The organism is Streptomyces sp. NPDC042346 (assembly GCF_055581845.1).
The window spans coordinates 110,780-219,522 of record NZ_JBVJEH010000004.1 but is presented as its reverse complement, the minus strand read 5'-3'; the positions used below and the strand labels follow the sequence as shown (position 1 = coordinate 219,522).

General features: G+C 69.3%; 117 protein-coding genes, 1 tRNA gene and 1 pseudogene (2 of these 119 running past the window's edge). 61 read left to right on the top strand and 58 right to left on the bottom strand.

The annotated features are described in order from the left end of the window. A protein-coding gene (locus ACZ6K0_RS18855; RefSeq protein WP_469230925.1) for an ATP-binding protein crosses the window boundary here: on the bottom strand, nt 1–826 show its 5' portion. 161 nt of this gene lie to the left of the window's left edge; only the first 826 of its 987 coding nucleotides appear in the window; it begins with the start codon at nt 824–826; its stop codon lies beyond the left edge, outside the window. Between the two features lie 102 nt (nt 827–928). Here ACZ6K0_RS18855 and ACZ6K0_RS18850 point away from each other — a divergent pair, with 102 nt between their 5' ends. Beyond that, a complete protein-coding gene (locus ACZ6K0_RS18850) occupies nt 929–1,801 on the top strand; it encodes a Fic family protein (protein ID WP_469230923.1) in 873 nt (290 codons plus the stop codon). Nucleotides 1,802–2,213: 412 nt separating this feature from the next. On the opposite strand, the gene ACZ6K0_RS18845 is transcribed toward ACZ6K0_RS18850, so the two are convergent. Next, entirely contained in the window at nt 2,214–3,077 is an 864-nt protein-coding gene (locus tag ACZ6K0_RS18845) for an HAD family hydrolase (RefSeq protein ID WP_376406999.1), read from the bottom strand. Between the two features lie 567 nt (nt 3,078–3,644). On the opposite strand from ACZ6K0_RS18845, the gene ssd reads away from it, so the two are divergent. The 5 genes from ssd to ACZ6K0_RS18820 are packed head-to-tail and all read left to right on the top strand — an operon-like array spanning nt 3,645 to nt 7,792. Next, a complete protein-coding gene (ssd, locus tag ACZ6K0_RS18840; protein WP_376407222.1) occupies nt 3,645–4,688 on the top strand; it encodes a septum site-determining protein Ssd in 1,044 nt (347 codons plus the stop codon). Further along, nucleotides 4,685–5,878, top strand: coding sequence for a TadA family conjugal transfer-associated ATPase (locus ACZ6K0_RS18835; RefSeq protein WP_376406997.1), 1,194 nt, complete (start codon nt 4,685–4,687; stop codon nt 5,876–5,878). The genes ssd and ACZ6K0_RS18835 overlap by 4 nt, the downstream gene beginning before the upstream one ends. After that, nucleotides 5,872–6,765 (top strand): type II secretion system F family protein, encoded by an 894-nt coding sequence (locus ACZ6K0_RS18830; RefSeq protein ID WP_469230921.1) that lies wholly within the window; start codon nt 5,872–5,874, stop codon nt 6,763–6,765. Before ACZ6K0_RS18835 ends, ACZ6K0_RS18830 begins: the two co-directional genes overlap by 7 nt. Then, complete coding sequence (locus ACZ6K0_RS18825) at nt 6,762–7,547, top strand: type II secretion system F family protein (RefSeq protein WP_469230919.1); 786 nt, start codon at nt 6,762–6,764, stop codon at nt 7,545–7,547. Before ACZ6K0_RS18830 ends, ACZ6K0_RS18825 begins: the two co-directional genes overlap by 4 nt. Before the next feature lie 38 nt (nt 7,548–7,585). Further along, complete coding sequence (locus ACZ6K0_RS18820) at nt 7,586–7,792, top strand: hypothetical protein (protein ID WP_469230917.1); 207 nt, start codon at nt 7,586–7,588, stop codon at nt 7,790–7,792. Between the two features lie 276 nt (nt 7,793–8,068). On the opposite strand, the gene ACZ6K0_RS18815 is transcribed toward ACZ6K0_RS18820, so the two are convergent. After that, complete coding sequence (locus ACZ6K0_RS18815; RefSeq protein WP_469230915.1) at nt 8,069–8,290, bottom strand: DUF397 domain-containing protein; 222 nt, start codon at nt 8,288–8,290, stop codon at nt 8,069–8,071. 4 nt (nt 8,291–8,294) lie between these two features. Further along, the gene (locus ACZ6K0_RS18810; protein ID WP_319123685.1) at nt 8,295–9,155 is read right to left on the bottom strand and encodes a DUF5753 domain-containing protein; all 861 of its coding nucleotides are present in this window, start codon (nt 9,153–9,155) and stop codon (nt 8,295–8,297) included. A 209-nt stretch (nt 9,156–9,364) separates the two neighbouring features. Here ACZ6K0_RS18810 and ACZ6K0_RS18805 point away from each other — a divergent pair, with 209 nt between their 5' ends. The 4 genes from ACZ6K0_RS18805 to ACZ6K0_RS18790 are packed head-to-tail and all read left to right on the top strand — an operon-like array spanning nt 9,365 to nt 11,110. Then, a complete protein-coding gene (locus tag ACZ6K0_RS18805; RefSeq protein WP_469230913.1) occupies nt 9,365–9,814 on the top strand; it encodes an ATP-binding protein in 450 nt (149 codons plus the stop codon). After that, a complete protein-coding gene (locus ACZ6K0_RS18800; RefSeq protein WP_469230911.1) occupies nt 9,804–10,172 on the top strand; it encodes a hypothetical protein in 369 nt (122 codons plus the stop codon). Before ACZ6K0_RS18805 ends, ACZ6K0_RS18800 begins: the two co-directional genes overlap by 11 nt. Next, nucleotides 10,169–10,750 carry an ATP-binding protein gene (locus ACZ6K0_RS18795; protein ID WP_469230910.1) on the top strand — a complete coding sequence of 194 codons (582 nt, stop codon included), beginning with the start codon at nt 10,169–10,171 and terminating at the stop codon, nt 10,748–10,750. The genes ACZ6K0_RS18800 and ACZ6K0_RS18795 overlap by 4 nt, the downstream gene beginning before the upstream one ends. Nucleotides 10,751–10,774: 24 nt before the next feature. Beyond that, complete coding sequence (locus ACZ6K0_RS18790; protein ID WP_469230909.1) at nt 10,775–11,110, top strand: hypothetical protein; 336 nt, start codon at nt 10,775–10,777, stop codon at nt 11,108–11,110. Between the two features lie 120 nt (nt 11,111–11,230). On the opposite strand, the gene ACZ6K0_RS18785 is transcribed toward ACZ6K0_RS18790, so the two are convergent. Further along, nucleotides 11,231–11,974 carry a TetR/AcrR family transcriptional regulator gene (locus ACZ6K0_RS18785; RefSeq protein WP_469230907.1) on the bottom strand — a complete coding sequence of 248 codons (744 nt, stop codon included), beginning with the start codon at nt 11,972–11,974 and terminating at the stop codon, nt 11,231–11,233. Nucleotides 11,975–12,133: 159 nt separating this feature from the next. Between ACZ6K0_RS18785 and ACZ6K0_RS18780 the strand changes: the two genes are divergently transcribed. From ACZ6K0_RS18780 to ACZ6K0_RS18755, 6 genes are all read left to right on the top strand, one after another. Beyond that, nucleotides 12,134–12,469 (top strand): hypothetical protein, encoded by a 336-nt coding sequence (locus ACZ6K0_RS18780; protein WP_469230905.1) that lies wholly within the window; start codon nt 12,134–12,136, stop codon nt 12,467–12,469. 217 nt (nt 12,470–12,686) lie between these two features. Then, entirely contained in the window at nt 12,687–12,902 is a 216-nt protein-coding gene (locus ACZ6K0_RS18775; protein WP_469230904.1) for a hypothetical protein, read from the top strand. Nucleotides 12,903–13,287: 385 nt separating this feature from the next. Continuing rightward, the gene (locus tag ACZ6K0_RS18770) at nt 13,288–15,576 is read left to right on the top strand and encodes a type IV secretory system conjugative DNA transfer family protein (protein WP_469230902.1); all 2,289 of its coding nucleotides are present in this window, start codon (nt 13,288–13,290) and stop codon (nt 15,574–15,576) included. Further along, complete coding sequence (locus ACZ6K0_RS18765) at nt 15,576–15,818, top strand: hypothetical protein (protein ID WP_469230900.1); 243 nt, start codon at nt 15,576–15,578, stop codon at nt 15,816–15,818. Before ACZ6K0_RS18770 ends, ACZ6K0_RS18765 begins: the two co-directional genes overlap by 1 nt. Before the next feature lie 116 nt (nt 15,819–15,934). Continuing rightward, nucleotides 15,935–16,615, top strand: coding sequence for a replication-relaxation family protein (locus tag ACZ6K0_RS18760; protein ID WP_469230898.1), 681 nt, complete (start codon nt 15,935–15,937; stop codon nt 16,613–16,615). A 299-nt stretch (nt 16,616–16,914) separates the two neighbouring features. Continuing rightward, nucleotides 16,915–17,220 (top strand): hypothetical protein, encoded by a 306-nt coding sequence (locus ACZ6K0_RS18755; RefSeq protein WP_469230896.1) that lies wholly within the window; start codon nt 16,915–16,917, stop codon nt 17,218–17,220. Between the two features lie 648 nt (nt 17,221–17,868). On the opposite strand, the gene ACZ6K0_RS18750 is transcribed toward ACZ6K0_RS18755, so the two are convergent. From ACZ6K0_RS18750 to ACZ6K0_RS18740, 3 genes are all read right to left on the bottom strand, one after another. After that, complete coding sequence (locus tag ACZ6K0_RS18750; RefSeq protein ID WP_469230894.1) at nt 17,869–18,393, bottom strand: hypothetical protein; 525 nt, start codon at nt 18,391–18,393, stop codon at nt 17,869–17,871. Nucleotides 18,394–18,767: 374 nt separating this feature from the next. Continuing rightward, nucleotides 18,768–19,010, bottom strand: coding sequence for a hypothetical protein (locus ACZ6K0_RS18745; RefSeq protein WP_469230892.1), 243 nt, complete (start codon nt 19,008–19,010; stop codon nt 18,768–18,770). A 33-nt stretch (nt 19,011–19,043) separates the two neighbouring features. Beyond that, nucleotides 19,044–19,256 carry a hypothetical protein gene (locus tag ACZ6K0_RS18740; protein WP_469230890.1) on the bottom strand — a complete coding sequence of 71 codons (213 nt, stop codon included), beginning with the start codon at nt 19,254–19,256 and terminating at the stop codon, nt 19,044–19,046. Between the two features lie 414 nt (nt 19,257–19,670). Between ACZ6K0_RS18740 and ACZ6K0_RS18735 the strand changes: the two genes are divergently transcribed. From ACZ6K0_RS18735 to ACZ6K0_RS18725, 3 genes are read left to right on the top strand one after another with little or no spacing between them, the layout of a single operon-like run. Further along, the gene (locus ACZ6K0_RS18735) at nt 19,671–20,447 is read left to right on the top strand and encodes a ParA family protein (protein WP_319666275.1); all 777 of its coding nucleotides are present in this window, start codon (nt 19,671–19,673) and stop codon (nt 20,445–20,447) included. Further along, nucleotides 20,440–20,835 carry a hypothetical protein gene (locus ACZ6K0_RS18730; RefSeq protein ID WP_469230888.1) on the top strand — a complete coding sequence of 132 codons (396 nt, stop codon included), beginning with the start codon at nt 20,440–20,442 and terminating at the stop codon, nt 20,833–20,835. Before ACZ6K0_RS18735 ends, ACZ6K0_RS18730 begins: the two co-directional genes overlap by 8 nt. Nucleotides 20,836–20,850: 15 nt before the next feature. Next, nucleotides 20,851–21,489 (top strand): hypothetical protein, encoded by a 639-nt coding sequence (locus ACZ6K0_RS18725; RefSeq protein ID WP_469230887.1) that lies wholly within the window; start codon nt 20,851–20,853, stop codon nt 21,487–21,489. A gap of 377 nt (nt 21,490–21,866) precedes the next feature. On the opposite strand, the gene ACZ6K0_RS18720 is transcribed toward ACZ6K0_RS18725, so the two are convergent. From ACZ6K0_RS18720 to ACZ6K0_RS18705, 4 genes are all read right to left on the bottom strand, one after another. Next, nucleotides 21,867–22,136, bottom strand: coding sequence for a hypothetical protein (locus ACZ6K0_RS18720; protein WP_469230886.1), 270 nt, complete (start codon nt 22,134–22,136; stop codon nt 21,867–21,869). 100 nt (nt 22,137–22,236) lie between these two features. Beyond that, nucleotides 22,237–24,555, bottom strand: coding sequence for an SGNH/GDSL hydrolase family protein (locus ACZ6K0_RS18715; protein ID WP_469230884.1), 2,319 nt, complete (start codon nt 24,553–24,555; stop codon nt 22,237–22,239). Nucleotides 24,556–24,754: 199 nt separating this feature from the next. Then, nucleotides 24,755–25,078: a hypothetical protein gene (locus tag ACZ6K0_RS18710; protein ID WP_469230882.1), complete on the bottom strand. Its 324-nt coding sequence runs from the start codon at nt 25,076–25,078 to the stop codon at nt 24,755–24,757. 266 nt (nt 25,079–25,344) lie between these two features. Then, nucleotides 25,345–26,952 carry a recombinase family protein gene (locus ACZ6K0_RS18705; protein ID WP_469230880.1) on the bottom strand — a complete coding sequence of 536 codons (1,608 nt, stop codon included), beginning with the start codon at nt 26,950–26,952 and terminating at the stop codon, nt 25,345–25,347. A 53-nt stretch (nt 26,953–27,005) separates the two neighbouring features. On the opposite strand from ACZ6K0_RS18705, the pseudogene ACZ6K0_RS18700 reads away from it, so the two are divergent. The 3 genes and pseudogenes from ACZ6K0_RS18700 to ACZ6K0_RS18690 all read left to right on the top strand — a co-directional run. Further along, nucleotides 27,006–27,131 (top strand): annotated as a pseudogene (locus ACZ6K0_RS18700) (DUF4244 domain-containing protein); the annotation flags it as partial. Further along, entirely contained in the window at nt 27,118–27,489 is a 372-nt protein-coding gene (locus ACZ6K0_RS18695; protein ID WP_469230878.1) for a TadE family type IV pilus minor pilin, read from the top strand. The pseudogene ACZ6K0_RS18700 and the gene ACZ6K0_RS18695, both read left to right, overlap by 14 nt. Before the next feature lie 152 nt (nt 27,490–27,641). Further along, nucleotides 27,642–27,980 (top strand): Rv3654c family TadE-like protein, encoded by a 339-nt coding sequence (locus ACZ6K0_RS18690; RefSeq protein ID WP_469576452.1) that lies wholly within the window; start codon nt 27,642–27,644, stop codon nt 27,978–27,980. Here the strand turns inward: ACZ6K0_RS18690 and ACZ6K0_RS18685 are convergent. Continuing rightward, nucleotides 27,925–30,399, bottom strand: coding sequence for a DEAD/DEAH box helicase (locus ACZ6K0_RS18685; protein ID WP_469230874.1), 2,475 nt, complete (start codon nt 30,397–30,399; stop codon nt 27,925–27,927). The genes ACZ6K0_RS18690 and ACZ6K0_RS18685 overlap by 56 nt on opposite strands. Nucleotides 30,400–30,479: 80 nt before the next feature. On the opposite strand from ACZ6K0_RS18685, the gene ACZ6K0_RS18680 reads away from it, so the two are divergent. The 14 genes from ACZ6K0_RS18680 (at nt 30,480) to ACZ6K0_RS18615 (ending at nt 50,668) form a co-directional block, all read left to right on the top strand. After that, the gene (locus ACZ6K0_RS18680) at nt 30,480–30,833 is read left to right on the top strand and encodes an STAS domain-containing protein (protein ID WP_015034520.1); all 354 of its coding nucleotides are present in this window, start codon (nt 30,480–30,482) and stop codon (nt 30,831–30,833) included. A 14-nt stretch (nt 30,834–30,847) separates the two neighbouring features. Next, nucleotides 30,848–31,306: an ATP-binding protein gene (locus ACZ6K0_RS18675; RefSeq protein WP_055642713.1), complete on the top strand. Its 459-nt coding sequence runs from the start codon at nt 30,848–30,850 to the stop codon at nt 31,304–31,306. Between the two features lie 154 nt (nt 31,307–31,460). Further along, nucleotides 31,461–33,788 carry a sodium-translocating pyrophosphatase gene (locus ACZ6K0_RS18670; RefSeq protein WP_469230872.1) on the top strand — a complete coding sequence of 776 codons (2,328 nt, stop codon included), beginning with the start codon at nt 31,461–31,463 and terminating at the stop codon, nt 33,786–33,788. A 161-nt stretch (nt 33,789–33,949) separates the two neighbouring features. Further along, nucleotides 33,950–34,699, top strand: a complete 750-nt coding sequence (locus ACZ6K0_RS18665; RefSeq protein ID WP_469230870.1) for a small secreted protein — start codon at nt 33,950–33,952, stop codon at nt 34,697–34,699. Nucleotides 34,700–34,776: 77 nt separating this feature from the next. Continuing rightward, nucleotides 34,777–36,372: a DUF7059 domain-containing protein gene (locus ACZ6K0_RS18660; RefSeq protein WP_469230868.1), complete on the top strand. Its 1,596-nt coding sequence runs from the start codon at nt 34,777–34,779 to the stop codon at nt 36,370–36,372. Then, entirely contained in the window at nt 36,369–37,373 is a 1,005-nt protein-coding gene (locus ACZ6K0_RS18655) for an ArsR/SmtB family transcription factor (protein ID WP_469230866.1), read from the top strand. Before ACZ6K0_RS18660 ends, ACZ6K0_RS18655 begins: the two co-directional genes overlap by 4 nt. A 144-nt stretch (nt 37,374–37,517) precedes the next feature. Beyond that, nucleotides 37,518–38,636 carry an ABC transporter ATP-binding protein gene (locus ACZ6K0_RS18650; RefSeq protein WP_469230864.1) on the top strand — a complete coding sequence of 373 codons (1,119 nt, stop codon included), beginning with the start codon at nt 37,518–37,520 and terminating at the stop codon, nt 38,634–38,636. Beyond that, complete coding sequence (locus ACZ6K0_RS18645; RefSeq protein ID WP_376406973.1) at nt 38,633–39,406, top strand: ABC transporter permease; 774 nt, start codon at nt 38,633–38,635, stop codon at nt 39,404–39,406. The genes ACZ6K0_RS18650 and ACZ6K0_RS18645 overlap by 4 nt, the downstream gene beginning before the upstream one ends. A gap of 14 nt (nt 39,407–39,420) precedes the next feature. Further along, on the top strand, nt 39,421–40,212 hold the full coding sequence (locus tag ACZ6K0_RS18640) for an ABC transporter permease (RefSeq protein WP_469230862.1): 792 nt from the start codon (nt 39,421–39,423) through the stop codon (nt 40,210–40,212). Between the two features lie 179 nt (nt 40,213–40,391). After that, nucleotides 40,392–40,589: a hypothetical protein gene (locus ACZ6K0_RS18635; protein WP_376406969.1), complete on the top strand. Its 198-nt coding sequence runs from the start codon at nt 40,392–40,394 to the stop codon at nt 40,587–40,589. Nucleotides 40,590–40,848: 259 nt separating this feature from the next. Next, nucleotides 40,849–43,695, top strand: a complete 2,847-nt coding sequence (topA, locus tag ACZ6K0_RS18630) for a type I DNA topoisomerase (protein ID WP_376406967.1) — start codon at nt 40,849–40,851, stop codon at nt 43,693–43,695. Nucleotides 43,696–43,876: 181 nt separating this feature from the next. Then, on the top strand, nt 43,877–47,221 hold the full coding sequence (gene tmk, locus ACZ6K0_RS18625) for a dTMP kinase (protein ID WP_376406964.1): 3,345 nt from the start codon (nt 43,877–43,879) through the stop codon (nt 47,219–47,221). 97 nt (nt 47,222–47,318) lie between these two features. Further along, the gene (locus ACZ6K0_RS18620) at nt 47,319–48,134 is read left to right on the top strand and encodes an ABC transporter ATP-binding protein (RefSeq protein WP_469230859.1); all 816 of its coding nucleotides are present in this window, start codon (nt 47,319–47,321) and stop codon (nt 48,132–48,134) included. After that, on the top strand, nt 48,131–50,668 hold the full coding sequence (locus ACZ6K0_RS18615) for an FtsX-like permease family protein (protein ID WP_469230857.1): 2,538 nt from the start codon (nt 48,131–48,133) through the stop codon (nt 50,666–50,668). Before ACZ6K0_RS18620 ends, ACZ6K0_RS18615 begins: the two co-directional genes overlap by 4 nt. Before the next feature lie 15 nt (nt 50,669–50,683). Here the strand turns inward: ACZ6K0_RS18615 and ACZ6K0_RS18610 are convergent, their stop codons facing one another. Further along, nucleotides 50,684–51,328 (bottom strand): LuxR C-terminal-related transcriptional regulator, encoded by a 645-nt coding sequence (locus ACZ6K0_RS18610; RefSeq protein ID WP_376406958.1) that lies wholly within the window; start codon nt 51,326–51,328, stop codon nt 50,684–50,686. Then, nucleotides 51,316–52,512, bottom strand: a complete 1,197-nt coding sequence (locus ACZ6K0_RS18605) for a sensor histidine kinase (RefSeq protein ID WP_469230855.1) — start codon at nt 52,510–52,512, stop codon at nt 51,316–51,318. The genes ACZ6K0_RS18610 and ACZ6K0_RS18605 overlap by 13 nt, the downstream gene beginning before the upstream one ends. 244 nt (nt 52,513–52,756) lie before the next feature. Between ACZ6K0_RS18605 and ACZ6K0_RS18600 the strand changes: the two genes are divergently transcribed. From ACZ6K0_RS18600 to ACZ6K0_RS18585, 4 genes are all read left to right on the top strand, one after another. Further along, on the top strand, nt 52,757–52,936 hold the full coding sequence (locus ACZ6K0_RS18600) for a hypothetical protein (protein ID WP_469230853.1): 180 nt from the start codon (nt 52,757–52,759) through the stop codon (nt 52,934–52,936). 67 nt (nt 52,937–53,003) lie between these two features. After that, nucleotides 53,004–54,206, top strand: a complete 1,203-nt coding sequence (locus ACZ6K0_RS18595) for a DNA polymerase III subunit delta' (protein WP_376406952.1) — start codon at nt 53,004–53,006, stop codon at nt 54,204–54,206. Nucleotides 54,207–54,313: 107 nt separating this feature from the next. Next, on the top strand, nt 54,314–55,873 hold the full coding sequence (locus ACZ6K0_RS18590) for an alpha/beta hydrolase (protein ID WP_469230851.1): 1,560 nt from the start codon (nt 54,314–54,316) through the stop codon (nt 55,871–55,873). Nucleotides 55,874–55,952: 79 nt separating this feature from the next. Continuing rightward, nucleotides 55,953–56,026: transfer RNA gene (locus tag ACZ6K0_RS18585), tRNA-Thr, on the top strand. A gap of 42 nt (nt 56,027–56,068) precedes the next feature. On the opposite strand, the gene ACZ6K0_RS18580 is transcribed toward ACZ6K0_RS18585, so the two are convergent. Together ACZ6K0_RS18580 and ACZ6K0_RS18575 are read right to left on the bottom strand one after the other, a co-directional pair. Then, nucleotides 56,069–57,691 carry a tyrosine-type recombinase/integrase gene (locus ACZ6K0_RS18580; protein WP_469230849.1) on the bottom strand — a complete coding sequence of 541 codons (1,623 nt, stop codon included), beginning with the start codon at nt 57,689–57,691 and terminating at the stop codon, nt 56,069–56,071. A gap of 6 nt (nt 57,692–57,697) precedes the next feature. Beyond that, on the bottom strand, nt 57,698–58,408 hold the full coding sequence (locus tag ACZ6K0_RS18575) for a hypothetical protein (RefSeq protein WP_469230847.1): 711 nt from the start codon (nt 58,406–58,408) through the stop codon (nt 57,698–57,700). Between the two features lie 116 nt (nt 58,409–58,524). Between ACZ6K0_RS18575 and ACZ6K0_RS18570 the strand changes: the two genes are divergently transcribed. Continuing rightward, entirely contained in the window at nt 58,525–58,764 is a 240-nt protein-coding gene (locus ACZ6K0_RS18570) for an integrase (protein ID WP_469230845.1), read from the top strand. A gap of 70 nt (nt 58,765–58,834) precedes the next feature. On the opposite strand, the gene tgmC is transcribed toward ACZ6K0_RS18570, so the two are convergent. The 7 genes from tgmC to ACZ6K0_RS18535 form a co-directional block, all read right to left on the bottom strand. After that, nucleotides 58,835–59,992: an ATP-grasp peptide maturase system methyltransferase gene (tgmC, locus tag ACZ6K0_RS18565; RefSeq protein ID WP_469230843.1), complete on the bottom strand. Its 1,158-nt coding sequence runs from the start codon at nt 59,990–59,992 to the stop codon at nt 58,835–58,837. Continuing rightward, on the bottom strand, nt 59,989–60,954 hold the full coding sequence (gene tgmB / locus ACZ6K0_RS18560) for an ATP-grasp ribosomal peptide maturase (RefSeq protein ID WP_469230841.1): 966 nt from the start codon (nt 60,952–60,954) through the stop codon (nt 59,989–59,991). The genes tgmC and tgmB overlap by 4 nt, the downstream gene beginning before the upstream one ends. A gap of 1 nt (nt 60,955) precedes the next feature. Continuing rightward, on the bottom strand, nt 60,956–61,219 hold the full coding sequence (gene tgmA, locus ACZ6K0_RS18555) for a putative ATP-grasp-modified RiPP (protein WP_317875453.1): 264 nt from the start codon (nt 61,217–61,219) through the stop codon (nt 60,956–60,958). 93 nt (nt 61,220–61,312) lie between these two features. Then, the gene (locus ACZ6K0_RS18550) at nt 61,313–62,131 is read right to left on the bottom strand and encodes a DNA glycosylase family protein (protein ID WP_469230839.1); all 819 of its coding nucleotides are present in this window, start codon (nt 62,129–62,131) and stop codon (nt 61,313–61,315) included. Then, a complete protein-coding gene (locus ACZ6K0_RS18545) occupies nt 62,128–62,574 on the bottom strand; it encodes a hypothetical protein (protein ID WP_469230838.1) in 447 nt (148 codons plus the stop codon). Before ACZ6K0_RS18545 ends, ACZ6K0_RS18550 begins: the two co-directional genes overlap by 4 nt. A 303-nt stretch (nt 62,575–62,877) precedes the next feature. Then, the gene (locus ACZ6K0_RS18540) at nt 62,878–63,120 is read right to left on the bottom strand and encodes a DUF397 domain-containing protein (protein ID WP_317875456.1); all 243 of its coding nucleotides are present in this window, start codon (nt 63,118–63,120) and stop codon (nt 62,878–62,880) included. A gap of 10 nt (nt 63,121–63,130) precedes the next feature. Next, on the bottom strand, nt 63,131–64,003 hold the full coding sequence (locus ACZ6K0_RS18535; protein ID WP_317875457.1) for a helix-turn-helix domain-containing protein: 873 nt from the start codon (nt 64,001–64,003) through the stop codon (nt 63,131–63,133). A gap of 246 nt (nt 64,004–64,249) precedes the next feature. On the opposite strand from ACZ6K0_RS18535, the gene ACZ6K0_RS18530 reads away from it, so the two are divergent. Together ACZ6K0_RS18530 and ACZ6K0_RS18525 are read left to right on the top strand one after the other, a co-directional pair. After that, nucleotides 64,250–64,699: an ATP-binding protein gene (locus ACZ6K0_RS18530; protein WP_317875458.1), complete on the top strand. Its 450-nt coding sequence runs from the start codon at nt 64,250–64,252 to the stop codon at nt 64,697–64,699. Continuing rightward, nucleotides 64,696–64,893, top strand: coding sequence for a hypothetical protein (locus tag ACZ6K0_RS18525; RefSeq protein ID WP_317875459.1), 198 nt, complete (start codon nt 64,696–64,698; stop codon nt 64,891–64,893). The genes ACZ6K0_RS18530 and ACZ6K0_RS18525 overlap by 4 nt, the downstream gene beginning before the upstream one ends. Before the next feature lie 449 nt (nt 64,894–65,342). Here the strand turns inward: ACZ6K0_RS18525 and ACZ6K0_RS18520 are convergent, their stop codons facing one another. From ACZ6K0_RS18520 to ACZ6K0_RS18465, 12 genes are all read right to left on the bottom strand, one after another. Beyond that, entirely contained in the window at nt 65,343–65,597 is a 255-nt protein-coding gene (locus tag ACZ6K0_RS18520; protein WP_317875461.1) for a hypothetical protein, read from the bottom strand. Next, entirely contained in the window at nt 65,594–65,851 is a 258-nt protein-coding gene (locus ACZ6K0_RS18515) for a hypothetical protein (RefSeq protein ID WP_469230834.1), read from the bottom strand. The genes ACZ6K0_RS18520 and ACZ6K0_RS18515 overlap by 4 nt, the downstream gene beginning before the upstream one ends. 66 nt (nt 65,852–65,917) lie before the next feature. Continuing rightward, a complete protein-coding gene (locus ACZ6K0_RS18510; RefSeq protein WP_469230833.1) occupies nt 65,918–66,715 on the bottom strand; it encodes a peptidoglycan-binding protein in 798 nt (265 codons plus the stop codon). 67 nt (nt 66,716–66,782) lie between these two features. Next, nucleotides 66,783–68,399 carry a phage tail protein gene (locus ACZ6K0_RS18505; protein WP_469230831.1) on the bottom strand — a complete coding sequence of 539 codons (1,617 nt, stop codon included), beginning with the start codon at nt 68,397–68,399 and terminating at the stop codon, nt 66,783–66,785. Further along, nucleotides 68,389–69,339 carry a hypothetical protein gene (locus ACZ6K0_RS18500; protein ID WP_469230829.1) on the bottom strand — a complete coding sequence of 317 codons (951 nt, stop codon included), beginning with the start codon at nt 69,337–69,339 and terminating at the stop codon, nt 68,389–68,391. Before ACZ6K0_RS18500 ends, ACZ6K0_RS18505 begins: the two co-directional genes overlap by 11 nt. Then, nucleotides 69,339–70,436, bottom strand: a complete 1,098-nt coding sequence (locus tag ACZ6K0_RS18495; protein WP_469576434.1) for a hypothetical protein — start codon at nt 70,434–70,436, stop codon at nt 69,339–69,341. The genes ACZ6K0_RS18500 and ACZ6K0_RS18495 overlap by 1 nt, the downstream gene beginning before the upstream one ends. Beyond that, nucleotides 70,433–71,479, bottom strand: coding sequence for a hypothetical protein (locus tag ACZ6K0_RS18490; RefSeq protein ID WP_469230827.1), 1,047 nt, complete (start codon nt 71,477–71,479; stop codon nt 70,433–70,435). The genes ACZ6K0_RS18495 and ACZ6K0_RS18490 overlap by 4 nt, the downstream gene beginning before the upstream one ends. Nucleotides 71,480–71,492: 13 nt before the next feature. Next, nucleotides 71,493–72,341, bottom strand: a complete 849-nt coding sequence (locus ACZ6K0_RS18485) for a phage distal tail protein (RefSeq protein ID WP_469230825.1) — start codon at nt 72,339–72,341, stop codon at nt 71,493–71,495. Nucleotides 72,342–72,381: 40 nt separating this feature from the next. After that, the gene (locus ACZ6K0_RS18480) at nt 72,382–74,793 is read right to left on the bottom strand and encodes a phage tail tape measure protein (protein WP_469230823.1); all 2,412 of its coding nucleotides are present in this window, start codon (nt 74,791–74,793) and stop codon (nt 72,382–72,384) included. A 224-nt stretch (nt 74,794–75,017) separates the two neighbouring features. Continuing rightward, on the bottom strand, nt 75,018–75,506 hold the full coding sequence (locus ACZ6K0_RS18475; protein ID WP_469230821.1) for a DUF7426 family protein: 489 nt from the start codon (nt 75,504–75,506) through the stop codon (nt 75,018–75,020). Further along, nucleotides 75,506–76,045, bottom strand: coding sequence for a phage tail tube protein (locus ACZ6K0_RS18470; RefSeq protein WP_469230819.1), 540 nt, complete (start codon nt 76,043–76,045; stop codon nt 75,506–75,508). Before ACZ6K0_RS18470 ends, ACZ6K0_RS18475 begins: the two co-directional genes overlap by 1 nt. Before the next feature lie 11 nt (nt 76,046–76,056). Then, a complete protein-coding gene (locus tag ACZ6K0_RS18465) occupies nt 76,057–76,488 on the bottom strand; it encodes a minor capsid protein (RefSeq protein WP_469230818.1) in 432 nt (143 codons plus the stop codon). A 38-nt stretch (nt 76,489–76,526) separates the two neighbouring features. Between ACZ6K0_RS18465 and ACZ6K0_RS18460 the strand changes: the two genes are divergently transcribed. After that, complete coding sequence (locus ACZ6K0_RS18460) at nt 76,527–77,030, top strand: HNH endonuclease (RefSeq protein ID WP_469230816.1); 504 nt, start codon at nt 76,527–76,529, stop codon at nt 77,028–77,030. Here ACZ6K0_RS18460 and ACZ6K0_RS18455 read toward each other — a convergent pair. The 10 genes from ACZ6K0_RS18455 to ACZ6K0_RS18410 form a co-directional block, all read right to left on the bottom strand. After that, on the bottom strand, nt 77,027–77,374 hold the full coding sequence (locus ACZ6K0_RS18455; RefSeq protein ID WP_469230814.1) for a hypothetical protein: 348 nt from the start codon (nt 77,372–77,374) through the stop codon (nt 77,027–77,029). The genes ACZ6K0_RS18460 and ACZ6K0_RS18455 overlap by 4 nt on opposite strands. Then, nucleotides 77,371–77,691: a hypothetical protein gene (locus ACZ6K0_RS18450; protein ID WP_469230812.1), complete on the bottom strand. Its 321-nt coding sequence runs from the start codon at nt 77,689–77,691 to the stop codon at nt 77,371–77,373. Before ACZ6K0_RS18450 ends, ACZ6K0_RS18455 begins: the two co-directional genes overlap by 4 nt. After that, on the bottom strand, nt 77,685–78,083 hold the full coding sequence (locus tag ACZ6K0_RS18445) for a head-tail connector protein (RefSeq protein ID WP_469230811.1): 399 nt from the start codon (nt 78,081–78,083) through the stop codon (nt 77,685–77,687). Before ACZ6K0_RS18445 ends, ACZ6K0_RS18450 begins: the two co-directional genes overlap by 7 nt. Before the next feature lie 2 nt (nt 78,084–78,085). Further along, complete coding sequence (locus ACZ6K0_RS18440; protein ID WP_469230809.1) at nt 78,086–78,334, bottom strand: hypothetical protein; 249 nt, start codon at nt 78,332–78,334, stop codon at nt 78,086–78,088. Further along, on the bottom strand, nt 78,334–79,344 hold the full coding sequence (locus ACZ6K0_RS18435; RefSeq protein ID WP_317876558.1) for a major capsid protein: 1,011 nt from the start codon (nt 79,342–79,344) through the stop codon (nt 78,334–78,336). The genes ACZ6K0_RS18440 and ACZ6K0_RS18435 overlap by 1 nt, the downstream gene beginning before the upstream one ends. A 19-nt stretch (nt 79,345–79,363) precedes the next feature. Further along, nucleotides 79,364–80,050: a hypothetical protein gene (locus ACZ6K0_RS18430; protein WP_469230807.1), complete on the bottom strand. Its 687-nt coding sequence runs from the start codon at nt 80,048–80,050 to the stop codon at nt 79,364–79,366. A gap of 83 nt (nt 80,051–80,133) precedes the next feature. Beyond that, the gene (locus ACZ6K0_RS18425; RefSeq protein ID WP_469230805.1) at nt 80,134–80,769 is read right to left on the bottom strand and encodes a hypothetical protein; all 636 of its coding nucleotides are present in this window, start codon (nt 80,767–80,769) and stop codon (nt 80,134–80,136) included. A gap of 46 nt (nt 80,770–80,815) precedes the next feature. After that, nucleotides 80,816–80,974, bottom strand: coding sequence for an Rmf/CrpP fold protein (locus ACZ6K0_RS18420; RefSeq protein WP_469230804.1), 159 nt, complete (start codon nt 80,972–80,974; stop codon nt 80,816–80,818). Nucleotides 80,975–80,985: 11 nt separating this feature from the next. Then, on the bottom strand, nt 80,986–83,250 hold the full coding sequence (locus ACZ6K0_RS18415; protein ID WP_469230802.1) for a phage minor capsid protein: 2,265 nt from the start codon (nt 83,248–83,250) through the stop codon (nt 80,986–80,988). A 41-nt stretch (nt 83,251–83,291) separates the two neighbouring features. Beyond that, nucleotides 83,292–83,462: a hypothetical protein gene (locus ACZ6K0_RS18410; protein ID WP_469230800.1), complete on the bottom strand. Its 171-nt coding sequence runs from the start codon at nt 83,460–83,462 to the stop codon at nt 83,292–83,294. 377 nt (nt 83,463–83,839) lie between these two features. Here ACZ6K0_RS18410 and ACZ6K0_RS18405 point away from each other — a divergent pair, with 377 nt between their 5' ends. Next, complete coding sequence (locus tag ACZ6K0_RS18405; RefSeq protein WP_469230798.1) at nt 83,840–84,862, top strand: SRA domain-containing endonuclease; 1,023 nt, start codon at nt 83,840–83,842, stop codon at nt 84,860–84,862. Here the strand turns inward: ACZ6K0_RS18405 and ACZ6K0_RS18400 are convergent. From ACZ6K0_RS18400 to ACZ6K0_RS18385, 4 genes are all read right to left on the bottom strand, one after another. After that, nucleotides 84,859–86,340: a phage portal protein gene (locus ACZ6K0_RS18400; RefSeq protein ID WP_469230796.1), complete on the bottom strand. Its 1,482-nt coding sequence runs from the start codon at nt 86,338–86,340 to the stop codon at nt 84,859–84,861. The genes ACZ6K0_RS18405 and ACZ6K0_RS18400 overlap by 4 nt on opposite strands. Beyond that, nucleotides 86,327–86,755 carry an HNH endonuclease signature motif containing protein gene (locus ACZ6K0_RS18395; RefSeq protein ID WP_469230794.1) on the bottom strand — a complete coding sequence of 143 codons (429 nt, stop codon included), beginning with the start codon at nt 86,753–86,755 and terminating at the stop codon, nt 86,327–86,329. The genes ACZ6K0_RS18400 and ACZ6K0_RS18395 overlap by 14 nt, the downstream gene beginning before the upstream one ends. A gap of 69 nt (nt 86,756–86,824) precedes the next feature. Further along, complete coding sequence (locus ACZ6K0_RS18390) at nt 86,825–88,051, bottom strand: PBSX family phage terminase large subunit (RefSeq protein ID WP_469230792.1); 1,227 nt, start codon at nt 88,049–88,051, stop codon at nt 86,825–86,827. After that, complete coding sequence (locus tag ACZ6K0_RS18385) at nt 88,048–88,491, bottom strand: helix-turn-helix domain-containing protein (RefSeq protein WP_469230790.1); 444 nt, start codon at nt 88,489–88,491, stop codon at nt 88,048–88,050. The genes ACZ6K0_RS18390 and ACZ6K0_RS18385 overlap by 4 nt, the downstream gene beginning before the upstream one ends. A 1,133-nt stretch (nt 88,492–89,624) precedes the next feature. Between ACZ6K0_RS18385 and ACZ6K0_RS18380 the strand changes: the two genes are divergently transcribed. After that, entirely contained in the window at nt 89,625–90,533 is a 909-nt protein-coding gene (locus tag ACZ6K0_RS18380; RefSeq protein ID WP_469230788.1) for a hypothetical protein, read from the top strand. Between the two features lie 58 nt (nt 90,534–90,591). Here the strand turns inward: ACZ6K0_RS18380 and ACZ6K0_RS18375 are convergent, their stop codons facing one another. The 7 genes from ACZ6K0_RS18375 to ACZ6K0_RS18345 all read right to left on the bottom strand — a co-directional run bounded on the left by ACZ6K0_RS18375 (nt 90,592) and on the right by ACZ6K0_RS18345 (nt 94,201). Then, entirely contained in the window at nt 90,592–91,356 is a 765-nt protein-coding gene (locus ACZ6K0_RS18375; protein WP_469230786.1) for a hypothetical protein, read from the bottom strand. Between the two features lie 14 nt (nt 91,357–91,370). After that, entirely contained in the window at nt 91,371–91,721 is a 351-nt protein-coding gene (locus ACZ6K0_RS18370; RefSeq protein WP_317876296.1) for a hypothetical protein, read from the bottom strand. Further along, on the bottom strand, nt 91,718–91,864 hold the full coding sequence (locus ACZ6K0_RS18365; protein ID WP_317876297.1) for a hypothetical protein: 147 nt from the start codon (nt 91,862–91,864) through the stop codon (nt 91,718–91,720). Before ACZ6K0_RS18365 ends, ACZ6K0_RS18370 begins: the two co-directional genes overlap by 4 nt. Before the next feature lie 17 nt (nt 91,865–91,881). Continuing rightward, complete coding sequence (locus ACZ6K0_RS18360) at nt 91,882–92,127, bottom strand: hypothetical protein (RefSeq protein WP_317876298.1); 246 nt, start codon at nt 92,125–92,127, stop codon at nt 91,882–91,884. After that, nucleotides 92,124–92,945: a zinc finger domain-containing protein gene (locus ACZ6K0_RS18355; RefSeq protein WP_469230783.1), complete on the bottom strand. Its 822-nt coding sequence runs from the start codon at nt 92,943–92,945 to the stop codon at nt 92,124–92,126. The genes ACZ6K0_RS18360 and ACZ6K0_RS18355 overlap by 4 nt, the downstream gene beginning before the upstream one ends. Beyond that, complete coding sequence (locus ACZ6K0_RS18350; protein ID WP_469230781.1) at nt 92,942–93,757, bottom strand: hypothetical protein; 816 nt, start codon at nt 93,755–93,757, stop codon at nt 92,942–92,944. The genes ACZ6K0_RS18355 and ACZ6K0_RS18350 overlap by 4 nt, the downstream gene beginning before the upstream one ends. A gap of 156 nt (nt 93,758–93,913) precedes the next feature. Next, the gene (locus ACZ6K0_RS18345) at nt 93,914–94,201 is read right to left on the bottom strand and encodes a hypothetical protein (RefSeq protein WP_469230779.1); all 288 of its coding nucleotides are present in this window, start codon (nt 94,199–94,201) and stop codon (nt 93,914–93,916) included. A 166-nt stretch (nt 94,202–94,367) separates the two neighbouring features. On the opposite strand from ACZ6K0_RS18345, the gene ACZ6K0_RS18340 reads away from it, so the two are divergent. Beyond that, entirely contained in the window at nt 94,368–94,898 is a 531-nt protein-coding gene (locus ACZ6K0_RS18340; RefSeq protein WP_469230777.1) for a hypothetical protein, read from the top strand. 100 nt (nt 94,899–94,998) lie between these two features. Next, nucleotides 94,999–95,217, top strand: a complete 219-nt coding sequence (locus ACZ6K0_RS18335; RefSeq protein ID WP_469230760.1) for a hypothetical protein — start codon at nt 94,999–95,001, stop codon at nt 95,215–95,217. A gap of 59 nt (nt 95,218–95,276) precedes the next feature. Here the strand turns inward: ACZ6K0_RS18335 and ACZ6K0_RS18330 are convergent, their stop codons facing one another. Next, nucleotides 95,277–95,561 carry a hypothetical protein gene (locus ACZ6K0_RS18330; protein WP_469230754.1) on the bottom strand — a complete coding sequence of 95 codons (285 nt, stop codon included), beginning with the start codon at nt 95,559–95,561 and terminating at the stop codon, nt 95,277–95,279. A gap of 633 nt (nt 95,562–96,194) precedes the next feature. On the opposite strand from ACZ6K0_RS18330, the gene ACZ6K0_RS18325 reads away from it, so the two are divergent. From ACZ6K0_RS18325 to ACZ6K0_RS18265, 13 genes are all read left to right on the top strand, one after another. Continuing rightward, nucleotides 96,195–97,193 (top strand): helix-turn-helix transcriptional regulator, encoded by a 999-nt coding sequence (locus ACZ6K0_RS18325; RefSeq protein ID WP_469230752.1) that lies wholly within the window; start codon nt 96,195–96,197, stop codon nt 97,191–97,193. A 200-nt stretch (nt 97,194–97,393) separates the two neighbouring features. After that, nucleotides 97,394–97,960: a Uma2 family endonuclease gene (locus tag ACZ6K0_RS18320; RefSeq protein ID WP_376406947.1), complete on the top strand. Its 567-nt coding sequence runs from the start codon at nt 97,394–97,396 to the stop codon at nt 97,958–97,960. Between the two features lie 273 nt (nt 97,961–98,233). Next, on the top strand, nt 98,234–100,966 hold the full coding sequence (locus ACZ6K0_RS18315; protein ID WP_469230750.1) for a BTAD domain-containing putative transcriptional regulator: 2,733 nt from the start codon (nt 98,234–98,236) through the stop codon (nt 100,964–100,966). Between the two features lie 570 nt (nt 100,967–101,536). Beyond that, nucleotides 101,537–102,568 carry a LuxR C-terminal-related transcriptional regulator gene (locus ACZ6K0_RS18310; RefSeq protein ID WP_469230748.1) on the top strand — a complete coding sequence of 344 codons (1,032 nt, stop codon included), beginning with the start codon at nt 101,537–101,539 and terminating at the stop codon, nt 102,566–102,568. Further along, nucleotides 102,565–103,197 (top strand): pyridoxamine 5'-phosphate oxidase family protein, encoded by a 633-nt coding sequence (locus tag ACZ6K0_RS18305; protein ID WP_376406941.1) that lies wholly within the window; start codon nt 102,565–102,567, stop codon nt 103,195–103,197. The genes ACZ6K0_RS18310 and ACZ6K0_RS18305 overlap by 4 nt, the downstream gene beginning before the upstream one ends. Nucleotides 103,198–103,360: 163 nt before the next feature. Continuing rightward, nucleotides 103,361–104,233 (top strand): diiron oxygenase, encoded by an 873-nt coding sequence (locus tag ACZ6K0_RS18300; protein WP_024755840.1) that lies wholly within the window; start codon nt 103,361–103,363, stop codon nt 104,231–104,233. Beyond that, nucleotides 104,230–105,069 (top strand): class-II aminoacyl-tRNA synthetase family protein, encoded by an 840-nt coding sequence (locus ACZ6K0_RS18295; protein ID WP_469230746.1) that lies wholly within the window; start codon nt 104,230–104,232, stop codon nt 105,067–105,069. Before ACZ6K0_RS18300 ends, ACZ6K0_RS18295 begins: the two co-directional genes overlap by 4 nt. Further along, entirely contained in the window at nt 105,066–105,659 is a 594-nt protein-coding gene (locus tag ACZ6K0_RS18290) for a holo-ACP synthase (protein ID WP_469230744.1), read from the top strand. Before ACZ6K0_RS18295 ends, ACZ6K0_RS18290 begins: the two co-directional genes overlap by 4 nt. Next, nucleotides 105,656–105,889: a phosphopantetheine-binding protein gene (locus ACZ6K0_RS18285; RefSeq protein ID WP_030219305.1), complete on the top strand. Its 234-nt coding sequence runs from the start codon at nt 105,656–105,658 to the stop codon at nt 105,887–105,889. Before ACZ6K0_RS18290 ends, ACZ6K0_RS18285 begins: the two co-directional genes overlap by 4 nt. Nucleotides 105,890–105,910: 21 nt before the next feature. Beyond that, nucleotides 105,911–106,735: a class I SAM-dependent methyltransferase gene (locus ACZ6K0_RS18280; RefSeq protein WP_469230741.1), complete on the top strand. Its 825-nt coding sequence runs from the start codon at nt 105,911–105,913 to the stop codon at nt 106,733–106,735. Next, the gene (locus ACZ6K0_RS18275; RefSeq protein WP_376406933.1) at nt 106,735–107,724 is read left to right on the top strand and encodes a 3-oxoacyl-[acyl-carrier-protein] synthase III C-terminal domain-containing protein; all 990 of its coding nucleotides are present in this window, start codon (nt 106,735–106,737) and stop codon (nt 107,722–107,724) included. Before ACZ6K0_RS18280 ends, ACZ6K0_RS18275 begins: the two co-directional genes overlap by 1 nt. Beyond that, the gene (locus ACZ6K0_RS18270) at nt 107,724–107,990 is read left to right on the top strand and encodes an acyl carrier protein (protein WP_024755834.1); all 267 of its coding nucleotides are present in this window, start codon (nt 107,724–107,726) and stop codon (nt 107,988–107,990) included. The genes ACZ6K0_RS18275 and ACZ6K0_RS18270 overlap by 1 nt, the downstream gene beginning before the upstream one ends. Beyond that, nucleotides 107,987–108,743: the 5' portion of a hypothetical protein gene (locus ACZ6K0_RS18265; protein WP_469230739.1), read on the top strand. The gene runs 125 nt beyond the window's last position; only the first 757 of its 882 coding nucleotides appear in the window; its start codon is at nt 107,987–107,989; its stop codon lies off the right edge, out of view. The genes ACZ6K0_RS18270 and ACZ6K0_RS18265 overlap by 4 nt, the downstream gene beginning before the upstream one ends.

The window sequence follows — 108,743 nt, the reverse complement described above, 5'->3', positions numbered from 1 at the left end:
ACGAGTCGTCGGCCGCGTCCTGGAGGGCCTGGAGCGACATGCGGTTCTCCGCCTCCAGGAGCTCGAAGCGGGGCGGGCGGCCCTTCTCCATCGCGCGGACCCAGTTCGAGTGGCCCACCGTCACCAGCAGGTCGTCGCCGACCTCCGCACGCAGGAAGTCGAGGTCGTCCTGGCCCTGCACCTTGTTCCCGACGACCTTGAGCGCGACGCCGAAGTCCCGCGCGTACTCCTTGTACTGGCGGTACACCGAGACGCCCTTGAGGGTCGGCTCGGCGACCAGGAAGGTCATGTCGAAGCGGGTGAAGAGGCCGGAGGCGAAGGAGTCCGAGCCCGCCGTCATGTCGACGACCACGTACTCGTCGACCCCGTCGACCAGATGGTTGAGGCAGAGCTCCACCGCGCCGACCTTCGAGTGGTAGCACGACACCCCCAGGTCCGACTCCGTGAAGGGGCCGGTCGCCATCAGCCGGATCTCGCCGTCGTCGAGCCCGACCGTGCGCGCGCAGGCCTCGTAGACCGGGTTGTCCTCACGGACCCGGAGGAACCGCGAACCCTCCCCGGGCGGCGTCGTCTTGATCATCGTGTCGGCGGAGACGATCCGCGGGTTGGAGCCCCGCAGGTACTCCTTGATGAGCGGCAGGTGCGCGCCCATCGCGGGCAGCGCGGCTGCCTCGGGCTCGGGCAGCCCGAGCGCGGCGCCCAGGTGCTGGTTGATGTCGGCGTCGACGGCGACGACCGGGGACTCGTTGGCGGCGAGGTGGCGGATGAAGAGCGAGGACAGCGTGGTCTTGCCGCTGCCGCCCTTCCCCACGAAAGCGATCTTCATGTTCACCTAGCGTAGCGGCATGAATGCACGGTGTGGTCAAGGTGCGTGAAGAAGACCACTCCATCGTGGGGCGGGCCGCCGGGGCGCGTAGCCTCCCTACTTATGAGTACGCACGCCTCTGACCCCTTGGCCGCCCTCGGTTCCCTGCCGGGCGTCGCCGACGCGGTGGACTCCGTACGCAAGGCCGTCGACCGGGTCTACGGCCACCGCGTGATGCGGCGCCGCAGCAACGAGATCTCCTCCGAGGCGGCGCTGCGCGGGGCGCGCGGCTCGGCCGCCCTGTCCGGCGCCGACTGGGCCCTGGAAGAGGTCCGGCGGCGCACCGACTTCAGCGCCGACGCCGAGGCCCGCACGGTCGGCGCCGCCCTGCGCCTCGGCGCGGAGGCCGGCCAGCTCCTCTCCATCTGGCGCCAGTCGCCGATGCGGGTACTCGCCCGGCTCCACCTGGTTGCCGCGGGCGACACGGGAATCTCGGGCGACACGGGTTTCGCGGTCGGCTCGGGCGGTGCCGACAGCTCGGCCGACTCGGTCGGGCGCCCCCGGCTGGACGGCGAGGCGGTCGACGAGCCGCTGATCGAGGCGCCGCTGCCGCTGCCTTCCGAGGTGGCCGGCCGTCTCGAAGGGCTTTCGGAGCTGATCGTCGCGGGCGGCGAGGCCCCGGCGCTCGTGACGGCCGCGGTGGTGCACGGCGAACTCCTCGCACTGCGCCCCTTCACCTCGTACAACGGCCTGGTCGCGCGGGCGGCGGAGCGGATCGCGCTGGTCGGCAGTGGCCTCGACCCCAAGGCGATCTGCCCGGCCGAGGTCGGCCACGCCGAACAGGGGCGGGCGGCGTACCTCGCCGCGTTCGAGGGGTACCTGTCGGGCACCCCGGAGGGCGTGGGTGCCTGGATCGCGCACTGCGGGCGCTCGGTCGAGCTGGGGGTCCGGGAGTCGACGGCCGTCTGCGAGGCGCTCCAGCGCGGCGCGGCCTGACGCGGAATCCGGTTCCGCTTCCGGTTCCGCTTCCGGGGGCCGGACCGGTTCCGATACGGGAGCGGTCCGGTCCTGGAACCGCTCCCGGCCCGGCTCCAGTTGCGATCCAGAGTCGGGCCGGAAACGGGTTGCGGCGGCACCAGGTCTGGTACCGCCGCTGGCACGTCTACCCAGTTACCATGCGTCCTCGATAAGTGCCCATCAGGCCGGGAACTTTGCCCTTGGCCTGGTGCGGCTGGCCCGTAATCGACGGGTCGACGTCGCGTGGGTGCTCGGCTTCTGTGCTAGGTCCGTGGGGCCTTCATGCTCAACAGGTGATCCTCTCGGATGTCCTCGGTCTCGCGGGCCTGATTCCTTTCTACTCCTGTCGGCGGGGAAGCGAAAGTGCTGGCTCCGCTTCTTTCCGTATTGCTCAAATCCGGGCAAAGTCGCCGGCGAGGCGATGGGCGAGCGCGGCCTGGCGGCGCCGGGAGGCGTACCAGACGAGTCCGGCCGCCGCCGCCGCGCCCACGGCCGCCGCCGCGACGAGTGCGGGCCGGGGCGGCATCCGGAATTCCGGCAGTCGCTGCTTGAGGCGCACCGGCTTGTCGAAGGAGAGGACCGGCCATTCGCGCGCCGTGGCCTCGCGGCGCAGCGTCCGGTCGGGATTGACGGCGAACGGGTGGCCGACGGCCTCCAGCATCGGGATGTCGGTCGCCGAATCGCTGTAGGCGTAGCAGCGGGAGAGGTCGTACCCCTCCGACTCCGCGAGCTCGCGGACGGCCTCGGCCTTCGTCGGCCCGTAGGCGTAGTACTCCACCTCGCCGGTGAAGCAGCCGTCCTCGCCGACCACCATCCGGGTGGCGACGACGCGGTCGGCTCCGAGCATCTCGCCGATCGGCTCGACGACCTCGGCGCCGGACGTGGAGACGATCACGACGTCGCGGCCGGCGGCGTGGTGCTCTTCGATGAGGGAGGCGGCCTCGTCGTAGATGATCGGGTCGATCAGGTCGTGGAGGGTCTCGGCGACGAGCTCCTTGACCTGGGCGACGTTCCAGCCTTTGCAGAGCGCGGAAAGATATTCGCGCATCCGCTCCATCTGGTCGTGATCGGCTCCGCCCACCAGGAACACGAACTGGATGTAGGCCGTCCGCAGGGCGGCGCGGCGGCTGATCAGTCCGCCCCGGTAGAAGGACTTGCTGAAGGTCAGCGTCGAGGACTTCGCAATGACCGTCTTGTCCAGGTCAAAGAAGGCGGCTGTGCGCGGCAAGGAGTGGTTTTCCACAAGCCAGAGCATAGGTGCCCGCCATTCGGCGTACGCTGGGGCGCGTGGGTTTGCCTGAGAAGGCTCTCGGGTACACCATGGAAGTCACGGATCGTTCGCGACCGTGCTAACCCGGTCCGGCTCCTCCCCCCCCGAGTCGGCCGGAAAGACGACCCCCGCTCTCCCCCCCGGCGGGGGTCGTCGCATGTCCGGAGCCGTTTTGGCCCTCCGCGTCATCGTCGACTCCTCTCTCCTTGCGCCTCGGCCGCGATCCGGCCGGTCTGCCGTCGAGCACTCGATTCATCACTCAGAGTAACCGGCAGGATGCGTTCCGGGGAGTCCCCGGAGGGGTGGCCCGGATATTCACAGGGCCTTGGTTATCCACAGTTTTTCGGTGAGATCTCCAAGATTTCCCGCATGGCCCCACGGTGATTCCTGTCGCGAAGTTCGCGGACGACAGGAATCACGAGAGGGGTGTGTGCCGTGAAGGGAACAACTACTTCCGGGGCCGGAGCCGGGGGCGCGGCGAGGGCTGCGGGGAGGACTTCGGGGAGCACGGCGGCGCCGGGCGGGACGGACGAGGCGCGCCGTGCCGGTCCGCTGATCGTCACCGAGGACCTCGCGCTCCTCGACGACCTCCTCCGGCTGTGCGCGGCGGCCGGAGTCGAGCCCCAGGTGCACCACCGGGTACCGGAGCGGCGGGCGAGCTGGACCGACCCGCCGCTCGTCCTGGTCGGCGACGACGCGGCGGCCCGCTGCCGGGCGGCGGCGCGTCGTCCGGGAGTCGTCCTCGTCGGCCGCGAGCAGGACGATCCGGGGGTCTGGCGACTGGCCGTCGAGGTCGGCGCGGAGTGCGTGCTGCGGCTGCCGGAGGCCGAGAGCGTCCTCGTCGACCGCATCGCCGACGCGGCGGAGGGCGTGGGGCGGCAGGCGCTGACCGTCGGGATCGTCGGCGGCCGGGGCGGCGCCGGTGCCTCCACCCTGGCCTGCGGCCTCGCGCTGGCCGCCGCGCGGACCGGGCGGCGCACCCTGCTCGTCGACGGCGACCCGCTGGGCGGGGGACTCGACGTGTTGCTCGGCGGCGAGCGGGAGGACGGCAGACGCTGGCCCGACTTCGCCGCCTCGAAGGGACGGCTCGCCGGCGGCGCCCTGGAGGAGTCCCTGCCCGCCGTGCGCGGTGTGCGGGTGCTCAGCTGGGGCAGGGAGCCCGCGGCGCCGGTGCCGCCCGAGGCCGTGCGGTCCGTGCTCGCCGCCGCACGCCGCCGCGGCGGGGTCGTCGTGGTCGACCTGCCGCGCGGGACCGACGAGGCGGCCACCGAGGCCCTGGCCCAACTCGACCTCGGGCTGCTCGTCGTCCCGGGGGAGCTGAGGGCCGTCGCGGCGGCCCACCGGGTCGCCTCGATCCTCGGCATGGCCGTGCGCGACCTCCGGGCCGTGGTCCGCGGGCCGTACGCGGCGGGGCTCGACGAGCGCTGGGTCGCCGACGCGCTGCGGCTGCCGCTCGCCGGTGAACTCCCCTACGACCCGGGGATCGTCGCCGACCAGGACGCGGGCGTACCGCCGGGCGCGGAGCCCCGCGGGGCGCTCGGCCGGTTCTGCGCGGCCTTCTGGGAGCGCGCCCTCGCCCCCGGCGGTGCGGCATGACCGGGCCCGACGCCGCGGGTGGCGGCGGGTTCGGGGCCGGCGGGGCGGGGCTGCTCGACGCCGTGCGGCAGCGGCTCGCCGCGAGCGGCGCCGAACCCACGCCGGCGCGGGTGGCGGCGGCGCTGCGGGCCCAGGGGCGGCTCCTCGGCGACGCGGAGGTGCTCGGCGCGGCCGATCGGCTCAGGTCCGAACTGATCGGGACCGGGCCGCTGGAGCCGCTGCTCGCCGATCCGGCGGTCACCGACGTCCTGGTCTCGGCGCCCGACCGGGTGTGGGTGGACCGGGGCACCGGGCTCGAACGGGCCCCGGTGTCCTTCCCCGACGCGACCGCCGTCCGCAGGCTCGCGCAGCGGCTCGCGGCGGTGGCGGGACGCAGGCTCGACGACGCCCGGCCCTGGGTGGACGCGCGGCTGCCCGACGGCACCCGGATGCACGCGGTGCTGCCTCCGGTGGCGGTCGGCTCGACCTGCCTGTCGCTGCGGGTCGTGCGGCCACGCGCCTACTCCCTGGAGGAGCTGGCCGAGGCGGGCACCGTGCCGCCGGGCGGCGACCGGGTCCTGCGGGCGCTGATCGACGCCCGAGTGTCGTACCTGGTCAGCGGCGGCACGGGGACGGGGAAGACCACCCTGCTCGCCTCCTTGCTGGGTCTCGTGGGGGAGCGCGAGCGGATCGTGCTCGCCGAGGACTCGGCGGAGCTGCGACCGGACCACCCGCACGTGGTGCGGCTGGAGGCGCGGCCCCCGAACCAGGAGGGCGCCGGTCTCGTGACCCTGCGGGACCTGGTCCGCCAGGCGCTGCGGATGCGGCCCGACCGACTGGTGGTCGGCGAGGTCAGGGGCGGTGAGGCCGTCGACCTGCTCGCCGCCCTCAACACAGGCCACGAAGGCGGCTGCGGGACTCTCCACGCCAACACCGCGGCGGACGTACCGGCCCGTCTTGAGGCGCTCGGGACGGCGGCCGGGCTCGACAGGGCGGCCCTGCACAGCCAGTTGGGCGCCGGCCTGTCCGTGGTGCTCCACCTCGTACGGGACCGGGACGGGCGGCGGCGGATCGCCGAGATCCATGTCCTGGAGCGGGACCGGGACGGGCTCGTACGGACGGTTCCCGCGCTGCGGTGGGGTGCGGCCGGATTCGAGCGGGAGCGGGGCTGGGAGCGGCTGCGGTCGCTGATCGGAGGCGGGACGTGGTGATCGTGGAGCTGGTGTCGGTACGGGCCGTGGCGGAGGGGGCGGCGGTCTTCTGCGCGGGGCTCGCCCTGTGGTGGCTCGTCGAGTGGCGGCGCGGGACCGTCCGCGCCCGGGCGGTGCTCGCGGGCGCCGTCCTGGACGAGCCGGGAGAGCGGGACGGGCGCCGCGTGGGGTGGGCGGCGGCCGCGCGGTGGCGGGCCTTGGTCCGGGGCCGGCGCGCATGGCTGTGCCTGCCGGTGGCGGGGGCGGTCGCGCTGCTGGGCGGGTCGCCGCTGCCGCTGCTCGCCGGGGTGGTCGCGGTGCCGCTGGTGGCGCGGCGGCTGCGGGCGGCCGAGCGGCGGAAGGAGCGGGAGGCGCGCGCAGAGCGGGTCGTGGCCCTGTGCGGGGCCGTCTCCGGTGAGCTGAGGGCCGGGTGGCAGCCCGCGCAGGCCCTGTCCTTCGCGGCCCGGCAGACGGGCGCCCTGGGCGACGAGGAGGCGGTGGTGCTCGCGGCGGCCCGGTTCGGCGGGGACGTGCCCGAGGCATTGCGGCGGGCGGCCGGGCGGGACGGCGCCGACGGGCTCGCCGGCCTCGCGGCCTGCTGGCAGGTGGCCGTGGACGGTGGTGCGGGTCTGGCCGCCGGGCTCGACCGGCTGGAGGCGGCCCTGCGGGACCACCACGAGCAGCGGGAGCGGCTGCGGGCCGAACTGGCCGGGGCCTGGGCGACGGTCACGGTCCTCGCGGTGCTGCCGGCGGTCGGGCTCGCCCTCGGCTCGGCCCTGGGCGCCGATCCGCTGCGGGTGCTCCTGCACACGCCGGCGGGCCTGGGGTGCCTGGTCGTGGGCGGTGCGCTGGAGGCGGCCGGGCTGTGGTGGGCCGCGCGGATCGTCCGGGGAGGGGAGCGGGCATGACGGAGGCCCTTCGGATCGCGGCGCTCCTGATCCTGGTGATGGTGCTGTGCGCGCAGGCCGTCCGGGAGGTGGTGCGTGAGCGGCGGGCGCGCGGGGTGCGGCGACGGGTGGAGAACCTGCTGGCGACGCCCGCTCCACGGCCGGGGAAGCGGGTGGCCAGGAAGGCCGGCGGCGGGTGGCCGACCCGGGGGAAGCGCTGGGCGGTGCCGCTCGCGGCGGCGCTCGTCGGCTGGGCGCTGCTCGGCGGGCTCGGCGGCCTGGGCGCGGGGGTTTTGGCGGTCTGCGGGGCGCGTTGGAGACGGGCCGTCCGGAAGCGGTCGGGCGCCTCGTCCGGCGGCGAGGCGGCGGCTCGTCACCTTCCGCTCGCGGCCGATCTGTTGGCCGCTTGCGCCTCCGCCGGGGCGGGTCCGGGAGAGGCGGCGGAGGCGGTGGGCAGGTCGCTCGGCGGCCCGCTGGGCGAGCGCCTGACCCGCACTGCGGCCGAACTTCGGCTCGGGGGTGAACCGGCCGAGGTGTGGCGGAGGTTCGGGGCGATACCGGGCGCCGAAGGGCTGGCCCGCTGCATGGAACGGGCCGGTTCCTCGGGCGCGCCCGCAGCGGAGGCCGTCGCCCGGCACGCGGCCGGCCTGCGGGCGGGCCGCGCCCGGACGGCCGCGGCCCGGGCGCGCCGGGCACAGGTGCTGATCAGCGCACCCGTGGGGCTCTGCTTCCTGCCGGCGTTCCTGGCGGTGGGGGTGGCGCCCGTGGTGATCGGGCTCGCGGCGGGACTGATGGGTCGATGAACGCGACGACAGGGCGAGACGAGGAGAAGGAGATCGGCATGACGGACAAGACGGCGGCGACCCGTTCGGCGAAGGGCGCGGCGATGGGCACGGGAAAGGGCGCGGCGATGGGCACGGGAAAGGGCGCGGCGATGGGCGCGGGGAAGTGTGCGGCGATGGGCGGGGTGAGGGGCGCGGTGAGTGGGTGGTGGCGGGTTCGGCGGCGGGGCGCGCGGTCCGACACCGGGATGACGACGTCCGAGTAGTCAAAAGTGTTGCCATGCACCCTCACGGACAGGGGTCAGTCTACCCGCACGAGGGCTCGGTGGGCAGGCTCCAGGCGTCCGCCGAGGCGGCCGAAACGATCTTGCCTGTGGGGCGTATCTGCGCCCCTGGCCTGCGGTTTTTCCCTCCCTGGGGGTATCGCCCCGAGACTGCTCACAGGCGTTGACGACGGCGACCTGTGCCGCAAGATCGACACGAAGAAGCGCCCGACCAAGCGAGCTGGTCGGGCGCTCTTACTTGCGGGCATCTAGCGACGCCTACGCCTGGCGGAACTCGCCGTCCACAGCGCCCTGCACGAAGGCATTGAACTCTGCGGCGGTGAACGCCAGCGCGGGGCCGTCTGGGTTTTTGCTGTCACGCAGCGCCCGACCGCCGTTAGGAAGGGTGGCAACCTCGATGCAGTTGCCGTTGTTGCCGGAGTAGGAAGACTTCACCCACTCCAGCCCGGCAGCCGAAGCGCGCTCGATGTAAGGCTTCACCGTCTTATTCCATTTCCTTTATGGCGTCCAAAATGAGCGCCCGTGAATTGCTGACGTTGGCTGCGGCCATGTTCAAGCGCCGAAACAGTGTGGTGTAGGTGTCAACGTCATCCGGCTCCTCGTAGTACAGGGTACTGGTCGGCGATTCGGCATAAATGATGTCCGTCTCGCTCGATGCCGGGAAGCTCATGATGACGAACGGTCCGAAGAGGCAGGCGTTCATAGGGTCGTCCTGCGGCAGCACTTGAAGTTGCACGTTCGACCGCCTGCTGTCCTCCACCAAGGCTTCGAGCTGCGCTTTCATCACCTCGTGCGAGCCGACGCGGTGGTGCAAGACGCTCTCCGCGATGATCACCCAGAGCTGCAATGGGTTGTCGCGCGTGAGGACTTTACGACGCTCGCTGCGCACGTTGATCTGTGTCTCAACGTGCTCTTTGGTGGCGTCCGGTGCCTGCAACTCGATGAGCGCTTTGGTGTAATCCGGCGTCTGAAGTAGCCCAGGAATCAGGTTGGTTTCGACGTTATACAGCTCGGCTGCATCCCACTCGACAGCAACGTACGCGGCATACGCAGAATCAACGGCGTTGGTGTAGCGCGACCACCAACCCTTTTTCTTGGCCTCGCGTGAAAGTTCTTCGATCTCGGCACGTTCGGCGGGGTCGGTGACGTTGGTGGCATCCATCCAGGCGCGCAGGTCGGGCAGGCGGATGCCGGACTGGGCGTTCTCGATCCGCCCCACCTTGGACTCAGCCGAACCAAGCACTTTCGCGATGTCGGCATGAGTCATCTCGGCAGCGCTGCGCAGCTCACGAAGACGCCGCGCCAACCGTCGTTGACGGATCGTCGGGTTGCTGTTGATGGGCACGTTTGCGCCCCCTCCTCTGCTTCTTCGTGCAGGTCAAGTGTGCCGCTCGCGCACGGTGGCGGCAACAGTCTGTCACGGCTCCCCAAAGTGGGTACTTGACACTTTGGGGACTCCACGATGCACAGTACCTACGGTGGCGATGCTTGAAGTTGGCGTTCCGCACTTCGGATCGTCGCAAGCTCTCCCAAATCCGACTCAAGGGAGCAAATATGGCTGTTCAGAGGACGGAGCAGGTGCGGCGGTACCGGCGACAGCGACCTACGGTCAGGGCCGCCCGAGTGGACGCCAGGGCGTTAGCCGACAAGTGGCAGCACCCGCACATCGCGGATGACTTGGAACTGCTGGTTTCAGAGGTGGTCACGAACGCCGTGATCCACGGCACCACCGGCCGAGGCAGTCAGGTGCATGTGCACTACCGCCTCCTTGACGACCGCTTGCGGGTAGAAGTGCGCGACGCTGCGCCCGGCCAGCCGCGCTTGATGCGGGCGGTTTCCGTGACCGGCGAAGTCCGCGACCACGGACGCGGGTTGATCGTCGTTTCCTCGCTTGCGCACCGCTGGGGCATGGTGCCCAGGGTCATCGGTAAAAGCGTGTGGTTCGAGATTCTGCTGAACAAGCAGGCGGCCAGCGACACCCCGGAGGTGGAGCATGCCGCTTGAACCGGCGAACGTACGCCCCCTGATCTACGGGTACGTGCGCGCCCTTCCTGAACTCCCCGTCCACGCTGTCGCGCGCCTGCGCCAAGAGCTGACCGACTTCGCTGATCGCGAGGGGTTCGCGCTGGTCGAAGTCTTCGTAGAACACCGTTGGTTGGACACGGTGGCATGGGATGCGTTGGTCATGAGCTGCAACCGTCACGACGTACGCAACGTGGTCGTGCCGGACTTCCGACACCTGCACTCGTTGCCGGTGCTGTCCCGCGTGATGCAGATGGTCATCGAGGAGACGATAGACGGCTGCGTCTGGGTCGCTCGCACGGATGCCTCCGTACTGTCACCCCGGAGCGTGAGCGAATGAACGACGCGACCAAACCGCATCTGATGTACGCAACGAGTCTGCGATTGGCTGCTGTGCCGTCTGCGGTCAGTTGCTCGCGCATGTTCGTTCAGCAGACGTTGCAGCGCTGGAAGGTGCCGGACTACATCGACGTGGCCGAGTTGGTGGTGAGCGAGCTTGTCACCAACGCCGTGAAGATGACCGGGATCACCGACCCGCAGCCGAAGTGGACGGCAATAAAAGCGGAGCACGTCATCGGGGTACAGCTTCGGATCATCGACGCACGGCTGTACGTCGAGGTCTGGGACAGAAGCACCGTCGCTCCCGTGAAGAAGAATCCGGACGACGACACCGAGGGCGGGCGCGGCCTGGTGCTCATCGAGGCCCTGACCGAACGGTGGGATGTCTACCGACCGGAGGCGGGCGGGAAAGTCGTCTGGGCTGAAATGTCACTCTCCGAACCGCCCAAACCGCCGCCCCACCCCGCCATGCCCGTGCGAGTACCGGGTGAGACCAAACCGCCGGGTGGCCGCATGGAGAAGGTGGCGACCACGGCCTTGATGCAACGCGTCCTTGATGGACTCCGCCAACTCGTCTGATCCGACCCACAAGACAGGTTCACCATGACTGACACTCCCATCGCGTATGGGTATCTACGCCTGCGCGCTGGCGCAAACGACGATGAACTTCGACTCGCAGAGGAGGGGCTGAGCAAGTATGCCGAAGCTCACGGGCTGGAGCTGGCGCGCATCCTCTACGAGGACGGTCCTGGCATCTCGCCGGATCGACTGGTTCGTCGGCTCCGCCACGACGGCGTACGTCACGTGATCGTGCCGTCTCTGGAGCAGATCACGGAGCACCGAATTCTCGGTGAGTTGGTTGAAGCGGCGATCGAGCGAGAAGCCGGGGCGGTGCTGCATGAGACGAGCGCAGCCAGCGAGGACGTGCCCTGCTTATAGACCGTGCACACACCTACACGAAGACGCCGCCCTGATCCGCTGGATTGGGGCGGCGTCGTGCTGTGCGGTGAGTGCGCTCGATCCAGGGGCTGTGGCCGGCGCGGGTTTGGTCGTCCGGTTCTACACCTCTCCCGCGGCGCTGCTTTGCTCGCGCTTCTTAACCCGCTCGATGCGTGCCTTGAGGCTCGACGCATCTACGTCCGTGGCGCTCAGCAGTAGCCGCACCACTTCATCGGTGACGCTGTCCGGAGCATCGTCGCCCACCGTCCGGTAGAGCCCATCGAGCAAGATGGTTGCCGCGTGGATCGTGCGCCAGTCGTTCAGACCTCGTTGCGTGGTGACGACTCCGCCAAGCCTGCTTACGCGAAACGGTGGGTGCTTGAAGATCGGGTCCATCCCGAGCGCGATCTTGCCGCCAAGGAGCACCGATTTACGGTCCAGCAGGGTGGCGCGCTGCTGCAATTCGTCACGGTTCGCCGGTGGGGTGTCGTAGTACGCCCGCATCATGGCAACCGTCAGTGCCAGGCTGTCATGGCTCAGCTTGGCCACCCGGTAGACGTAGCGCACCAGCTCGTTCACGCCGTCCTTGGGCGCGTAGACACCGCCCCGGTCAGCTTCAAGGATCGTGTCGATGACCGGTGAAAGCAGCCGGTCATACGCGGCGCGCAGCACCTCGTACTTGGTGGCGTAGTGGTTGGCGATCGTGGCAGCGCTGACCCCTGCGGCCTGGGCGATTTGGTCGAGGCTGTAATCGTCCCGCTCCTGCCCCTCGTACAGATCAAGCGTGCCGTTGACGATCGCTTCTCGCGTGCGCCTGCGCTTCGTCTCGGCAGCTCGCTGCCGTGGTCCGGGCGGTTCCTCCATGCCGCCACTGTAGCCCAGGTAAGCCGTAGGCCAACTTGGGGCTTGACCTATGTTGGGGCGCACCCTACTTTGAAGTCATCGATCTAAGCGCCGCGGCCGGCGGCCTTAGAACGTCCCGACCTACCGGCCGACTCTCGACAGGTAGATGGAGGGCTTCAAATGGGCAAGGACTTGGTGCTTGGTGGAGGCGGACAACTCGGCGGGGGTGGCCGGTTGGAACGTCGGCCGTCTCGCTCTGTGCGAGCGGTTCAGCGACGGGCCGACGCCGACATGAACCGACTCGTCAACAGCGGCGAGTACGAGGACGTGAAGGCGATGATCCGGAAGCGGATCACCGAAGACGGCTTGCAGGACGTCGTGGACATCTACCGGCTGGGCGATGAACTGGCCGCTTCAAACCCCGGTGCAACGGGCCTGTTGAGCGAGATCGTCATGGAGTTCGCCCGCACCACCGCGAGGGACATCCGCGACTTCGGCCGACGCCGGAGCATCTGAGATGGACGCTCAACAGTGGCTCGGCGTGCTGTGTGGCGTCGCCATCCTTGCGGGGCCGTGGGCGTGCATGCAGGTCGTGGAGTTCTTCGAGCGACGCCGACAGGAGCGAAAGACCCGCCCGCTTACCGAGTACGAACAGCGCCTCGTGATGCAGCAGCGCAAGCGTGCTGTCGTCCGCCACCTTCGGTCGGTGGCCCGAGGGGATGGAGAGTAAGTCATGGAATGGCTCGGACTTTTTTGGATCGTGGTGTTCCTCGGAACGCCGCTTCTCATCGGTGGACTACTGGGCAAGAAGTTCGGCCCGGCGCAGCAACGCCGAAGGCGCAAGCGTCAGGTCGAGGCGGCCATGACGCGCTACTCCTACGACGCCGATCTGTTCGACGAGGTCCTGGACGACATGCGGCGCGATCGGCGCCTCCGTCGTCGCTACTGATCAACGCACCCGGCCCCCGCTCCAAGTACCGCCGCTTCAAGGGGAAGGCAGCCCCGTTCGGGGCCATCGCCACCCCTTGCCCGGTTCTACGGAGTGGGGGCCGAGCTGTTGGTTCTTCCGCATCTACTCACCGCCGGCCTCGGGTCGTTGGTCGGCGGTACTTACCCGAGGACGAAGCATGAGGAAAGCGCGAAGTTTTCTACTCACCCTGCTGCTAGCTGCTCTGACGATTCACGTGCTGTGGCTCGCGGTTGAACCCCTGATCCCCTACATCGTGGGAGCGCTGGCCGTGGTCGTGGCGATGGGGTTCGTCTACTACAAAATGACTCGGTGGTAAAAACTACACATCATATACTCATGTTTTTATGCCACAATTAGGTATGGCATGAGTTTCACCGAAATCACATTAACCCTAGTCATCTTGGCGCTCACAGGTAGCGCCATTTTCTTGGGACTCATTGCTATGGGCGAATCCGACAGCGGCCGTGTTCCCTACCGGCTGACCTTCCCTTCCGATCTCGCCGCCGCTCAAGTGGTCGAGTGGATCAGGCGAATAAGCGGCACCATCCAAACAGGCCCGCGGCGGCTCGCTGGTGCCCCGTCCATCGTGTTCGAGGTGTGGGCGGATGAGCGCGGCATCATCCACCGGCTGCTCGTCCCCAAAGAACACGAGCGCTTCATCGTGCCGCAGTTGCGCACACTGGTGCCCGGCATCACCGTGACGCCAGATGTAGAGGTGCCGCCGCACAAGTGGACGACGGCTGTTGAGCTTGGTCACTCCAACCCCGGCCGCACGCTCGACGTCGAAGGAACGGTGCCTTCAAGCCTGCTGACCAACATGACGGGCCTGGGCCGTGGTGAGTCGCTGCTCTTTCAGTGGGTCGTCTCCCCGGCTGTACGGCAACGTCCACCAGCGCAAGGCCGCGAGGCAACCAGCGTCCACTACAGCGTGGTGGGTCAGCTTCTCGGCGGCACCAGGAGCGCGGGCAAGGACGAGATCAACGACCGCCGCACCAAGCTGAGTGAACCCAACTTCATCGGGGTGCTTCGGCTGGCAGCTCGGGGACGCAACAAGCGGCACGCGATGAGCCTGCTTGCTCCCCTCCGGGACACGCTTCGCAGTGTCGGCGGCCAGTACAACGGCTTCAAGAAGCGGCTTGTGCCGGAGGGCACCATCATCAAGCGCCTGGAGCGGGCGAGTAGTCCGGCCCTCTACCCGGCACAGGTGTCCACCTCAGAACTTGCCAGCCTCGTCGCCTGGCCGGTAGGTGGAGCCCACTTTGTCGGCCTGCCACGGGCGCGGACTCGACAGCTTCCAGCAACGGCAGCGATCCCGCGTGCGGGCGTCGTGCTCGCCCTCTCGACCTTCCCCGAACAGAAGGATCGACCGCTGGCGCTTGGTGTCCACCAATCAACGCAGCACATGCAGATCGTAGGTCCGACCGACTCAGGCAAGACGACGTTGCTGAACAACATTGGTGTTCAAGCGATGCAGGCCGGCCGCGGGTTGATCCTCATCGAGTCCAAGGGCGATCTGTTCAAAGCGCTCCGCGACCGCGTGCCAAGTCACCGCATTCAAGATGTCGTGCTGCTCGACGTGACCGACACGGATTACCCGGTGGGCTTCAACATCTTGCAGGGCAGCCCCTACGTGGTCGCCTCGGATATCCAACGACTCTTCGACCACCTGTACCCACAGGACGCCCGAGGGGTGCGTGTGCGTCAGGGCTTCTATCACCTGATCCTGACGCTTCTGATGAGTCGCAATGCCACAACGCCCATGACGTTCGCGGACATTGGCGCGCTGGCGGTGCCGAGGGCCGATCAAGCGGAGTTCTCCGACAACTTGATTCGCGGTGTTTCACACGTCGAGGAGCTGGCCGGTTGGTGGCAGGACATCACCAACATGCCGCGCACGCAGCGGGACTCGTATTTCCAACCCATCATTGACCGGACGTGGCAGCTCAACAACCGCCGCTCCATCCGCAACATCATCGGGCAGAGCAACAGCACCGTTGATCTCCGTGAGGTCATCCGAGGCAACAAAATCCTGCTCGTCAATCTGGGCCGTGCCACCGAAGGAAAGGACACGGCTGGACTGGTCGGCAGCCTTCTCCTGAACGCTATTTGGAGCGCCGTACAGGGCGGCGCGGCGAACCCGTCCAACCCGACTGCGCTGATCTTGGATGAGTTCCAGGACTTCATCAACCTGCCGATTGCCCCGGCCGACATGTTCGCCCAAGCGCGCAGTATGGGGCTCGCCATGACGGTGGCACACCAGCATCTAAGTCAGCTCTCGCGCGAGCTGCAAGACGCCACCCAGAACAACGCGCGTTCCACGGTGGTATTTCAGACCTCCGCCGACGAGGCGCGACACTTTGCCCGTCAGTTTGGCCGCAGCGTGAGCGACGAGGATTTCATGAACCTCGGCAAGTACGAAGTCTTGATGCGCCTTGCTACTACTGAGGGCGTGAGTTCGCCCGTCACCGGAAAGACTATGCCGCCGGTAGATGCGACCGGAGTAGCAGACGAAGTGCAGCGCCTATCCCGAGAACGCTTTGCCCGCCCGGTGGCCGAGGTGGAAGCGGAGATTTCAACGCGTCGCGCCACGCAACCCAAGCCGGAACGACCTAATCGACCCCACTTCGGCGGGCCGAGGGCGGAGGGTCAATAATGCGGAGCATTCAAGGCGTCCTGTCCGAAGTCGCCTACGCCGAACGTAGTTGCCAGTATCTAACCGATGCCTTGCGGGCGGTTGAATCGTCCGTCCAGGGCATCGTTGAACTGGCTGAAATCCAGGAATCCGGGATAGAGGCAGTGACCAGGGATACGGCAGCGTCCCTCAGATATCACCTCGACATCGCGACGCGCTACGTCGAAGACTGGAAATCCCACATCGAAAGCATGGCGACCTAGGTGAACCCCCTGGGGCAGCTATAGGCCAGCCCCAGGCGTACACCCACCCCGGCACGTCGTCTCACCAGCGACGATGCCACCCCCACCAGCATGACTACCTATGGAGCACACTCAATATGGAACTGACATACCGAGACTATGAAATCTTGAAGTTGGTTGGCACCTTTGGCCAGCTAGCTTCATCACACCTGAAAGAGCTTGTATTTGCGGATCGCTCGCACACCATCCCTGACACCGTTCTGAAGCGCCTAAAGGAGCTGGGCTACCTCGCATTGGTAGGAAGACGTGCCAGCGGTGATAAGGGTGGCGCAGGGGCGTACACGTACAAGCTCGGCCGGTACGGCCGCTCATTGCTGACGATCAACCGTACGGCTTCGCCCAATGTGAATGATCACGCCCTCATGGTTGCCGACACATACCTTGAACTTCGGCGAGCGGAAAACGCGGGCGTTCTAAGGGTGCTCGACTGGGAGGTTGAACGCCCGGTTCCACCACTCGTGCGCGCGGATTTGTTCGCCGCTGTCGAGTACCCGCAGCAAGGGCGAGTGAGCCAGTATTACCTAGAGATCGACCGGCAGAGTGAAGCACCAAAGCGCATCCGCGAAAAGATCGCCGGGTATTGGCGGGCAGTCGAGGTAAGCGAAAGCGACTACTTCCCGTTCGTCGTGTTCGTGGTGAAGAACGAGGCGCGTAAGAGGGAGCTTGACCGAGTGTTCAAGCAGTTGCCCGCAGACCGGCAAGAGATGGTGCGAGTGTACCTACTGAGCGAACTAACCCCCGAACTCATGCAGCTTTGATGACGTTGACTTTTCTACACCGCTAACAGAGGTGAAAAGTATTGATTAACAGAGGCGAAAGGCGCATAATAAAGACATAAAGTAAGAGCCCCGCGTGCGGCAGGACTCCTACAGGTTTCGGCTAATCAAAGTAGCCAAAACCATTGCTATTAATAGCACCTCCTGTCGCTTTGGGCAAGGAGGTTATTTTTTACCCAGAACAAGACGCCGCGAGGAACGAAGAAATCAAAGCAACGTAAACAGCGCCGGAAGCGCGGACACTTCTCGGGTCGGCTTCCGATAGCGCAGGAGACAACAGAATGAGGATTCAGAACATAGCAAACAAGATTGAGGCGTTAGGGGGCACTTGCCGGATCGACAGCCACCCACGCGAAGACAACCGCCATATCGTGAGGTTGACCGGCGCACTTGGCCGGTACGACATTGAAGCCATCGACTACGGCGCACCGTCGCCTTTATCGACCGACGCGGACGTATCGGTGATCGCATTCAAGCGCGGAGGCGACGAGTCCGACCCAACGGCGGATTACCCCGCGTGGATATTCCTTAGAACGATCGGCTCTCTAGAACAGCTTGTTCCTAAGCGCGCAAAGGCAGCAGCGTAATGAGTCGCTTCAAAGAGATGGACGGCTACGTCGTTGATACCTGGGGTGGCGGGGTCATCATTGGTGAAGCAGTCCGAGCGAAGCGACGGCGCTTGCCACGAAGGGCGCGCAGCCAGGTTGAACAGAACGTCGCCATAGCGGCCGGGGTGCTGCTTGGTTGCTGGCTGTCGTTCGCTTTCGTTCCGGCGTAGGTCGTCGCGGTCAACGTCGGCGGCCTGGCGCTGATCGTTACGCGTGACCTACCCCCTTCCGCCGGCGTCGCGTGGATCGGCTCGATCTACCGCAGCCCGCGGTGCCGTGGTGGTCGTCGGCACTACCCGCCGCCAGGCGCCGGGATAGCTGTTACCGACCCAAGCCTGTTCGCGGGCTGCGGAAATGATGCAGCAGTCACCGGCACGATGGGTGTCGGTAGGACGGTACGTAACAGGGGTGGCCGCGGGACGCACTGAACAGCCCCGACCTAGGGGTCGTGGCCGGCGCGGCCTGAGTGGACGCGATCTATGCGGCGTGGTGCCGTCGGTAGACCCGGACGTCTTCGACGTGGTCGGCCGCCTCAGAGGCCCTGCGAGGTGGGCGCGCGGGTCAGACGGGATGAAACCTGTCTTCAACGCTGGATGCACGCACACGCGATCTCATGAGGTCTCAGCGCTATGCAGCGGTGGGCTTGGGGTTCAACGCGATCCGGCAGAAGTAGTTGAACGAGTCGGCTTTCCCTCTCTCAGCGGCCTCGACCGACAGACGTACGGCGGCGTCCTGGTGCTTCCACGCAGCCTTGAAGACAGCGTTCACGCTGTTCGCTGGCACCTTGAGACGGCTGCCGATCTGTTGGACGACACGACGCACCTTGCGGAGCTTGGCCAGGAACTTCAACGAGCGCTCCCAGTGGGTTGGTTTGCCCTCGCTCCCCGGTACAGGGGTCGTCCTGGTGGACTTGGCGAACCAACGGCTTGGGGTGTCCTTGTCCTTGGCGACCTCTGCCAGGTCGAGCAAGTCTTGCAAGTGCCCCTTGCGGATAAGCGACTTGAACTTGTTGCGGTACATCTTGTTGTCGATCAGGTCGTCAACCTCCTGTGGGATCTCCTGTCCTTCTATAGAAGTAACGGAGGCGCTTTCGCTTGCCTTATTTCTATAGAATGCTCGCCGCGTTAATGTTGCTTTGATTTTCTCAGCCATGCTGTTTTCTCCTCACCCCCGATTTTGGGCAACACAAAATCATCCCCGTGCGGGGGTACTAACTGTTGGTTTGAACGGCTCGGCGTACCTGCGTGGTGGCAAGGGTTCTTAGAAAAGACAAGAGCCCTCTTTCGAGGGCTCCGAATGCGTCTAACTTCAGTGCTACTTCAATAGTAAACAATGCAGACATAATAGTCAACACTATTTATGCGCGAAATGAGAACGGATAGAATACCCCCAATACCGATGGGCTAGCGCATAAATTCTTTGGCACTGAATGTTAGACGCTAGCTTGCCATAAGTATAATTGGAATTCATTGAATTTGCAAACAAAACAAAAGCCACCCCTAGAGGGTGGCCGTGATCCGTACTGCTTATGACTGTGCGAGACCTAGGTGTTTCTGTAGTGCTCGCACATCGTCCTCGACACGGGTAACTTGAAGGGTGAGGGCTGCCCGCTCTTGCTGATCGTCCTCGACTACCTTGGCGATACCGTCCACCATCTCTGTGACGTGTTCAAGCTGCTGCTTGGTAGCCATATCGTCTAAGCGCTCGTGCACTTTGCCGAACTCGGTTTGCATGTGGTTGAAAAGTTTGGTGAATTGGTCTTCGCTCATATGTCACCCATTATGCGCTACTTCCGAGGAAGATCAAGCGGCAAGCTCCTGCTTAGCGAAGAAGTCGCGAAGTGCCGCACTGACAATCTCGTAGTCTTTCACCTCTCGTTCCACGGCTTCGCGCTTGACTTGCTTCACCATGTCGGCAGGCAAGTGTGTTGTGTACTTGACCACTAACGGTTTTGTGGGCTCCTCCACTTCCCTACTTGTGGGCATGTGGTCTTTCAGTAGTGTCGGTTGGTTCATCGTGTCCTCCTATCGTGCTGCTTTGGTTTGGTGTTGCCGACCTAACGTGCGGGCCGGCTCGGCTTGTCTGGGGGCTTCTAAGAGCCGTTCAGCGAGCCGTATCCACGTTGGCTGACTGGTTAGCTGGTGTTGCTTTGGGTCGAGGCCAAGTACCCCTGTTACGAAGGACCTGGCGTGCGTTCCAATCATGTCGTGAGTAATCGTGTGATTGCGCTTCATCTTTCATGCTTTCTCTTACGCTATCTATTGTAATTGAATGCACGCACTAATTCAATAGCTCACGCGTTATAGAAAGAGTGAGCTATAGAACTCTATAGTTCTATAGCTAGATAGAGAATGCGTGCAGGAAAGGGCGATAGCTATTGTGAGGGAATGAGCGCTCGTGTTATCTTGAAAGTGGAGAACAAATAAATAATGGCAAAGAAAATCGCAATAGCCATCCATAAGGGTGGTGTAGGGAAGACGACGACCGCTAAGAACATCGCTGCTGCGATGGCGCTTGCAGGTCATCGAACCCTGTTGGTGGACTTGGATGAACAAGCCAACGCCACCAAGGGACTAGGGATTGATCCTGCCGATCAACCGGTCACACTGAACAACCTGTTCGTAAGCCCCGAGATCGAGACGACCTCGGCTGTGCTGGAGACGCTGGTTGATGGACTTCATCTGATAGCCGGACACCCGGACTTGTCGCGTACCGAAACAGGTATGGCGCTGCAACGGACTGATCCGACGGCACCTGACCCGATCGCGGCGCTTAAGGGACTGCTCGCAGAGCTGGAAGACGACTACGACTTCATCATCCTCGACACGCCGCCGTCGTTGAACTACATGACCATCAACGCCCTGGCGGCGGCTGACGAGCTGGTGATCCCAGCCGCAGCGAGTGCGTACAGCCAGGACGGCTTGGCTCGCACCATCGAGGCATACGAGAGGGCGGTGGGGAGCTACAACCCAGCGCTACGGCTCCGGGGCATCTTGGTCACGCGCTTCAAGCGCACGCTCGCATCCTCGGCCGTCTTCGACGGGATAGGGGAGGCGTACAAAGACCTCGTGATCCCACAGCTCATCGTGGAGTCCACCGCAGTGGATGAAGCCGAGCAACTGAATCAGCCGGTAGTGCTCTATGACCCGCAGAGTCACGCCGCGCAAGGGTATAAGCGGGTCGCGGAGATACTGACCAATGGCTAGAGATTTCAAGAAGCAGATAACAGAGCGGAAGACGACGGCACCTCGTGTTGCCATCCCGCAGGTTGATCCCGAGGCACCCAAGCCCACGCCGGCCTCGATGGTGAGTCCAGTGGAACCACCCGCTGCACCGCAGCAGGTAGAACCCACCGAACCAGCTCGTCCCGCGGTGAGCGACCAGGCGCCTGTCTCTGAGCGGCCGATCTACCTGACACCGGTGGACACCGATGAGCAGCCGATCAGCAAGGGTCTGGCCATGTACCCATCGCGGCACACACAGATCGTCCGGGATATTGCCTACATCGAGGGACGCCGCCCGTGGAAGATTGTTGATGACGCACTCGAAGAGTATGTGGTGAAGCACTATGGCAAGCAGTACAAGAGAAAATAGAAAGTATGACTCTTTATGAGTAACGACATAGCGTGCCCATATTGCGGTGGTGTTCTCAAGAAACTACCAAAAGCGAATACCAAGTGCTCTCATTGTGGCAACACGGTTTACGTTCGCGCGAAGCAACCTTTTTATAGCAAGAGCTTGCTCACCCAAGAAGAGAAGCTGACATCTGATGAGTTCGAGTCGCTTACTAGCGCCTGGGGTTTTGATGTCACGCGCGACACTTACGAGCAGACGAGGGAAGAGCTGTCGAAGCGTTGGAACGTCAATGCACAATGGGACGACGTCACATGGTCAATCTACGAGAAGCTATGTAACAGGTTCGCGCAAGTTCCTGATTATAATCAGCTCTCGATCGTGTACGCATATATGGCAGCTCACTTGTACCGACGGCGCAAGCCATTTACTCAAACTCTAGCTGAGCATCATCGTTATCGAGTCATGCAATTTTCTTCTCTTGGTTTTAAGAGGGTTCGAGTTGATACACGTTCGTACGGTTGTAATGCCTGCGAAGCGATGACGGATGAAACATTCACAATCACAGACGAGCTTGCGCGAAACCCGCCGTTGCCGCCGGAGGGTTGCACGTGTGTTTTTGATAGAGGGATTGAGCCTGGATACTGTGCTTGCAGCCTGTATGCGCAAGAGTAGGGCCGAACTAAGCTTTGACTTTGGGTCGCACAATCTATGTTTTGCGACCTTAGATTTTAGCTAACAGGGGTGGAGAGTATGCAGGCCATAACTCATGGCTGGTGTCCAGAGCGGCCATGGCGTCGAGCTGGCTGCCCACGTGTTGACGGATTTCCTCGGACGTGGTGAAGCTGGCGAAATCTGCCAAGCTAGCTATTCCACAGGATAGATGTTTTGCAACTCCCTTGCGGCGGACGAGAAGTCATGGCCTCGTAAGCGTTCCCCCGCCTCGTCCTGACTGCGCGGCTTCCACGGCCTTCCGCCGGCCTCGCCTGAGTCGGCTCTTTCTACCGCCGCCCGCGGAGCCGTGGTGGTCGTCGGCATCATCCGCCTACGGATCAGTTTCCAATATTGACGATTGCCCACATTGTATAAAGTAGCCATGCCGTTCCGGCAAATGCTACGACTAAAGTTAGGCGCACATACTCCTGCGACTTGGTGCGACCATTGATAATAGGAAACGCCAACAAGGCGGTAGCGAGAAAAATAGCTAAGGGGTAAATGAGTATGTAGTTCACCCACAGTGAAAACGCCATGAGGATTAATAATACGAAGAGAACAATTTGCTCTCGGCTGTAAACTGAGTTCTTCTTTATTGCTTTATTCATTTCCTTCCATTGTAGCAACTTGACGTATGAATCCCAAATGAAAAGGCCCCCGGATCGATTGCTCGAATCCGGGGGCTGACTCTTCAGTGGTTCTTTCCTACTAACCCATCTGCCCCTCGAACAGGGTGGCGTAAGCCTCCTGGCCGAGAGCGTTCGGGTGGAACGGGAAAGCGAGACCGTTCACGGCCTCATTGACGTTATGGAAGTACGAGTCACCAGAGGAGCACATCTCGTGTCCTATGAAAGGCGATCCCGCCCCATTCGCGTCAACAAGGTGCAGCCGACTGTTGAAGGTGCTGCTTTCCCCCTTGATGAGGTTAACCGCATCAAGGATCACGCCATCAAGGCGAGTCACGATGTCGCGGGCCGCCTTAGCGTCGTCCCATCGCTGGCCGCCCGTAGCACTGTCCGAAAGGAACAGGCATCGCGAGTCGTGCGGGTCGCTCGACTGCTTTACCGGTGCCACATGCGGATAGTTGACCACGTAGACCTGTGCGTTCGGCGCTGCCTGAAGAATGGCCCGATAGGTATCCTTCAGATTGCCGAGCAGGCCCGTTTCGATGTTGGCTTTCGCCGTGGTGTAGGCACTAGTACCGATAGCACACGTTTCCAGTACGCACGCCTTGCCGAACGGAGTGAACCCGATGTCATTGCCACCAATGGAGATGGTGACGTACTTCGTGTTCCCGTTCAAGGCGTCGAGCTGCTTGGGCTCAGTCTTGAATCCGATGTTCTTGATGTGCTTGGATTCTGCCCCAGAGCACGCTACGAAACCGGAGCCACTTCCCACCCCCACTGATCGCGACGAGTTGGTGTTGCCACTCATGATCATCGAGTAGGCAGTCTGACTACGGTGACAGGTGTTGTCCCCGCTGTCGGTACCGTTGATGAACGGAGGTACGCCCTCTCCAGAAGAGAAGGAATCCCCCATTGCCACATACGGCACGCCTGCTTTCCCGCTGATCACCGCACCGCGCGGGTAATCCAGGCCGAGGCCTGACACCGTGACGGGGAACAGCTTGTTGTCACTACACACGCTGGCGCAGCGTTCTGCCATAAGGTGGAGCGTGTTCTGACCCGCGGTGAACTGATTGGCGAAATACCCAAAGGTGCTGCCTTCATCGCGGTTCAGGTTGCCACGCATTACCATCTCGGAGTGCACAGTTCCATCCGGGTTGAACACCCCGATAGAAATGCTTCTCCGGTACTGACCGTCACTCGTGAGCAGTTGCCCCGCTCGGACGACGGTGATCCTGCCGGTGGTGTCCACCACGCTTGATGTGCCCGAGTAGCCGTTGCCACTGGCGTCCTGGTTCGGAAGTTCCTTGTCCCAAACCTTGATGCCGGAAGCGTTGAGCTTCACGAGCGCATTGACCGTCTCCGAGGTCGGTGCTCCAGCGACAACCTTCTTCCGCTGGACGATGACGTACGCGCCGCCATCCGGCGTGGGCATAGTTCTGACATGCCCCGCGCTGAACTGACCGAAGGATGACGACTGCGCGGTCCATGCCACGTTCTTCGTCATCGGGTCGTACGCCGACAACGTGAAACTAGCTGTGCTACCCGACCCCACGAATGTGGGGTAGAACAGACGACCAACTGCGTTGAAGGTGAAACCCCAACCGTCAGTGTTGTAGCTGCCGGACGGTGAACCGAGGCTCACGCCCGCATAGCTGTAGTAGGTGATCCTCTGACCGGAGTACCACTGCACTGCGACGCCGTCCTTGTAGGCGTACAGCTTAGTGTTGCAACCTCCTTGGGCTTGAACGTCCAGCACCTTCTTCGGCTGCGTCGTGCCCGGCTCCACTCCGGGAGTCAGACCGATCAGCCGGCCGCTGCCGTTGATGAAGTAGATGTTGCCGTCCGCGCCGACGACGGGAACCGTTTCATTGCTGGTGCACCCGGTCGGGTACTTCCACTTGAGTGTGTTTCCGTTGTACGCCAGCAGGTTAGATCCGTAGCTCATAGAGCCACTGACCATTCCCGCAGGCGAACCGTAGATGTCGCCGTTCTTGTCTATGGCCGGTGTCCAGATGCAGTTCGGCACCCCGTCGATGGACTGGGTTGCTGAAAGTTCTTGGATCAGTTGGCCCGTAGCGCTGTACGACTTCAAGTTGGAGTACGCGTTGTTGGCGTAGCTGCATGGCATGATGACGCTCCCTGTCGGGCTCGTCACCATGCCCGTCCCGTATCGACTTGCTGCGACCGAAGGCCACTGGGTCGCCGGAATGGACTCCGCTGCTATCGCCGTCCCCGGAGAGACGAACATGACCAGCGATGCCAGCATGCCCGCCAAGGCGAGCATGATCGGCGTCCGCGCATTGTTTCTGCGCATGATGGTTTCACCAACTTCCTGATTGCTTGGTTGTGAATGAACGAGGAACGAAAAAAGGGTGGCTGCACCTGACGGCGCTGCCACCCTCTGAAACATTCCTTTTTGACTGAAGAGTCAGCTTATTTATGACACATTCTTCAAACTGTGCAAATGGTAGAAAAAACAACACCTGTCATTACTGGAGGTGGATAAGTTCATGGGTTAGTCCCCGCCCCGGCTGGATGCCAAGGGCGGGGTTCCGTTTCAACTGCCGGGAGCGTTGACAGGAAACGGAGAATGGGGATTACACGTTGCCGTTGCCGACTCGGGTACCGGGGACACGTCCACGGGTACCGCGAGCGTTCTTGAGAACGGTCGGCATGTCCGGCGCGAGCTTGTTGAAGTCCGCCAGACGCATCGCGACCTCACGCTTTTCTCCGCCGGGAATGGTGATCTCCAGCATCACCAGATCGTCGATCGTCTTGAACGAGTCGACTTCCTTGATCTGGACGTCCAGCACCTTGGGCTGGTCGATACCGGGGTGTTCACGCACCACCACCTGGGCGAATTCTTCGTCCGGCCCGACCTCGCCATTGAGGTCGGACTGCTTCATGGGCACGATGGCCATTTCTGCTCCACTGGTCGGACTGTTGGCCGTGCTGTATTGCGTTCGGCCTTATATATTTACGCATAACATGCGTAGGTTGCATATGGTGGAATTGACCACAGCTCTCGTTTATGGGGTGATATTGCTTGTCTTCGTTGTATAATTAAAGGTAGGAGATTCAATCATGACGACAGAAGACTTAGAACGATTACGGCAATCGACAGCAAAAAGCGGAGTGCCCCTGAAAGTGGAGCACCCCGCTACGATTGCCAAGCTGGCACTACTTGTTAGTGGAGCCAAACTATCTCGATCAGATCGGGATCGAAGCGCCAGCCGTTCCACATCTTCTGACCCGAGCGGCCAGGGTGAATCACGACCTTCTCGACAACCAGCCTGATCACGCTAGCTTTCCAATCCATGCTGGCTGTCTTCCACGTCTCGCGCAGTCCGCCGTCAGTCGGAACGGCCAGACGCTTAGCCTTGGCGCTGAGAAGTTGCTTTTTCTCGGTCTCCGCGACCGCGAACTTATCTTTGATCGTCTGCACCATGACGCGGTAGTCGTCCTTGTCGTGCTCACCGGCTGCGTACTCGGCGGCCAGCACTTCACGGCGCGTCTGTAGTTCGGAAAGCTCTTGGATCAGCTCGGCCATGCGCAGCTCGTTGTCGGCCGGAGCCAGCGCCGTTGCGATGTCCGGAGAGTCGAAGCGTTCCAAGACTTGCTCGGTGACGAACTGCTCCACCGGATCAGCGATGCGGAAGACAGAACAACACCCAAGACGGCTCCCGTCTCGCTCCCACTTCTTGCAGGCGTAGCGACGTTGGGTCTTGCTGCTGCCGTCCGCGTAGTTGTACGTCTTGCCTTGGCCGTACATGTGACCGCCGCAGTACTGACCCACCTTGTCGGTGTCGCGCCACGCTCCGCCGCACTCTGTGATGCTGCTGAGAAGGTAGGAGCGCGCGGCAACGCCGCTGCCCTTCTTACTCACCCAGTACTTTTCGCGGCCGTCGAACATGGCCTTCAAGGCGTCGTGTTCGGGGCGGGTAAATATGAATGGCCACTTAGCGCGATGGCGCTCGTCGTGGTGAACGCGCGTGCCACCCGTCTCCGGATTCTTCAGACACGGGCAGTCGGTGGGATGACCCGTCGGGTCAAACTGGACGTAGCACTCTTTGAGTAGTGCCGTCTTGAACGGGCCGACGCGCCAGAATTGGCCGGTCGCAGTGATGATGCCGCGCTCTTTCCAGTCCTTCATGATGGTGAACTGAGCGTCACCCGCCAAGATGCGACGCTTGCCCTCTTGGAGGATGGCGACTTCCTCTTCCCGCACCTGGTACGGGTCACAGATGTCTTTACCGGTGATCGGGTTGTGCCCGATGACCTTGCCGTATCCATAGGTGCGACGGCCGCCGCTGGTCTTCCCCTCGCGTGCGTCCGCCAACTTCTTACGTAGGACGCGCTCTTGCAGCTCCTCGGCTTCACCGGCGTCGTTGGCGGCCTGGTAACGCGCCATACGGCGGTTAGCGGCGAACTGAAGGTCTAGGGACTGGCTGCGCGCGTACAGATACTTGACGCCCTGCGTGCGAGCCAACTTGATCTGGCGCTCGGTTTCTTCGGGCTTGCGCGTCAGGCGGTTGGTCGTGCAGGACAAGATGATTTTGACCGGCCCGACCTCGGCTTGGCCCATCATGTCTTCGTAATCCGGGCGGTACTCGGTGGTGTTCGTACTAGCCGAGATGTCGTTGTCGCAGTAAATGCGAACGAGCCTTACGCCGAGATAGTCGGCGAAAGCTCGCAGATCTTCTTCTTGGCGCTGAACGCCTAGCTTCTGTCCTTCTCGGTCATCGCTGATGCGCAGATAACCGAATCCGAGTTGTCCTTTCAAGCTGTCTTGCATGATTCGCGTTTTCCTTTACATGATCAATTGTAAAGGATGCACAGAATTTTGACGAGTACGCGGTCGGCACGATCGCCGCGGCGGCCTTCGCGGCCGTGCTCTACAAGATCGTGACGAGCGGGACCGTCTCGGGAGCGCTCGAGTCGATGATCGGCAAGGCCCTCGATGCGCCGTTCTGACCGGGGGTTCGTGACCGTGGAGGCGGCCATGGTCCTGCCCGTCCTCGCACTGTTCGCGGTGACCCTGCTCTGGGCGCTGGCCGCGGCCGCCGCGCAGATCCGGTGCGTGGACGCGGCGCGGGCCGGGGCCAGGGCGGCGGCCCGCTCCGAGCCGGTCGCCGCCGCCGAGGGGGCCGCCCGGGCCGCCGCGCCCGAGGGGGCCCGGGTGTCGGTGACGCGGTCGGGGGAGCTGTGGCGGGTGACGGTGGAGGTGGCGGCCCTGGGCCCCGGGGGCATGGGAGTGACCTTGCGGGCGGGCGCGGCGGCCCTCGCGGAGGACACGGTGGGCGAGGGCCTGGAGAGCGGGGGCCCGCCGTGATCGCGGGCAGCAGGGCAGGTCGGGCCGGCCGGGCAGGTCGGGTAGTCCGGGCCGGTCGGGCAGTCCGGGCAGTCCGGGCAGTCCGGGCCGGTCGGGCAGGTCGGGGCGACGGGGCAGGTCGGGGCGACGGGGCCGGTCGGGGCGATCGGGGGGTGGCGACCGTGTGGACGGCGTTCGCGGCCTGTGCCTTGTGTGTGGTGTTCGGGGCGGTGCTCGCGCTCGGGCAGGCGGTGGCGGCCCGGCACCGGGCCGGGGGTGCCGCCGATCTGGCCGCCCTCGCCGCGGCCGACCGGGCCCTGTGGGGCGCGTCCGAGGCGTGTGCCGCCGCTTCCCGGGTGGCCGCCGCGCAGGGCGCCGAGCTGCTGCGGTGCGTCGTGCGCGGCGAGCTCGCCGAGGTGACCGCGCGGGTGGCGCACGGCCCGTACCGGCCGGAGGTCAGCTCTCGGGCGGGGCCTCCGGGGCTTCCGGGGCCTCCCGCAGGAGTTCCGTGAGGAGCCGGACCGCGCCGCGCTTGTGCAGCGGATCGTTGCCGTTGCCGCACTTCGGGGACTGGACGCAGGAGGGGCAGCCCGCCTCGCACTCGCAGGAGGCGATGGCCTCGCGGGTCGCCGTCAGCCAGGCCCTGGCCGTGTGGAAGGCGCGTTCGGCGAACCCCGCGCCGCCCGGGTGACCGTCGTACACGAAGACGGTCGGCAGGAGCGTGTCGGGATGGAGGGGGACGGAGACGCCGCCGATGTCCCAGCGGTCGCAGGTGGCGAAGAGCGGCAGCATGCCGATGGAGGCGTGCTCGGCGGCGTGCAGGGCGCCCCCGAGGATCTCCGGGGTGATCCGGGCGGCGTCGAGCTGGTCCTCGGTGACCGTCCACCACACGGCCCGGGTGCGCAGGGTGCGGGGCGGCAGGTCGAGCTTGGTCTCGCCCAGCACCTCGCCGGTGATCAGACGGCGGCGGAGGAAGGAGACGACCTGGTTGGTGACCTCGACGGAGCCGTAGCAGAGGCGGCCGGCTCCCCAGGGGATCTCGGTGTCGGTTTCGAGGACGGAGACGGAGGTGGTGTCGCGGGCGGTGGTGGAGTACGGCGGGACGGCCTCCTCGACGAGGGCCACGGAGTCCTTCAGGTCGAGCTCCCGCACCAGATAGGTGCGGCCCTGGTGGAGGTGGACGGCGCCCTCGTGGACGGCGGTGTGGGAGGCGGCCTCGTCGACCGTGCCGAGCAGGCGGCCGGTGCCGGCCTCCACGATCCGGACGGGGCTGCCGCCGCCGCCCCGGATGTCGGTGAGGTCGGCCGCCCGCTCGCGGCGGGTCCAGTACCAGCCGGTGGACCGGCGGCGCAGCAGTCCGGCGCCCTCCAGCTGGGGCATCAGGCCGGGCGCGGCCGGGCCGAAGAGCGTCAGGTCCGCGTCGGTCAGCGGGAGCTCCGCGGCGGCGGCGCACAGATGGGGGGCGAGGACGTAGGGGTTGTCGGGGTCGAGGACGGTCGACTCGACCGGTTGTTCGAAGATCGCTTCCGGGTGGTGGACCAGGAAGGTGTCCAGCGGGTCGTCCCGGGCGACGAGGATCGCGAGGGCGCCCTCGCCCGAGCGGCCGGCGCGACCCGCCTGCTGCCACAGGGAGGCCCGGGTGCCCGGGTAGCCGGCGATCACGACGGCGTCCAGGCCGGAGACGTCCACGCCCAGCTCCAGGGCGGTCGTGGCGGCCAGGCCGAGGAGCTCGCCGGAGTGCAGGGCCCGCTCCAGGGCGCGGCGCTCCTCGGGCAGGTAGCCGCCCCGGTAGGCGGCGACCCGGCGGGCCAGGGCGCGGTCGGTCTCGGCGAGCCGTTCCTGGGCGATCACCGAGATCAGTTCGGCGCCGCGCCGGGAGCGGACGAAGGCGACCGAGCGCACGCCCTGCCGGGTCAGGTCGGTCAGCAGGTCGGCGGTCTCGGCGGTGGCGGTGCGGCGTACGGGAGCGCCGCGCTCGCCGTGGAGCTCGGTCAGCGGCGGCTCCCACAGGGCGAACACCAGTTCGCCGCGCGGGGAGGCGTCGTCGGAGATCTCGGTGACCGGCAGCCCGGTGAGGCGGCCGGCGGCCAGGGCGGGTTCGGCGGAGGTGGCCGAGGCGAGGAGGAAGACGGGATCGGAGCCGTACCGGGCGCAGATCCGGCGCAGGCGGCGCAGCACCTGGGCGACGTGGGAGCCGAAGACGCCCCGGTAGGTGTGGCACTCGTCGATCACGACGTAGCGCAGGGCGCGCAGGAAGGAGGACCACCTGGGGTGGGAGGGGAGTATGCCCCGGTGCAGCATGTCGGGGTTGGTCAGCACGTAGTTCGCGTACTGGCGGACCCACTCGCGCTCCTCGACCGGGGTGTCGCCGTCGTAGACGGCGGGGCGGATCCGGGTGCCGAGCGGGCCGGCCAGTTCCCGTACGGCGCGGCGCTGGTCGGCGGCGAGGGCCTTGGTGGGCGAGAGGTAGAGGGCGGTGGCCCCGCGACCGTTGGGGGCCTCCGCGCCGTCCAGGAGGGTCGTGAGGACCGGGGCGAGGTAGGCGAGCGACTTGCCCGAGGCGGTTCCTGTGGCGATCACCACTGACTCGCCGTTCAGAGCGGCCTCGGCGGCCTCCGCCTGGTGGGCCCAGGGGTGCTCGATCCCGGCCTCCTGGATCGCGCTGATCACCTCGGGACGGATGAGGTGCGGCCAGACGGCATGACGGCCCTCCCGGGCGGGCATGTGCTCCGTATGAGTGATGCGCGCGGCCCGACTCTCGCCCGCGGAGAGCCGGGCGAGGACCACGCCGGGGGAGGGGCGACTGCCCGTGTCCCCGGCTGGACGACGGGGGCGCTGATTCTTGGCCATCGGCACCGAGTGTGTCACTGCCAGGACGGACAATGCTTCCAAGGCGTCGTGCATGACAGCCGGTAAGTGATTGAATGCCATTGCGGCTGGCGATCAGTTCCCTGGCTCCGCCTGGGAGGCCCGAGGGGGCGATCGCCCGATAGCAAGGTGCTGGAGGATCCGTGGACCTGTCCCTGTCGACTCGCAATGTGTCCGGCGCTGGTGGTGACCGTACGGTCGTCGAGGTCGGTGGCGAGATTGATGTGTATACCGCGCCCAAGCTGCGCGAGCAGTTGGTCGAGTTGGTGAACGATGGCAGCTACCACCTGGTTGTCGACATGGAGGGCGTGGACTTCCTCGACTCCACCGGCCTGGGTGTGCTCGTCGGTGGTCTGAAGCGCGTCCGCGCGCATGAGGGCTCGCTGCGTCTGGTCTGCAACCAGGAGCGCATTCTGAAGATCTTCCGGATCACGGGGCTCACCAAGGTGTTCCCGATCCACACGTCGGTCGACGAGGCCGTCAACGCGGTCGACTGACCCAGGGGGATCGCATGGCCACCGTTGAACTCCGATTCAGCGCTCAGCCCGAGCACGTCCGTACGGCCCGCCTGGTGGCGGCCGCGGTCGCCCGCAGGGCCGGAGTGGACGAGGCGGTCCTCGACGAGGTGCGTCTCGCCGTCGGTGAGGCCTGTTCCCGTGCGGTCGGGCTGCATCGCAGCAACGGCGTCACGACCCCCATCAGGGTCGTGCTGACCGAGGAGGAGAAGACGTTCTCCATCGAGGTCGGCGACGAGGTGCCGGGCGCGGGCGTGGCGGCGGCGGATGCCGCCGGTGTGCCCGGTGCGCGGTCCTCGGCCCCGGCCGACGACTTCGACGACGCCGACGGTGAGGACGAGATGGGTCTCGCGGTGATCCGCGGGCTCGTCGACGACGTCGAGGTGAGCGCCGGCGAGGACGGCGGCACCATCCGCATGAGCTGGCCGACCAGCCCGGCGGACGTCCTGTCCTGACGCCGCCCGACCGGTACACGTACGACGAGAAGAGGCCCCGCCCTGTGCGGGGCCTCTTCTCGTTGCCCGAAAGGGCGCATCCGCTTGGTGCATCCGCGCGGTGGCTCAGCAGGGTCCCCGTTCGTGCCGGTTTGCCTCCCTATGATCCGTCCCCATGGACCCCACTTCGCTCGCCGCGGCGGTGCTCACGAGCGGGAACCGGACGATCGTGGTCGTCGTCGCGGCCGTCGCCCTCGGCGCGCTGGTCGTCGCGCAGCTCCTCGTCCGCCAGGTGCTCGCGGCCGGCGAGGGCACCGAGAAGATGAAGGAGATCGCCGCCGCCGTGCAGGAGGGCGCGAACGCCTATCTCGCGCGGCAGCTGCGTACCCTCGCCGTCTTCGCGGTCGCCGTCTTCTTCCTGCTGATGCTGCTGCCCGCCGACGACTGGTCGCAGCGCGCGGGACGGTCCCTGTTCTTCCTGGTCGGGGCGTTGTTCTCGGCGGTCACCGGATACGTCGGCATGCGCCTCGCCGTCCGGGCCAACGTGCGGGTCGCCGCGGCGGCCAGGGAGGCCACCCCGGGGCCCGGCGAACCGGAGAAGGACCTCACCGAGGTCGCGCACCGGGCCATGCGGATCGCCTTCCGTACGGGCGGGGTCGTCGGCATGTTCACCGTCGGCCTCGGGCTGCTCGGCGCCTCCTGCGTCGTCCTCGTCTACGCCGCCGACGCGCCGAAGGTCCTGGAGGGTTTCGGGCTCGGCGCCGCGCTCATCGCGATGTTCATGAGGGTGGGCGGCGGGATCTTCACCAAGGCCGCCGACGTCGGCGCCGACCTGGTCGGCAAGGTCGAGCAGGGCATTCCCGAGGACGACGCCCGCAACGCCGCCACCATCGCCGACAACGTGGGCGACAACGTCGGCGACTGCGCGGGCATGGCCGCCGACCTCTTCGAGTCGTACGCGGTGACGCTGGTCGCGGCGCTCATCCTCGGCATGGCCGCCTTCGGCGACTACGGCCTCGCGTTCCCGCTGATCGTGCCGGCCATCGGCGTGGTCACGGCGGTGATCGGCATCTTCGCGGTCGCCCCGCGGCACGCCGACCGCAGCGGGATGAACGCGATCAACCGGGGCTTCTTCCTCTCGGCGGCCATCTCGCTCGTGCTGGTCGCCGTCGCCGCCTTCGCGTACCTGCCGTCCTCGTACGCCGAGCTGACGGGCGTCACCGAGCCCGGCATCCCCGGCCACGGCGGCGATCCGCGGGTGCTCGCCCTCGTCGCGGTCGCCATCGGCATCGTCCTCGCCGCGCTCATCCAGCAGCTCACCGGCTACTTCACCGAGACCGGCCGCCGTCCCGTGCGGGACATCGGCAGGTCCTCGCTCACCGGACCCGCCACCGTCGTCCTCGCGGGCGTCGCCCTCGGCCTGGAGTCCGCCGTCTACACGGCCCTGCTGATCGGGCTCGCCGTCTACGGCGCGTTCCTGCTCGGCGGCGCCTCGATCATGCTGGCGCTGTTCGCGGTCGCCCTCGCCGGGACGGGCCTGCTCACCACCGTCGGCGTGATCGTCGCCATGGACACCTTCGGCCCGGTCTCCGACAACGCGCAGGGCATCGCGGAGATGTCCGGGGACGTCCGCGGCGCGGGCGCGCAGGTCCTCACCGACCTCGACGCCGTGGGCAACACCACCAAGGCCATCACCAAGGGCATCGCCATCGCCACCGCCGTCCTGGCGGCCGCGGCGCTCTTCGGCTCCTACCGGGACGCCATCGCGACGGCGGTCGCCGAGGCCGGCGGGATCGGCGCGATCGGCGGCGCGGCGGACCTGCTGACGCTCTCGATGGACATCTCGCAGCCCAACAACCTCTTCGGACTGATCCTCGGAGCGTCGGTCGTGTTCCTCTTCTCCGGGCTCGCGATCAACGCGGTGTCCCGGTCCGCCGGTGCGGTGGTGTACGAAGTGCGGCGGCAGTTCCGCGAGCACCCCGGGATCATGACGTACACCGAGAAGCCCGAGTACGGGCGGGTCGTCGACATCTGCACCAGGGACGCGCTGCGCGAACTCGCCACGCCCGGGCTGCTCGCCGTGACGGCCCCGATCGCGGTCGGCTTCGCGCTCGGTGTCGGCCCGCTCGGCGCGTACCTCGCCGGGGCGATCGGCACGGGCGCCCTGATGGCGGTCTTCCTCGCCAACTCCGGTGGCGCGTGGGACAACGCGAAGAAGCTGGTCGAGGACGGCAACCACGGCGGCAAGGGCAGCGAGGCGCACGCGGCGACCGTCATCGGGGACACGGTCGGCGACCCCTTCAAGGACACGGCGGGACCGGCGATCAACCCGCTCCTGAAGGTGATGAACCTGGTCGCGCTGCTGATCGCCCCCGCGGTCGTGAAGTTCGGTTACGGGGACGACGCCAGCGACGGGCTGCGGGCGGCGGTGGCCGGCTTCGCGGTCCTCGTCGTGGTCGTCGCGGTGCGCTTCTCCAAGCGGCGTTCGGTGACCGTCTCCTGACGTGTCGTCCGTCTCATTCCCCGGGCGCCGGAGGTGTCCGGGGAGGCTTCTCCCTTGGTTCAAATGACTGCAATGTGGGATGAATCCCTCCCACGAAAGGTGGAAGTAGCCCGTTCGGCGTGTATGTTCCGGGGCCGAGAGCCTTGGAAGGGACCGATCCGGTGAACAAGAAGCTTGCGGCCGCACTGTCCGGCGGTGCGGTACTGGTGCTCGCGCTGTCCGGTTGCAGCGACGACGAGGGCAACAAGGTGGAGGACTGGGCGAAGACGTTCTGCGACCAGGCGAAGCCTCAGATCCAGAAGCGGGCCAACGCCCACCAGATCATCATCTCGACGGCCGCCGACAGTAAGCCGGCCGAGATCCAGGCCGCCGACTCGAAGGCGTTCCAGGACATCGCCGACGCCGACCGCGCCCTCGCCAAGGCCGTCGAGGCCGCCGGTGCCCCGCCCGTCGAGAACGGCGAGAAGGTCCAGCAGGACGCGATCAAGGAGCTCAACGCCACCGCGGTGGCTTACATGGGCCTCAAGAAGGAGGTCGACGCGCTGGACCCGAACAACCAGCAGAAGTTCGCCGACGGCCTCCAGAAGGTCGCCGACGGGCTGACCAAGATCGAGAAGATGGACCAGGCGGCGCTGGCCAAGCTGGAGGAGGGCGAGCTGGGCCAGGCGATGGCCAAGCAGCCCGGCTGCCAGAAGCCCACCGCCTCGGTCCCGCCGAAGACCTCCGGATCGGCCACGGCCTCGCCGAAGGCCGGCTCGACCTCCTCGGACAAGGGCGCGGACGCGGACGCGGGCTCGGGTTCGGGCGCGGACTCCGACGCGGACTCCGACGCCGACCCGGGCTCCTCGGGGCCGAGCAAGAAGGCCTCCGCCAAGCCCTCCCAGAAGTCCTCCCCGAAGTCCTCGGAGTAGGTCTTCCCCACCCCGGCGGCGGCGATCGGCCGTCCGCCGCCGGGTCGGCCGCCCGGATGTCGGTGGCGGCCGTCACAATGGGATCCGTGAGTACGACCAGCCTGCCTCCCCGCCTCCCGGTGCCCGCGCACGCCGACCGTCTGCGCGAGGCCCTGCTCGCCGCCGACTACACCGCCGACGGACTGCTCGACCTGCTCGGCGCCCCCGCCTACGCGGCGCTCGCCCGCAGCGAGACCGTGCCCGCCCTGCGCGCCACCCGCGGCGACTCGCCGCTGGAGACCCTCGTCCGGCTCTTCCTGCTCCAGCGGGCCGTCCCGTACGGGAGCGCCGCCGCCGCGCTCCCGCTGGACGAGGCCCTCGCCGACGGCTGGGTGATCCACGAGGACGACGCCGTGCTCGCCACGGTCGACGTCCGGCCCTACGGAGGCGAGGACGGCGGAAACTGGTTCATCGTCTCCGACCTCGGCTGCGCCGTCGGCGGCGCCGGCGGCATCGGGAAGAAGGCCGAGGGCGTCGTCCTCGGCGTCGGCGGAGCCTCCACCACGCTCGCCGGGATCACCGTCCGTACGCCGGTGTCCTCCGCGCTCGACCTCGGCACCGGCTCCGGCATCCAGGCGCTGCACGCCGCCCAGCACGCCACCCTGGTCACCGCCACCGACCTCAACCCGCGCGCCCTGGACTTCACCCGGCTCACGCTCGCCCTCTCCGGGGCCCGCGAGGCCGAGCTCCTCGAAGGCTCGCTCTTCGAGCCGGTCGACGGCGACACGTACGACCTGATCGTCTCCAACCCGCCGTTCGTCATCTCCCCCGGCGCCTCGCTCACCTACCGGGACGGCGGCATGGGCGGCGACGACCTGTGCCGCACGCTCGTGCAGCAGGCGGGGGAGCGGCTCAACGACGGCGGATACGCCCAGTTCCTCGCCAACTGGCAGCACGTGGAGGGCGAGGACTGGCAGGAGCGGCTGCGGGCCTGGGTGCCGCGCGGCTGCGACGCCTGGATCGTGCAGCGCGAGGTCCAGGACGTCACCCAGTACACCGAGCTCTGGCTGCGGGACAGCGGTGACCACCGCGGCGACCCGGACGCGTACCGCCTGGCGTACGGGCGCTGGCTCGACGAGTTCGAGGCCCGCAGGACCAGGGCGATCGGCTTCGGCTGGATCACCATCCGGCGGAACGCCGCGGTGGAGGCCGGCGAGACCGAGCCCTCGATCCTGATCGAGGAGTGGCCGCACCCGGTCGAGCAGCCCCTCGGCGACACCATCCGCGCCCACTTCGCGCGCCAGGACTACCTGCGGACCCACGACGACGCCGCGCTCCTCGCCGACCGCTTCACGCTCGCGCCCGAGGTGATGCAGGAGCAGGTCGGGCTGCCGGGCGCCGAGGACCCCGAGCACGTCGTGCTCCGGCAGAACCGGGGCATGCGCCGCGCCACGAAGGTCGACCACGTCGGCGCCGGGTTCGCCGGCGTGTGCGACGGCACCCTCAGCGCCGGCCGCATCCTCGACGCGATCGGGCAGCTGATGGGGGAGGACCCGGTCATACTGCGGGACCGCACCCCGCAGGCGATCCGGCTGCTCGTCGAGGAGGGCTTCCTGCTGCCCGTCGGGGAGACGCCCGGGGAGTACGGAGAGTTCGGGGAGCACGGGGAGTTCGGCGGGGAGAGCGGCGCTTGATACGGATCGAGCTGGACGAGGCCTCCCTCGGGGCGACCAGGATCGCGATCAGCCCGCTGCGGGACGCGTTCTGTTCGATGCACCTCGCGCTGCCGCACCGCCACCCGTCCTGGCCGTACCAGGAGTGGGTCGGGCAGGCGCGCGAGGTGTGGCGGGAGGACGACCGGCTCCGCCCCCTGTGGGAGCTGTTCGCCGTGGGACGGGCCGAGGTCTCCGACTTCCTGCTGCCCCGGCCGTTCGGCACGGTCCACGTCCACGAGGAGCTGGCCGCGCTCCGGGCCACCGACCCGGAGTTCGTCCGCGCCCAGGCCGCCGTCTGCTATCCCGGCATGGACGACGCGCCCTTCCTGCAGCCCTACCTGAAGGAACCGGAGGCGGCCTGCGCGGCGCTCGCCGACGCGTACGCGGCCTACTGGGAGGGCGCGGTCGAGCCGTACTGGCCGACGATGCGGCGGCTCGTCGAGGACGAAGTGCTCGTCCGGGCCAGGACGTTCGCGACGGAGGGCGTCGACGCGCTGTTCGCGGGCCTGGAGACGCGGGGGCGATGGCAGCCCCCCGTACTCGAACTGACCAAGTACATCGACGCGGAGTACGCGCCCGGGGAGCGGCGGCTCGTGCTCGTGCCGCTGGTCTTCGCCGAGGGCTGCCGGCTGTACTCGACGGACGACCCCGAGGTGTTCGCGCTCAGCTTCCAGGCCCGGGGCGCCGCCGCCCTGCGCGAACCGCCCGAGCCCGTCGCCGAGGACCGGCTCGGCCTGATGCTCGGCCGGGGCCGCGCGGCGGTCCTGCGCGAGCTGGGCGGGCCGCTCACCACGGCCGGGCTCGCCGACCGGCTCGGCCTCGCGCCCAGCACCGTCTCCGAGCACCTGTCGGTGCTCTCGGAGGCCGGTGTCGTCACGCGGCACCGCGTCGGGCGCTCGGTGTACTACCAGCTCACGGACACCGGCCGTTCGCTGCTCGCACTGCTCGCCGGGGAGGGCGTGCTGCGCGCGGTCGCCTGAGCCGTCGCCGCGGAGGCGGGGCGGGCCCGGGCCGGGCCGGGGCCGGGCCCGGGGGCCTGGGCGACGATTCGAGGGCTCGGGCGACGATTCGGGGGCTCCCGAATCGATGGCCCCGGCCCTGCGCGGGCTTCTACCGTCCGCCGCATGCTCGCAATCGAGGCGGACGCGCTGCGCCGCACCTACACCAGCAGGGCCGGGTGGCTGAAGCCCCGGCGGACCGAGACCGAGGCCGTGCGCGGGGTCACCTTCGAGGTGGCCCCGGGGGAGCTGTTCGGCCTGCTCGGCCCCAACGGCGCCGGCAAGACCACCACCATCAAGATGCTCAACACCCTGCTCCTGCCGACCTCCGGCACGGCCCGGGTGTTCGGCCACGACGTGGCCCGCGACCCCGTCGCCGTACGCCGCAGGATCGGGTACGTCTTCGGCGGCGACCGCGGCCTGTACGACCGGCTCTCCGCGCTCGACAACCTCCGCTACTTCGCCGAGCTGTACGGCGTCGAGGCCCGCGACCAGAAGCGGCGCATCGCCGAACTCCTCGACCTGGTCGGCCTCGTGGGCCGGGAGAAGGAGCGCGTCGAGGGCTACTCGCGCGGCATGCGGCAGCGCCTCCACATCGCCCGCGGCCTCCTCCACCGCCCCGACGTGCTCTTCCTCGACGAGCCGTCCATCGGCGTCGACCCCGTCGCCGCACGCGACCTGCGCCGTACGGTCGCCGACCTGGCCGCGAGCGGCACCACCGTCCTGCTCACCACGCACTACATGGCCGAGGCCGACGAGCTCTGCGGCCGGATCGCCGTGATCGCGGGCGGCCGGATCCGCGCCCTCGGCACGCCCGAGAGCCTCAAGTCCCGTGTCCGGGGGCGGGACGTGCTGGAGATCGAGGCGTACGGGGTGGACGAGGAGCGCCTCGACCGGGTGCGGCGCCTCGACGGAGTGCGGGGCGCGTCGGTCGAGGACCGGGGAGCGCTCCAGATCGTCACCGTGCAGACCGGCCGGGGCTCCGCCGAGCTGCACGGACCGGTGCTGACCGCGCTGGACGGCGTACGGATCGGACGGGTCACGAGCCGCGAACCGTCCCTGGAGGACGCCTACATCGCGATCGTGGAGGAGGCGGCGGCGACGGCGGCGGCGGCCGTCCCGGACCAGTCCGCGGCGCCTGCCGAGGAAGCGTCCGAGGGCGTGTCCGGTGGCGTGTCCGAGGGCTCGTCCGGGGGCGTGACCGGTGACGTGTCCGAGGGCGTGTCAGAGGAGCTGGCCGTATGAGGCACGTCCTGCGGCTGATCCTCGTCGGCGTGCGCACCCATGTCTCGTACATGTCGCGTTCCCCGATCGAGATCACCTTCGCCGTCCTCGTCCCGCTCGTCTACGCGACCCTCGCCGTCTACCTCTTCCGGGCGGCGGGCGACCCCGACCGGCTGCTCACCGCCTCCGTCGGCGCCGGACTGATGGGCATCTGGGGCTCGGTGCTCTTCGGTTCGGGCGGCGCCGTGCAGAACCAGCGGTGGCTCGGCACCCTGGAGACCCTGGTCGTGGCGCCGGCCCCGCTCGCGCTCGTCCTGCTCCCGATCACCCTCGCGACCGCCGTCATCGGCACGTACGCGATGGGCGCGACGGTCCTGTGGGGCGTGGTCCTCTTCGGCGTCCCGCTCGACTTCGCGCACCCGCTGCTCTTCCTGCTCGCCGTGCCGGTGTGCGTCCTCGCCCTCGGCATGATGGGGCTCCTCCTCGCCGCCACCTTCGTCCTGCTGCGCAACGCCAACGCCCTGGCCAACCCGCTGGACACCCCCGTCTGGCTGCTGTCCGGGCTCCTCGTGCCCGTCACCGTGCTGCCCGCCTGGACGCACCCGCTGTCCTGGGCGCTGCCCACCACCTGGGGCGCGCGGGCCGTGCACGCGGCGACCTCCGGCGGGGACGTGCTCACGCCGCTGCTCGCCGCCGTCGCGCTCGGGGCCGGATACGCCCTGGCCGCCGTCCTCGTCCTCGGACGGGTGGAGCGCCGGGCACGCGCCGCCGCCACCCTCGCCCTCACCTGAAAGGCCAGACAGAGATGTTCCGTTTCCTCGACACCGCCCGGCTCGTCGTCGTCGGCGGCGCGATCTCCTACCGGGCCCTCTTCAACTGGACGACCCCGCCGATGTTCATCGGAACTCTGCTGGTGGGGCCGCTTCTCCAGGTTTTCTTCTTCGTCTTCCTCGGCCGGGAACTGGGCGTCGCCGACGACCGTTTCCATCTCGTGGGGAACGCCGTCCTCGCGGCTTCCACCTCCTGCGTGTACGGCGGCACGATGGCCGTCGCCAACGAGCGGCGGTACGGCACCCTCGGCGCCGTCCTGCTCTCGCCGCGGCACCGGGTCCCGCTCTGGACCGGCCGCGCCCTCCCGTACGTCCTCAACGGGCTGTTCGTCAGCGCCTTCGTGCTCACCGCCGCCGCGCTCGTGCTCGGGCTGCCCGTGCCCGCCGGGGCGCTGCCCGGGCTCGCTCTGGTGCTGCTCGTCGCCGCCGGTGCCTGCTCGGCCTTCGGGCTCGCGCTGGGGGCGCTCGGGCTCCGCTTCCGCGACGTGTTCCTGGTGTCCAACGTGGCGAGTTCGGTGCTGCTCCTGCTGACGGGCGCGGCCGTGCCCCGGGGGTCCCTGCCGGAGTGGATGCGGTTCGCCGGGGAGCTGCTGCCGCTCACGCACGCGGCGGACGCGGCGCGGCAGCTGACCGCGGGCGGCGGTCTGGACGGGTCACTGCTCGGGACCGAGCTCGCGGTGGGTGCCGGCTGGGGCCTGCTCGCCGTCGCCCTGCTCGCGGCCTTCGAGCGCGGCAGCCGGCGCCGGGCCACCCTCGACACGATGTGACGGAGGACGTGACGAACGAGAAGGAGGGGAAGTGAGGGGTGGGTCACTACCGGCCATCTTCGTGAAACCGTACGGGACGGTCCGCGTCGTTCACCCGGAATTCGCACCCTCGATGCCCGGAGGTGTCAGCCTCGGCCTCGGGAGACGAACACCGCACGTGGACGGAACGGGGTACGGGCATGGAGAGCGGGCCGGCGATCTTCGCGGGGGCGGCGTTCACGCTGTTCGGGGCCGCGCTGCTGCTGTGGACCACCGTACGGGCGCTGCACCGTGAGCCCGTCGCGTACGGGGTCGCCCCGCGGACGGCCGTGGCGGTCACGAGCCTCTTCGGCACCCTCTTCCTCCTGCTCGGCGTCTGGTGCTTCGGCAGGCTCTGACTCCTTCTCCGGATCCGTCTCCGGACTCTCTCCGGCGCTCCGGTGCGTCCGCCCGCCCCGCCCGACCGGGAGTCCGGGCGGCAGGAATGCCAGGACTCGGGTTACCGTTCGAGTGGCCGTTGCGGGCTTTCGCCGTTTGACACGGGGGCGGGTTGTACCGTCACACTCCGCAGCGACGGGAGCGTCACCGTCCGTGCCGCTGCCGTGCGTGCCAGTGCCGTACGTGCCAGAGAGTGTCGATCCGGAGAGAAGAGCGAAGTTGTCCCCGACCAGCGAGACCGCACACGGCGGCCGCCGACTCGTCATCGTCGAGTCGCCTGCCAAGGCGAAGACGATCAAGGGCTACCTCGGCCCTGGCTATGTCGTCGAGGCGAGCGTCGGGCACATCCGCGACCTCCCCAGCGGCGCCGCCGAGGTGCCGGAGAAGTACACCGGCGAGGTGCGCCGGCTCGGAGTCGACGTCGAGCATGACTTCCAGCCCATCTATGTCGTCAACGCCGACAAGAAGGCGCAGGTCAGGAAGCTCAAGGAGCTGCTCGCCGAGTCCGACGAGCTCTACCTCGCCACCGATGAGGACCGCGAGGGCGAGGCCATCGCGTGGCACCTCCAGGAAGTCCTGAAGCCCAAGGTCCCGGTCCACCGGATGGTCTTCCACGAGATCACCAAGGACGCGATCCGGGAGGCCGTCGCCAACCCGCGCGAGCTCAACCAGCGCATGGTCGACGCCCAGGAGACCCGCCGCATCCTCGACCGGCTGTACGGCTACGAGGTCTCGCCGGTCCTGTGGAAGAAGGTCATGCCGCGGCTGTCCGCCGGCCGCGTGCAGTCCGTCGCCACCCGGCTCGTCGTCGAGCGGGAGCGCGAGCGCATCGCCTTCCGCTCCGCCGAGTACTGGGACCTCACCGGCACCTTCGGCACCGGCCGCACCGGTGACGCCTCCGACCCGTCCTCGCTGGTCGCACGCCTCGCGGCGGTCGACGGCAAGCGCGTCGCGCAGGGCCGTGACTTCGGCGCCGACGGGCGGCTGAAGTCCGACGCCGTGCTCCACCTGGACGAGGAGAAGGCCCGGGCGCTCGCCGCCGCGCTCGCCGACACCGCGTTCGCCGTGCGCTCGGTCGAGTCGAAGCCGTACCGCCGCTCCCCGTACGCCCCCTTCCGCACCACGACCCTCCAGCAGGAGGCGAGCCGCAAGCTGGGCTTCGGTGCGAAGGCGACCATGCAGGTGGCGCAGAAGCTGTACGAGAACGGCTTCATCACCTACATGCGTACGGACTCCACGACCCTGTCCGACACCGCCGTCTCGGCGGCCCGGGCGCAGGTCACGCAGTTGTACGGCGCCGACTACCTGCCGGAGAAGCCGCGCGTCTACGCGGGCAAGGTCAAGAACGCGCAGGAGGCGCACGAGGCGATTCGTCCTTCGGGTGATCGTTTCCGCACCCCGGCGGAGACCGGCCTCAGCGGCGACCAGTTCCGGCTCTACGAGCTGATCTGGAAGCGGACCGTCGCCTCCCAGATGAAGGACGCGACCGGCAACTCGGTCACCGTGAAGATCGGCGGCCGGGCCTCCGACGGCCGCGACGCCGAGTTCAGCGCGTCCGGCAAGACGATCACCTTCCACGGCTTCATGAAGGCCTACGTCGAAGGCGCCGACGACCCGAACGCGGAGCTCGACGACCGCGAGCGGCGCCTGCCGCAGGTCGCCCAGGGCGACGCGCTCACCGCCGACGAGATCACGGTGGACGGCCACGCGACGAAGCCGCCGGCCCGCTACACCGAGGCCTCGCTGGTCAAGGAGCTCGAAGAGCGCGAGATCGGCCGCCCGTCGACGTACGCGTCGATCATCGGCACCATCCTCGACCGCGGCTACGTCTTCAAGAAGGGCACGGCCCTCGTGCCGTCCTTCCTGAGCTTCGCCGTCGTCAACCTCCTGGAGACGCACTTCGGGCGGCTCGTCGACTACGACTTCACCGCCCGGATGGAGGACGACCTCGACCGCATCGCGCGGGGCGAGGCCAAGTCCGTGCCGTGGCTGAAGCGCTTCTACTTCGGTGAGGGCGACGGCACGGGCCAGGGCGGCGCCGCGGACGCCGGGAACGGCGACGGCGACCACCTCGGCGGTCTCAAGGAGCTCGTCACCGACCTCGGCGCGATCGACGCGCGCGAGATCTCCTCGTTCCCCGTCGGCAACGGCATCGTGCTCCGCGTCGGCCGCTACGGCCCGTACGTCGAGCGCGGCGAGAAGGACGCGGAGGGCCACCAGCGCGCCGACGTCCCCGAGGACCTCGCGCCCGACGAGCTGACCGTCGAGCACGCCGAGGAGCTGCTCGCCAAGCCGAGCGGCGACTTCGAGCTGGGCACCGACCCGGTCAGCGGCAACCAGATCGTCGCGAAGGACGGCCGCTACGGCCCGTACGTCACGGAGATCCTGCCCGAGGGCACCCCGAAGACCGGCAAGAACGCGGTGAAGCCGCGCACGGCCTCCCTCTTCAAGTCGATGGCGCTCGACACCGTCACCCTGGAGGACGCGCTCCGGCTGATGTCCCTGCCGCGGGTCGTCGGCGCCGACGCCGAGGGCGTCGAGATCACCGCGCAGAACGGCCGCTACGGCCCGTACCTGAAGAAGGGCACGGACTCGCGGTCGCTCACCGACGAGGAGCAGCTCTTCTCGATCACGCTCGACGAGGCCCTCGCGATCTACGCGCAGCCGAAGCAGCGGGGCCGGGCCGCGGCCAAGCCGCCGCTGAAGGAGCTGGGCACCGACCCGGTCAGCGAGAAGCCGGTCGTCGTCAAGGACGGGCGCTTCGGCCCGTACGTGACGGACGGCGAGACCAACGCCACCCTGCGCACCGACGACAGCGTGGAGACGATCACGCCGGAGCGCGGTTACGAGCTCCTCGCGGAGAAGCGGGCCAAGGGACCGGCGAAGAAGGTCGCCAAGAAGGCCCCGGCGAAGAAGGCCCCGGCGAAGAAGACGGCCACGAAGACGGCGGCGAAGAAGACCACCGCCGCCAAGACCACGGCCGCCAAGAAGACCGCCGCGAAGAAGACCACGACGGCGAAGAAGACGACCGCCGCCAAGAAGACGGCGGCGTCGCAGCCGGAGTAGACGCGGAACGTGAGAGAGCGGGAGGGGCGGGGGCCGATGGCCTCCGCCCCTCCGGCGTTTGCCCGGGTCGGGGGCCCTGTCGGCTCTAGTGTTCGCCGTCTCGCGTCGGTCCCGTCACAGGGTCGTCCGGATGTTCGGTCGGAGGCCGCAGGGAGCAAGGACGTCCGGATAGGGTGGACGGATGACGCGAGCAGAGCAGCCAGACCGCCTCGGCGATTCCGACGCCGCACTCGTCGCGGATTCCCAGGAGCGTGCCGTACGGGCCCTCCTGCACCATCAGCCCTTGCGCCGGCTGTGGGGCGCCCAGGTGGCCGGCGGCGTCGGTGACGCCCTCGCCCTCCTCGTCCTCGTGCTCCTGAGCCTCCAGGCGGCCGTCGTCGAGGGGGCTCTCGGGGGCGGATACCGGGGCGCCGCGTTCGCCGTGGCCGCCGTCGTCGGTACGCGCCTGCTGGCCTCGGTCCTCTTCGGGGCCGTCCTCCTCGGGCCGCTCACCGCGCTCACCGGGCCCGACGGCCCGCTCGACCGCCGCTGGACCATGATCGGCGCCGACGGACTGCGCATCGCGCTCCTCGTCATCGCGCCCCTGTGGATCGACTGGCTCCCCGGCAGCGCGCTCTGGTACCTCCTCGGCACCGTCTTCGTCACGGGCGCCGCCGAGCGGCTGTGGACCATCTGCCGCGAGGGCGCCGCGCCCGCGCTGCTCCCCGCCCCGCCGCTGGAGGGCGACGCCGTACGGCCGCTGCCCGACCACCTCGGCGCGCTGCGCCGGCTGTCCCAGCGCACCGGCTTCCTCGTCGTGCCGGCCGCAGCCGGCGTCCTGCTCGTCGCCACGCTCGTCGGCGAACTGCTCGGCACCGGACTCGACTGGTTCTCGCTGCACCAGGCGGCCCTCGGCTCGTACGTGGCCGCCGGACTCTTCGCCGCCTCCGTCACCGGCCTGTACGCGATGGCGCTGCCCGGCGGGAAGACCCCGAGGCCCCGCTCGCCCCTGGAGGGGCTGCGCCGCCCGTCGGCAGAGAAGGGCGGCGCGGAGGGTGCCGCGGCCGCGAAGGGCCGCACCGGCGTCCTGCCCCTGCTGGTCCTGACCTGCGCCACCGTCGCCGGGGCGATCGCCGCGGCCGCGTCCCTCGCCGTCCTCCACGCGTACGACCTGGGCGGCGGCCCCGTCACGTACGCGCTGCTGATCCTCGCGCTCAGCGGCGCCACCGCCGTCGGCATCCGCACCGCCCGCTCGGTCCTGCCCGTGCTGTCCCGGCGCCGGCTGCTCGCGCTCGCGACCGCCGTCACCGGCGTCGCGCTGATCGCCATGGGCCTGGTCCCGGACACGGCGACCGTGCTGTTCCTCGCCGTCCTGGCCGGGTACGCGGCCGGTGTCGCGGCCAACACCGGCCACACCCTCGTCGACCAGGAGACCGAGGAGCCGCGCCGGGCCCGGACCACCGAGCACCTCCAGGCCAACGCCCGCGTCGGCATGGCCGTCGGCGCGCTCGCCGCGCCGCTGCTTGCCGCCGCCATCGGGCAGTACCGGCTCGCCTCGGAGGGCGGCGTCTTCGCGCACGGCGGCGCGGCCCTGACGCTCGCCCTGGTCGGCGCCCTGCTGCTGCCGGTCGCCGCGCTCGTCCTCGCGAAGACCGACGACCGCGCCGGTGTCCCGCTCCGCCGCGACCTGCGCGACGCGCTGCGCGGCTCCGACCCCGCCCAGGCGGCCTCCCCGACCGGCTTCTTCATCGCCCTGGAGGGCGGCGACGGCGCCGGGAAGTCCACGCAGGTCCAGGCGCTCGCCGAGTGGATCCGCGCGAAGGGCCACGAGGTCGTCGTCACCCGCGAGCCCGGTGCCACCCCGATCGGCAAGCGGCTCCGCTCGATCCTCCTCGACGTGTCGTCGGCGGGGCTCTCGAACCGCGCCGAGGCCCTGCTGTACGCGGCCGACCGCGCCGAGCACGTCGACTCCCTGGTCCGGCCCGCCCTGGAGCGGGGCGCGATCGTCCTCTCCGACCGGTACATCGACTCGTCCGTGGCCTACCAGGGCGCCGGCCGCGACCTGTCCCCGACCGAGATCGCCCGCATCTCCCGCTGGGCGACGGACGGGCTCGTCCCGCACCTCACCGTCGTCCTCGACGTCTCCCCGGAGACGGCCCGGGAGCGCTTCACCGAGGCGCCCGACCGGCTGGAGTCCGAGCCGCCGGCGTTCCACGCGCGCGTGCGGGCCGGTTTCCTCGCCCTCGCGGCCGCCGACCCCAGCCGCTACCTCGTCGTCGACGCCGGCCAGGAGCCCGAGGCCGTCACCACCGTCGTACGCCACCGGCTCGACCGGATGCTGCCCCTCTCCGAGGCCGAGGTGAAGGCCGCAGAGGAGGCCCGCCGGAAGGCCGAGGAGGAGGCGCGGCGCCTCGCCGAGGAAGAGGCCGCCCGCAAGGCCGAGGAGGAGCGCCTGGAGCGCGAGCGGCAGGAGCAGCTCGCCAAGCTCCGTGCCGAGGAGGAGGAGCGCAAGCGGCGCGAGGAGGAAGAGGCGCGCCGTCTGGAGGCCGAGCGGCAGGCGGAGGAGGCCCGCCGGAAGGCCGAGGAGGCCCGGGTCGCCGCCGAGCTCGCCGCCGAGGAGGAGCGCAAGCGCCTCGCCGCCGAGGAGAAGGCCCGCCTGGAGGAGCAGGAGCGGCTCCGCAAGGAGGCCGAGGAAGCGGAGCGGCTGCGGGCCGAGGCGGAGGAGCGCCGCCTGGAGAAGCAGCGCAAGGCCGAGGAGGCCCTGCTCCGGGCCGAGGAGGCCCGCCGGATGGCCGAGGCCGCCGCCGCCGCGAAGGCGGCGGAGGAAGCCGCGCTGAAGGCGGCCGCGGAGAAGGTCGCCGCGGAGGCGGCCGCGAAGGCCGCCACGGAGAAGGCCGCTGCCGAACGGGCCGCCGCGGAGAAGGCCGCCGCCCAGCGTGCGGCGGCGGCGGAGGCGGCCGCGGCGAAGGCCGCCGAGGAGAAGCGGGCCGCGGCGGAGCGGCGTGCGGTGGCCGAGCAGCGTGCGGCGGCCGAGCGGGCCGCCCGGGCCACCGAGGTGTCCGCGAACGAGGTCACCGTGCCGACGCCGGTCGTGAAGCCGGACGCCAGGGCGGATGCCGGCTCGACGGACGCCAAGCCGGTCGCCGGGACCGAGGCGCCCACGGTGGCGCCCGACGAGGTCACCGTGGCCACGCCGATCGTGAAGCTGCCGGAGGCCGAGACGGCCGTCCTGCCGCAGATCCGGGACCCGCGCGCCGTCGACGAGACCGCCGTCCTGCCTCCCGTACGGGATCCCCGGACGGCCGACCCCGCCGACCGGGTGCCGCAGGGCATCTTCCGTGACGAGCGGCAGCAGCCCCGGCCGGCCCCGGAGGCGCACGGCGCGAACGACCGGACCCGTGAGCTGCCCCAGCTCGACGAGAACGGGCAGCCGCGCCGCCGCTCGGACTGGGCCGAGGAGACCCCGCTCGACGATCTGCCGACCCTCGCGGACGAGCTGTTCGGCCCGCACGACGACGACGAGAACGACCGCCGCCGTCGCCGCTGAGCATCGAGGGTCCGGGTCGAGGGTGTAGCCAGCTCCACCCTCGACCCGGAAGCCAGCTCCATACCGCCGTGACCTGCGGTTTTCTACCGTTGTCGGCATGATGACGACAGCAGCGACGGAGAGCGGTGCCGCACTCGCCCTGGAAGGGGTGAGTCGGACGTACGGACCGGCCAAGCGGTCCCGTGGGGCCGACGGGGCCCGTGGATCCCACGGCGGCGTGCCCGCGCTCGACGGCGTGCACCTCGTCGTGCCGCGCGGGCGGTTCGTGGCGGTGATGGGCCGGTCGGGTTCCGGGAAGTCCACGCTGCTGCGCTGCGCGGCGGGCCTCGAACGGCCCACGGCGGGCACGGTACGCATCGGGGGCACCGACCTCGCCACGCTGAAGGCGGCCGGGCTCACCCGGCTGCGGCGCGACCGCGTCGGCTTCGTCTTCCAGTCGCTGAACCTCGTGTCCGCCCTGAACGTGCGGGAGAACGTCACCCTGCCGCTGCTGCTCGCCGGCGCCCGCGCGGGCCGGGAGCTCGACGAGCGGGCCCTGGCCGGTCTCGCGGCCGTCGGCCTCGCCGACCGGGCCGAGGACGTGCCGGAGAACCTCTCCGGCGGCCAGCGGCAGCGGGTGGCGATCGCCCGGGCCCTCGTCAACGAACCCGAGGTCGTCTTCGCCGACGAGCCGACCGCCGCCCTCGACCCGGTCACGGCCGCCGGGGTCCTCGCCCTGCTGCGGCGCGCGGTGGACGAGCGCGGCCGGACCGTCGTCCTCGTCACGCACGACCCGGTGGCGGCGGCGTGGACGGACGAGGCGGTGTTCCTGGAGCGCGGCCGGCTGGTCGGCCGCCTCGACCGGCCGGACGAGGCCGGGGTCCGCGCGGCCCTCGGCGCGCCGGCCGGCCGGCACCTGGCGGTGGCACGGTGAAGCGGGTCGGAAGCGGGGCCGGGAACCCGGTCGGGAACCCGGCGGTGCGGCTGCTCGCCGCCCGGTCGCTGCGGACGCACCGCAAGGCGTGGGCAGCCGTGTTCGCGGCCGTCGCCGTCACCTCGGCGCTGCTCGGCGCCCTGGCCCTCGCCGTCGGGTCGGTCGGACTCGGGCACGCGCGCGTGGAGCGGTACGCGGCGGCGCCCGTCGTCGTGGCGGGCGACCAGGAGATCAGCTGGACGACCGACCCGTGGGGGAGCGAGCCGACGACCGTCTCGACGGGCCTGACCGAGCGGGTACGGATCCCGAGCGCGGCCGTCGACGTCCTGCGCGAGGTCCCGGGCGTCCGGGCCGCGGTGCCGGACGACACCTTCGTCGTACGGGAGCCGGGGGCGGGTGCCGGCAAGGGATCCGAGACGTACACCGGGCGGTCCTGGGAGGCCGCCGCGCTCGCGCCGTACACGCTGCTCGACGGGCGGGAGCCCCGTAAGGCCGGAGAGGTCGTGGTCGGGGCGGGAGTCGGGGCGGAAATCGGGGCGGGCATCGGGGCGGGAGTGGGGGCGGACATCGGCGACGGAGCCCGTTCCGGTGCCAAGGTCCGGGTCGGGGAGACCGTGGCCGGGCGGACGGTCGTCGGGGTGGCCGACGGCCCGGCCGCGCTCTACGTCACGGCGCAGGAGGCGCGGCGGCTCGCCGGGCACCCGGGCGCGGTCGACGCCGTCGGGGTCCTCGCCGAGCCCGGCGTCCCCGTGGACACCCTCCACGCGCGCGTGCGGGCCGCTCTGGACCGTGCCGAGCTCAAGGACACCGCGTCGGGGCAGCCCCTCCGGGCGCTCACCGGCGACGGCAGGGGCGGCGCCGAGCACCTCGCCGCACCGCCCGCGCGCGCCGAACTGCTCGCACTCCTCGCCGCCGTCTCCGGAACCGTCCTCCTCATCGCCGTCCTCGTCCTGTCCTCGCTCGTCGCGCAGGCGCTCGGCCAGCGCGGCGCCGAGCGGGACCTGCTGCTCGCGGTCGGCACGACCCCCCGTCAGCTGCGGGCCGCCGCCGGACGGGAAGTGACCCGGGTGGCGGGCGCGGCGGCGGTGCTCGGCGCGCTCGCGGCCGTACCGACGTTCCTGGCAGGGTGGTCGACGCTGCGGGCCCGTACCGGAGTCGTACCGGAGGGGCTGGTCCTGCCCACGCCGCCCTGGCTGTTCGCCGGCTCGCTCGTCGTCGCCGCCGTCGTGGTGGGACTCGCCCGGTTCGTCGTCCTCTTCTCGACCCGCCGGGCGGACCGTCAGGGGACGGGGGCCGTGCGCCGTGTCAGCGGGCTCGTCCTGCTCGTCCTCGGCGCGGCAGCCGCCGTGACGGCCACCACGCAGGGCGGCGAGGCGGCCGGCGCCGCGGCGAGCGCGGCCACGGTGACGCTCGTTACCGGGTGCGCGCTGCTCGGGCCGTGGATCGCGCGGGGCGCGATGCGGATCCTGGACGGGCCGTTCCGCCGGCTCGGCGGGGCGCCCGGGCGGCTCACGGCGGCCGGGGCGGCAGCGCACTCGCGGCGGCTGGGGGCGGCCCTCACCCCGGTCGTCCTCGTCACCGCCTTCGCGCTGGTGCAGCTCACCGCCGGCTCGACGATGGGCCGGGAGGCCGAGGCGCAGGCGAGGTCCGCGACCACCGCCGACCTCGCGGTCACGGGGACGACGGCGGAGCAGGTGCGGAGGCTGCCGGGGGTGACCGCGGCGACGGACGTGCTGCGCTCGACGGTCGTCCTCGCCCGTACGGAGGCCGGTTCGCCGCGCCTCGACCGGCTCCCGGTCCTCGGCGTGGACGCCGACGGTCTGGAGGGCACGCTCGACCCGGGCGTGGTCGCGGGCGACCTGGCCGGACTCGCGGGGCGCGGGACGGTCGCGGTCGGCGCGGACACGGCCGACGCGCTGGACGTGCGGCCCGGTTCGACGGTGGCCCTGCGGCTCGGCGACGGCACGGAGAAGCGGCTGCGGGTGGTGGCGGTGTACACGCGCTCGCTCGCCCTCGGCGCGTTCCTGCTGCCGAAGGCCGAACTGGCGCCGCACATGACCGACCCGTACCCCGCGCGCGTGCTGGCGGCGACGGAGGACAGGCAGACGGCCGCCGCCTCCACCGCCGTCGTACCGGAGCAGGTGGCGACGCCCGGGGCCGAGCTGAAAGGGATCGTCTCGGCGGCGGTCGTCACCGCGATCGGCGCGCTCACCGTCCTCGCCGTCCTGAGCACCCTCGCCCTGATCGGCGCCGGGCGGCGCGGCGAGCTCGCGCTGCTGCGCCAGGTGGGCGCATCGGCCGGTCAGGTGCGCCGGATGCTCGGCCTGGAGGCCGGGTTCCTGACGGCCACGGGGCTGCTCCTCGGGGTGGCGGTGGCCGCGCTGCCGCTGACCGCCTTCGCCTGGGCCCTGACGGGCGGCCTGCCGTACCTGCCGCCCGCGCAGGCAGCGCTGATCGCGGGGACGGTGGTCGTCACGGTCGTGGCGGGCGTGTTCCTGCCGGTCTCGGGGCGGAGGTGGAGGTCCGGGGCCTGAGCGCCCTCGGGGGCCTCAGACCTTGAGGTACGCGAGCACGGCGAGGACCCGGCGGTGGCCGCCGCTGTCGCTCGGCGGCAGGCCGAGCTTCGCGAAGACGTTGCCGATGTGCTTGTGCACGGCCCGCTCGGTCACCACCATCGAGCGGGCGATCGTGCTGTTGTCGTGCCCCTGGGCCATCAGTTCGAGGACCTCGCGCTCGCGCGGCGTGAGGGAGTCCAGCGGGTCGTCGCGGCGCCGGGCGAGCAGTTCGGCGACGACCTCCGGGTCCAGCGCCGTACCGCCGGCCGCGACCCGCTCCAGGGCGTCCAGGAACTCGTCGACCCGCCCGACCCGGTCCTTCAGGAGGTAGCCGACGCCCCGGGCGCCGCCGCCGAGGAGCTCGGCCGCGTACGTCTCCTCCACGTACTGGGAGAGGACGAGCACGGGCAGCCCGGGCAGCTGCTCGCGGGCCGCGAGCGCCGCCCGCAGCCCCTCGTCGCGGAAGCCGGGCGGCAGCCGTACGTCGAGGACGGCGACGTCCGGGCGGTGCTCCAGGAGCAGCGGCAGGATCTCGGGGCCGGTGGCCGCGACCCCGGCGACCTCGTGGCCGGAGGAGGACAGCAGCAGCACCAGGCCCTCTCTGAGGAGGGCGTTGTCCTCGGCGATCACCACACGCACGGAAGCTCCACTTCGATCACGGTCGGGCCCCCTTGGGGGCTGGTCAGTCGTACGGTGCCGTCGAGTGCGGCGACCCGGCGGCGCATGCCCGTCAGGCCGGAGCCGCCGCGCTCGCCGGCCTCCGCCCCGCCGTGGCCCTCGTCCTTGACGAGGACGCGCAGGCCGGCGGGCCGGCGGGCGAGGGCGACGGAGGCGCGGGCGGCGCCGCTGTGCTTGGCGGCGTTGGTGAGGGCCTCGGCGACGACGAAGTACGCGGCGGCCTCGACGGCGGCCGGGGCACGGGGGCCGTCGGCGGCGTCGGGGACCGCGTCTCCGGCGAGGCCCGTCACCGACACCGCCACCTCCAGACCGCTGCTCGCGGCGAGCGCCCGGACCGCGCCGGTCAGACCGCGGTCGGTGAGGATCGGCGGGTGGATGCCGCGCACGACGTGCCGCAGCTCGGCCAGCGCCTCCTCGGCCTGCTCCTGCGCGTCGTCGAGGAGTCTGCGCGCGGCCGCGGGATCGGAGTCGTACGCCCGCCTGGCCAGGCCGATCCGCATGGAGAGCGCGACCAGCCGGGCCTGCGCGCCGTCGTGCAGGTCGCGTTCGATCCGGCGCAGCTCGGCGCCGTGCGCGGCGACCGCGCCGGCCCGGGTGGCGGTCAGCTGCTCGATACGGGCGGCGAGCGCGGCGTCCCGGGCGGCGGACGGGGCGGGGGTGAGCAGCGCGCGCGACCAGTCGGCCTCCAGAGCGGCGAGCCGGCCGATCAGCGGGAGCACCAGGGGGCGGTGCCCCGCGAGCCCCGCCCAGACGCCGTCGACCACCACCGCGCACACCCACACGATGAGCGAGGCGCACCACAGCAGCACGCCGTAGACGGCGTGCGCGGCGGCCCAGATCAGATCCCCGTGCGTGCCGGGGTCGGTGACGGCGGTCCGCACGCGCGCGGGGAGGGGGCCTTCGAGCGGCAGGTACGCCTCCGGGACGGGCGTACCGGTCCTGGCGGCGGTACGGCTCCGCTCCCGGCCCGCGAGCAGGCGCAGCAGCAGGACGGTCTCGGGGAGGACTCCGGCGCCGATGACGGTGAGGGTGAGGACGGCGGTGAAGAGGAGGACGGCGGCCATCAGCTGACAGAGGACCGCGAGCGCGGCCCCGGTGAGGAGATGGAGCCAGGCCCGGGCCGCTTCCTTGATCGCCTCGCGCATTCCGCAAGGGTAGGCGGCGCTGATGACGAGGACGGTGGTGCAGGCTCCACCATCGGTCCGGGGGCGGGCTCCGCTGTGCGGGGACGGGGACGCGACGAAGATCGAATCACCACCCGCCACGACGCGAAATCCCCCGGCCTTCCGGACCCCCGAACCCCCGCACCCCCGCACCCCCGCACCCCCGCACCCCCGCACCCCCATGCCCCCATGCCCCACACCCACACCCACACCCCTGGAGATTCTTATGCGATTCCTGCTCTGGCTGCTGTTCACGGCGGGCGTCCTCGTCAACCTCTACGTCAACACCTTCTCCGGCTGGACCGGCGCCGCGCACGTCGCGGCGAGCATCTGCTCGGGGGTGTTCGTGCTCGGCTCGGCGGTCGGCCTGTGGCTGACCCGCGCCCGGGCCCGCGGCGCGGTCTGACGGCCGGTCGGCAGGGGTTGTCAGAGCGCTGCCCCACAATGGGGGGCGTACCTGAGGAGGGGCAGACATGGCCGTATGGGACGACCTGGTCGGACAGGCGAAGGTCGAGGAGCAGCTGGCCGCCGCCGCGCGCGACGCCGACGCGCTCGTGACCGCCCATGCCGCCGGAGAGCCCGCCCCCGAGGCGTCGAAGATGACCCACGCCTGGCTGTTCACCGGCCCGCCGGGGTCCGGGCGGGCGACCGCGGCGCGGGCGTTCGCCGCCGCGCTGCAGTGCGTGAGCCCCGACCGGGCGATGGGCGGGGTCCCGGGCTGCGGATTCTGCGACGGCTGCCACACGACCCTCGTCGGCACCCACGCGGACGTGGAGATCGTCCGTACGGACCTGCTGTCCATCGGTGTGAAGGAGACCCGCGCGCTCGTCCGGCGCGCCCAGCTCTCCCCGGCGGGCGGCCGCTGGCAGGTCATCGTCCTGGAGGACGCCGACCGGCTCACCGAGGGCGCGGGGAACGTGCTGCTGAAGGCCGTCGAGGAGCCCGCGCCGCGCACGGTCTGGCTGCTCTGCGCGCCGTCCCTCGAGGACGTGCTGCCGACGATCCGTTCCCGCTGCCGGCATCTGACCCTGCGGACGCCGCCGGTGGAGGCGGTGGCCGACGTGCTCGTGCGGCGCGACGGCATCGAGCCGGAGGCGGCGTACGCCGCGGCCCGCGCGACCCAGGGGCACATCGACCGGGCGCGGCGGCTCGCCACGGACGAGCGGGCCCGGGCGCGCAGGGCCGTCGTCCTCAAGCTGCCGCTGCGGGTCGCGGACATCGGCGGCTGCCTCAAGGCCGCCCAGGAGCTGGTCGACGCGGCGGCGGAGGACGCGAAGCAGGTCGCGGAAGAGGTCGACGTCAAGGAGACCGAGGACATGAAGGCGGCGCTCGGCGCCGCACAGGGCGGCCGGATGCCCCGTGGCACGGCCGGCGTGATGAAGGAGCTGGAGGAGCGGCAGAAGCGCCGCAGGACGCGCACCCAGCGCGACAGCCTGGACCTCGCGCTCACCGACCTGACCGGCTTCTACCGCGACGTGCTCGCGCTCCAGCTCCGCTCGCGCTCGGCCATCGCCAACGTGGACGTGCGGGACGCGCTGGAGCGGATCGCCGGGGACACCACCCCGGAGCGGACCCTGCGCCGCATCGAGGCGATCCTGGCCTGCCGGGACGCCCTCGACCGGAACGTGGCACCGCTGCTGGCGGTGGAGGCGATGACGATGGCGCTGCGCGACTAGGGCCTGCCCGGCGGATCATGGCCGGGGTCGCGAGCGCGACCGGGGCCCGTCCACAGGCGTCCCACGCGATTGGACACGGTCCGTACTCGTCCGGATACGCTCCGGGAATGGACTCCAGGCGTTTGCTCCGTACGTCCGCCACGGCCCTCGCGGCCGCCGGACTGATCCTCTCCGGCTGCACGGGCGGAAGCGACGCCGCCGCGTCCCGTACGACGACATCGGCCGCCGCCCGGGCCTCCGCCTCGGCCGGGAGCGAGGCGCTGAAGAAGTACTACGGGCAGAAGCCGACGTGGCGCGACTGCGGTGTGCCGGGCTTCCAGTGCGCGACGCTGCTGGCCCCGCTCGACTACGCGAAGCCGGACGGCGGCGACGTCGAGCTGGCGGTCTCGCGGGCCCGGGCCACGGGCCCGGGGAAGCGGCTCGGTTCGCTCCTGGTCAACCCGGGCGGGCCCGGCGGCTCGGCCGTCGGCTACCTCCAGGGGTACGCGGGCATCGGCTACCCCGCCCCCGTCCGCGCCCGCTACGACATGGTGGCCGTCGACCCGCGCGGGGTCGCCCGCAGCGAGCCGGTCGAGTGCCTGACGGGCCCGCGGATGGACGCGTACACGCAGGTGGACCAGACGCCCGACGACGCGGCGGAGACCAACGCGCTGAGCGCGGCGTTCAAGGAGTTCTCGGCGGGCTGCGAGAGGCGCTCGGGGAAGGTCCTGGCGCACGTCTCCACGGTCGAGACGGCGCGTGACATGGACATCCTGCGGGCGGTGCTCGGCGACGAGAAGCTCTCGTACGTGGGGGCCTCGTACGGCACGTTCCTCGGCGCCACGTACGCCGAGCTCTTCCCCGACCGGGTCGGCCGCCTGGTCCTCGACGGGGCCATGGACCCGTCCCTGTCGGCGCTCGACCTCAACCGCGACCAGACCGCCGGCTTCGAGACCGCCTTCCGGGCCTTCGCCGCCGACTGCATCCGCACGGCGGACTGCCCGCTCGGCACGGAGTCGGTCGCGGCGGCCGGCGAGGCGCTGCGGGCGTTCTTCCGCGACGTGGACGCGAAGCCGGTGCCGACGGGCGAGAGCCGCGAGCTCGGCGAGTCCCTCGCGACGACGGGCGTGATCGCGGCGATGTACGACGAGGGGGCCTGGCCGCAGCTGCGGGAGGCCCTCACCCGGGCGATCGGCGGCGAGGGCTCGGGCCTGCTGGCCCTGGCCGACAGCTACTACGAGCGGGAGGCGGACGGCACGTACGCCAACCTGATGGACGCCAACGCCGCCGTGAACTGCCTCGACCTGCCGGCCGCCTACGCAGGGCCCGCCGACGCGGAGAAGGCGGTCCCGTCCTTCGAGAAGGCGTCCCCGGTCTTCGGCGAGGGCCTCGCCTGGGCAGCCCTCAACTGCACCTACTGGCCCACGCGGCCCACCGGCACCCCGCACCGCATCACCGCCGAAGGAGCCGCCCCGATCCTCGTCGTCGGCACCACCCGCGACCCGGCCACCCCCTACAAGTGGGCCGAGGCCCTGGCCGGCCAGCTCTCCTCCGGCACCCTCCTGACCTACGAGGGCGACGGCCACACGGCGTACGGCCGGAGCAGCGACTGCATCGACGCGGCCATCAACGCCTACCTCCTGGAAGGCACTCCTCCACAGGACGGAAAGCGCTGCTCACAGGCGTGATCCAGGGGTGGTCGGAGCACCCCAGGAAACTGTGTAGACTTGGCGGCGCTGCTGCACCCAACATGGGTCTGCACGGCAAGCCGCCTTAGCTCAGCTGGCCAGAGCAACGCACTCGTAATGCGTAGGTCTCGGGTTCGAATCCCGAAGGCGGCTCGGAATTACCCCAGGACTCACTCGCCGTGACCTGGGGTTTTTTCATGCCCCGACGAGACGGGGGCGGAACGCGATGATCTTCGCGCCCTCATGTGAGGCCGTCGTGAGGCCATCCTGCTCGTTTGCCTGCTCGACCGGCCTCTGCTTGGGCAGTCGAGACGCCCCGCGCGGAACCATGGCGGCTGTCGCCTCGGCAGCCTCGGCGGCGGCCTTGGGCATGACCGACTGATAGATGTCCCGGGTGATCCGGCTGTCGCTGTGCCCGAGGGTCTCGGACACGATCTTGACGTCGACACCGGCGGCCAGCATGAGCGAGGCGGCGACGTGCCGTAGATCGTGCAGCCGGATCGGCGGCAGTCCGGAGAGGTCGACGAGCCGCTCGAACTGGTCGGTCAGCCAACCGGGGTGAATCCGCTCGCCGTCCTCCTGGGTGAACACCCGGCCCGACTCGATCCACGCGGGCCCCCACTGGCAGCGCTCGGCAGCCTGCTTGGTCCGGTGCGCGTCGAGCACCTCGGCGGTGTACTCGTCGATCGAGAACACGCGCTCGCCACTGTCGGTCTTGGGCAGGCTCTCTATGACCTCCCATCCGTCCTGTACGAGCTGTGTGGCAATGGTCATCGAGCGACTCTCTGCGGAGTAGTCAGCCCACCGGACGCCGCACGCCTCGCCGCGCCGCAGACCCCGGAACGTGATCAGGTGGAACAGCGGCAGCAGTCGGTGCTTCGACTCGGCGAGGAAGTCGAGGAACTGTCCGGCCTGCTCGGGTGTCCAGACCATGACCGCCGAGGGGCGCTCGCCGGTCCGCACCCATGCGTCGACCCGCTCGGGCGTCCACACCATCGCCTTGGGTCGCTTGGCCGGGGTGAGCTCGACGTACGACGCGGGGTTGAAGGTGATCGCCCCGCGCGCGATGGCGGTGTTCAGCGCGGCCCGCAGCGTGTCGCGGATGTGCTTCTGAGTCGATGGTCCGGTGATCCGGCGGAACGGCGGCATCGCGTCAATGGCGTCCTTGAGGAACTTTCGGCGGCCGCGGTTCTCCAGTCCCTTCCACGGGATCGTCTTCAGCTCGTCGAGCGCCGCACGGCGCTGCACGTTCGCGTCGTGAGTGTCGGCGTTGGCCTCGGCGATCCCGGCGAACATCTCGTCGAGGTGCTGCACCGTGAGGCGGTCGAGGCGAATGTGCCCGATGTGGGGTTTCAGGTGGCACCTGATGTCGACCTCGTACCGGGTCTCGCCGCTCTTGCGGAGTGCCTTCTTACCGGCGAGCCACGCGTCGAGCCACTCGGCGACCGTCATGTGCTGTGTCAGAGACTGCCCGGTCGCGAAGCGACGCTTCGTCTCGTCGTAGTCCGGGATGTCCTCGCCGCTCGCCGACACCGTTTCGAGCAAGTCGGCTATGCGGCGGCGTCCCTCGGGGTCGGACTTCTTGTCGGCGATGTCCAGCAGCGCCGCGAGCGCGTTGATGTCCGTCTGTGCGTCGCCCTTGGTCTTGTATCCGCTGCGGCGGAAGCGGCGTCGGGTGCCGTCCTCGCGGGGCGGCAGTTCCTGAACCAGGCTCCAAACGCCGTGCGCTCGCTGCGACAGCTTCTTGCACGCTGCGCCGAGCTGCTTGTCGGTCTGCGGATCACGGCATCCGCAGCGCTTGGTGATCGTTCCGTTCATCTCGTCCTATTCCTCCGGTGTGACTGAGTCGGGGCTGTCGAGCATGTCGAGCCCCCTCATGTCCTCGATCAGATGACGTCGTAGGGCGGGGACCTTGAGGCCCGCGCGCACCATGTCGTCGATATGGCGTGCAAGTTCTTCGAGACGGTGCAGATAGTCGGTCTCTGCCTCGGCATCACCTCCCTTCGCTTGGTTGGCCTCGGTGCGCAGGTACGCCCTGTGGACGGCTGCGCGCCGCCGCTCGAACTCGGGGTACAGAGAGGCGGGATAGGCCGCCGTGGCCCACGCTGCGGCCCATGTCTGACCGGTTCCGGCGATCTGCCGGGAGTCGGTGACGTACCGCCCGTCGATCGGGCCGTCGAGCGTCGGCGTCGCCTCGCCAGTCATCCACTGCCACACCGTGTACGGGTCGCGCGGGTCGGCGGCCGGGACGGTGGGCACTGCTGCCTCGCTCCCAAGGGGGAGCAGCAGGAGCAACGGGGGCGTGGCGAGGGCGAGGCCGAAGACGAGTAGCTCATCGACGGTCACCGGACGGCGTTTCCTGCCCCCGCCGCCGGATCGGCCGGTCTCGATGCTGACGATCACGGCATATGTGAGGTCGGGGCGACCGAGGCGGGCGCATTCGGCGGCGAGCTCATCGCGGTTCATGCCGAGGCGCTCGCGGTGCCGGCGGATCTGTACGGCGACGACATCGCCCGCTGTTTGGTGATTGTGCATATCGCAAAGCTAGCTTTGTCTGTTGCAAAGCGCCACTCTTGATCGTACGTTGCTGATCTAGGCATTGATCGGCACCAACGGGCCGACGTGCACACCGATGTCACAGGGGGCCAATGATGAGCACCGCAGAACAGGGGATGACACACGACGAGCTGATGACGCTTCCGGTCGCCGTCCCGCTGGAAACCGCGAACCGTGCGCTGCACCTCGGTCGGACGACCGGCTATCACCTCGCCCGGATGGGTCGGTACCCCGTGCGGGTCCTGCGCCACGGGCGGGCGTACAAGGTGTCGCGGTACGACCTGCACAGGCACCTTGGCGTCGACATCGAACAGCCCACGGAGCAAGCCGACTGACGCCGCGAAAGCGCGCCGCCCGCCGGGCCCTCGGAGGAAGGGCGCGGCGGGCGGAGTTGTCCACGGTCGACTAGATGGGCAGTGCCCAACTCGGACCGTCCGGGGCGCCGAGCCACACCTGCTCGGTGCCCGGCGTGATCGTCATCCCGAACTCGGACAGGTGCGGCGAGCCGTGGCTCTCCCACATGGCGACCGCGTCCTCGACGGTGTTCCACAGCTTGAGGGGACCTCGCTGTGTCACGGTCCACCCGCCGGTCCCGTTCGGCCGGGTTCGAGCCTGCGAGCCCGTGGCGACGTCGAGCAGGATCTGCTCGGCCCCCATCCCGAGCCGCTCGGCCGACGGGGCGGCGAGCTGCGCCACGAACCGACCGGACCAGTCGTCGAGCAGGGCGGGGTCGATCCGGCTCGGCCGTTCCTCGCCGGGCAGCAGTTCGAAGGGGCCGTGCGGCGGCCGGTCGTGCGACCGGGCCATCATGAACGACGTGTACCCGGGCAGGAATCGGCCCGTCGCCCCGCCCTCGCCGTCGGCGGTCAGGCGCACGAGCCCGTGACCGAACCCCCATCCTGCGAGCGTGACGAGCAGGGTTCCCCCGGCCTTGATCTGCCGCAGCAGTCCGTACGGGACATGACGCATCGAGCAGAACGCGATCACGACGTCGTACGGCGCGTCGTCGGCATGGCCGCGCAGCCCGTCGCCTGTGATGAGCGTCGGGGCGTACCCGGCCTCGGCGAGGGCCTTCCGCGCCCGCTCTGCGGCGTCCGGGTCGGTCTCGATCGCCGTCGTGGTCCCCTCGCCGGCGATCTCGGAGACGCAGGCGGTCGAGTAGCCGGTGCCCGCGCCGATGATCAACACATGATTTCCCGGGGCGACGCCTGCCTGCTCGATCATCCACAGGATGACGCCGGGGAGGGTCGAGGACGACGTCGGGGTGCCACCGGTCACGGGCCCGGTGGCGTGCTCGGCGAGGACCCTGTCGAGCTGCGTCACCCATGTCTCGTTCTGGTAGGCGAGGCGCAACCACTCCTCCGCCGGGACGTCGTCGCGGCGCACGGGCGTCCACACGGTGACGCCCGGGGGCGGGCTCGGCTTGTAGATCGCGGAGCCGAGGAAGACCTCGCGAGGGACGGACTCGGCCGCGCGGCGCACTTCGGCATCGTGCAGCGTGTCGTCGTCGACGAGCTGCTCGACGAGCCGGCGACGCAGGGACGCGGCGGTGTCAGCGGTCATGCGGGGGTGCCCTTCTGGAGGGAATCGGCGAGCGCGCTCGCGATGGCGCGGCTCGTGTCTTCGTTGACGAATGCCCACTGTCCGTTCGGGTTGCATTCGAGGAACCACCATCGGCCCTCGCGATCGAGGGCGAAGTCGAAAGCCCCGAAGGTGAGCCCGAACGCATGAAGGTAGGAACGGACCGCGTCGCCGACGGCGGAGGGGACCGAGATCGGCGAGCAGGTGATCAGGCGTTGATCCTGTCGCCAATCGAGGTGGTCGCCGACTGTGTCGATGCGCGTCGCGAACAGCTCGCCGCCGACGGCCGCGAGGCGGATGTCGGCGATCTTCGGTACGCACGCCTGAAATAGGTGTGGGCAGAGAGCGATCGAGTCGTCGAGTTCGTCGGCCTGAACGGAGCGAACCCAGATGGTTCGGTTCCTGCCGTCCGCACCTCGCTGGTGTACGCCGTGCACGGGCTTGTAGATCACACGTTCGTGCTCGGCCGCGAACGCGCGGGCGTCCTCGGCGCTGTTCGTGACCAGCGTGTCAGGCACGGCCAGGTCGAGGTGGGCGGCGGTGGCGAGCTGCGCGAGCTTGTACTCGGCAGCTCGGTTCCGAACGGGGTGGTTCACGTGCAGCGCGTCGGGAAGCGCGGTCAGTACGCCTGTGTATCCGGCGCGGGACTGCTCGACGGCGAATCGCTGCTCGGGGGTCTCGGCCTGTCGGGGGTCACCGTACGGGGTGGGGCGTCGCCAGTAGACGGAGCGGACGGCCGAGAGGTCGAGGCGGCGGGTCCCGGTGGTCAGATCGCCGGCGAACCCGTCGGCTCCGATCCGTGCGCTCATCCGGGCGGGCTCGGGGAAGTCGGCGGCCGGGTCGAGCCGTACGACCGGGACACCCCGGTCGTACAGCTCGCTCACCACCAGATCCGCCGTGACGTCACCGAGTGCCGTGATGACGAGAACCGGTGAGTCGGTCATGTCAGTCCGACGCGGTGTCGTCGATCGAGTCCGAGTCCGCCGGCGCGGGCGGCTGCGCGCCGCCGCCATCCGCACCGGTCGAGGTCGAGGACGACGTCGAGTTGTTCGTGCCGTGCGTCCCCATCTCGACGCGCCGCCCGTCCGCGTCGAAGTAGCGCGTCACCTGCGAGTCGGGGTCGATCTCGGTCCGGGCGAACGGGAACTCGATCGTGTGGGGGTACGGAGCTAAGCGCCCCATGCCCCAAGGCTGTACCGCCGTGGCCATGCGATCTCCTTCGTGATCTTGGCTGTTTCGTCGGTGGTGCGTTCCGCCGTGCGCTCCGTGCGCGGGCGGAAGTCTCATGGGTCCGACCTCTGGCTACCCGCGCCCCTGCGACCTATGACTGCCGTAGGCGAGCGTGAACAGGGTCAGCGCGTGCCGTTGGGCGCGCGTGGGCGCCCAACGGCGCCACAGGGCCTCGAACTCGCGGTCGGAGCTCGGAAGGGTGAGACCGGGGGCCGCCGCGCAGGCCCATGTGCGCACGGCGAGGTCGGCGACCGGATAGATCGAAAAGTCCCCGGTGAAGTCGGCGGCGGCCGTGGCAGCGGTCCACGGACTGATGCGGGGCACCTCCCCGAGTTCCTTGGCCAGGCTCTCGGGGGCGAGGGTCGCCCACTGCTCGCCGTGTTCGAGAAATGCCTCGGCGGCGGCGCGCAGGGCGGCGCGGCTGAACGTCCCGCCCACGGCGGCGAACCCGTCGTCGGAAAGGGCGAGGACGACCTCGGGCGTCGGCGCGATGGCGAACTCGCCGGCCGACGTCACGAACCCGCGTCCGTACGCCGCGTAGAACGAGCGGTGTCGCTGCCGCGCCTGCCCGGTGGATTGGCGGAGGACTGCCGTAACGATCGCGTCCCACAACGAGGGGTTGGTGAGGCGGGCCACGGAACCCAAGCGCACCAACTCGTCGAGCAGCGGCACGGCTTCCTCGGGAGCGACGGGCAGTTCGATCGGAGACGTGTAGTCGACGAGCGGCTGCTCGGCGGCGGCGTCACCCGTAACGGCCCACAGGGCAAGGTGTTCGTCATGCGGGTTCCACACGGCGAGCCATGCGTCGCCCTGGTGCTCGACGACGCGTGCCTGCTCGCCCTTGGGGGTCGCACTCCACGCGGGGTGGTCGGCGATGATCTGCGTACTCATGAGCTCAATTCCGTTTGCCTCGGGCCGTGTTCGTTGTGGCGGGGCGAGTCAGGCACGCGGATTTCGAGGTACCGCAGAGGCTGCACCGACCACTCGGCGAGCGCACCGTTCCCCAACACCACGTTGAACCCGCACCGTTCACCCGCGTTCAGCAGACCGAGGGCCGTGATCCATCCGTCCTCGACCCACTCGATCGCCCGCTCGATCTCGCCCGGGGTCATGCCGAACACGTGGGCCCCGCGCACCTGCACACGTATGGCACGGATGGCCTCGCGTGCGGTCGGAAAGACGCGCGGGGCGAAAGCTGGCACGGCCTTACGGGATGTCGAAGTCGGGTACCGCAGCACGTAGAGCGCGAACCCCGCGCCTACGGACATCTCAGCCAGCCGGCCGACGGACAACCTTGCTCCGTTGACGGTGATCACACCGCTTGCCGCGCCCATACGCCGGACCTCCGGACTGGTGCCATAGTTGCCCCTCGCCGGCGCCGGCTAGGGTCGCCGCCGGCGAGGGGCAACCCTCGGGGGATCTCCCCAACAGGAGTGCGAAAGGGGAGATTTCCGCAGCAAAAGGCACGGTCTTGCCGAGATCGACCTCTCGCTGCGACGCAGAGCGACCGTACTGCTACGTGGGAAAGGGCGGCAAGTGTGCACCGGGGCATACTTGTCGCCCGGCATGGATTGGCATATGCAGGTGCCCCCCGACCGAGGCGGTCGGGGGGCACCGTTGCTACGGGTTGCTGGGTCCTACCTCAGCGCTCGGTCGGCGTCGTCGACCTCAACCCCGGCGATGAGGTGGTCGAACTCGCCGTTCTTGGCGCCGGCGATGAACGCGGCGAGGTTCTCGCGGGTCGTCGTGACGACGACCCCCGGCTCGTCGCTCTCATGAATCAAGATCGCGCCCGTCTCGTTCTCCGCTACGTGAATGCAGTTCTCTCCGCCGCCTCCGGAGAAAGAGGACTTCTGCCACTTGATGGGGGATGCGCTCATTCCCTTGGTCTCACAGTTCCCTAGCGATGTGGTGGATTAGCTGCCTCGATCCTTCCAGATCGAGTGAAGCGTGCTCGGCGATGTCGAGCAGGGTGCGGTACTTCTTCAATTCAGCCTCGGCGTCCAGGAAGCGACCGCCGAAAGCGCTGTCGATCTGCACCGTGTCCAATTCGGGAACCGAACCGCTTGCATACAGGACGGGCTGTGTCACTTCGATGAAATCCTCGCTCGTGAAAGGGATTACTCGAATGTGCACGGTGGGCAGCTTGGAAACCTCGATCAGGTATTCAAGCTGCTCGCGAACCACCTTGCGTCCGCCGAAGCGCATACGTAGGGCGGCCTCATGGATGATGGCTGTGTACTGCGGCGGCGGAGGGGCGCCCGTCTCCTCCTCGCGTTCGAAGATCGTGAACCGCTTCAAGCGGTGCTCGACGCGAGCCTCTACCTCATCCTCGGGCAGCTTCGGCGTGACACCGGAAAACAGAGCGCGCGCGTAATTCTCGGTCTGGAATGGCCCGGGGAATGTGATGCTCTGCATCGAGCGCATGGCAACGGCGTGGTGTTCCAACTCGGCGATGTTCAGCCAAGCAGGGTCGAGCTTGCCCCGGTAGTCGTCGAACCAATGTTGCCCTCGGTGTTCCAGGGCTATCGCGGAAAGCGCATCGATCAAAGGCTCGTTGTCGCACTGATAGAGCGTGGCCAAGCGCCGAATGCGTTCCACGCTTACGCCGATTTTCCCCGCCTCGATGTGGCTGATCTTGGCTTGGTCAGTCGACAGGAGGGCGGCCGCCTCGCGCGCCGTTTTGCCCGCTCGGTCGCGGAGCTTCCGCAGCTCGGCGCCGAGCCGTTGCTGCCTCGCGGTCGGATTCTCCCTGGGTGGCATTGGTCCCTTCCCCTGTCGTTGACCCGAGTCTGCCGCGTAACCGTGCCTTGGGTCCACCTCGTAGTACCGGAAGAGGGGGGCAGCCTTGCCCCGGGGCATGTATGCCCCCTACAGTCCAGGGCAGCACCGCGCCGCGCCAGTAAGCCCGAAGTGCAGCCGTAGCGCACGCCGTTGGTGTGCCCCGGGGGACGGCCAATGCCACGCATGGCGAGCGCGAGCTCATACCGCCGCGTAGGGAGACGACGAATGAAGAACGCAGTCTTAGCACCTCCCGCACCACCGCCCGTGACGGGCGCGAGCTACCGCCTCACCGCTCCGAGCCTGTCCACCACGCCGAAGATCGCGCGTGACTGGGTGGTCTCGATTCTTCGCTCGGGGCAGCACGCCCCGCTCGCGGAGCGAGCGCGAGTCTGCACCTCCGAGGTGGTCACCAACGCCTACTTGCATGGGCGTACGCCGCTGATCACCGTCGAGGTAACCCTCGGGCAGGGACGCGTGAGCGTTCTGGTCCGAGACGAGAACCCCTACGAGATGCCGAAGCTCATCCCGGTGGATCACCACTCTCGCGACGAGCACGGTCGCGGCCTGCTCATGGTCGACTGCTTCGCCGATCACTGGGACGTGCGCCTGACCGAGGCGGCAACAAAGGTCGTGTCGTTCATGCTCGTTGACCCCGGAAGGGAGGCGGCGGCGTGATCCGCCCGACCGAAGTAGAGGTATCGCCCGCAGGACGCCCCGAGATGCCGGGCGGCGTCTGGCTCCACTTCGACACTGTGCCGCTCGTAGAACTGACCGAGCAGACGGCGCGAGATCTCACGTTCGCCTTGGGCGAGCGCCTCGGCCTGTTCGTCTGCCCGCGCGACGCCGTAAGCGAGGTAGCGGGATGGTGATGGACACCGACCGGGCCTTACTCGGACTGATGATCATCTTCGCGAGCCTCGGAGTGCTCGTGCTCGTCGCGATCTACGCGTCGATTCCCGGCCCCCTCCACGCCGAGACCCCGCCGCCTGACACCGAGGGGCAGATCTACACCTGTTACTGCTGGCGTGACCCGATCCCGGTACGGGTCACGGTCGGCCCCGGCGAGCGTCGACGACATGCTCGCGCGCGGCACGCACGCCACCCCGCCCGCCCAGATACCCATGTCTCCCACGCGGGGGCGGGCGGCGGAGGAAGGGGAGCACCTCCCGTGCCTGTGCCCGCATAGGCCGCACGCACGGTGACCCCGAGCAGAGGGCCCTCGACGAGTGCACCGTCGAGGGCCCTCTCGCGTGCCCGCACAACGACAGATGACGCCCCCTGTACCCGACCTCGGCCGGGTACAGGGGGCGCGGTGCGTTCAGCGGGTGGCGGTCTGCCACACCGTGAGGGCGAGGCCGATCACGGCGACCACGGCGAGGACGCTCGGGAGCGGCCACCGGCTCTTTTCGAGGGCATCGAGCCTGCTCTCGTGGTCGGCGAGGCGGGCGTCGGTCTGGTCAGACCGCTGCACGAGCAGGGCGAGAGATCCGTCGACCTTGGCGAACCCGGTCTCGACGGTCGCTCGCAGCCGTTCAAGTTCGAGGGCGACGTCGCTTGGGGTCGGGTCGGTCACTGGCGCCCGTCCCGGTCGAGGGCGAGCAGCTCGTCGTCACGGGTCGGGGCCGTACGCAGCCATGACGGAAGCAGGGACTGCACGCCCGGGAGCGCCATCACTCGGGCGGTGCCGCCGGCGACGGCGAGCGCCGCGGCGACCCACGGCAGAGTGGCCGGGATGCCGGACGCGTCGACGATGGCGGGCAGCAGGACGGCGAGCGCGAGGGAGGTCTGCACGAGCGTGCGGAGGGTCCGGCGGGAAGCGTCGGTCATGAGGGGTTCCTCTCTTGAAAAACGGGACGCCCCGCCCGCGGCGCGGGCGGGGCGAGGACGGGGTGATCAGAGCTTGGGGACCTTGAGGGCGTCCCAGCTCTTACGGCCGGGCCACCCATCGGCATCGGTGCCTCGGTACCCGAGACGCTGCTGCCAACGGGCGTAGCTGTGCCGGTCCGCCTCGGTCCACTGCGGGCCGGGGCCGTCGCGGTAGGCCGAGCAGCCGACGGCGACGAGTCGGCGACCCATGGCCGTGACGATCGGCGAGCGCGGGGTGCGCTTGAACCACTCGGCACCCGGGAACGGCTCGTACCTCGGGGCGGGCGTGCCGGTGTTCCCCCCGCCACCCGGGCGCGGGGCGCCGCGCTGCACCCATGCGTAGAGCGGCCCGCCGGGGCAGGCGGTCGGGTGTCCGTCGCGGTGGCCCTTGATCTCGGCGCCGGCGTCGCCGTCGTGGCGCAGCCACTCGACGGCGTCGCGCAGTCCGGCGAGCTGCGCGTCGGTCGGCTCGGTCAGTCCCGAGCTGCCGAGCAGCGCACACACCGCGTAGTGCCCGGTGTTCAGTGCCGCCGTGCCGTTCGCGCCGGTCTTGCGGTGCGCGCCGCGGCCCTCGAACACGTAGCCGTGCGGGCAGACGAGCGCGTTGTACGCGATGTCGCTGTAGTTCTCTTCGTCGTTGGCGAGGTGGCTCGCCTGTATCGCGCGGACGCGCGGCGCGCACTGGTCGTGTGCGTCCGGGCGGCCGAGGGACTCGGGCACATGCGTGCCCTCATAGTGGATCTTCACGCCCCGGGTGCTGCCGATGTAGACGAGCGGATAGCGGGACGGGCGGGCACCCCACTGGGCGCGGCTGACGAACTTCAAAGGGCCCTCCGGGCATAGAAAAAGCCCCGGCCGTCGGGCACGGGGCGCGGTGTGGCGGGGCGGGCGATCAGGCGAGCGCCGCCCAGAAGCGGTTACTGCCGTTCTCCATCGAGGCGAGGGTGAGCGAGGCGGGGGCGGTCGCGCCGCCGGTCGCGTACGAGCCGAACCTGCGGACGGCGGTCAGGCCGAAGACGTTCGGCGGCGAGCCGAAACTCGACTCGGCGACGAGCATCATCGGGCCGTCGCCGGTGGTCGCGTTGTATTGGAAGCGCCACGCGACGTAGTAGAGACCGGCGGCGGCGGAGTAGGCGGCGGTGAGCGGGACCGAGACAGTCGCGCCGCCGGAGTTGTGGACCTCGGCGGGTTCGACCCCGGCGGTCGACAGGTCGGCGGTCTGCGCGACCCGGGTTCCGGACGAGTTGTAGAGCGCGGCCCACGAGCCGGTGGTGAGCCCGCCGGCATACCCGCCGAAGTGCCACGCGATCTTGGCCACGGACACCGGCGACCGCAGGTAGACGGCGGTGACCCGAATCGGGCCCGACCCGGGATAGAGCGGGGCGGAGTGCCCGACGGCGGGGTCGAACGCCCACGTCAGCAGACCGAGGTCGCTCGCTCGGAACTCGCCCCCGCCGAGCGCGTCCACGTACGACTTCCGCGCGAGGTGGGTGTCGGCGGTTGGCGCGGCCGAGCTCGACGGCACGCTGCTGAACGTCTTGGCGCCCGCGACGGTCTGATTGCCGGTGAGCAGAACGGCAGTTCCGGCCGCCTCGGCGCCGACGTCGGCGGCGGCGAGGGTGACCGCGCCGGTCTTGCCCGCGACCGAGGTCACCGGGATGCCCGACGGCCGTACGTAACGGGCGTCGGCCGCGGCCAGGTCGAGCGCGCCGACATCCGAGGCGGCGAGCACGACCACGCCGGTCTTGCCGTTGACCGAGTCGACCGCGCCGCCGCCCGAAAGCGGCGGGAGCTGCGCAGCGGGCACCTTCCCGTCGGGGCCGAGGGACGCGACCCCGCCCGCCGCCCCGGCGGCGCTCGCGGCGAGGGCGCCGACGTCGGCCGCACTCAGTACGACGGCCGCCTCGCTCTTCCCGTTGACCGACTGGACGACGCCGGCCGGTCCCGTGGCGCCGGTCGCCCCGGGATCGCCGCTGTCTCCCTTCGGGCCGGGGGTGCCGGTCGCCCCGGGATCGCCCCTGTCTCCCTTTGGTCCGGCGGTGCCGGCCGCCCCGGGATCGCCCCTATCTCCCTTCGGGCCGGGGGCGCCGGTCGCTCCGGGTTCGCCGCTGTCTCCCTTCGGGCCGGGGGCGCCGGTCGGCCCCGGCACACCGACGTAGTTCGGTTTCGTGGGGTCGGTCGGGGCGATGTCGGCGAGGTCGACCTCGGTCTGCGCCCGGGGCAAGAGGACGTTGTACGAGCGGCCCACGGGGATTCCGGCGAGCTGCTCGGTCACGATGTACGCCCATCCGGACGGGTCCATGTCGGGGGCGTCGGTGGCGGGCAGCGTGACCTCGAACGCGCCCTGCGCGTCGAGTTGCACGGTCACCGGGCCGCCGAGGATCACGTCGGCCTGCGGGAAGGTGAGTTGGGCCGGGGCGCGAAAGACGATCGCCCCGGACAGCGGGACGCCGTTCGGGGCGAGGAACCGGCCGCGCACGGTCACGGTGGGGATGGTGTCAGGAAGCATCGGCGGTGCCCTCCTTCGGCGGGGCCTGCGGGAACGGCGGGGGCTGCACCGGGAGGTCGACGCCCTGCTCGGGACCGGTGGTGTCGTCGGCGTCGGCCGTGAACGCGCGGGCCGCGGCGAGCGCCTGCACGGGCGGGTCGGGTACCTCGCTGCGCGAGTAGGTCCGCCGGGTGAACCCTCCGAGACAGGACACGCGCACGCCGTCGGTGCCTGCCTTCTGGCGGCCCTGAATCCGGACGAACACGAGCTGCTCGAACTCGGCGCGGTCGAGGGGGAACGTGTACCAAGCGGTCTTGCTGACCAGCGCACCGGCGTTGGCGGGGGCGGCGACGGAATCGGTCTGGATGTCGGACCAGCTCGCCTCACTGGCGAGCCGGTACTGCACCTTGATCTCGCACGTCGCGCCGGGTGCGGCGGCGAATTCGAGTTGCAGCGTGGCGACCGGGTTGTGCGCCTGGATGGACGCGAACCAGCAACCCACGAACGAGCTCGTGGTGATGACTTCGTTCGCGGGCGGGAGCGGCTGAAACGGCATGGGCAGGGCCGGCGAGCCGATTCCGCGACCGGACGTCGTGTCGTCACTGATCACGTGATGCCCGGTGCGATCCCAGATGCCCACGGCCTGAGTCCCCGCGCCGCCGAGGCCGGCGTCGGGGAAGGCCCGAATACTGAAAGCTGTCGTGCCGTCCTCGCGCTGCATGACGACGCCCTGCTGCTTGCTCCCGTCCGGGTGATTCCACCAGTCGGAGAAAGCTCCGACCCCGACCAGACCGGTGCCGTCGGGGGCGAGGACTTCCAACGATCCGCCCTCGGCGATGACCACCCTTCCGTTTGAGATCTGGTCCATGCGGGGGCGCATCTGCGCCCTCCCGCGTAGCTGCCGTACCTCGCTCTCGACCTTGTTGAGGCGGTCGAGCAGATCCTGCGGAACGAACGGCACTAAGGAACCTCCAAGAACAACTTGGCCGTCTCGGGACGGCCGCGTTCGGGTGGGGTGACGGAGACGCCGACGACGCGGTATCGGGCGTCGAGGGTGTCGGGGTGCCACAGGTCGCGGATGCGGAGCCGGATTGTCGAGCCGAGCAGGGCGGGCGTGATCGCTCCGCCGAGCAGCACCTCGACCTCGGGGATCTGCACCGGGGTGCGGGCCGCCGTCCAGTCGGCGCGAGCGTGGGCGTCGAGGGTGGTCTGCCGCTCGACGGTGGTGTGATCGCTCGACCCGTCGAGGCGCGGCCATCCGGCGGTGAGATCGTCGTCGTCGACCAGGAGCGGTGACATGAGCGGGAACGAGTCCGCAGCTTGGTTCCGGTTGATGGTTGCGCCCCGGGACTGCCACACGTTCGCTTTCGTGGTGGCGTCGACGGGCCACGTGTAGGTGAGCACCGGGCCGGGGTGGTCGAGGACTATGTCGGATGCCCCGGAACGAATGACGGGGTGCCCGAGTTGCAGCCGCTTGACCCGACGCCCGTCGGTGTCGCGGAACGACGCGATGCGCCACTCGAACCCGTCCTCGGTGGCGGCCAGGTCGTCGAGCAGACCACCGACGCTCGGTAGGTCGAAACGCAGATACGTGCGGTCACGTGTGACCCCGGACGTGTGCGTGTCGTACGTGATCCTGATGTCACCGCCCTTGGCGTCCTGGGCGTAGTCGACGAGATCCCGCACGATGTCGAATTGGTCGACACCCTCGGCGACGTGCGTCTGATACAGGTACCGGCGATAGAGGTAGCTTTCCCACCCCCCGACTTGGATCTGTGCGCCGAGCCGGCCGCGGCTGTCGCTGGCGAGGGCGAGCGTCCACAGGATGCCGCCCCACCACAGATCGCGACCGCGCTCGACCCACACGCCGGTACGCCCCGGCACCAGAGCGCGGCGGGCTCGTTCCGCGAGGGCACGGTTAGGGATCGGCACCGTGCCGGTCATGCGGCCGGTCTTGCCGATGTAGTCGTCAAGGGACATGCCCTGTACGGGCAGGGAGTCGAGCACCTGATCGCCGCGCAGATCGCAGAAGAGCAGCCGATAGCCCGTCGCCGTCACGCCGGTCCGATCCACTGCAAGCCCAACTTGCTGTAGCTGCCGGGCACGTTGCTGAGCGCCGCACCGGACCACAGGGACATCTCGATGTAGTCGCCCGCCGCGAGGACGATCGGGCGGGCAGAGCCGTGGCCCTGCCCGCCCGACGACGACGGCAGGTAGCTGAGCTGGACGTCACCGGCGTTGTTGATCTGGACGCGGGCGCGGGCCTGCGTCGCTCCGTTCGGCCACACCTGATGTGCGTAGACGACGTACAGTCCGCCGACCGGTGCCGTGACACGGGTCGTGGCAGCCGACGACCACATGCCGGTGGTCGACATGGCGTCGGTGCCGGTCCACTGAATCTTGATGTAGCTGTTCGCGGGCACGTTGTACGTGTTGCTCTTGACCGTCGACACGTAATGCCGCTCGACGACCGGCCGCCACGATGCGGTGGTCTGAGACCAGCGCATGAGCTGCCCGTCGTGGTCGGCGTACTGGCCGTCGTACGCGCCGGCGTCTGCGGCGGTGCCGCCGGGTGGGATGCCGCCCGCCGCGACGGTGTACCGGCGGCGATCGGTGAGGTGGCTCGACCAGTTGATGCCGCCGACGCCCGCCGAGGTGCCCGGAAGTACCCGGATGTCCCACAGTCGCAGACATGCCGGGGGGAGGATCGGCGGGCTCGGGGTGGCGGTGGCCTCGCCGATGAACACCTCGATACGGGCGAGGTTCTGCCCGTGCTCGTCGAAAAGCTGGTCGAGCACCCGCAGCGCCACGGTGTCGATGCGGGTGAACTGAGCCTCGCCGTCGGTGATCGTCACGGTCTGCGGGGCGTCGAGGGCGACCGGGTAGGCGCCCTGTGGGGTGGTGCCCTGTACGACGGCGCGGCCGGGGGCGATCTGTAGCGCCATCGCGCCGGCGCCGGTGGCGGCGAACGGCGCGCCGCCGGGGATCACGCCGTCTCGGGTGCGCAGTTCCGTCTCGGGGGTGTACGTCCCCAGAGGGGCGAGGCGGGTGTCTTCTCGGGTCTGCCCGGTGGGCAGGAGCCATGCGGGGCGCACGGTCACGGGCGGGACCTCCTTACCAGTAGGCCGAGCGATAGCGCACGGTGACGGAAGCTGTTGGGTCGGTGCTGCCGGGGGCCGCGCGGAACGCGAGGGTCGACGTGCCGGGCGGCAGCGTCCATGTCTGTTCGGGCACGCTGCGCGCGGTCGCGGTGTAGAGCCGCGAGGCGGTCCTGTTGAGGGTGACGGTGCCCGCGCGGGTGTCGACGGCGAGCACGTCGCCGGCCGCGAGCGGTAGGTCGTATTCGAGCGTGTCGCCGGTCTCGATGCGGGTCAGGGACGGACGCTCGACGGGACCTCGAAACTCGACAACCGGGTGCGTGTCCGCATCGCCGAGGTTCGACACGGACAGTGCGCCGGTCGACCCGGGCTCGCCGAACCCGAGCGGCCAGCCGAGCGGCCAGCCGAGGCCCGGCTCGGACGACGGAAGACGCCCGGGGGCGACCCGCTCGATCAGGTCGTACCGGCGCGGGTCACTCGCCTCGAACTGCATCGCGCCGCCGATGGCGACACCGATCGCGTAACCGCCCGTGCCGACCGGCACGGTTCGCCGGATGCACCGGGCCCACGAGAGCAGCGGCGGGGAGTCGTCGAGTTTGATCACGAGGGGCTGCTCGTCGTCGCGAAGGGCCGTCGCGGCGGACAGGGCTCGCACGGCGGTGCTCATGCGTCCCGGCTCGGTGCGGATCACGACGCCGTCGAGGGTGATCGTCCTCGGCTCGGCGAGCAGCCGGCCGGGGTAGGCGCCGTGGGCGTCGGAGCGGTTGACGCTTCCCGAGTCGTAGGCGGGTGTCTCCTCCCACCCGGTCAGGGACTCCCACCCGTAGGTGGTGCGGGGGCCGAGCAGCAGGTCGCCGAACTGCACGTGTCCGGGGAGGGTAACCAGATCACCGGGGGCCAACTGGTCACCCCCTCGCCTTGGCCTGCCACGCGAGCGCGGCGGCCGTCTGATCGGCCGTCGCCGCACCGGCGTGCCAGTTCTCGATGTGGACCGTCGGGCCCCAACCACCCTTAGAAGGAATTCCGTTGGCTGACGCCCCGGCGGTGGCGAACTGCGGGGCGGCGGGGACCGAGACGAGCTTGCGCATCGTGCGGTCGACGGCGGGCGCACCCGCCTTGATGCCCTCGACGATTCCAGCGGGGATGAACTTTCCGATCTTGTCGCGCATGAGCCGCGACGGCGATTTGATACCGAGTGCTTTCGCGATCGGTCCGGGGATCAAATCCTTGGCCCAAGACATCAAGGTCGACTTGAGCCATGAGCCCATGCCCTTGATGCCACTCCAAAGACCCTTGATCAGATCCTTTCCCTTGTCGTAGAGCATCGAGCCGAAATCGCCGAAATAGCCCGCGATCTTGCCGGGAAGTCCTCGCACCCACGCGAGCATTTCACCGGCCTTACGAGCGGTGCCCGACTTGATCGAATCCCAATGCTTGATGATCAGGCCGACCAAAGTCCAGTTGAGGAAAAAGTCGACGATCCGGCCCGGGATTCCCTTGACCCAATCGACCGTGGCATTCCAGATGCGGAGCGTTCCGGCCTTGATCGAATCCCAATGCTTGATGATGAGACCGACCAAAGTCCAGTTGAGGAAAAAGTCGAGGATTGCCTGTCCGATTTCCTTGAGCTTTCCCCACACCCAATCCCACGCCGCCTTTGTGGCGGACACGATCGTGTCCCAGTTGGCGACGATCAACGCCACGATGCCGACCACGGCGGCGATCACGAGCGCGATCGGGCCCATGGCGAGCAGCCACGCCGCAGCCATCCGGGCACCCTGTATCAGGGACTGCGTCCCCATGAGCACCCATGCCGCGACCACCCGCACAGCAGCCGCGGCGGCGCCCGCGCCCTGCGCGATCCACCCCGCGAGCATCGTCGCGTTGAGGGCGACGAACCGTGCTGCTGCGGTGGCACCCGCCGCTGTCTGTGTGGCCCAGCCTGTGACGACGGCGGTCGTCGTCGTCCACGCCGTGATACCGAGCGCGACAAGCGTCGGCATCATCAGGACGGTGATCACACCGGCGGCGATCGAGAGCGCCGTCGAGTGCTCGGAGATCCACCCGGCGGACGAGCTGAACGCCCCGCCGAGGGTGCCGAGGACACCGGCCGCCACCTCAAGAGCCGGAACCAGATAGGTGCCGAGGACCCCGACGACCTTTTGCTCAATGCCCCTCTTGAACGCCTCGAATTTGGTCGCGGCGTTGTCGTGCATCGCGTCGCCGGCGGCGTCCGTCGCGCCCTTGACGTCGCCCAGCGCCTTAACGGCACTGGAGGGATCGAGAGAATACATCGCGCGCTGCATATCCTCGGCCTTGGTTCCAAAAAGGCCGAGCGCGATCTCGGATTGCTTGGCGGGGTCCTTGACGTTGCGCAGCCGGTCGAGGACTTGATCGAGCGCCTTTGCCGCTTCCGGTCCACCGGTCTGGAAGACCTTTTGCATCTGCTCGGCGGAAAGGCCGAGATCGGTAAAGGCGGTCGCTGTCGTCTCGCCCATTCCTTGTGCCATCAAGGTGAATTCCTTGAGGCTGTCGGCGACCGTGTCGGCGTCGCGCGCGCCGCCCTTGAGGCCCTGCTGCAAAAGACCCATCGACGTCTGAGCGTCGAGGCCGAGCTGCCGAAATTCCGTCGGATATTCGGAAAATGTATCGAGCAAATCCTCGGCGACGTCGACGCCGTTCTGCGAACCCTTGACGAGTACGTCGAGCGCTTCCTGCGCCGAGTCGGCAAGGCCGTTCTTCATCATCGTGCCGACCGCACGAGACACTCGGCCGACGTCCTCGCCCATGACCGAGGCGGCGCTCGCGACCTGAGTCGCAAGCGCCTTGACCTGTCCCTGAGTTGCTTCGGGAGGGAGCAGGCCGTTTCGGGCAACCCCCTTGATGATCTCGGCGCCTTCCTCGACCGAGTCGACGATCGCGCCCGCGTAGAGATCGCCCGCGACCTGGCCGTACTGCTTGGCGACCGGACCGGTCGCGCCGAGCTGCGCCTCAAGCTGCCCCGGGATCTTGCCCTGTTCGAGGGCCTTCCCGACCCCGGCCATGAGGGCGCCGCCGATCGCGCCGCCGATCGCTGCGGCGGCGAAGCCTTTCAAGGCGGTACCCATGCCGGAACTCGCCTGCTCGGCACCATCGGCCGCACCCTCCGCGAGCCCGTCGCCGAGGGCGTCGCCCGCAGCTTCACCGGCGCGATCGGCCTCGGCGGCGATGCGGTCGCCGCCCGCCTGCACTGCCGCGCGGGCGCGGTTCATCCCGGCGTCGGCGCCCGAGTCGTCGATCGTGACCGCGGCGGCGAGTTCGCCCACCATGAGTGCCATGGGGCCTCACCTCCTGCTGTGCGTGGCTCCCGTGGGGGAGGGCTCGGGCGGAGAGGTGAGGACTCGCGCGAGGCGGGACTCGGCGGAGAGCAGGGCGAGGATGCGCACCCGCAGCCACCGCCAGGACCGGGCGCGCAGCAGGCCCGGGGCGCCTAGGTCGATGCCGTAGATCTCGTGCAGATCGGCCTCGACGAGCGGCCACTCGGCGAGGATCTGCGCCCACGTCAGTGAGGCTTGCGGCCCTTCTTGGCCTTTGCGCGGGCGGGTGCCGGGCGGGTACTCGTACCACTCGTAGAGCCCCGAGTCGGGGTCGAGCTCGCCGCACCCGATCGGTTCCGGCGAGCTGCCCGATTCGGGGCCAGTCGAGAAGGGTCGCCGGCCGCGTTCCAGTAGCGTTCGGCGGCGCCCTTGTCCTGCGCGATCCACACCATGGCGGTGATCGCGCAGTGCTTGAGTGCGGGCCACTTCACGCCGTCGGCGACCATCTCGTCATGGGCGGGGCCCAGTACCTCGCGGTACAGGTCGCGCTCGGCGGCGTCGCCGAGCACCTGCTCGTCGGCCTTCCCGCCGTCGGCCGCCACGGCGGCGGCGTTGATCAGTGCCTGCGTGCGCAGACCGATCTCGGCCGACGGCGCGGGCACGGTGTAGAGCTTTCCGGCGACGGGCAGTTCGAGCCGCTCGTCGAGTAGCTCGTCGAGTTCCTCGAAAGCCATCAGGCATCACCCGCCTTGAGCGTCTTCGCCTCGGCGGCGGCGAACGTACCGCCGCCGGCGAGCGGGTTCGTGATCTCGACGAGCGGGCCCGAGCCGGTCAAGGTGACCTTGATCGTGTCGACCTCATCCGGGCCGCCCCCGTCGGGCTCCCACGTGACCAGCGCCGAACCTTCCTGTGCATCGTCGGCTCCGTTGCGGTCGAAGTACCGCACCCGTACATAGCTCTTGGCGCCGAACGAGCGCGACGCCTTCCTGAGCGCTTCCTGCGCCGCGTTGAATACCCCGGTCGTCGGGTGGGCGCGGTGCGCGAGGGTGGTCTCGATGGACCACGCGAGCATGGTCACGGCCTGCTCGCTCCATCCCTCGGCGTCGTAGGTCGTGACTTCCTGCTGAGTCGGTTCGATCTTCGGTGTGAACTCGGTGATCCCGGGGACGAGCGTCCACAGCGGGGTACCGGGAGTCGTGCCCATATCCAGTTCAAGGCGGTACCGGCGCGCGAGCGCGGTTACGGTCTCGGCCGGGGGCGTCGGTGTACTCAAGTGGGCGCCTCCTATTCGAGGTTGGGGTGCGCCCGGTGGGCGCGAACGTGAAAGTTGGCGGTCCGCTCCCAGCGGCCCGAGGCGTCGGTGCCGATCGGGGCGGCCGAGACGCGAATGACGAGCTGCACGGGGACGGCCCCGAACCGGTGCGGGCCGCTGCCGTGCAGCAGCTCGTGCACCTGGTCGTCGAGGGCGTCGACCTCGCGCGGGTCCGCGCCCGCGCGGGTGCGGACCTGAATCCCGGTGGTCGTGTCGGTCAGCACCGGGGAGTCGGCGACCGGGTAGGCGGCGAGGCAGATACACCGGTCAGGAGCGGGCGGAAGGGCTGCGATCGTGATCGCGGTCTCGCCCGCCGCGTACACGCCGTCGGGCCGGTAGACGCCGACGCCGGCAGCGGAGAGCAGGCGAGCGAGACCGTCGAGCAGGTCGACGGTGTAGGTCATTAGCAGTGATGTCCTAGGTGGTGCCTATGCTCGGCGGCATGGCTCAAGGCAGACCAGATATCCCAACAGCGCTGCGACGTGCGGTACTTGTGGAAGCAGGGCATCGGTGCGCGATCCCGACGTGCAGACAGGTGCCGGTCGATCTGGCTCACATCAGCCCGTGGGTCAAAGTCAAAGAGCACACGTTCGAGAACTTGATCGCGCTGTGTCCGACGTGCCACGCACGTTTCGACCGTGGTGACATCGACAAGCGGTCGATGCTCCAGTACAAGAGCAACCTTGACGTGCTCAACCATCGCTATTCCGACATCGAGCGCCAGGTGCTGCGATTCCTCTACACGCGGGTTATTGAGGGGGTGGCCCTCGCCATCCCCAGTGCGATGGGTTGGATGGTGCACGATCTGGAAGAGGACGGACTCGTTGAGTTCGACGCCGACGACCCCGGTCAGGCGGAGTTGAACGAGTCGGGAATCCTGCTGACCGCAAAGGGCCGAGACTTCATGAAGCGGTGGTTCACCGCGATGCCGATTGATGAGACCTAGCGCAGTGCCCGCCGAACCTGTGCGGCGATCAACGCCTGCACCTCGCCCGCCGTCTCGGGCAGAACGCCCTCAAGGAACTTGGCGGAGCGGCCGGGCGCGTGCCGGGCTGTCATGTCCTCGTGGACCCTGCGCGCGTACGGGGTGTCGTAGCTGACGGCGGCGGTCATCTGCTGCTCGTCAACCGATGTCGCGCCCGAGCGTTCGAGGGTGCCCTCGGCGATCGGCACGCGCTGCCGGCTCGCGGCGAGGACGTGCTCGGCGCCGAGCAGCAGACCCCGGGCCGCGGCCTCGCGGATCGTGTCCGAGGCGGCAGTGCCGTTCCAGCGCAGTCGGGCGCGGCTCATTCGCACATCACCTCTGTGGATGCGGGGACCGGTAGGCCCGGGGCGGTGTGTACTGCCGAACTGATCGCTGTCGTGATCCGGCCGCCGGGCAGCGTCACGCGCGACCCCGCCGGACAGCCCAGACCGGGGGCGGCGATGATCTGCGCGGTGCTCGTGACCTCGCGGCCGTCGGCGGCGCGCGCCATGCGCACGGCCTCGCCGACGAGCGCGGGATGCTCGACGAGCGGCCCGTACGTTGGGCCGTACGCTCCGTCGCCGAGGTAGGTCTCGACGCCGACCCGGTGCCGCAGCAGGGACGGCGGTACTCGGGTTACCACTGCTGCACCTCACCCGGGGTGAGACCGGCACGCAGCAGCGCGCGGGCCGCGCGCGGGGCGAGCTCGACGCCGGACGCGCCCGCTGTTGAGGCGGCACGGCCGGACAGGCTGACGGGGCCGATCGAGACCGAGTCCCATCGGCCCTGCGCCCCGGTGCCGTCGTCGCCGGCGGCGAGCCAGAACTCGACCTGCGCGCACGTCGCCGAGCTGAGCGCGGCGGAGATCTCGGGATCGGTCGGGTCGCCGTCGTCGTCGACCGGGTAGATCGCGGTCAGCAGGGCCGAGTCGATGTCCTCGCCCGCCCGCGCGATCAGCCGCTCGGCGTCTACCGGGGCAGGGGCGCCGAGCCAAACGGCGAGGGCCTCGGGGGTGGTGTAGGGCTGTCGGGCCAAGGTCACCCCCTTGCGCGCCGGGAACCGGAACGGCCCGCCGACTTGTCGTCTGGCGGGCCGTCCGGCTCGGTGTCGGGCGTCTCGCCCGGCGGGTCGTCGTCGAGGGGCTCGACGTCGTATCCGGCTCCCTGGCAGTAGCCGATGATCGCGATGTCGTCCGTGACGGCGGTGCCGTCGGTGAAGCGGAGACCGCCGGGGCCGTCTCCGGTGTAGTCGCTGACGGGGGCGGTGATGCGCACGTTCATGGGCATCACGCGCTCTTGATGTTGCGTAGGACGGCAGCGGCCTTGGTTGCCTTGAGGACCGGGGCGAGCGGCCCCATCTCGACCTCGCCGAGCTTGACCGCGCCAGAGCTGTTGAAGTCGGGAAGCCACGTCTGCACGAGCGGGACGGACGCGACCGAGGCCCCGTGGAACCCATCGAGCCCGTACCTGATCGCGTACAGGTCGCCGAGCCCGGTCACGTTGCCACCGGTCCCGGCGCCGTCGGGGTCGCGGGTGACGAGCCCGATCACGTCGGCGTTCGAGCCGGCCTTGCTCTTGAGGTCCACCAGGGGGATGCCGTTGTACGCGACGACCGGGCGGCCGAACGCGTCCGTGGACTTGTCGATCTGATCGGTCCACGCGGCGACGGCCTTGAACAGTGCGAGCGTCTTGCGGTTGCCGTAGATCACATCAGGGGTGTCGTCCATGGTGGCGAGCCACGAGTCGATGTGGCGCTGTGCGGCGAGCGCGCCGGCCTTGTCGTTGATCGACGTCCAGTCGAGGAACCCGGACGCGACCCCGTTCGCGAGCGGCAGGTACTCGGTGTCGGTGCCCGTGAGGATCTTCGAGAGCCCGTCGAATCCGGCTGTGTCCGTGGCCTTGTCGCCGTTGATCACGGCGTCGGCGAACTTGGAGCGGGCCGCCTTGATCTTCTGGGACATGTTGAGCGCGACCGCGCCGGACGCTGATGCGCCGATGCGGGAGATCACCCGGTCGACTCGGAACGAGCCACCGAGCGGCACGAGATCGACCGTGTAGCGCTGCGTGGTGACCTCGGCCGGGGTGTACTCGCTGTTCAGCTGTCGGAACTCGGCGTTCGCCTGCGTGATCAGGCGCCGGTATCCGTAGGTCAGGGTGTCGCCGCCGCCGGTCGGGTTGACGCTGTTGTCGAAGGTGAGTCGGTCGAGGATGTCCGAGCTCTTGCGGAACTCGTCGATCACGGTCAGGTCGAGGTCGTCGGTTGCGTTGTTCCGAGCCTCGGCGAGGGAGGTAGGCAAATCGATTCTCCTTGGCTGGTCAGCCGCTGGTCATGCGGGCGGCGACGGCGTCGTGCAGGGTGGTCGCGCGCCGCTCGCCGGCGGGCGGACCGTTGAACTCGCCGCCCCCGCGCGGCGGCGCCGGGGTGGCGCGGTAGAGGTCGGGGTCGGCGTCTACGGCCGCCTTGATCGCGGCGGTGAGCTTGTCGGTGAACCCACTGTCGAGCGGGTCGAGTTCGGCGACCGAGGCGAGGAACGAGCGGCTGTTGAGCAGGCGGTCGCCGCGCGCCCCTTCGTCGGCGGCGACTCGGGCGACGGCGAGCTCGACCCGGGCGGTCCGCAGCTCGGCGGCGTGCTCGGAGAGCAGCCGGTCGCGCTCGGCGACGGCGGCGGCCAGGGCGGCGGGGTCCTGCTTGCTCTCGCCGCCGTTCGGGTTGAGCGCCCGGGTCACGGCGTCGAGAGCGGCGCGCAGTTCGTCGCGCTCGGCCATGACCGTCTCGGCGCGGCTGTTGGCCTCGGCGAGCTGCTGCTCGGCGGCCGGATCGGTGGCCGGCGGCGCACCGGGCGCGGGGTTCGGGTCGCCCGACGGCGGGGCGGGGTTCGGGTCGCCGCCCTCGCCCGAGCCGCCCTTGATGGGCCAGATCGGGCGGCCGTCGCGGCGGTGGCCGAGGGCGCGGTCGCCGGTGCGCGGGTGCACCGGCAGGGTGTCGCGGATGTGCTCGGGCATGAGTGCTTGGCCCTCCGAGGGTGTCGTGCGGGCATGAAAAACGGCCCGCCATGAGCGGGCCGCAGTGTGGGACAGAAGAGCTTTCAGATCTTCGGGCCGTACTCCTGCACGAGGCTGGCAACTCCGAGCAGGAGGGCGATGAAGAGCATCTGCTTTAGGTGAAACGAGCGAGTGTGAGGTGCGTCATCGGCGCGCAGGTCGCGAATCCTCACATCGACCAATGGTGCGTTACTCGTCAGTTGTACGTCTGAGCCATCGACAAGTAGCGAGTAGCTGAGGCGCTGCCCCACCTTGATGAGGGCTGGCCCAAACTCCAAGGTAGAACCAGCGATCGTTGGGGTCGGGGCAGAGTTATGACTCGACGAACTCGTCGCCTGGAGAACAGAGATGATGGGAGCGCCGAACTCTAGACGAATGGGGCTGCTGTTGTCGTAGTCGTTACGCGTGATATCCCGTCGCCCGCGATTCCAAAGGGCTACTTCCACGATCTGGGGAGCCGCCACAACCCTTCCCTGGTGTCGCAACTCCAGGTCATCGCGCACCCCCGTGGGTGCTTGAATCAGCGCCGTCACCCGCCGGATTCCGATGTCCAGCCGCTTGCCCGCAGTCCCAACGCGGTGAGTCACCCAGATAGTTCCGATGCCGACCGCTGCGGCTATGGCTACACCAGCCGCCGTCCAGAAGGTCCCGGACTCGTAGAACGCGCTCGCGAGATACATGGACGTACATCTAACACAGCGCCGCACGAGGTGGGTTCCGGACCTGTCAGCTACCGGACCTAAGCTGTGCCTTTCCATAGCCGCGTACCCATGCCGCGGTCAGCCGGGGGTCGGTGAAGCGGGGGCAGACGGTCGGCGGGTGTCCGGCTCGTGCGGCGGCGAGACCGGCCTGCCGAGCTCGTAGGGCGTCCTCGCGGAATCCCAAGCGATCACCCCCTAGAACTTGCTGCGCTGGTTCTCGCGTGCGTTCCGGGCGGTCTCGCCGGCGCCGGTACGGACGCCGGTCACCTGCTCGGTGAACTCGGCGAGGGTCAGCCGCGGCGAGACGTCTTCCCAGAACCTGATCAGGTCCTCGCTCGCCCTCGCGTACGCGACGTGGGAGGGGCCCGAGAACAGGCTGCGCGGGTCGACGCCGGCGGCCTCGGCGCGACGGTTCAGCATGTGTCCTCGGGTCGCGTCCTCGGCGGCGAGCCACTGCACGTATACGTGCTCGGCGTACATCTCGCGAATCTCCTCGCGGCTGTACGCCTCGCGCGCCGCCCGGTCGGAGAGCTCGCGCTCGTACGCCCACCGCTCGACGGCGGACATGTGCTCGGTGCCGTCCGGGCCGCGCTCGACGTCCGCCCCGTACGGCCCCCACTCGTCGGGGTCCGCCGGGGGAGAGTCATCGAGGCGGATCGGGTACATCGCGTCGTCGAGGGCGTCCCGCGCGGCGAGGGTGTCGGCGACCGTCGCGCCGGCCGCGGGTGGTGGCGGGGCGGGCGGGTGCCGGCGGTCGATCTCCCCGGCGATCCGCTCGGCGTCCGCCGGGGAGGCGTAGCGGATGCCCCACACGAGCAGATCGTCGCCGAGCTCGGAGAGATCGTCGGCGAGGCGCCCGCCCGGAAACAGGGAGTCGAGCAGGCGGCGCCGGTGGATCTCGGCGCCGATCGCCGGACGGTCCTCGGGCACGTGCCGCGCCCGGGTGGCGAGAGCCTGCTCGGACATCCCGAGCAAGTCGGCCCGCACTCCGGGCATGGCGGCGTCGACGTCTCGGCGGTCGGCCTCGGCCATGACGCGCAGCAGACCGTCGTCGTCGAGGTGCAGCGCGACGCGGGCGAGCTCGTCGTCGCTGAACTCGGCGAGGCTGTCGACCATGCGTCCGCCGGGGCGGATGCGGTCGAGCAGCGCCTGCTCGTCGCGGCGGTCTGCCTCGGCGGTGATCCGGTCCCGGTCGCGCTCGTCGAGCACCCCGGGCCGCAGCGCGGCGCCGAGCTGCTCGTCGGTCATTTCGGGCAGCGTGCGGTCGTCGCCCGCTCGTACGCGCGCGGCCTCGAACGGGTCCGCCCCCGGGCCGCTCGGGGTACCGGGGCGGCCCGCGGTGCCGCCGTCCGGCGGGAGGTTGCTCGCGCCGGGCTGCTCGCGCTCGCGGCGGCGGATGAGTTCGGGGTGCTGCGCGAGGTGATCGCGCATCCGGCCCTGCCACTGCCGCACTCGCGCTTCGGCCGCTTTCTTGGCCTCGGGCGTCGCGGCGACGGCGGCGCGGTTCTTCCACTTCCTGATGGCGCGCTCGATCGCCCTCTGCCGTTGCGTTGCTTCGTAGCCGGCGGGGTCCTCGGAGTGCTCGACCGGCGCCCGGCTGACGCCGGGGAGATAGGCGCTCGTGCTGTGTCGGCAGTTGGGGTGTTGCAGCCCGGAGCGGCGGGCGTCGTCGAGCGATCCGGCGACGTGTACCTGCACCGTGCGGTTGTCGTCGGTGGCATGCTCGACCTCGATCGTCCGGGCGCCGCCCGGTCCGTCGAGCGCAAGCACCTTGCCCTCGAATGGGTCGCAAAGATCGCAGTTGTGGGGGGCGTTGGAGACGATCACGAGTGAGACGCCGGCGGCGCGCAGCTTGTCGCCGTGCGCCTCGACCGCGGCCCGCCCGACGGCGGTCCGCACTGCCATCTCGGCGTAGCTCGTCATCTGCCACGCGCGCCCGCCCTTGTCGACGAACGTCCGCAAGCCCCGGTCGGCGAACCTTTCGAGGGCGCGCTGCGTGGCCTGCTGCCGGGTGTCGATCCCGAGTAGCGGCGTCGCCGATACCTCGCTGATCACCTGTCGGTATCCGTCCTCGACACCGCGCAGGATGCCGCGGTGCGTCTCGGTGACGAGCTCGATCGTCTCGGTGGCGAGCCGATCAACGGCTCGGGTGTTCGGGGTGCTGTCCGTGATTCGGCGGGCGTCGCCCTCGGAGAGGGCGCCGAGCTCGGCAAGGCCGGCCCGCGCCCCGATCTCGTAGGCCTCGGTCACGGCCGAGAACACCTCAAGATCAAGGGCGGTTCCGAGCGCGTCGACGACGCCCTTTGCCGCCCGCCGCAGCGACTGGACGTCGCGCAACTTGGCAACGGCCCACCCTGGGGCGTCGAATCCGTCGGCGAGCTGCCGCGCGACGATGCCGAGCAGGCGCTGCTCGCCGTCCGCGTACAGGTCGCGGACGGCGGCCGAGAGATCCTCGGCCATGCCGGGGTGAACACCCATGTCACCCCCGGCCCCGCTGTGCGTTAGCCCTCAGCGTCGTTAGTGCCGTCGGCCGATCCCTGCCGCAGGGATCGCCGTACCTCCCGAAACGCGTTGATGAGATCAGGAAGCTGACGCAGCGTTGCGGCCGTGAGGGTGATCGAGAGCCCGAGAGTGCCAAAAGCGGCGATGATCACGCTGGTGGTGATGTCCATGGCGCTGAGCATGGGCGCGGCCCTCTCGGCAGCGCAAACGCCCGCTGACCTGCATAAACGGCCGCGGAGAATGAATTTCTATCGAATTTCGACAAAAGGGTAGTAAGGTACTTTCCCCACCCAAAACGGGCTATTCGGGAAATGTTGCGCGGCTGACCTGCGCCTCTTGCTGAACCTCGTTTGTCTCTCTGGATATTGAGTTAACCAAGAGGTGGTTTGTTGGAATCCCGGAAAGCTCGTTCTGTGTTTGGCTGAAAATCTCTGGTGCGTGGCTCAATCTTTCGCGCTGGTGTTGGCGTCCTACCCCGTTCGGTCGGCAACCTCAGCAGCGGTACAGCACGACATGGGTTGTCAGCGGTCGCCGGTACGGTCGTGCTATGACCTCTGTGCAGATCAAGCCCGGCGACGTCAGGACGCGCGCGGAGCTGAAAGCGATCTTCGGTGGCGGCCCGCAGGGCGGAATCATCCCGTCACGCACGACCGACAACATCCTGCTGTTCACCGATCACGAGAGCGCCAAGGACTTTGGCTATCAAGACGGTTGGCTCGCTGAGGAAGACAAGTCGGGCCCGATCTTTGAGTACACCGGGCAGGGGACCCGCGGCGACCAAACCTTGAGCGGCAACAACGGGTCGGTCCTGCGCCATGTGGAAGATGGTCGAGCTCTGCACCTCTTCATCGCGGTCGGGTATGTCGGCGGCGGAACGACCGGGGCACGGACGCATCGCTACGTCGGCGAGTTCGTGCTCGACGCAGACGACCCCTTTGTGATGCGCCAGGTTCTCGACTCGGAACAGGAAATGCGGTGGGTGTACGTCTTTCGCCTGCGGCCCGTGGCCGGTGTTGAGCAGGCACCCGAGGACTTCGTTCCGATTGCCCCCGAGACGGTCACCACGAAGGTGCCGGCGACGCCGATCAGCGACCCGGCTCTCGCGGCGCTTGAGCTCAAGCCTGCCGAGGCCACGACGAGCGAGACGATCAAGCCCGAAGCCAACAGCGGGAAGAAGATCACGCGCAAGCCGACCGAAGGGGTCGAGGTCAAGCGGCGGGAAGCAGAGTTGAGCGACCGGTTCCTCGCCTTCCTGACCGGGCAGGGGCACAGCGTCGACCGGATCAAGATCCGTGTTGAGGGGCTGAACTCCACCTTCTTCACTGACCTGTTCGACTCAACCGATAACGCCCTGTACGAGATCAAGGGCAACATCAGCCGCAACGCCATCCGAATGGCCATAGGGCAGCTCATCGACTACCGGCGGCACATCACCCCCAAGCCTGATCATCTCGTGGTCCTGCTTCCGGAGTGCCCCGACCATGATCTCTGCGACCTGGTCGAGGCCGGCGGTATGACCCTCATCTACGAGGACGGAGACAAGTTCGTCGGGTGGCCGGTCGCCAACTAGACGAGCTGTCCGCTCTGCATCGGGTCGGGCACTGCTGCGCCCGACTCGATGTTGATGCGGTCGACCTCGGCCTGCACGTCTGCCGCGTCCCACTCGGGGTGCAGCATCCGAACCTTGGTTTCGGCTGAGACCGCCTGCGCCTGCTGGAGTAGGGAAAGGGTCTGTGCGAGCGAGGACGTGTCTTCGGTGATCGAGTCGCCGAACGCCACACTCGGCCGCTCGGGCACGATTCGCGGCGTGAACAGTGCCCTGTCGAGCAGCAGCAGGACGTGCAGCATGTCGGCGACGGGCGGCGACCAGTACCTCACCTTCTTGCCTCGGGTGACCATGCTCTTTCGCTCGCGCGCCCGTACCTCGGTCGCGGTGACCGCGGCGCCCTGGTCGCCGAGCCCGAACGTCGCCGCGGAGTATCCGGCGCTCATCACAGCTTGCCGGGTGATAGCGGTCGAGGTGCGCTCGTGCTCGTCGACCCTGATCGCGAACTGATTCAGCGTGATTCCGGCGCCGCCCTGCTCGGTCGGCGGGATGTTGAGCAGCGTCCAAATCTCGCGGTCGTCGTCGAACGATGCGCCGCGGCCCGGTCCGTGGTCCCGTAGGTATCCGTCGGGCACGAGCAGCCGTGCGCGGGCGAGTCGCAGGTCGCGAATCCAGCTCGACCACGTCGTATCGAGCGCGTCGAACAGGTCGTATAGGGGAGCGTTGAAGTCGGACCGGCCGAACGGCGATCCGCGGTGCTTCCGGTGGGGGCGGATGTTGGGGCAGTAGGCGGCGGTCAGCAGGTCGATACCGGTCTCGATCGCGTCGCCCTCGGGGCCGAGTGAATCGGCGAGGGCGGCGACCTCCGGGTGCTCGATGAGCGGCACCCGCACTCCGAGGCTGTCCTGCGAGCCCTGGTAGAGCCCATGCTCGATCCGGCCCGGGGCGTGCCGTTCAAGGTGCCGCCATACAGTGACCGAATCCGAGGCGAGCTCGCGCCAGAAGGTCACGGCGACGAGCTGCCCCCATCGCCATTCCGGCATAGAGGCGTCGGGATGAACGGTGGTGAGCAGCGGCCGGCCGACGAGCGAGCGATCCCACGTGACGCGTAGGTAGACGCCGCCGAGCGCGGCGGCGACTTCGGCCGCTTCGAGCAGGGTGTTCGCGATGCCGTCGGACTCGGCGAGCTCGACGAGTCGGTCCTGCGTGGGTGTGTCAGTCACGGTGAGCTCGGGAGGCTCGGCGAACAGCAAATCAGCGCTCGCGGTCGCGATGTCTCCGGGCAGGGGAATGTGTAGCCGGTGATCAGGCGTCCCGGGCTGCGCGGCGCGCTCGCGCCCCCACAGCCGGCGCCGGCCGTCGTGGCCTTGCGGGGCGTTGCGGTAGACGGCGGCGAGCCGGTCTCGGTCGCCGGAGTACCAAGCGTCGTCGACCTTGATCTCGGCGTAGTGCCGGGCGAGGCTGGGCGGCGGCCACGGCACCCCGTTGTCAGGAAGCGGCACAGCTCACCCCCCGTCGTACCCGGGCACGCTGCGCGGCGCACGGCCGGCAGTGCCGGGTGCCGTTCGGGGCGCGGTACGTGTTCGCTTGGTCGAATCGGTGTCCGCGGGCACAGTGCGTTTGGCGTGCGCGGCGGGCGGCCGGACTGATTCCGCGGCGGATGTTGGTTCGGGTGGTGACCACTTCGAGGTGGTCGGGGTTCGCACAGTGTCGGCGGCGGCACAGGTGGTCGATCACGAGTCCGCGGGGAATTGGGCCCCGTACGAGCTCGTAGGCGACGCGGTGCGCGTACTGCGGGCGTCCGGCGACCTTGATCTGCCCGTAGCCGTTGGGCTTGATGTGGGCTGTCCAGTCCCAGCAGCCGAGGGGCCCAGGGGTGACCTTGTCGAGGAACCGGTCGGTCAGTGAACGGGGCACTCGATCACCCCCTCGACGTGCTCGGGTCCGCGGCGCGGCGCAGCGCACCGGGCGGGAACGGGGGAGGGGTCAGACGAGTAGGCCGCGCCACTCATGGACGGTGCTGTGCACCACGTATCGCAGCGCGTCGAGCGAGTGATCGTCTTGCTTGACGGGGCGGTCTTCACCGCGGGCCGCGGCGGCGTCGTCCCATACGTACGTGGAGAACTCGGCGAGCAGCCCCTCGCACGAGCGATGGATCAGTAGCCGGCCAGCGTCGAGCGCATTCGCCACGCTGCGGATGCCGTCCAATACGGCGTTGTTGGCGCGGGCGACGTTCGGGTATCCGTCGGCCCAAAGCTGAGTCGAGAAGCTCGTCGCGCTCGGGTCGATGAACGTCCACTCGGGCCGCACGCCCTGCTCGGCGATCCACTCGCGGACGGCGCGGCTGTACTGCGCGTCGGTCATCTGCCGGTGTACGGCGCGGGCGTCGTGTCGCCACTCGCTCACCGCGTACAGCCGGCCGTTGGCGCCGAGGCCGAGCAAGATTGCCACGAAAGGGTTGCTCGTGCCGTAGTCCACGCCGGCCCAGTAGCGGCGCATCTCGGGCAGCTCGTCGACGACGTGCTGCTGCTCGTCGTACATGTCGTAGATCGCGCCCTCGGCGACGACCCACTCGCCGAGGATCATCCGGCGCCGCCACAGACCGGTGTATTCGGCGGACAGTGCCTTGACGTACGACGGTGGCAGCGCCGGATTGTCGGCGAGCTTGAAGTGCCAGGAAGCGAGGTCGAGCTCGTGCTGCCGGTCGAGGTACTTCATCTTGAGCCAGTGCCGCGGCGCGTCCGGGTTCGTGGTTCCGATCAAGAGGGCGCGGTCGACGCTGAGTCGGGCGAGTAGCTGCGTAAAGAACGCTTCCGGCAGCAGCGTGACCTCATCGGCGTACGCGACGGACGCGGTCAGACCGCGCAGTCGGCCCTCGGATCGAGAGTCACTCGCACCGATCAGGTGCACGACTCGGCCGAGGATCAAAGCCGTTGTCGCGCCGCGGGTGTGATGGACCTCGGCCGCGGTGTCCGAGAACAACTCGGGATCTTGCAGCGGCTCGATCACGTTCCGCTCGATCGTGGCGAGTGACCGGCCCACGATCAGGATCAACCCCGAGGCCGGCGCTCGCCGGACGGCGAGCAGGAAGCGCAGCAGCGACGAGATCGTCTTGCCGCTACGCACCGAGCCGTGCCACAAGTTGATACGGCGCGTGGCCTCGCGGATCGAGCGCAGTTGCTTGTCGGAGAGATGTCCGGCCGAGGGGATCACCCCCCGTCGGCGTCATCTCCGGGCGGCCCGAGCAGCGCGTCGGCGAGGCGGTCGAGCATCCCGCCGGCGCTCGTTGCCTTGGTGTTGCGGGTGAGCTCGGCGACCTTGGCGTGTACCTCGGTCAGTGCTCGCGCGGCGGTGGCGTAGTCGCGAGCGTCTCGTGCGGAGTCGGCCTCGCCAACTCGCTCGATCTGAGCGAGGGCCCCGTCGAGGGCGTCGTCGGCGAGCTGCTCGCGCCGCACCGCAGCATCTGCTCGGCGGGCATCGGTGGCGGAGGCGACACGCGCCCCGCCCGAGAACGAGAGTCCCTCGGCGGCGGCGATCTTCGAGACGGTGGCGGCACCGCGGCCGAGTTCGCGGGCGATCTGGTTACGGGACTTGCCCTTGGCGTGCAGCCGGCGCACTGCTGCTCGGTCGGCGTCCGTGATCGGGTCGGCCACGGGATCACCTCCCATTGCGACGGGTTGGCCTGCCACTTTTTCAAGATTCTTTAGAATCGCGACTTCTTGAGAAATGTCGGAATTCTGAATTCGGCTTGCGTGTCACGGATCGATCTCCTACCAGGGACGCGTCTCAAGTCGCCTGCTACTCGCGCGACTTTGAGTGCGGCGTATGCGTTGCGGCACAAGGGTGATTAGCCCGTTTCGTGTTTGATTTGCGGTATATATCCCTGCACATTGTGAAAAGGCCGGGATGCAGATCGGCTCTCGGTGTGTCTGGCTACGACAAGTAAGGGGAGTGCTCGTGAAGTCATGGCGAAGCAAGCGTGCGGAGATGAGGCAGAAGGAAACTCGGCGTCGACACCCGCTCGCCGATCACGCGCGTGAAGCGTGGATCGTGATCGTGGTTGTGGTGGTGGTTGCTTGCGCGCCGCACCTCAGCCCGGAGGCCCTGAGTCTGATAGGTGTCGTGGCCACGCTGCTCGGCTCGCGTGTGCGGCCTCAGTCTGCTCGGTAGGGGCAGTACTGAGGTGAACTGAACGCCCCCGTAACCGCGTCGCGTCGGGGTTGTTCGAGCGGGAGCGCTTCCGGGCACGCCGGAGGCGCTCCCGACTCTAGGTCACGAATCGATAACGGCGCAAGCGGTTGTCGAGCGAGATGCTCGTGTCGACCGGCATCGTGTGCAGCGGCCCTCGCTGTGCCGCCGCACTGCGCGCAGGAGGACACGCCGTCCCTTAGCGCCCCGATGTGGCTTCCGCCCGGGAGAGGGAAAAGGGGGAGTAGCGACCCGCTTCAAAAAAACCGAACACCCGAGTACGGCGTGCGGGCTTGGTCCTCGACTCGATCACTAGAGCAGGTGGTCGATTCGAGCAGCCATGCCGCCGGATCGACCACCCTTCCCAGGAAGGCGAATTGGTCCGTATGGAAACGGTCGGTTGGGCTACGGCGGCGGTGGCCGGACTCGGTGGATGTGCACTCGTTGTGGGGTATGCCCTTGATCAAGTGCCCGCCCTCGCAGACAAGGCAGTACGAGCCATCGCCGCGGTGCGCCGCTTGCGCGACGAGTGGCGGCGAGGTTGATGGGTGTCCGCGCACGAGCAGTGCGGTCCGCAGCGGGACCGTACCGTTTCCCCATGACCTTCCCGCCGCAGCCCCCAGTACCCAAGACGTCAGATGTGCAGCCCACGCCCCGGCTGCTGGAACGGTCAGCCGAAGCGATCACCCGCGCGGTGACGCAGGCCGAGGAAGCGCTGAGTCGCGGTCGCAAGGGCCGAGGTCGCTTGCTGGACTTGGCCGCGATCAAGGACGGGGCGAGCGGGAACAAGCAACAGGCGAGACTCTGGCTTTACGAACTACTCGATCAGTCTGTCGACCTCGCGCAGCGCAATGCGTTCGATCACTTGCGGGCGCTGCCCGCCGACATCACCCGCGAGCCCGCCCCCGGTCTTTCGCACCTGACCCTCGTCCGTGCAGCCATGGAAGCGGGCGGAATGTTCAACTACCTGACCGATCGTGACGTCAACGTGCACGAGCTGCTCGCGAGGATCGCCGGACTTCGACTAGCCGACATCGACAGTGCGAAGCGGTTCGCGGCCTCGCACACTGGGCGCCCTGACCTGGTTGCCATCGTGCAGAAAGCCGAGACAGAACTGCTCGACCTGCTCGCTGCTGCCGGGATCACACACAAGAAGGACAAGAACGGCAAGCCCCTGAAAACCGAGATCGATGGCCACTCGGCAGATGGCGACATGAAGATCGCCAAAGCTGCACGGGCGTTCATCGGGCATGACGAGCACGACCCGTACAACCTCCTGTCGGGGGGTGCCCACAGCCGGTCATGGATGCTCAGCGGAGCAGCCGAAGCAGCGCCCGCCGGGTCCATCCTCTACATGTTGTGGTTTGTCGAGACTCTGCTGATCGCATGGCTTGAACGATGGGCGGCGTACACCGAATTCGAGCCCGAACCGACCGTATCCAAGATCGTGCAGAGTCTCCGCTTCACCATCTCGCGGGCCGCGACGGGTGACTTCAACGCCGCCTGAGCACAAGGAAAACCGGCGCCCGCCCCCGACTTCTACCGGGAGCGGGCGCGGTGCGCGTTCACGCAACTAGGCTGCCGATGTCCACGCCGAGCGCGGCGATCAGCTCGGGAAGGTCGTCCCACTCCCACACCCGCGCCCGCTCCGTGCGGTCGAGGGGAACAGGGGCCGAGCAGGTGTGCCCGCCCGAGCAGGTCACGGTCGGCGGCCCGTCGGGTGCACTGCGCAGGGTGAGCTCGCCCTCGCACCACGGGCACGGCTCGGGCAGCAGGGTCTCGCGCTGGTCGAGGCCGAGCGCGCGCAGCACCCGGGCCTCGGCGATCCGCGCCGTGCGCCGCGCTTCGTGCAACAGGTGCAGCGGCAGCACTTCGAACGGCGGGGCGCTCACTGCGCCGTCGAGCTCGCGCTCGGGCGCGGTGTCCTCATCCTGCACACGCCCCTCGATCCACACGCACGCCCAGTGCAGCCCGTGCGCTCGCGATCCGGTCGCGCGCCGACTGTCGGGTGCGCTCGGATCGGCGCACAGCCATGCACGGGGGTCGCCCTGCTCGGTGCGCTGCACTGCGGCGGCGAGCGTGTCGGCGAGGTCGAACACGAGCCGCTCGACGCCGCGGCCGGCGTCGAGGGCGCCAAGATTGAGCGGGGCGGGGTGCTCCCTCAACACCAAGGGGGCGCGGTCCTCGACGAGCAGCTCGTTGTCGCCCTCGCGCATGGTGTGCGCGAGTTGGCGCGGTGGCCAATGGTCGGCCGGCGGTTCCTCGATCGCGAGCAGCAGCTCGGCCCACCGGCTCCGGATCGTCCGCAGCGCGGTCACAGTTTCTTGCACAGCCTGTGCGTAACTCATAGGTGTACACCCCCGGTTGTGGTCGTCCGCAACGCCTCGGCCTCGGTGGCGTACTGGTCGCGCTCGGCCTCGGTCTCGACGATTGCCTGCTCGGCGGCGGCGACGCGGTGCCTCAGTCGCAGTGCGGCGGCCTGCTGCCCGCCGGCCGAGCGGCGGAAGTTGTCGCAGTCGGCGATCTCGGCCTCGACGAGCTGCCGCAGCCGCGCCGAGTCCTCGGGGCCGAGCACGCCGCGGTCGGCGCGTGCGAGCAGGACGCGGGTTGCTCGGCGTCGGTCCTCGCGTACCGCCTCGCGGGCATCGCTCCGACCGCGCCGAGACCGGGTGCGGGTAGGGGTGTTCGTGGTCATGGTGTGGTCTCTCCGTTCTCGGCTCGGCGCGGCGTCGTCGAGCAGGTGGTGCAAGTTGTCAGGCACGGCCGGCGGCCGAGGCGGTCGTCGATCCGTACCGCGTAGGTGGGGGCGGCGCCGAGGGCGAGCAGGGTTGGTCTCACGGGGTGATTCCTCCGTCTCACGGAGTGGTTTCGCTGTCCGGTCGAGCACGACACAGCAGTCGGTCGAGGGCGCGCCGAGCGCCGCGGGTTTCCCGCGCGCGAGGCGCGACCGGTCGCGCCGGGTAGCTGTCGGTCATGTGCCATCCGTCGAGGGCGAGGCGGTCGGCGAGGGAAGCGACGACGAGCGAGGCGAGGTGCGGGTGCACGTCGAGCTCGTCGGTCAGGTGCGCGGCTATCACGGCGCGTGCGGCGGCGGGGATCATCGGGCCTCGCCCCCGCCGCTGGTGTGCCGAGCGCGAGCGTCTCGTCGAGGCGCGGGCGGTTGGCACATGATCCGAGCGAGGCGCACCTGCTCGTCGTCTGCCTGCTCGCCGTCGCTGCGGTGGGCGAGCAGTGCCTCGACGCGCGAGGGGTGCACGCCGTTGAGCGGTCGCCGGCCCTTCCCGCGGTTGCGGAAGCTGCTTCGGCATTGCGCGTCGACGGTGGCGAGGCAGTAGGGGCATGGGACGCCGAGCGGGTCGGGGATGCCCTCGGCGACGAGCTGCTCGCGCCGCGCGCGGGCCGGCCGAAAGTGAGCGAGCTCGGCGGCGACATGCGCGGGCAGGTATCGGCGAGGGCCGTCGCCGACTCCGGACATGAGCGCGGCGAGGCGTTTCTGCCCTGCTGCGTTGATCTCGGCCCGGTACTGCGAGGGCGTGGCGTGTCCGCGGGCGACGGCGGCCCGGGTGCCGAGCAGTTCCTCGCGCCATGCTGCGGGGTCGTCGGGGTTGGCGGCCGGCACGGGGTCGGTGTGCCGGTTCATGAGCTCGGCCCGATGCGGCCCCCATGCGGCGAGCAGGTCGTGCGGCTCGATCGGCCGGTACTGCGAGGATCGGTTCCCGCCCTGCTGCTCGTAGTAGCGGCGGGTCGCGCGGGCAGCGTCCCATGCGACATCCGGCATGGTGGCCGGGACATCGGCGACGGCGGCCGTCCATTCCGCGATGGTGCGGGCGGACTGCTGCGGATCGGCGAGGGCACGGCGCACCCGCGAGTCGAGCGTTCCGGCGAACGCCAACAGGGCGGCGATCTGCTGCTCGTTCATGGGGTGCTCTCCTTCTGTGCGTTGATTAGGGCGAGGCCGGCAGCGAGGTTGTCCGCGTAGCTCGCGGTCGACGACGTCTGTCGGGGCGCCGGGCTCGATGGGCGGTCGAGGTCGGACCAGACCTTGAGCCAGTAGCGGGCCGCTTTCGGGGCCTCGCCCGGGACGGTGCGTCGGGCGGCGAGCCCGACCAGGGCCTCGACGCCGTGTTGCTGCATCAACCGGTAGACGTCGCGCATCTCCCCGAGGCCGAGGGACCACCGGACGGTGATCGAGGCCGCGGCGAGGGCGTCGTCGAGCGGGCGCAGTTCGGGAATCAACGCTGCCGAGCTCACGCGCGGCTGCTGCTGAGGTTGTGGTGAGTAAGTAGGTACGTTCTGGGGGCCGCTCACCGACCCCCCGGGGCCCGATCCTCGGCCCTCCCCCGGACCGGTATCCGATCCCCCCGGGGCCGATGTCCGGCCCTCCCCGGGGCCGCTCACCGGCCCCCCGGGGGCCGATTCCCGGCCCGGGCCGAAATCCGGTCCGGGCCGATCCTCGGCCCCCTGCTCATCGAGGAGCGGCAGACGATAGACGGTCTCGCCGCCGGGCCCGACCCACCCCTCGACGACGGCGAGCTCACCCGAGGCGAGCAGGGCGTCGACCGCCTGCCGGACGGTGGAACGGGCGGCGCGGGTCCGCTGAATGAGCGCGGCCGTACCGGCGTAGGCGACGCCGTCGGCGCCGGCGCGGTCAGCTATCGCGAGCAGGACCAGACGAGCGGCGCCTCGGGCGCGGGACCGGGTCCATACCCAATCTGTCGCGGCGAGGCTCAACGGAACGTCTCCTTGCGGGATTCGGGTCGCCGGGTGGCTCGGGCCGTCCGGCGATGGCGGCGGGTGTGTGCTTGGCGCAGCGGTTGCCGACGATGTAGCGGCGGGTGCCGATCGCGTGGCAGTAGGCGCCCACGGCCCCGTTCCAGAAATCGCAGATCACGCCGCGGGCCCGGATTCGCCCACGTACCGGGCGTAGACCACGTGGCGGGCGACGTCCTTCTCGACCACCGTCCGGGCAATCGCCTGGAACGAGCCCGCCGGGGCGTACGACGCGAGCTGAGCGGACCGGATGGCTTGAGCGGCCGAGGATGCTCGCGCGCTCGTTTCCTTCTCTTGGATCTCGGCCCACTGGTTGGGGTGCGCCTTGAGCTGCGCGACGAGTAGTGCGTGCTTGGTGTTCCGCTGCCTGCTCGGCGGCGGGCCGGCGATGAACTTGACCGTCACTTGATCCCCCTCCTTCTGTCCATGAACGCGAACAGGCACAGCGCGAACCATGTCCGGAACGCTTAGAAAGTCTGTTCGTGTTCGCGAACAGGACCAACGTAGGCAGGGCAGAAACCCAACGTCAACGCACTTAGGAGGTGTGCAACCGGGCAAGATCGCTGGTTAGATGAGACTGTTCGCGTTCTGCGACAAGAACGGAGATGAGACCGTGTCGGAGAGCGACACCCCCATAGGCGGGCCGGCGGCCGATGGGGCGGACGAGCCCGCCCGTGCCGGCGAATCGGGCGGCTACCCCTTTGCGGACATGGTCAAGGCGGGGCTAGACGTGAGGGGCGAGACGCTGCGGAGTTTCTCCGAGCGGGCCGTCGACCCCGAGACCGGCAGGCGCATCCCGCACAACCAGCTACCGAAACTGGCGAAGGGGGAGGGGTACCGGCGCGAGCGATGGCTCGTCGGCGCCGTTGCCGCCGCCCTCGGCCGCCCGCTCGAACAGGTCCAGCGGGCCGCGTCGGAGGAGTGGACGGGGCTGCGAGTCGGAGACCCGTTGCGAGCGAGCACGCCCACTACAACCGTTGTCGTGGCTTATGAGTCTGGGACTACGGCTGATGATCTTCCCTTGCTTAAAGAGAAGCTAATAAGCCTCGGCCTCGGGAACATCCGAGTGGTGTCGGCAGAGGTCGGTGACTCAGAGGCGTAAGCGCGTGACCTGCGGTGTTTGTGCGGGTATGTTGGTTGAGCTCTTGCCTCGGACATATGTTCGAGTGTCGGGGCTTCGCCATGCCACAAGGGGGGGCATCTTGTACCGCGTCCGCCGTACCCGACTCGACGACCAAGCGCCGGCCGCAGGCGCTGCCGATGCCGCCGAACGTCACATCTTGATCGACGACCGGCACATCACCGACACCGGCGCCATCGCCCTAGAGCTCGTGCTGAACGCCCTTCCCCCCACTGGGGGCGGCAGCGATCGAGCTAGCGGGCCGCAACCCAAGAGAGACCCCGGCAAGGCGCAGGGCTGAGACGGCGGAAGGGGCCCCACGGTGCGAACCGTGGGGCCCCCTTCCTTGTCTGCGGTTGCTCAAGTCGACCCTGGGAAGCCGTTCCCGGGTAGGTAGTCGGTCTGCCTTAGGTGGGCGGCTACCTCCTCAAGCGCATGGACGAAGCCGGCGCTGCGCTCGTCAGCGTCGGACCCCTTGGTTCGTTCCGTCTCTCTTTCGGCCCACTGGCTCAGGTGCATGGCGATGTGCAGGTGGTTGCGGTACAGCTCTGCGGCCGGGCCGCTGAGCGCATTCCGCGCTCGCTCCTCGTCCCAGTCGAGTTCGCTTGTGTCGAAGTCGAGCAGCTCCGCGTCAGAGTGGTGCATTGGGCCCCTCTCTCGGAAATACACACATTCCGGTCATCTTGCCCTGAGCTGGGGCCCTCATCAACAAGGAAGGGGGCGCGCTGTGCCCGCTGCGCGACCCTTCCCGGTTCGTGGCGGATAGTCAGCGTGTGGCCCTCGTGTGGCCGTACTGCTCTGGAGCAGTCGGCACCGGATGACACTCGAACGTGCGGTGAAGCTCTCTGACCTGCACGTTTCGACACTCGCCGGTGCCGACTGGAATCCACCATCACGAACGATCTTGAGCTCGTAATGCGTAGGTCTCGGGTTCGAATCCCGAAGGCGGCTCGGAATTACCCCAGGACTCACTCGCCGTGACCTGGGGTTTTTTCATGCCCGGGTGCGGCTGCGGCCCCCGGGTCGGGTTCCTGGTGTGGGGAGTCTTCGCCCTGCCCGCCCGACTGCGCCCATGAACGGCCGCCCGGTCAGCACGCTGTGTCAGTGAGGCTGGTGGTGCGAATGCTCCGAGCAGCTCTGCTGGGGCCGTTGTGAAGCCTGAGGGATCTGAATATAAACATTCCCCACACGATTGAGTGGCCCGGGTTGGGAAGGCATTCCGCGTTCTTCTCGGGGAGCCATCCTTGAGCGTAGATAGTCGGTGAACATGGGATGTGGATGATGCCGGATGTCTTCGATCAGATCGAATGGAATGTGCGGGAAATTTTTGGGGAGGATCCGATTTGCGTACATGTTGGAAATGTGAAGGAGTGTGACATCAAGCGGCATTATGCTTATTCGAAGTTCCGTGCCGAGGCGATCGCGTCCGGTATCCGATCGGCTCCGAGTTCTCGCCTGTGGGAGTCTTTGATTGCCATGGGGAGGCTGTGTGACCTGAAGGGTGGAGACACGTGGAGACTGGTCATCCTCGACTGCATTGTTCCCTGTTTCCGTTCGCTGTCTTCGAGAATCTCCCGTGATTTTCAAGTCGAGCGTGATGAGATCCGCTCGGGCATGGTGGAAGCCGCCTTGGAGGTCTGGGCGGACACTGTCATGGGGGTTCCGCCGTGCAGCGTCAGGGATCGAATGGTGAAAGCGGCCTTCGAATCGGCCTTCCGGCGCGGGAACGCCTCCTCGCCGGAAACCTTGATGGGTGACGCCGAAGTGATCTTCTCATCAGAAGTGGCTGACCAGGACTCTGCGTTGAGGGCGGCGTCGATCATCGACGTCAATAGTATCCGTGACGCGGCTGTCGCAGAACAGATCAGAGGTGAGCGTTTCGGGGCGCTGCTTCAAGGGCTGGATTGCTTCGATAGCGTGCGGGGTTTTCATGACGAACTTCGCAACGGTCGCCGTTCGGGGTCGATCGGTCAGGCTGTGAAAACCTCGGGGCTGCCTCGATCCGGCATTTCTAACCCGAACCTCTACTATTACGCCTCGGACCTCTACCCTTCGTTCATTGGCCTCCGTGAAGCCGCAGGAGTGATAGGGATCGCCGAATCCGCAGCCCATCGACTCATCAGGGCAGGGCAGTTCCCCTTCCCTGTGGCGAGGGTGGGTCGGAGTTACAGGGTCTCCGTCAGGGCCCTCATGCACTTCAAGGATATTCCGGACACCATCGTTCATGTCGACGATATTGAGAACGGCGCCTTCCATGCGAACGGCGGCGTGCGGTAGGTCGCTTAGTGACCCGTGGTGACGAATTGGAGATACCAGCGCAGGTCGAAAGTGCGGAAACGCTCCGTGCTCGCGGCGGCTGCCGAGTGGGCCGAGGTGCTTACGTCGGCGCTCCGGTATCCGACGTGCCGCGGAAGCCGGGACAGTACGCTGAGTCCAGCGGGATCGGGCCCGCTCGCATGGTGTCCGGGAGGTGCGTCATGACTGCCGAGATGGCAGCCCCTGCGTGGATGCACGAGCAGATCACCGCAGAGCAGTACGACTCCTGGTCCGAGGAGCAGTGTGCGGGGATCGAGATCGTGGACGGGATGGTCGTCGTGAGTCCCAGCGCGTCCAAGCGCCACAATCGGCTGGCTCGGATCATGGCGAATGCCCTTGAGGCCGCTGCGGGGCCGGACTGGAACGCCGATACCGACTTCGATGTCCGGCTTCAGGACGTCCCGCTCACCAACCGTCGTCCCGACGTCGTGGTGTACCGCGCGGACACGATCGACATCACGCCCACCCGTCCCGAGCACGTGCTGCTGGTCGTGGAGGTTGTCTCGCCGGGGTCGGAGACCACCGACCGGATTGTGAAGACGGACCAGTACGCCAAGTCCGGCATCGCCTTCTACTGGAGGGTCGAGCAGGCCGTGACAGGCGTCCCCCTGGTGTACACCTATGTTCTCGACCCCGCGACCAGGGCCTACCGGGACGGGGACGTGTTCACCGGTGTCGTCAAGGTTTCGGCTCCCTTCCCGGTAGAGGTCGACCTCGGCCAGATCTGAGGTCGTGCCGGCCATCCGCAGGGCGGGCGCGTTGTCGCATACCAGGGAAGCTCAGGCGCGGTCACACCCCAGGACTCACTCGCCGTGACCTGGGGTTTTTTCATGCCCGGGTGCGGCTGCGGCCCCCGGGTCGGGGAGTGGACCCCTTGCTTGGCCCATTGGTCTAGTCCAAACTGATCGATTGACGAAGCCTCTGCAGAGTCGGCCACGCACGCCCGCAACGCCGCCCCGGTCATGATCGACAGGTCGCGGTCATCGGATGAGGGGGATGCCATGTCAGAGAGGACGGCGGCCACGGGGCTTCCCCGGGGAGGTCCGGCAGGCGAGGCGGGGCCGTTCGGCGCACGGCTCCAGTCGTTCCGCAGACGGGCCGGACTGAGCCAGGAAGTGGCCGCGGCGCGGGCCGGGATCAGTACCAGGGCGCTGCGCGACATCGAGCGCGGCCGGGTCCGGCGGCCCCAGTCGCGCACCCTCCAGCGGCTGGCCGAGGCGCTCGGGCTGACCGTCGGCGAGATGACGGACCTGCTGACCGCCGCCCGCACCGGGCCGCCGCGCGACGCCGTCCGGCCGCGCCTGCTGATCCTCGGCCCGCTCTCCCTCCAGCGCGGCCAGACCCCCGTCCCCGTCACCAGCCCCATGCTGCGCCGCCTGCTCGGACTCCTCGCGCTCAAGCACCCCGAGCCCTCCACCCAGCAGGAGATCACCGACACCCTCTGGCCGTCCGGGCCGCCCAGCTCCCACCAGAGCCTCGTCCACACCTACGTCAGCCAGGTCCGCCGCCTCCTCGAACAGGGCGCGCTGCGGACCGTCCCGCCGCCGACCGTCGTCCGGACGCCCACCGGCTACCTCCTTGAGGCCGCCCGGAACCAGATCGACCTCGGCCACTTCGACGAACTCCTCGCCCGGGCGAAGCGCCTGCTCCGCTCCCGCGACCCCGCGGCCGCGTACGAGTCGCTGACGCAGGCCCTGCAGTGGTGGCGCGGACCCGTGCTCGCCGACGCGGACCCGGTGCTGCGCCAGCACCCCGCCGCCGTCGTCGCCAACGAGCGGCGGGTCACGGCCGTGCTCCTGCACGCGGATACGGCGCTGCTCCTCGGCCGGCCCGAGGAGACCGTCCCGGTGCTCTGGGACATGGTGAACGCCGAGCCCCTGCACGAGGGTCTGCACGCCCGGCTCATCCTCACCCTCGCCAGCTGCGGCGAACAGGCCGCCGCCCTCAACGTGTTCAACCGCCTCCGCGACCGGCTCGACGAGGAACTGGGCATCGCGCCCAGCGCGGAGGTCCGCGACGCACAGCTGCGCGTACTGCGCCAGCAACTGCCCCACGCGCTCCGCCGCCCCGACCGCCCCGCGCCGCCGCCCGACCGCACGCCCCCCGCCGGCCCCCTCCCGGCCCAACTGCCCGCCCGGGCCGGCTCGTACGTCGGACGGCGGCGGCAGATGCGGGAGCTGGACGCCCTCGTCTCGCCCGACCCGGCCAGACGCACGCACATGGTGGCGGTCGTCGGCGCGCCCGGCGTCGGCAAGACGGCCCTCGCCAAGCACTGGGCGCACGCGCGGCGCGAACACTTCGAGGACGGGCAGCTCTTCGTCGACCTGCGCGGCCACTCCCCGCTCCCGACCATGCGCCCCGGCGACGTCCTGGCGCAGTTCCTCCGCGCCCTGGGCGCCCCGCCCGACCAGCTGCCCGCCGACGAGGACGAGGCCGCCGCGCTGTACCGCACGCTGCTCGCCGACAAGCAGATGCTGATCGTCCTGGACAACGCGCGCGACGCCGAGCAGGTCAGACCGCTCATCCCCGGCGCCCAGGGCTGCGCGGTGGTCATCACCAGCCGCAGCCGGCTCGCCGGTCTCGTCGCCAGCGACGGCGCCCGCCAGCTCGTCCTCGACGTCCTCGATCCCGACGAGGCCCGGCAGCTCCTCGGCAGCACCATCGGCGAGAGCCGGGTCGCGGCCGAGGAGGAAGCGGCCCGCAGGCTCGTACGGGTCTGCGGCGGCCTGCCGCTGGCCATCCGGATCGCCGGCGCCAACCTCCTCGCCCGCGACGCCGGCATCGCCGACTACTGCGCCGAGTTAGCCGGCGACGACATGCTCAGCCGGCTGCGCATCGAAGGGGACCGGCGCTCCACGGTGCGGGCCGCCTTCGACCTCTCGTACCGCGAACTCCCCGCCGCGGCCCAGCGGACGTTCCGCCTCCTCAGCCTGATACCCGGCCCCGACGTCACCGTCGCCGGCGCCGCGGCGCTCACGGACGCCACCCCGGCCGCGGCGGCCGGACTGCTCGTCAGCCTGACCAACGCCCATCTCGTACGGGAACGGGCCCCCGGCCGGTTCGGGCTGCACGACCTGCTGCGCTCCTACGGCCGCGAGCTGGTCAGCCGGGACGAGGCGCACGCCGCCCGGCAGCGGCTCTTCGACTGGTACCTCCACCACACGGACGCGGCCGCCCGGCTGCTGTACCCGGCGGAGGCGGCGGAGTCGGTCATGGAGCCGTCCGCCGCCACGGCGCCCGCGGGCGCGCTCGTCTTCGCGGACCGGGGGCAGGCCTCGGAGTGGCTGGACAGCGAGCGGGAGAACCTGGCCGGCGCCGTCCTCCAGGCCTCCGGCGTCGGCTTCACCGCCATCGCCTGGCGGCTGGCGGAGAGCCTGCACGACTATCTGTCGGTGGGGATGTACACGGGCGACTGCCTCAAGGTCGCGACCGCCAGCCTGTTCGCCGCCGTCGCCGACGGCGAGCTGCGGGCCCAGGCCGCCGCCCAGTTGCGGCGCGCCGAATGCCACTGGGTCCTGGCCAACAACGCGCAGGCCATGGAGCTGTTCTGCAGTGCGCTGGAGCTCGCGCGGCAGGCCGACTGGCCCGAGGGGCAGGCGCTCGCTTTGCGCCGCATCGGCGCCGCCCACCAGAGCGACGGCGCGGTGCGGCCGGCCTGCGACCACCTCTCCCGGGCCCGTGAACTCACCCGCTGCGGCACCGGGGCGGAGACGGACGGGGGCCCGCTCGGCTGACCGCCCGGCTCCGGTCGGTGCGCCGAACGTCGGTCGGTCCGGTGCGGTCCGGTCCGGTGCGGGGTCGGTGCGGGTTCGGTCCTGGTGTGGCTCGGTTCGGTCCTGGTGTGGCTCGGTCCGGGCCGGTCCGGTCCCCGTCCGGTCCGGTCCCCGTCCGGTCCGGTCCCCGTCCGGTCCGGTCCCCGTCCGGTCCGGTCCCCGTCCGGTCCCGGTCAGGTCCCCGTCCCGTCCCCGTCCGCTTCCGGCGGCAGGACCAGGACTCCGGCAGTTGCCCCGGTTCTGCCGGTTACCCGGGGGTCGCTCGCCCGCGACCGGCAGAACCGTAGGTCAGCACCGGTGCGCGCGGCCTTCCGGGGGCTTCCGTTCCTCTGGTCCGGCTGTAGGAGCCCGCCCAGGCCGGAACCGTACGGTGGCCGCACCGGAAGGCCGTTCCCCGTGCCGATTCATGAGGTGACACGTTGCCACAGCTCACGTTGGCCTCCGCGGCCACCCGTGCCCAGCGCGTTCCGGGACCCTCTCCTTTCGGTCATGCCCACAGCCCGCACCATCCGCGCGTTCAGAAAGGTGACGATGGAATCCCCGGCACAGACCCCACGTCAGGAAGCCCGGCGCGCAGCCGAGGTGAACGAGTTCGTGGTCGCGTTCTACGAACGCACCATCGGACGTGCCGACTTCAGTCCGTCCGGGATCGCCGAAGAGCTCGGCGTCCCGCGACAGTACGCCGAGCAGGCGGTCGGCGTGCTGCGTGAATTACGTCTGGTCAAGCCGTCGGAGGGCGACGCGGACCGGCTGGTCGCGGTCAGCCCGGAGGCCGCCCAGATGGAGCTGCTGATCCCCCTGGAGCGGGAGATCCTCGACAGCCGCAACCGACTCGAAGGATTCAAGGGGCAGTTGAACTCCTTCGTGGCGGCCTTCCAGAAGCAGGCCAGGACCCGTCGCGCCGAGCCGGTGGTGATCACCGACGACCGGGAGGAGATCGAGCTGCGTCTCCTGGAGGCCGCCCAGGGCTGCACCGCCGAGGTCCTCGTGATGCAGCCCTGTGTGGCCCGCGAGACCCCCGAGTTCCGGCTGGCCCGTCCGCTGGTCCTGGAGGCCGTACGGCGCGGGGCGCAGGGACGGATCCTCTACCCCCACACCGCCCGCGGCGACTCCGACACCCGCGCGCACCTCGGCGAACTCCTGCCCGCGGGCGGGCAGGTGCGCACGGCCAACGAGGTGCCCGACCGCTTCCTGGTCTTCGACCGGAAGACGGCGTTCATCCCGGCCGGCGAGGGCGACGCGATCGCCGTCGTCTACGACGGCGCCGTCGCGGCCTTCCTGGCCGGACTGCACGCCCGGGTCTGGGAGTCCGCGTTCGACTTCGACTCCGGCGCGGCCGGCTACGCCGGGACGATGGGGGACCTCAAGGCGACCCTGCTCGACCTGCTGGCCTCCGGGGCCAAGGACGAGGTGATCGCGCGCCGGGTCGGCATGTCCGAACGGACCCTCCGCCGCCATGTCGCCACGATCATGCAGGACCTGTCGGCCTCCAGCCGCTTCCAGGCCGGCGTGCTGGCCGCCCGTACCGGCCTGGTCGACCTGGCCCTGCGGGGTGCCGCATGAGCCGCTACGACCGACTCGCGTACACCCCGTCGGTGCGCCGGGTCCAGGAGGAGATGGGCAGCGCCACGGCGACCGACCGCCGTCTGCGGGAGCCGGTCGGGGAGGCCGATCCGCTCACCGGCGCCGAGGTCGAGTTCATCCGGAGCCTCGACGGCTTCCTGTTCGCCAGCGTGGGCGAGACCGGCTGGCCGTACATCCAGTTCCGGGGCGGTCCGCCGGGGTTCGTGCACGTCCTGGACGAGCACACCCTGGGGTATCTGGACGTCCGGGGCAACCGGCAGTACATCACCACCGGCAACGTGCGCGGCAACGACCGGGTCGCGCTCTTCTTCATCGACCACGCCCGGCAGACCCGCCTCAAGGTGTACGGCCGCGCGACCGCCGTCTCGGCCGGCGAGAACCCCGCGCTCGTCGAGCGCCTGGACTCGCCGCGTACCGACGGCACCGTCGAACAGCTCGTCACCATCCGGGTCGAGGCCTTCGCCTGGAACTGCCCCAACCACATCACCCCGCGCTTCAGCCAGCGCGAGGTCTCCGAAGCCCTGGCACCGGTCCGTGAGCGTCTCGCACGCCTGGAGCAGGAGAACGCCGCCCTGCGCGCGGAACTGGCGGACCGGCCGGCCCGCTGACCGGCATGCCCGGTGACGGACCGGCCCGCTGACCGGCATGCCCGCCGGCGGCCCGGCCCGCTGACCGAATTCGGCAGCCGGTTTCGGTCCTTGAGGGAACACCCTTCGGAATCCCATTCTGGATTCAGCAAAGAGCCCTCGAAGCGAACGGAGACATCGCGCGATGGTCAGCGAAGTGATCGACCGAAACGACCGGTTCCGGGGAATCCTGGACCGGCTCGCCACGAAGTCGATCGATGACTACTACAACCCGTACCGGCTGTTCGAGTGGCCGGACCGACTGCCCGAGGACATGTGGTGGATGAGCCCCGAGCTCACCACCACGTACGGGACGGAATGGGCTGAGAAACTCACTCCGCAGCAGCTCCACACGCTTTCCAAGCACGAGAGCATCAATTTCTACAGCCTCAATGTGCACGGCATCCGGGAACTGCTCATCGAGGTGGTCGCCCGGATTCACACCGCCGGTTTTGAAACGCCTTCGGAGTTCTTCCACCACTTCATCGGCGAAGAGAACGAGCACATGTGGTTCTTTGCCGAATTCTGCCTCCGCTACGGCGGGAAGATCTACAAGCAGCCCGCCGGCGGCGCGGAGGTGGCCGGCTCCTCGGCCAAGATCCAGAGCCTGCTGGTGTTCACCCGCATCCTGATCTTCGAGGAGCTGGTCGACCACTTCAACTCGGCGATGGCCGAGGACGAGCGGCTGCACGAGACGATCCGCGGCATCAACCGGATCCACCACCAGGACGAGTCCCGGCACATCGCCTTCGGCCGCGAACTGGTCAGCCTGCTCCACCAGGACCTCAAGGAGACCGCCACCGAGCAGGAACTGGACGAGATCTCCACCTATCTGCGCCGCTACCTGAAGCACAGCTTCGACTCGCTCTACCACCCGCAGGTCTACCGCGACGCCGGCCTGGAGAACCCGCACGAGCTGCGCCGGTCCCTGATGGAGTCGCCGGCCCGCGCCGAGGCCGAGCTGCGCACCTTCCGCAAGACCGCCAAGTACCTCGAGAAGACGGGACTCATCCGATGAACCGCCTGACCGGGAGCGACGGCGCGCCCGCACTCGCCATCCTCGGCCCGCAGGCCACCCGGCTCGTCAAGGAGCTCGACGGGATCTTCGCCGGCTGGGGAGTCACGGCCGGCGCCGAGGAGATCAGCGCCCCGCCGCTCTTCCCGGTGACCGACCTGGAGAAGTTCGACGTCTACACCAACTTCCCCCAGCTCGCCTGGGTGGCCGGCTCGCTCGATCTGAACGACGATCAGCACAAGCCGGTGGAGGGGAAGTTCGGCCCCGGCGCCGTCACCGAGGCGCGGTACGGGCTGCCGCACGCCACCTGCTACGGCGCGTACCTCTTCCACGAGGGCGACCGGGTCGCCGACGACTCCCTGGTGACCCTGGTCAACCGCTGCTTCCGCAACGAGGACCACTACGGCGGGCTGCGCCGCCTCGCCAGCTTCCAGATGCGCGAGATCGTCGCGCTCGGCACCTTCGACCACACCCAGCAGGTCATCGCCCGCTTCACCGAGCGGATCCAGGCCTTCGTCGGCGCGCTCGGCATCGACCTGGGCAAGGTGCCGGCGGGAGACCCGTTCTTCCGCAACGACAACGGCCGCGCCCTGATGCAGAAGCTCAGCCCGGTCAAGTACGAGTTCCAGTACGGCGACCTGGCGATCGCCTCCGTCAACACCCACCGCAACTTCTTCGGCGAGCGCTGCGACATCCGGCTGGAGTCCGGCGAGCACGCCTACACCTCCTGCGTGGCCTTCGGGCTCGAGCGCTGGATCGCCGTCCTGACCGAGCACTTCGAGGAAGACCTCGACGCCGCGCTGGCCGCCGTGCGCGCCGCCGCCGCGCCGTCGTCGTGACCCAGCCGCTGATCGGCGTCGACCTCGTGCCGTTCGCCCGGGTCCGCGAGCTCCTCGATCCCGGCATCGGGCCGCTGCTCAGGCGGTACCTCTCCGCCGAGGAGCTGAGCGTCTCCCGGACCCCGGACGGAGCGCCCGACCAGGCCAGGATCGCGGGAAGGCTGGCCGCCAAGGAGGCCGTCTTCAAGCTCCTCGGCGCCGTGGGGCGGCCGGTTCCCTGGCAGGGCATCGAGGTCCTGCGCGGCCCCGGCGGCCGACCCGGGATCCGACTCTCCGGCAGGGCCGCCGAGTTGGCCCGGGATGCCGGACTCGGCCCGATCGACGTCAGCATCAGCCACGACGCCGGCTTCGCCATCGCCGTCGCGGCCTCCTCCACCGTGCTCGATCACCCTCGCTCGCACGTCGAGCCCGTCTCGCGCGCCGAGCCCGTCTCGCGTGATCCGGCCCCGCGCGTCGAGCCCGTCTCGCACGTCGAGCCCGTCTCGCGTGATCAGGCCCGCCCGCGCGTCGAGCCTCTCGCGCACGCCCACTCCCTCTCTCCCGACCACCCCATCTCGCAGCAGTCAGCGACTCCGAAGGGAATGCCATGAGTTCCGCAGGTATCGACAAGGTCCGGGACTGGATCCTCGGCCGTCACCCCGAGCGCACCGAGCTCGCCTCCGACGTCGACCTCATCGAGAGCCGGCTCGTCGACTCGCTCGCCTTCGTCGAGCTCGTCTACACCATCGAGGACGCCGCGGGCGTCGAGATCGACTTCGACAACATCGACATCGAGGACTTCCAGACCCTCGCGACCATCGAGAAGGCGTTCTTCGCCTGATCCCGAGGAGGGATCTTCACCATGGATGCAGTCTCGTACACCGCACAGTGGATGGCCGCGGCCCGCGCGCAGGAGTCCGAGCGGGAGGACGCGCTGTTCGTCGACCCGCTGGCCAAGGACCTGGCCGCGCCCAGGGGCTTCGAACTGATCGAGCGCTACGCCGGCGGCGGTCTGCTGCCGTTCATCTCCATCCGGACCCGGTTCCTGGACGACGCCATCCGCGACGTCCTCGCCGAGGGCGGGATCCAGCAGGTCGTGCTGATCGCGGCGGGCATGGACACCCGGGCGTTCCGCCTCGACTGGCCCGAGGGCACCGAGCTCTACGAGGTCGACCACGCCCTGCTGATCGCCGAGAAGCGCCGCCGGCTCGACGCCCTCGGGGCCACGCCGCGCACCGACCGGCGCGAGGTCTCCGCCGACCTCACCAAGGAGTGGCTGCCCGACCTGGAGGCCGCCGGCTTCGACCGCAACCGCCCGACCCTGTGGGTCGCCGAGGCGCTGACCTTCTTCCTCACCGAGGACCAGGCCGCCGGGCTGCTCCAGCTGCTCGCCTCCGCCTCGGCGCCCGGCAGCCACCTGGCCTTCGACATCCTCGGCCGCGCCCTGCTGCGCAGCCCGTTCTCGAAGCGCTGGCTGGACACCCTCGCCGCCGACGGCACGCCGTGGATCTTCGGCAGCGACGAGCCCGAGGAGTTCCTCACGGCGAACGGCTGGAAGACCACCGACCTGCGCGAGCCGGGCCAGCCCGGCGCCGGCGAGGGCCGCTGGCCGTACGAAGTCCAGCCGAGGGACCGCCGCGGTGCGAACCGGCTGTGGCTGATCCGCGCCGAGATAGCGACGGCCTGATGGGTCAGCCGACCACGGCCACCCCGGCCGCGGACCGCCTGATCACCCTGGAGCGGATCGAGTCGTACCTGCCCGAGCGCAGCGTGCGGATCGAGGAGCTGGGCGAGCGGCTGGGGCTGCGCCGGGCCGAACTCGGGGTGTTCCGGAAGTTCTACGGCCTGGACACGCTCCGCTTCGACCCCGAGCTCCCGCTGCTCGACCTCCTGCGGCCCGCCGCGCAGGGCGCCCTGGCCGCCCTGCCGGAGGGCGGCCGGGTGGACTACCTGGCCTACGCCCACGTCACCCAGGCCGTGGCCCCGGCCGACGTGGACATGGCCCAGGTGGTCAGCGACGACCTCGGTCTCGCCGGTACCGAGGCCTTCGGCCTCAGCCACCAGGCCTGCGTCAGCAGCCTCGGCGCCATCGAGGTGCTCGGCGAGCTGCTGCGGGCGGAGGGCGCCGAGGGCGCGTACGCCCTGATGGTCACCGGTGAGCAGGCGTACTCGCCGATGGTCCAGCTCGTCCCCAACACCTCGATCATGGCCGACGCCGCCGCCTCCTGTCTGATCACCCTGGACGGCGAGGGCGATGTCGTCCGCTCCTTCGCCACCCGGACGCTGGGCGAGTACGCGCAGTGGCTGGAGCTGACCGCCGAGCAGAACACCGAGTTCGGCGAGCAGTACGGCAAGCGGATCTCCGAGGTCATCCACCAGGCCCTGACGGAGGCGGGACTGACCCTCGACGACGTCGACCTGGTGATCCCGCACAACGTCAACAAGCTGGCGTGGCGGCAGACCATCAAGGAGCTGGGGGTGGCTCCGGAGAAGGTGTTCCTGGACAACGTCCCGCGCTACAGCCACACCTTCGCGTCGGACGTCTTCGTCAACTACACCACCCTGCGGGACGCCGGCCGTCTCGTGGACGGCGCCCACTACCTGCTTGTCTCCGTCGGCCTGGGCGCCACCTTCGGCGCGATGGTGATCACCCACCGCGCGGGGGGCGAGAAGTGATGAACCGTCAGGAAATCCTGCTCGTCATCGAGAAGGCGCTCAGCGAGGTCCTGGAGCGGCCGATCAGCGGCCTCACGGAGGAGACCGCGCTCTTCGACGAGCTCCAGCTCGAATCCATCGCCGTCCTGGGTCTCCTGATGACCGTCGAGGAGGCGACCGGGATCGCGGTCGACCCGGACGAGCTCGACATCGACCACCTGCGGACCATGCGGTCCTTCGCCGACTACGTCGAGGCCGCACTCCGCGAAGCAGAGGGGACGTCATGAGCGGACTCGCCGTCCGGGCCGCCGCGGCGGTGCGCTCGCCGCGGGGCCGGGCGCCGGCCGACCGCCCGGCCGCGCTCGACTACTACCGCGACCTGCTCACCCCCTTCGGGGAGAAGCCGGACGAGGAGCTGCTGAACCGGGGTGCGCACGTCTACCACCGGGACCTCGCGGACCTGCTCGTCGCCGACGAGGGCGTCGGCCGGAGCCGCCCGGAGCTGCTGATCGTCACCCACGCCCTTCCGGACGTGGTGCCGTTCACGGCGGTCGCGCCGCACCTGACCGGTCGCCTCGGCGGCCGGGCGGCCAACTTCGCGATCGCCGAGCAGGGTCTGGCCGCACCCTTCACCGCGCTGCGGATCGCCTCGGCGTACCACCGCGCGGGGCGGGCAGCGGAGGTCGTGCTCGCGGTCCTCGAACAGACGACCCTGCCGACGCCCTTCCCGCTGGTCCAGGAGACCCCGCTGATCGACTCGGCCGCGGCGCTGGTCCTCGGGACCTCCGGTGACGATGCCGGGGCCGGGGCCGGGGCCGGGGCCGGGGCCGGAGCTGGGGCCGGGACCGGTGACGATTCCGGCCTGCGGTTCGTCCGGGCGCACTCGGCCGGTTCGGCGGCGGACGCCCTCGGCGAGGACGCCCTGGGCGCGGACCTCGGGGAGGACGGCACGCTCCTCGTGCTCGGGCCCTGGGTCACCGAGGACCTCCCGGAGCGCTCCGCCGTGCGCCGGGTGGCCCCCGGCAGCTACTGCACCAGCC

Excerpts from the sequence above, each read along its gene's own strand:
- ACZ6K0_RS18545 (WP_469230838.1), bottom strand. The coding sequence starts at position 62,574 with ATGGGCGCGGCAAGCGGTGTGATCACCGTCAACGGAGCAAGGTTGTCC.
- ACZ6K0_RS18695 (WP_469230878.1), top strand. The coding sequence starts at position 27,118 with ATGCGCCGTTCTGACCGGGGGTTCGTGACCGTGGAGGCGGCCATGGTC.
- ACZ6K0_RS18820 (WP_469230917.1), top strand. The coding sequence starts at position 7,586 with ATGACGGACAAGACGGCGGCGACCCGTTCGGCGAAGGGCGCGGCGATG.
- ACZ6K0_RS18310 (WP_469230748.1), top strand. The coding sequence starts at position 101,537 with ATGGAATCCCCGGCACAGACCCCACGTCAGGAAGCCCGGCGCGCAGCC.
- ACZ6K0_RS18515 (WP_469230834.1), bottom strand. The coding sequence starts at position 65,851 with ATGACCGACGCTTCCCGCCGGACCCTCCGCACGCTCGTGCAGACCTCC.
- ACZ6K0_RS18480 (WP_469230823.1), bottom strand. The coding sequence starts at position 74,793 with ATGGCACTCATGGTGGGCGAACTCGCCGCCGCGGTCACGATCGACGAC.
- ACZ6K0_RS18800 (WP_469230911.1), top strand. The coding sequence starts at position 9,804 with ATGCCGCTTGAACCGGCGAACGTACGCCCCCTGATCTACGGGTACGTG.
- ACZ6K0_RS18710 (WP_469230882.1), bottom strand. The coding sequence starts at position 25,078 with ATGGCCATCGTGCCCATGAAGCAGTCCGACCTCAATGGCGAGGTCGGG.
- ACZ6K0_RS18330 (WP_469230754.1), bottom strand. The coding sequence starts at position 95,561 with ATGCACCACTCTGACGCGGAGCTGCTCGACTTCGACACAAGCGAACTC.
- ACZ6K0_RS18430 (WP_469230807.1), bottom strand. The coding sequence starts at position 80,050 with ATGCCCGAGCACATCCGCGACACCCTGCCGGTGCACCCGCGCACCGGC.
- ACZ6K0_RS18325 (WP_469230752.1), top strand. The coding sequence starts at position 96,195 with ATGATGCCGGATGTCTTCGATCAGATCGAATGGAATGTGCGGGAAATT.
- ACZ6K0_RS18765 (WP_469230900.1), top strand. The coding sequence starts at position 15,576 with ATGCGGAGCATTCAAGGCGTCCTGTCCGAAGTCGCCTACGCCGAACGT.
- ACZ6K0_RS18455 (WP_469230814.1), bottom strand. The coding sequence starts at position 77,374 with ATGAGCCGCGCCCGACTGCGCTGGAACGGCACTGCCGCCTCGGACACG.
- ACZ6K0_RS18620 (WP_469230859.1), top strand. The coding sequence starts at position 47,319 with ATGATGACGACAGCAGCGACGGAGAGCGGTGCCGCACTCGCCCTGGAA.
- ACZ6K0_RS18745 (WP_469230892.1), bottom strand. The coding sequence starts at position 19,010 with ATGAGCGAAGACCAATTCACCAAACTTTTCAACCACATGCAAACCGAG.
- ACZ6K0_RS18685 (WP_469230874.1), bottom strand. The coding sequence starts at position 30,399 with ATGGCATTCAATCACTTACCGGCTGTCATGCACGACGCCTTGGAAGCA.
- ACZ6K0_RS18275 (WP_376406933.1), top strand. The coding sequence starts at position 106,735 with ATGGGTCAGCCGACCACGGCCACCCCGGCCGCGGACCGCCTGATCACC.
- ACZ6K0_RS18475 (WP_469230821.1), bottom strand. The coding sequence starts at position 75,506 with ATGGCTTTCGAGGAACTCGACGAGCTACTCGACGAGCGGCTCGAACTG.
- ACZ6K0_RS18460 (WP_469230816.1), top strand. The coding sequence starts at position 76,527 with ATGGCTCAAGGCAGACCAGATATCCCAACAGCGCTGCGACGTGCGGTA.
- ACZ6K0_RS18295 (WP_469230746.1), top strand. The coding sequence starts at position 104,230 with ATGAACCGCCTGACCGGGAGCGACGGCGCGCCCGCACTCGCCATCCTC.
- tgmC (WP_469230843.1), bottom strand. The coding sequence starts at position 59,992 with ATGACCGCTGACACCGCCGCGTCCCTGCGTCGCCGGCTCGTCGAGCAG.
- ACZ6K0_RS18595 (WP_376406952.1), top strand. The coding sequence starts at position 53,004 with ATGGCCGTATGGGACGACCTGGTCGGACAGGCGAAGGTCGAGGAGCAG.
- ACZ6K0_RS18370 (WP_317876296.1), bottom strand. The coding sequence starts at position 91,721 with ATGACCACGAACACCCCTACCCGCACCCGGTCTCGGCGCGGTCGGAGC.
- ACZ6K0_RS18530 (WP_317875458.1), top strand. The coding sequence starts at position 64,250 with ATGAAGAACGCAGTCTTAGCACCTCCCGCACCACCGCCCGTGACGGGC.
- ACZ6K0_RS18285 (WP_030219305.1), top strand. The coding sequence starts at position 105,656 with ATGAGTTCCGCAGGTATCGACAAGGTCCGGGACTGGATCCTCGGCCGT.
- ACZ6K0_RS18835 (WP_376406997.1), top strand. The coding sequence starts at position 4,685 with ATGACCGGGCCCGACGCCGCGGGTGGCGGCGGGTTCGGGGCCGGCGGG.
- ACZ6K0_RS18280 (WP_469230741.1), top strand. The coding sequence starts at position 105,911 with ATGGATGCAGTCTCGTACACCGCACAGTGGATGGCCGCGGCCCGCGCG.
- ACZ6K0_RS18575 (WP_469230847.1), bottom strand. The coding sequence starts at position 58,408 with ATGCACAATCACCAAACAGCGGGCGATGTCGTCGCCGTACAGATCCGC.
- ACZ6K0_RS18505 (WP_469230831.1), bottom strand. The coding sequence starts at position 68,399 with ATGCTTCCTGACACCATCCCCACCGTGACCGTGCGCGGCCGGTTCCTC.
- tmk (WP_376406964.1), top strand. The coding sequence starts at position 43,877 with ATGACGCGAGCAGAGCAGCCAGACCGCCTCGGCGATTCCGACGCCGCA.
- ACZ6K0_RS18775 (WP_469230904.1), top strand. The coding sequence starts at position 12,687 with ATGGAATGGCTCGGACTTTTTTGGATCGTGGTGTTCCTCGGAACGCCG.
- ACZ6K0_RS18650 (WP_469230864.1), top strand. The coding sequence starts at position 37,518 with ATGCTCGCAATCGAGGCGGACGCGCTGCGCCGCACCTACACCAGCAGG.
- ACZ6K0_RS18660 (WP_469230868.1), top strand. The coding sequence starts at position 34,777 with ATGGGATCCGTGAGTACGACCAGCCTGCCTCCCCGCCTCCCGGTGCCC.
- ACZ6K0_RS18315 (WP_469230750.1), top strand. The coding sequence starts at position 98,234 with ATGTCAGAGAGGACGGCGGCCACGGGGCTTCCCCGGGGAGGTCCGGCA.
- ACZ6K0_RS18605 (WP_469230855.1), bottom strand. The coding sequence starts at position 52,512 with ATGCGCGAGGCGATCAAGGAAGCGGCCCGGGCCTGGCTCCATCTCCTC.
- ACZ6K0_RS18305 (WP_376406941.1), top strand. The coding sequence starts at position 102,565 with ATGAGCCGCTACGACCGACTCGCGTACACCCCGTCGGTGCGCCGGGTC.
- ACZ6K0_RS18845 (WP_376406999.1), bottom strand. The coding sequence starts at position 3,077 with ATGCTCTGGCTTGTGGAAAACCACTCCTTGCCGCGCACAGCCGCCTTC.
- ACZ6K0_RS18355 (WP_469230783.1), bottom strand. The coding sequence starts at position 92,945 with ATGAACGAGCAGCAGATCGCCGCCCTGTTGGCGTTCGCCGGAACGCTC.
- ACZ6K0_RS18755 (WP_469230896.1), top strand. The coding sequence starts at position 16,915 with ATGAGGATTCAGAACATAGCAAACAAGATTGAGGCGTTAGGGGGCACT.
- ACZ6K0_RS18790 (WP_469230909.1), top strand. The coding sequence starts at position 10,775 with ATGACTGACACTCCCATCGCGTATGGGTATCTACGCCTGCGCGCTGGC.
- ACZ6K0_RS18410 (WP_469230800.1), bottom strand. The coding sequence starts at position 83,462 with ATGGACATCACCACCAGCGTGATCATCGCCGCTTTTGGCACTCTCGGG.
- ACZ6K0_RS18360 (WP_317876298.1), bottom strand. The coding sequence starts at position 92,127 with ATGATCCCCGCCGCCGCACGCGCCGTGATAGCCGCGCACCTGACCGAC.
- ACZ6K0_RS18805 (WP_469230913.1), top strand. The coding sequence starts at position 9,365 with ATGGCTGTTCAGAGGACGGAGCAGGTGCGGCGGTACCGGCGACAGCGA.
- ACZ6K0_RS18670 (WP_469230872.1), top strand. The coding sequence starts at position 31,461 with ATGGACCCCACTTCGCTCGCCGCGGCGGTGCTCACGAGCGGGAACCGG.
- ACZ6K0_RS18600 (WP_469230853.1), top strand. The coding sequence starts at position 52,757 with ATGCGATTCCTGCTCTGGCTGCTGTTCACGGCGGGCGTCCTCGTCAAC.
- ACZ6K0_RS18735 (WP_319666275.1), top strand. The coding sequence starts at position 19,671 with ATGGCAAAGAAAATCGCAATAGCCATCCATAAGGGTGGTGTAGGGAAG.
- ACZ6K0_RS18635 (WP_376406969.1), top strand. The coding sequence starts at position 40,392 with ATGGAGAGCGGGCCGGCGATCTTCGCGGGGGCGGCGTTCACGCTGTTC.
- ACZ6K0_RS18320 (WP_376406947.1), top strand. The coding sequence starts at position 97,394 with ATGACTGCCGAGATGGCAGCCCCTGCGTGGATGCACGAGCAGATCACC.
- ACZ6K0_RS18580 (WP_469230849.1), bottom strand. The coding sequence starts at position 57,691 with ATGAACGGAACGATCACCAAGCGCTGCGGATGCCGTGATCCGCAGACC.
- ACZ6K0_RS18405 (WP_469230798.1), top strand. The coding sequence starts at position 83,840 with ATGACCTCTGTGCAGATCAAGCCCGGCGACGTCAGGACGCGCGCGGAG.
- tgmB (WP_469230841.1), bottom strand. The coding sequence starts at position 60,954 with ATGACCGACTCACCGGTTCTCGTCATCACGGCACTCGGTGACGTCACG.
- ACZ6K0_RS18705 (WP_469230880.1), bottom strand. The coding sequence starts at position 26,952 with ATGCAAGACAGCTTGAAAGGACAACTCGGATTCGGTTATCTGCGCATC.
- ACZ6K0_RS18640 (WP_469230862.1), top strand. The coding sequence starts at position 39,421 with ATGTTCCGTTTCCTCGACACCGCCCGGCTCGTCGTCGTCGGCGGCGCG.
- ACZ6K0_RS18590 (WP_469230851.1), top strand. The coding sequence starts at position 54,314 with ATGGACTCCAGGCGTTTGCTCCGTACGTCCGCCACGGCCCTCGCGGCC.
- ACZ6K0_RS18440 (WP_469230809.1), bottom strand. The coding sequence starts at position 78,334 with ATGCCCATGAACGTGCGCATCACCGCCCCCGTCAGCGACTACACCGGA.
- ACZ6K0_RS18760 (WP_469230898.1), top strand. The coding sequence starts at position 15,935 with ATGGAACTGACATACCGAGACTATGAAATCTTGAAGTTGGTTGGCACC.
- ACZ6K0_RS18720 (WP_469230886.1), bottom strand. The coding sequence starts at position 22,136 with ATGAATAAAGCAATAAAGAAGAACTCAGTTTACAGCCGAGAGCAAATT.
- ACZ6K0_RS18380 (WP_469230788.1), top strand. The coding sequence starts at position 89,625 with ATGACCTTCCCGCCGCAGCCCCCAGTACCCAAGACGTCAGATGTGCAG.
- ACZ6K0_RS18730 (WP_469230888.1), top strand. The coding sequence starts at position 20,440 with ATGGCTAGAGATTTCAAGAAGCAGATAACAGAGCGGAAGACGACGGCA.
- ACZ6K0_RS18770 (WP_469230902.1), top strand. The coding sequence starts at position 13,288 with ATGAGTTTCACCGAAATCACATTAACCCTAGTCATCTTGGCGCTCACA.
- ACZ6K0_RS18550 (WP_469230839.1), bottom strand. The coding sequence starts at position 62,131 with ATGAGTACGCAGATCATCGCCGACCACCCCGCGTGGAGTGCGACCCCC.
- ACZ6K0_RS18645 (WP_376406973.1), top strand. The coding sequence starts at position 38,633 with ATGAGGCACGTCCTGCGGCTGATCCTCGTCGGCGTGCGCACCCATGTC.
- ACZ6K0_RS18780 (WP_469230905.1), top strand. The coding sequence starts at position 12,134 with ATGGGCAAGGACTTGGTGCTTGGTGGAGGCGGACAACTCGGCGGGGGT.
- ACZ6K0_RS18340 (WP_469230777.1), top strand. The coding sequence starts at position 94,368 with ATGAGACTGTTCGCGTTCTGCGACAAGAACGGAGATGAGACCGTGTCG.
- ACZ6K0_RS18535 (WP_317875457.1), bottom strand. The coding sequence starts at position 64,003 with ATGCCACCCAGGGAGAATCCGACCGCGAGGCAGCAACGGCTCGGCGCC.
- ACZ6K0_RS18795 (WP_469230910.1), top strand. The coding sequence starts at position 10,169 with ATGAACGACGCGACCAAACCGCATCTGATGTACGCAACGAGTCTGCGA.
- ACZ6K0_RS18825 (WP_469230919.1), top strand. The coding sequence starts at position 6,762 with ATGACGGAGGCCCTTCGGATCGCGGCGCTCCTGATCCTGGTGATGGTG.
- ACZ6K0_RS18850 (WP_469230923.1), top strand. The coding sequence starts at position 929 with ATGAGTACGCACGCCTCTGACCCCTTGGCCGCCCTCGGTTCCCTGCCG.
- ACZ6K0_RS18570 (WP_469230845.1), top strand. The coding sequence starts at position 58,525 with ATGAGCACCGCAGAACAGGGGATGACACACGACGAGCTGATGACGCTT.
- ACZ6K0_RS18785 (WP_469230907.1), bottom strand. The coding sequence starts at position 11,974 with ATGGAGGAACCGCCCGGACCACGGCAGCGAGCTGCCGAGACGAAGCGC.
- ACZ6K0_RS18425 (WP_469230805.1), bottom strand. The coding sequence starts at position 80,769 with ATGTATCTCGCGAGCGCGTTCTACGAGTCCGGGACCTTCTGGACGGCG.
- ACZ6K0_RS18465 (WP_469230818.1), bottom strand. The coding sequence starts at position 76,488 with ATGACCTACACCGTCGACCTGCTCGACGGTCTCGCTCGCCTGCTCTCC.
- ACZ6K0_RS18725 (WP_469230887.1), top strand. The coding sequence starts at position 20,851 with ATGAGTAACGACATAGCGTGCCCATATTGCGGTGGTGTTCTCAAGAAA.
- ACZ6K0_RS18540 (WP_317875456.1), bottom strand. The coding sequence starts at position 63,120 with ATGAGCGCATCCCCCATCAAGTGGCAGAAGTCCTCTTTCTCCGGAGGC.
- ACZ6K0_RS18300 (WP_024755840.1), top strand. The coding sequence starts at position 103,361 with ATGGTCAGCGAAGTGATCGACCGAAACGACCGGTTCCGGGGAATCCTG.
- tgmA (WP_317875453.1), bottom strand. The coding sequence starts at position 61,219 with ATGGCCACGGCGGTACAGCCTTGGGGCATGGGGCGCTTAGCTCCGTAC.
- ACZ6K0_RS18675 (WP_055642713.1), top strand. The coding sequence starts at position 30,848 with ATGGCCACCGTTGAACTCCGATTCAGCGCTCAGCCCGAGCACGTCCGT.
- ACZ6K0_RS18750 (WP_469230894.1), bottom strand. The coding sequence starts at position 18,393 with ATGGCTGAGAAAATCAAAGCAACATTAACGCGGCGAGCATTCTATAGA.
- ACZ6K0_RS18415 (WP_469230802.1), bottom strand. The coding sequence starts at position 83,250 with ATGGCCGAGGATCTCTCGGCCGCCGTCCGCGACCTGTACGCGGACGGC.
- ACZ6K0_RS18740 (WP_469230890.1), bottom strand. The coding sequence starts at position 19,256 with ATGAACCAACCGACACTACTGAAAGACCACATGCCCACAAGTAGGGAA.
- ACZ6K0_RS18270 (WP_024755834.1), top strand. The coding sequence starts at position 107,724 with ATGAACCGTCAGGAAATCCTGCTCGTCATCGAGAAGGCGCTCAGCGAG.